The sequence below is a fragment of the Herbaspirillum sp. alder98 genome (genome assembly GCF_020179755.1).
Lineage (GTDB): Bacteria > Pseudomonadota > Gammaproteobacteria > Burkholderiales > Burkholderiaceae_D > Herbaspirillum.
Genome location: NZ_JAIUCY010000006.1, coordinates 109545 through 224887, shown reverse-complemented (window position 1 = coordinate 224887; position 115343 = coordinate 109545). Strand labels below are relative to the sequence as shown.

The following is a 115343-nucleotide window of genomic DNA, read 5'->3' as shown; positions in this document are numbered from 1 at the left end:
GATCGGTGTGGACATGCTCGCCGGCGCCCGCGTCGAGGGCCGGCAGGTCCGCCCCGAACACCGCGCCGAGCGTGCGAAATACCAGGTCGGCGGCGAAGAAGTCCATCGTCTTGTAGGTCGCGCTGAGCAGCAGGTGGTTGGCCGGGTCGCCCGAACGCCCCCGCAGGAAATCCACCGCCGTCAACAGGGTCGCCACCCCGACCAGGCTGGCGATGTCCTTCTCGTTGCCGCGCGGCAGGCCCATCTTTGTCTGGATGCCGTAGTTGACCAGCAAGCGCCCCAGTTCGCCCAGGAAAGGCAGCATCGCCTCATTGAAGACCTGGCCGCTGAATTTCTCGCGGCCCTTGGCGGTGTCCTTGACGAAGTTCTTGTAGGCGAAGCGATACGCCATGCTGACCACGTCCTGCGCCAGCACCGTGACGGCGATGGCGCCGGCCAGCGTCTTGGCGTCCACCAGCCCGGCGCCGGAGCCGCTGAACGGATGCGCACCGTCGAACAGCGCATGCGTCTTCTCGTCGCGAAAGGTGTTGATCAGCGAAGTCATGCCGTACACGGTGGCCGCCGTGACTGCTGCCCGCATGGCCGAATTCAGGGCAGCGTTGGCGGTGGTGCCCTTGACCGCCGGATTCATGTCGTTGAGGATCACGTCGACCAGCGCATGCGAGGCCGCCGTGGCGATTCCCTTCAGGGTATGGCGGTCCTTCAGGAACGGACCGGCCGGGATCGCCTCGCCGGTGGAGACCACGAGCATCGAATTGGCATAGCCCGCCGGGCTGCCGAAGGGCCCGGTATTGGCGCCGCGCCAGCCATAGGTCGAGACATCGGCCCCGGGCAGCGGCGCCAGCGCCTTGACCGGTTCGCCATGCTGGTCGAGCAGCGTCATCTGCAAGCCCTGTGGCGCATAGACGAACTGGTGCCGATACTGGTCTTCGGTGCGCACGATCAGGGTCCGGTCGCGCGGCTTGTCGCGCATGAACTTGTCGATGATCTCGCGCAAGGTCGCCAGCTTGACGCCGGCCACCTTGCCTGCCGGGCCCATGATCTCCACGCCATGCGCGTCGAATCCGGTGACCTCGGCGATGGCGCCGCCGCCCACATTGAGGCTGGCCGGATAGTCGCCGTAGGCGCGGTGCTGCATCGGGCGGGCGCGGTCATGATATTTCTGTTCTGTGATGAAGATGATGTTGCGATTCTCCGGGCCATTGAGGTCGCTGTAGCCCAGACTGAAATCGCTCTTTTCGCGACCGTCGCCCCGATCGACGGCGGGCCGTTGGCCGAAGCCTTCGGCCATGTAGTTTTCTGCGGCAGCCCACGCAAACTGGCGCGGGAACGGCGTCGCGTTGAGCGGCACCGGCATGATGATGGTGCTGCTTTCATCGATGCTGCGACGGGCAAACAGCGACGATTTCTTCGATAGCTCCAGCAGGTAGGTGCAGACGTAGGTTTCCATCATCATGGGCTGAGCCTGGGCTGCGGCCTTCTGCTTGCCTTTTCCCTTGCCTTTGCCGGCGGCGCTGGCCTGATCCTGTTCGGCCTGCGCCAGTTCAGCGCGACGCTGGTCGAACGCCAGCAGCTCGCGGGCGCCCACGACGCGGTCCGAATAGCCTTTCAGGAAATACAGGTCGGTCTTGCCATGTTCGTCATCGACGGTGTCCTTGATGACCAGCAGGTGGGTGGTCACGGTGGAAGTACGGAACCTGAAGGGAAAGCTGGCGATGGCGACGTGGTCGTTGAGTGAAGCCAGCAGCGCCCCGGCCGACGCCGAGGCGACATCACGTCCGCCCAGGGTCGCGACGATGCTATCGAATTCGGCGCGCTCGACGCCGACCTCGCGCATGTCCTGGTGCAGCTGGCGCAGCGCCGGCGAGCGGCCGCCATGGGGCGAACTCAACTCGGCCATCATCGTCTGGCTCGGCGCGACTTCCAGGTGCGGGTCCTCGGGTTCATCGTTGTGCAGGTGGATCAACGCCAGCGATGGTTCCGGGGCCGGCTCGGCTTGCAGCTCGGGCGGACGCCTGTCGCGGGCGTGTACGACCGGCGTTTCGCCGGCCGGGCGCATGGCGAGGTCGCGCATTTCGTGGGTTTCGGGGGAGCCCTGGGCGGCGCTGTCGAATGCGGTGCTATCGCGCACCGACGGGGAAGCGTTATTGATGTGGACCATGATGAAATATCGATAGGGTGTAAGGGGGCATGCGCCGCCACGGGATGTGGCGGTGCAACAGAAAAATTCACCCGTGGGTAACAGCCAGCACATCGATGTTCCGATGTCATCAAAATGTCATGCTCCGGTCACAAAAATAGGAAAAATAATTCCATTATTGGAACGTACCAATTTGGTGCAAAATTGGCGTTTTCTGTCTTGTGTACGCATCTTTTACATCCGCCAATAGCTATTTTTTGTGACAGGCGTATTAAATTCACAAAGTTAAAAAATATAAAAATCTGGTACGTACCAGTTGTTGACACGCGTTTTGTGCAATCGCATAATCCACTTCAATTTCAGCGCCGCTAGAAAACGCATTGCGGGCCGGCGCGGTGAGTTGATCAATGGAGAGATAGCGATGAGAAGCTGGGGCGAAACCGAAAAGCGCAGGGCGCGTATCGAGATCATTCCGATGATCGACGTGATGATGTTTCTGCTGGTGTTCTTCGTATTGCTGAGCCTGAACGTGATTCCCGCGATGGGCGTGAAGACTTCGCTGCCGTCGTCGTCCAGCACCAGCGATCTGCAGACCCAACACCTTGCGCGCATCACGCTAGGCCTGGACGGCGAATTGCAGCTGGAGGGGCGCGACATCGCTGCCGGCGCACTGGTGTCCGGCTTGCAGCAATTGCAGGCGGCCGAGCCGTCGAAGAAGTTGACGCTGATCGTCAATGCCGACCAGAAGGTGGAGTTCCAGCGCGTGATCGACCTGATGGACACGCTCAAGGGCAATGGCTTCGACGCCATCTCTTTCGTTTCCCGGCGCAAGTGAAGACGATGCATAGCCTCTATCGCCATCGCGACTGGGTCGCCATGCTGCCGGCGGCGGGACTGGTGCTGTTGCTGGTGACGGCCGGCCTGCGCGAGCTCAAGCCACTGATGCCCAAGGAAGAAACGCCGGTCAAGCTCGAGATCATCGATATCGCCCAGCTGGAGCCGCCCAGACCGGTGGCGCCAGCGGCGCCCCCTGTGCCGGCGCCGGCCAGGCCGCAACCGTCGCCACCCAAGCCGCAAGCAGCGCCGCCGCGTCCGCAGGCGCCAGCCAGGCCGGCAGCAGAGCCGGTCTCACCCGCGCCGGCACCGACCACCAGCGCGCCGGCGCCGGCACAGCCGGCCAGCAACCCGACGCCAGCGGCGCCTGCCACGCCAGCGCCTGCCGCGCCGGTGCCGGCCGCCCCGAGGGGCGACGCCGATGCCGAATTCATTGGTCGGGTGCGGGCCTACCTCAATTCGGTCAAGCGTTATCCGACCGGGCGTGAAGCCAGCCTGCAGCGCCCGCAAGGCACGGTGAAGGTGTGGTTCGTCCTCAAGCGCGACGGCTCGGTGCTGGAGATGGGTATCGAAGAGTCGTCCAATTCGCCCTTGCTGGATCAGGCTGCGCGCAAGAGCGTGGGCATGGGAAGTTTCCCGGCCTTTCCGGAGCAGTTCCGGCCGGGGCAGCCGCAACACCGTTTCGTCGTCGATTTGCAGTTCACACCCGCCAGTAGCTAGGCGTCCAGGTCACCCTGCTGCGCAGCCTGCGCGGCCATCCAGAACAAACCTATCGGGGAGTAACACCATGAAGTTGAAAGTCAAGAAGCTCGCGCTACTGGTGTCGAGCCTGTTTCTTGCTGATGCCACCCTGGCCGTCGCCCAGGAAACCAGCGATCTCGGCCAGATCACCGTGCAGGGTCAGAACCAGGCGCCCGGCGCCGGCCTGATCCAGCAGGACGATGCGCCCAAGGCGCGCAGCTCGGTCACCCGTGAAGCCATCGAGAAGATGGGATCGACCTCGACCGCATTCCAGATGATCCAGAACCTGCCGGGCGTGTCGACCTTCGACCAGGACGGCACCGGCCTGTTCGGCGCCACGCTGCGGGTGCGCGGCTATAACGCCAACCAGATGGGATTGACGCTGGACGGCGCACCCCTCAATGACTCGCTCAACTACTCGATCAGCATCCAGGAGTTCGCCGATCCCGAGAACACCTGCGACGTTTTCCTGACCCAGGGCAGTGGCGACATGGAAGCACCGCACGTGGGCGCCAGCGGCGGCAATCTCGGCATCAATACCTGTGATCCGCGCGATACGCTGGGCGGCAAGTTCAACTTTGCCCTGGGCGCCAATAACTACAATAAGCAGTTCGTGCGTATCGACACCGGCAAGTTCGCCAATGGCCGCGCCAAGTTCTTCATCTCCATGTCCAAGGCTGCCGCCGACAAGTTCAAGGGCAATGGCAGCGCCCGGCGCGAGCACGTCGATTCGAAGCTGGTATTCGACTTCGGTGGCGGCAGTTACTCGAAGCTGGCCTTCTTGTGGAACAAGATGGATAACGCCAACTACCGCACCGCCAGCAAGGCCGACCTGGCGCGCTTTGGCTATAACTATGAATTCGGCACCACGCCGCCGAGGCATCTGACGCCGGTGGCCGGCACGGCGCAGAACGAAGCCACCGCCAATGCCGCCATCCTCAATAATTTCCAGGGTTTCAATAACAACCCGTTCGAGAACTACCAGGTGTCGATGGTCAACCACTGGCAACTCTCGCCCAAGGCCAGCCTCGATTTCAATCCTTACTACATCTATGGCTACGGCACCGGCGGCAACCAGTTGCTGAGCGTGTCGGAGGCGCGCGGCGCCGGCCTGCTGCACGGCGGCATCGGCGACATCAACGGCGACGGCGACACGCTCGACACCATCCTCGGCTACGGCAGCAACATCAGCCAGACCGACCGCTGGGGCGTGACCACCAAGGTCAACTACCAGCTGGACAATCACAACCTGTCGGCTGGCCTGTGGTTCGATAGCGGCACCTCCAAGCAATTCAGCCCGTTCGTGGCCATCGACAGCAGCGGCAACAGCTCCGACTACTGGATGCGCAATACCAACGGCTACCTGCAATACGCCGACGGTACGCCCTATAACGCGGCCCGCAACTGGAAGACCCGGGTCGATGCGCATACCATTTTCCTGCAGGACAGCTTTACCATGATCAATGACCGCCTCAACGTGCAACTGGGCGTCAAGCGCCAGGAGGTCAAGCGTAATTTCAACAACACCGCCAGCGGACTTGCCGCCAACGGCAACGGCGCCGACTACACGGTCGACCAGAAATTCTCCAATACGCTGGGCAACCTCGGCCTGCGCTGGCAGTTGACCGAGACCCAGTCGGCCTTCTTCAATGCCGGACAGAATGCGCGCGCGCCGGAGAACAATGCCAATACCGGCCTGGCCCAGACCACCGCTTCGGCCAACTACACCACCTCGGTCGTCAATGGCGTCCTGGTGGCCCGTAATGCTGCCGGCGATGTGATTCCGGTACGCATCGGAACCCCTCGCGTGGGCGCCGAGAAGTCCAATAACTTCGATCTGGGGTATCGCTACGCAGGGAGTCAGCTGACGTTCTCGGGATCGATGTTCTACGTCGATTTTCGTGACCGCATCGCCAGCCAGTATGACCCGACGTCCAACCTGACCACCCAGTTCAACGTCGGCAAGTCGCGCACTTTCGGCCTCGAGCTGGAAGCCGGCTACAAGATGAACCAGAACTGGAATCTCTATGGCTCGGTGACCCGCACCGATTCGAGCATGCGCGACGACAAGGTCGCGGTGCGCGCCGCCAACGGCACCGCCACCACCTTGTCGACGTCCGGCAAGCAGATGCCCGACACCCCGGACTGGCTCGGCTCGCTGGCGCTGCAATACAACAGTGGCCCGTTCTACGCCACCGCCCAGGGGCGCTATGTCGGTCGTCGCTACACCACGCTGGTCAATGACGACGCCGTGGGCGGCTACACCCTGTTCGATCTGGGCGCCGGCTATCGTTTCAACAAGGCCATGTTCATGCAGAACCCGACCATCCGCTTCCAGCTGTTCAACCTGTTCAGCCGCAAGTACCTGAGCATGAACGGCCCCAGCGGATCGAGCTTCACCACCAACGCCAATGCCACCACTGGCACCAATGGCGCGGCCATCGCGGCGGCGGCGGCGCCGGTGTTCTACACCGGTGCGCCGCGCACCTTCCAGGTGTCGTTCAGCAGTGACTTCTGAGCCAGACCTGACTTGCCCGATGCGCCGCGCCGGCCGCGGCGCATCATTTATCGATAAGGAATTGACATGAATGCCATCCAGCTGTTTCACGACCTGACCTTTTATGCGATGTATGTGGCCGCCGCGCTGGCGGTGTTCCTGATCGTCGAGCGACAGCTGTTCTTCTGGTTCGGTTCGCGCGATGCCGACAAGCTGCTGCATTCGATGACGGCGCGCAGCAACTTCAAGCCGCAGCTCGATCCGGCCATGCTGGAGCGCAAGACGGTGCCGGTGCAGCTGGTGCGCGAAGCGCTGGAGGCGCATACCGCAGTGTCGGACCAGACCCAGTTGCAAGACCTGGGCGAGGCCATCTATATCGCTGGCAAGTCGCGCGTCAATGCCCGCCTGTGGGTGCTCGACACGATCGTCACGGCCGCGCCCCTGCTGGGCCTGGTCGGCACCATCCTGGGCATTATCGATACCTTCTCGGTGCTGGCGTCGTCCGGCATCTCGGATCCGTCGGGCGTGTCGAAAGGGATCGGCACGGCCTTGTATGCGACCGCCCTTGGCATCTCGATTGCACTGTTCGGCCTGCTGTTCTATAACTATCTGCGCGAGTGCGCCGATCGTCTCAACGACCAGCTCAAGGAGTTGCTGCTGCGCGCCGCTGGCGTGGTGCATGGCAACAGCCGCGACGGCCAGGCCGGACGTGGCGACCGGCACCCGATGCAAGCGGTGCGCTGACAAGCTGTTCGCGATTTACAGTTGGTACGTACCAATGTAAACTCCGCGTCATGAAAAAGACCATGAATACCGCCGACACAGTGCAGCCGCGTTATCGCTGGCTGGCCGATATCATCCGCGACACCATCGACCGTGGCGTGCTCACCGACAACCAGGCGCTGCCGCCCGAGCGAGAACTGGCCGAACGTTACGAAGTCAGTCGCGACACCGTTCGCAAGGCGGTGCGCTTCATGGAAGAGCGCGGCATCATCTATAGCGATCACGGGCGTGGCACGTTCGTGTCGCCGGCCATCGTGCGCGGCACCACCCGTTTCATCGACAGCTTTTCGCAGGATACGGGCAACCGCGGCGGCGTGCCCGGCCAGCGCATCCTGGCCATCGAGACGGTCGGCGCCAGCATGGCCATCGCCAACCTGCTCAATCTTGATGCGGGCGCGCCGCTGGTGCGGGTGCGTCGCATCCGCCTGATCGATGACGCGCCGGTGGGCTTGCACGACGCCTATCTGGTCTTGCCCCGTGGCGCCAGGATCAGTCGCAGCCAGATCGAAAAGGCCGGTTCGCTCTACAAGCTGCTCACGGCGGAGTTCGCCTTCGAGCCAGCCGAAGCGGTCGAGAACCTGTGCGCGGGCGCCGCCGACGGCGACGATGCGCAGTTGCTCGACATCGGCGTGGGCGACCCGTTGCTGGTGTGCGAGCGCATCACCTTGTCGGATCGCCGCCAGCCGATCGAATACTGCCTGATGAAATACGTCTCCACTTATCGTTACCGTACCCGCATTGCCAAGCATAGCGGCGGCATGAACTGAAGCGGTTACCCCCGCCATCGATGACACAGACCTTGAATCTCCTGTTGAAACGCCTGGCGTGGGGCATCGCCGCAGTGATCGCACTGTCGCTGCTGGGCCGCCTGGCCGACCGCGCCGATGCCAGCGCGCCCGGCAGCCGTTTGCGGGCAGTGCTGTTCGTCAATGGCACGCTGGGTGACAAGTCGTTCTTCGATTCGGCTGCCGCCGGCATGCGCCAGGCGCGCCAACGCCTGCCGGTCACCACCAGGGTGGTGGAAGGCGGCATCGATCCGACCCGCTGGGAGTCGGCCCTGGCTGATCTGGCCGACAGCGGCGAACATGACCTGATCGTGGTCGGCACCTTCACCATGGTGCCCACTGTGCAAAAGCTGGCGGCGCAGTTTCCGCGCATGCGCTTCATCGTCTTCGATGCCGCAGTCGACTATGCGCACTGCGCGTGCGCCAATGTCCATTCCATCCTGTTTCGCCAGAACGAAGGCGCTTACCTGGCCGGCTATCTGGCCGCCATGCTGCTGCGCGAGCATGCGCTGCCGGGCGTGCCCGCCAATGGCAGCCTTGGCGTCGTCGGCGGCATGCAGTTTCCGGTGATCGAAGACTACCTGGTGGGCTTTCGCGCCGGCGCCCGGGCCTTCGACCCCGCCATCGTGGTGGCCAGCCAGTATGCCAACGGTTTTTCGGACCCGGCCGCCGGCAAGGACATCGCCAACGCTCAGATGACGGCTGGTGCCGCGCTGATCTTCCACGCCGCCGGCGCCACCGGGCAGGGTGTCAACGAGGCGGTCAGCCAGGCGCATCGCTATGCCATCGGCGTCGATCTCGACCAGTACGCATTGGCCTACCGCAGCAATCCGCAACGCGCTGGCGCCATCGTGACCTCGGTGATGAAGAACATCGACGTGGCCATCGTCCAGGCGCTGGGACAGCACTTGCAGGGACAACTGCCGTGGGGCCGGGCGCGTTCGCTGGGCCTGGCCGAAGGCGGGATCGGACTGGCGCCGCACTCGCAGGTAATGGATAACGCCCCGGCGGCCATCGCGGCGCGGCTCGATGCGGTGCGCGCCGATATCGTGGCAGGACGGGTCCGGATACCCAGCGCCTTCACCCGCACAGGGAACCCAGGATGAACCCCGCCAAACCGACACAGAACGCTCCCTTGCTTGAGCTGCAGCATGTCTCCAAGGTCTATCCCAACGGTACCCTGGCCAGCGACGACGTGAGCCTGGCGATTCATGCCGGCGAGATTCACGCCATCGTCGGCGAAAACGGCGCCGGCAAGTCGACCGTGATGAAGATGCTCTATGGGCAGGAGCAGCCGGGCAGCGGCCATCTGCGCATGCAGGGCCAGATGCTGCACCTGCCGAACCCGGCGGCGGCAATTGCGGCCGGCATCGGGCTGGTGCCGCAACATCCGCAACTGCTGCCGTCGTTCAGTGTGGCCGACAATATCGTGCTGGGGGCTGAGCCGATGCGGGGTGGGCGCATCGACCGGCGCGCAGCGGTGCAACAGGTGCGCGCGCTGTCGCGGCGTTTCGGGCTGGAGGTCGATCCGCAGGCCCGTGCCGGCGAGCTGGCCATTGGTATGCAGCAGCGGGTCGAGATCCTCAAGGCGCTGTTCCGTGGCGCCCGTATCCTGCTGCTCGATGAACCCACGGCGGTGCTGGCGGCGCAAGAAGCGCAGGCGCTGTTCGATGCCTTGCGCAGCATGGTCGCCGAAGGCTTGACGGTGGTGCTGATCTCGCACAAGACCCGCGAAGTCTGCGCCATCGCCGATCGCTTCACGGTACTGCGCCGTGGTCGCGTGAGCGGTGCCGGCATGATGCGGGACACCTCACCGACCGAATTGGGCCACATGATCGTGGGCGCTGCCGCCATGCCGCTGCCGCTGCGTCCATCGGTCACACGCACCGGCGTGCCACTGGTGTCGGTGCGCGGGTTGCAGGCGCGTCATGCCGATGGCCGGCAGGCGCTGGGGCCGCTGTCGTTCGATATCGCGGCCGGTGAAATCCTTGGTATTGCCGGTGTCGAAGGCAATGGCCAGGACCTGCTGGCCAGGGTCTTGCTGGGGCAGCACCCGACGCAGGGCGGCCAGGCCAGCGTCGATGGCCGCCGCTTCAGCGGCCTGGACGTGCGCGCCGTGCGCAGCTGCGGCGTGGCGGCCATCGCCGAAGACCGCTTGCACGATGGCGTGGCCGTGAACATGAGCATCGCCGACAACCTCATCGCCACCCGCTACCACCAGCGGCCCCTGTCGCGCCGTGGCTGGCTGGACATCGCCGCCATCGGCGCGGCCGCCCGGCAGGTCATCGAACGCTGCGGCGTGAAGGCTGCCTCGGCGCAAGACCTGATCGGGACCCTGTCGGGCGGCAACATGCAGAAGGTGGTGCTGGGGCGCGAGACCGCTGGCGCGCCGCGCCTGCTGATCGCCAGCCAGCCCACGCGCGGCGTCGACATGGGCGCTGCGCGCAGCCTGCAGACGCAGCTGGTAGCGCTGTGCCAGGCGGGCAGTGCGGTGTTGCTGATCTCGGCCGATCTGGACGAATTGCTGTCGCTGTCGGACCGGGTGGCGGTCATGGCCGGAGGCGAACTGGTGGCGCATTTCTGCGGCCAGGACCTGGCCGTGGAAACCCTGGGACCCTACATGACTGGAAGCCACCGGCAAGACAACGTGGCGGCCACGCTGGACGCCCCATTCACGGCATCAGGAGTTGCGTCATGACCCCGTTCAACCGCTTATTGCAGCAACAGTTGCAGCGCCAGGCGCTGGCGCAGCGCTGGCGTCTGCCGCTGGCGTTGCTGGCCTCGCTGGTGGTCGGTTTTCTGATCACGCTGGCGGTGAGCGACGAACCGGTGCGCGCCTTCCTGGTGCTGTTGACGGGACCCATGCCGCGCCTGGACTGGAGTGCTGATGGCGGCTGGCAGCTGACCCGCATGGTGCGCTTCGGCGCCGTGATCGAAGACGCCATCACGCTCTGCCTGCTGGGGCTGGCGGTGAGCTTGCCGTTCCGGGCGCGACAGTTCTCGCTGGGGGCGGATGGTCAATTGTTTCTTGGCGCGCTGGCCGCCACCGCCGTCAGCCTGTGGCTGCCCGGCCCCTGGACCCTGGCGCTGCCGCTGGCCTTCGGCGCGGCCTGCATCGCCGGCTTTGTGTGGGGCGCGCTGCCGGGCCTGCTCAAGGTGCGCTTCGACGTCAATGAAATCGTCAGCACCCTGATGCTCAATATCATCGCGGTGCAATTCTATCGCTGGGTGGTGACCGATCTGCTGCGCGACCCGGCGGCCGGTTTCATCGTCACGCCGGTGCTGGCGTCGGGGCTGCATCTGCCGGTGTTGCTGGCCAATACCAACGTCACTGTCATGCTGCTGGCGCTGCCGGTCCTGGTGTGGCTGGCCTGGCTGCTGCTGATGCGTACCACGCTGGGCTACGAGATCCGGGTGGTGGGCGAGGCCCCGGCCTTTGCCCGTCAGGCCGGGCTGCCGGTGCAACGCACGATCTGGCTGTCGATGGCGCTGGGTGGCGTGTTCGCCGCGCAGGCCGGGGTTCATATCAGCCACGGGCTGCTCAAGCGGCTGCCGGTGGACTTGCCCACCGGGCTGGGCTACGAAGGACTGCTGGTGGCGCTGCTGGCGCGCAACAATCCGCGTGCGGTGCCATGGGCGGCGCTGCTCTATGCCTGGTTGCGTACCGGGGCGCTGGCCATGGAGCGCAGCACCGACGTCGCGCGCGAAGTGGTGCTGGTGATCCAGGCGCTGATGATCCTGTTCGTGGTGTCCGAGCGCATGGGACCGGCGCTGGCCGGTTGGTGGCTCGATTGGCGCGCCCGTCGCGGAGGCCGTCATGTCGCATGACGCCTGGATGCTGCTGGCGGCCGGACTCCTGCCCGCCATCCTGCGCGCGACCGCGCCGATTCTGCTGGCGGCGCTGGGGGGACTGGTGTCGGACCTGGCCGGCTGCACCAACGTCGCCCTGGAGGGCTTGATGCTGGTGGCAGCCTTCTTTGCGGTGCTGGTGTCGGTCCAGGCGGCGCACTGGTTTCCCGGCCTGGCACCGGGCCTGTATCCGTGGATCGGGTGCGGCGGCGGGTTGCTGGCGGCGCTGCTGATGGCGGGCCTGCTGGCGGTGTTTCATCTGGAGTGGGGCGGCGACCTGATCGTGGCCGGCATCGCCATCAACATCCTCGCGGCAGGCCTGACGGTGTTGCTGATGACGGCGCTGACCGGCGACAAGGGCTCCACCGCCAGCCTCGACAGCCCGGTGCTGCCCAGCGTGCCGATATCTGGCCTGCAAGGCTGGCCGCTGCTGGACCTGTTGCTCAATGGCGAGAACCGGCGCGGCCATCATGTGCTGGTGGTGCTGGCGCTGCTGGCGATCCCGCTGTTGTGGTGGTTCCTGCGCAGCACGCGCTACGGCATCTGGCTGCGCGCGGCCGGCGAGAACCCGCTGGCGGCGCTGGCCGCCGGTATTCCCGTCAAGCGCATGCGTTATATGGCGTTGCTGCTGTCGGGCTTGCTGGCCGGGCTGGGCGGGGTCTACCTGAGCCTGGGTTATCTCAGCCTGTTCCAGGCTGACATGACGGCCGGACGCGGCTTTCTGGCATTGGCGGCGGTGTTCGTCGGCGCCCGTGGACTGCGCGGCACGGTGGCCGCGTCGCTGCTGTTCGGCGCCAGCGCGGTGCTGGCCACGCAACTGGGGGCGTCGCGCATCCCGCCGCAATTGATTTACCTGCTGCCGCCGCTGGTGACCCTGCTGGCGCTGGCGGCAGCGGGGGCCCGTCGCCGCGGGCGAAGCCTGTAACGGCAAGTGCAACAAATAACTGGAGACGCATGTGAGCAGCATTACCTTGAGAGACCGGATCTTCGCTTCGCTGGCGCTGGCCGGCATGGGCGATGCCCTGGGCGCGCAGACCGAACAATGGAGCATCGAAGAAATCGCCCGTCGCCACGGCGGCCTGGTGACCCGTTTCGGCACCCCGCCCGACGACACTTTTGCGGGTGCCAATGCCGGCCTGCGCGGCGAAGTCACCGATGACGCCAGTCAGATGTATTACCTGGCGCGCGCCTTGATCAAGGCCGGCGGCAGGCTCGACTACGACGGTTGGGTAGCCTGCCTGCTGGACTGGGCCGCCACCAGCCCCAAGGCTGGTTTCATGGGGCCGAGCACGGCCATGATGGTCAAGGCGCTGCAAGAGGGCGGCGACATCAACGACGTCGGCATCATCGGCCGCTCGCGGCGCAAGATGACCACCGTCGGCATCACCAATGGCGCCGCCATGCGGGTAGCCCCGGCGGGGCTGGTACACCCGGGCGACATCGAGGGCGCGTGCGCCCAGGCCCTGGTGACCTGCCTGCCTTCGCACGATACCGACGTCGCCATCTCGGCGGCCTGCTCGATTGCGGCCGCCACCGCCCAGGCGCTGGTGGCGGGCGACCTGCACGAGGTGATTGCGGCCGCGGTGCGGGGTGGTCGCATCGGCGAACAACTGGCGCGCCAGCAGGCGCGCAGCGTGGCCGGCCCGAATTACCTGGCGCGCCTGGAGATGGCCTTGCGCATCGCCGATGAGGCGCATGACGATTACTCGTTCCTGGTCAACATGGAAAAGATGGTCGGCAACTCGGTGCTGGCGGCCGAATCGGTGCCGGCCGCGCTGGGCGTGCTGCGCTATGCCCAGGGCGACCCGCTGCGCACCATCGCGCTGTGCTCGTCGATCGGCAACGATACCGATTCCATCGCCACCATGGCCGGCGCGGTGGCGGGGGCCTTGCGCGGCACGGCGGCGTTGCCGGTCGACCTGCTGGATGAGTTCCTGCTGGTCAACCGGGCCGACTTCGACCTGGCGCAAATGGCCGACGGCCTGCATCGCATTGCTGCGGCCAACGCCGTGGCCGGGGCAGTCCGATGATGACCTCGCCGCGCGAATTCGACCTGCTGGCCTTTGGCGATCCGGTCGCCGACATCATGTTGCGCGCTGACGCGCTGCCGCCGGTCGGCGGCAAGACGCTCGGCCAGTCGCTCGGCATCTGGCCCGGCGGCACCACGGCCAACGTCGCCTGCGCCGCTGCGCGCCTGGGGCTGCGCTCGGCGCTGTTCGGTCGCACTGGCGACGACGCCTATGCCAGCCTGCTGCGCGCTTCGCTGCTGGGTCATGCGGTGGACACGCGCTGGTTGTCCAGCATGGCGCAGACGCCCTCGGCTTCTGCCATCGCGGTGCTGGCACCGACGGGCGAGAAGTCGATCATCTATATGCCCATGCCGGCGGCGCCGGTCGAGGCCCATGGCCTGGCACAAGCCCTGGCGCAGACCCGGATGATGTATGCCATGCCGTATGACTTCGACCAGTTCGCAGGCTTGTGTCATCAAGCCCGCCAGGCCGGCGTGCGCATCGCCATCGACCTCGAGGCAGCCGTCGCCCCCGACCCCGGCCAGATGCGCCGCCGCGCGGCGCTGGCCGATATCGTCTTCTTCAACGAAGCCGGCTTCCTGGCCGGCACCGGCCAGCCGCCCACGCCGGACGCGATGCGCGAGGTGCTGGCGCTGGGTCCCGGCGAAGTGGTGGTGACGCTGGGCGCCGAGGGTGCCGTGGCGATCAATCACGGCGGCCATGCGCGCCATGTCGCTTTTCCGGCCACCGTGCGCGATACCACTGGCGCCGGCGACAGTTTCAACGCCGCCTACCTCTGCGCCCGTCTGGCAGGGCAGGCGCTGCCCGAGGCGCTGCGCTTTGCCTGCGCCGCGGCCAGTTGCACGGTGGCGGCGCTGGGCGCGCGCGGCGGGCTGCCGGATCAGCAACGGGTGGCTTGCGTGCTGCAACACGGCATACGACCCAAGGAGACATCAGCATGAGAGCGACCATCATCGACTGCGATCCGGGCATCGACGACGCCCTGGCCCTGTTGCTGGCCGCCGGCAGTCCGGAACTCGATCTGCTGGCCGTGACTACGGTGGCCGGCAATCGTCCGGCACCGGTCACGGCCCGCAACGCCCGCCAGATCCTCGACCTGGCCGGGCGCCCGCAGGTGCCGGTGCATGCCGGTGCCGAACGGCCGCTGGCCGGCGGCGCACCGCGCTGCAACCTGGTGCATGGCGAAGATGGCCTGGGCGGCGTCGACCTGGGCCAGCCCGGCGCGATTGCCGCCGGTCATGCCGCCATCGCGCTGGTGGACATGCTGCGGCAACATTCGCCGGCTAGTATCGACCTCGTGGCGATGGGCCCGTTGACCAACCTGGCGCTGGCCGAACTGCTCTCGCCTGGAGTGTTGCAGCGGGCCGGGCGCCTGGCGATCATGGGCGGCGCCTTGCGGGTGCCGGGCAATATCAGGCCGGCGGCAGAGTTCAATTTCTACGCTGACGCGCTGGCGGCCGACATCGTCCTGCGCAGTGGCGCTGCGATCTCGCTGTTTGCGCTGGATGTGACGCACCAGGCCATCATGAGCCCGCCATGGATTGCCTCTTTCGCGGGCCTGGACAGTCGCAGCGGCAATGCCGCAGCCGCCATGCTGCAGGCGTATGCCGCGATGGATCCGTTGTTGCACGATGTCTGTCCGGTGGCTTACCTGCTGCGCCCGCAGTTGTTCGACATGCAACCCTGTCGGGTGCAGGTCGATGTGCGTGCCGGCACCAGCGAAGGGTATGTGCTGGCGCATTTTGATGTCGCCGCAGGAGCGGGGCCGATGGTGCAGGCTGCCACCGGCGTCGACAACCCGGCATTGCTGGCGCTGGTATTCGAACGCATCGCCAGGCTGCCCTGATGCGGTTTCTCTTCTTTTGGTGAGTTCCACATGAACTGGTCTTTCCGTTGCTCGCGCCTGCTGCTGCTGGCGTCCTGTCTCTGGCTGGCAGCCTGCGCGCAGGTGGCGTCAAGCCAGGCCGGTCCCGGCCATCGCATCGGCAGCCTGAGGCTCCTGGGTGAGCAGCGCATAGCATTGAACCAGCCATTTCGCGATACCGTCATCGGCGGCCTGTCGGGCATCGACTACGACGCCGCGACCGATACCTGGGTGGCGCAAAGCGACGATCGCTCCGAGATCAATCCGGCCCGCTTCTATGTGATGCGGCTGCAATACGACCTGGCCGGTTTTCATCGGCTGGCGGTGGAAGACGTGAAGTTCTTCAGGCAACCCGATGGCTCGCTCTATCCGGGCGAAGCCGAGCAGGGCAAGCGGGCAGGGGATATCCCCGATCTCGAATCGATACGCATCGATCCCCGCGACGGCAGCATCTGGTACGCCAGCGAAGGCAGCCGGCGCTATGGCATGTCGCCGTTCGTGCGGCGGGCCGATCGCAATGGCCATTTTCTGGCGCATTTTCCGGTCGGCCACATGTTCGACGTGCATCCCGACCAGCCATTGGGTTCGCGCAACAACCTGTCGTTCGAGGGACTCAGTTTTTCAGCCGATGGCCGCGACCTGTGGCTGGGCATGGAAGGCCCCTTGTATCAGGACGGCGCGCCGCCCAGCCTGAAGCAGGGCGCGCCGGTGCGCATCAGCCGTTACGGCCGGGATGGCGTGATGCTGGCGCAGTACGCCTACCAGCTCGATCCGATCCGCTTCGCGCCAGGCGGTCGCTACGCCGACAATGGCCTGTCCGAGATCCTGGCGGTGGACGATCAGCGGCTGCTGGCGCTGGAACGCTCGGGCGTGCAGGGCAGCGATGGCGTGTTCAGGTTTCATATCCGGCTCTATGAGCTGGACGTGGCCCAGGCCACCGACATCCGCAACGTTGCCGCATTGACGGCCGCCACCGGCATCACCCCGGCCGCCAAGCGCCTGGTGCTGGACTTCGACACGCTGGGCATCGACAAGGTGGACAACCTGGAAGGCGTCGCCTGGGGGCCGAAGCTGGCCAACGGCCACGATAGCCTGGTGTTGATCTCGGATAACAATTTCCTGCCCTCGCAAGTCACCCAGGTGCTGGTGTTCGAGGTGCTGCCCCCCTGAACGCCAGGCTGGGCAGGACTGCGGCACTCGGCAGATGCGACATCAATGCAAACGCGACGATGATGGCAGCGCCGCAGCCCAGTGACGCCCAGGCCTCGGCGCGCCCGGTCCAGCGTTCTGCCAGCGGCAACATGTCGTGCAGGAAGCCCGAGCACCAGGCCAGCAGCAGCACCAGCAGGATGGTCGCGGGCAGCGCCGTGCCGAGGTAGCTCATGCCGGCCCGGCGTCGGCTGCGCCAGGCGTCTGGTCGCCATGACCAGATGGCCAGCGCGTGACTCAGCGCCACGGCCGGTCCCAGGCCCCACCAGAACAAAGGCTGATCGCATCGGGCGTCGCTGCGCAGCATCAGGAGCACGATCCAGATGGTGGGCGAGCTGACGGTCGCCACCGCCCATAACAGGGGTGGCCAGCTGCACCAGCTGACATGCCTTGCCGCCGTGGCGATGCCCGGAATCCGGCGTGACGCATAAAAGATCTTCATGGCGCTGCTCCCGCGATCGAATCGTCGATCTCTTTTACTTAGACGTTTTGAAGTGCCGAAGACCGCAGAAAATCTTTGTTTCTCCCTTCATCCGTTCCGTGACTGCGGCAAATCAGGTAAATGGCGCTTCAAGTGAGGATTGGCCCGTACTTTTTCGGGTAATCTTTCGCTCCACACATCAGCCCATCACCGCACGGATTGCCCGAACCCATGATGAACGCTTCCCTTCGCCTGCCGCTTTGCCTGTTGACGTTGTCGCTGATGGCAACCTGCTGCCACGCCGCTGCCGATGCGCCTGCCGAGCGCGGCCAGAACGTCGCTGATCGGGGTGCGCCCGACTTCACCCGGCTGGTCAAGGCGCAGGGCGCGGCGGTGGTCAACATCGGCGTGGCGCGCGAAGCCATCGCCTCGCGCCAGGCGGGCGCAGCGCAGGATCGCATCGAGGACGGCACGCTCGGTTCGGGCTTCATCGTCGGCGCCGACGGCTACATCCTGACCAACGCCCACGTGGTGGCACGGGCCTCCGACATCAGCATCAAGCTCAGCGACCGCCGCGAATACAAGGCGCGCCTGCTGGGGCTCGATACCCTTTCCGATGTCGCCCTGCTCAAGATCGACGCCAGCGGCCTGCCGGTGGTGAGGGTCGGCGACCCGGCCCGCATCGAGGTCGGCGAATGGGTGCTGGCCATCGGCGCGCCTTACGGTTTCAGCAATTCGGTCACGGCGGGCATTGTCAGCGCCAAGGGGCGCAGCTTGCCGGGCGCCGACTACATGCCTTTCCTGCAGACCGATGTGCCGATCAATCCGGGCAACTCGGGCGGCCCGCTGTTCAACATGCGTGGCGAAGTGATCGGCATCAATTCGCGCATCTACAGCAACAGCGGGGGCTACCAGGGCTTGTCGTTCGCCATCCCGATCGATGTCGCCATGCGCATCAAGGAACAACTACAGGCCAGGGGCGTGGTCACCCGCGGTCGTATCGGCGTGTCGGTGCAAGAAGTCAGCCAGGCGCTGGCGCAGTCGTTCGGGCTGGCGCGACCGGTGGGCGCGCTGGTGAGTTACGTGGCGCCGTACGGCGCGGCCGCACGCGCCGGCTTGAAGTCGGGCGACGTGATCCTCAAGGTCGACCGCCAGCAGGTGATCCAGTCGGCCGACGCGCTCACCTATATTGCCGCGCGCTCGCCCGGTCAGCGCATGGCGGTGCAGATCTGGCGCAACCGGACACTGGCCGAACTGGATATGGCGGTCGACGCCTTCGAGACCTCGGCCCCGCTGGCCAGGGCGGCTGTTCCTTCAGCGCCCCTGGGCATCTCGGTGCGCCCGCTGGCGCCGCAAGAGCAGGCCATGCTGCGGGTCGAGGGCGGCTTGCTGGTCGAACGGGTCAACCAGGCCGCTGCGCGCACCGGGGTCAAGGCCGGTGATGTCATCCTGTCCATCAATGGCGACAGCGTGGCCAGCGTCGATGCCCTGGTGGAGCAGATCCGCCAGGCGCGCGACAGCACCGGTTCGGCGGCGCTGCTGATCCAGCGCGCCTCGGCCCGCCTGTTCGTGCCGCTGGAACTGAAAAAGGCCGACGACGCCGAGGGCGCCAGCCTGCAGGCACCCTGACTGCCAGCGTCATCCCCACGTCATCGAACTGTAACTTTACGCAGTTACATTAGCGGGTCTTTGTAAAGACACTGCCGTCAGCGCACGACCCATACCGTCGGCAATTCATTTACCGAAAAGGGCGGGCTTGTGATCAGGGGGCTGACGTTTGCATCTCGTGTCCTGATACTGAGCGTGCTGATCGCCATGACAACGCCGATCGCCAAGGCACAGGGAAGGGAGGGGAGCTTGCAGCAATCGTTCGAATTCGATATCCCCGCCGGACCGCTGGTCGATGCGCTGGATCGCTACACCGTCCTGACAGGCCGGCCGACGCTCTATCCGAGCGCACTGGTGGCGGGCAGGACGGCATCGTCAGTGCAGGGCCGGCACGACGCCAGCACTGCCTTGCGCTTGTTGCTGCAGGGCAGCGGGCTGGTCATCGAAGAGATTCGCGATGGCGCCGTCGAGGCCCTGGTGCTCAAGCAGGCGCCCGCGGGCGATGCGGTCCCAGCCAGCAACTCCCATATTCCCAACGACGAGTACGACGCCCTGGTGCAAAGCCGCGCCTGGGCCACCTTCTGCGCCGACCAGCTCACGGCGCCCGGCTCCTATCGTGCGCTGCTGCGCTTCAACATCGATGCGGGTGGGCGGGTGCGTCGTGCGCGCCTGCTGGGCAGCACCGGCAGCGCGCCGCGCGACCGTCTGCTGACGGCGGCGCTGGCCGGCCTTGAAATCGGCCAGCCGCCGCCGGCCGGGCTGGTGCAGCCACTGACGCTGCTGATCCTGCCGCAGGGCCAGATGGCAGGCCGCACCTGTGCGTCGGGAGCGCCGTGATGGTCGAAGACGTCCGTTCGACGCTGCTGGGCCATCTGGCGTCACGTTATGGCGACCTCAAGCGTCGTCTGACCCGTCTGCTGGGCAGCGACGACCTGGCCGGCGACGCCTTGCAAGACACCTGGCTGCGGTTGCAGCGCATGGACGCCGATACCAGTCCGATCATGAATCCGCATGCCTTCCTGTTGCGCATGGCGGCCAACATCGCCGTCGACCAGCGGCGCAGCCAGAGCCGCGCGTTGCCGCCGGGCGAAATCGCCGAGCTGCTGGACCTTGCCGACCACGCGCCGGGTCCGGAGCAGACGGTCGAGGCGCGTTCCGAGGTGCAGGCCCTGTTGCGGCTGCTGGAGCGCATGCCGGCGCGGCGTCGCGAGATCCTGATCATGGTGCGGCTGGAGGGCATGCTGCAAAAGGAAGTCGCCGAACGGCTGGGTATTTCGCTGCGCACCGTCGAACATGAACTCAAACGCGCGCATGATTTTTGCATGTCGCGCCTGGACGAGAAAAAATAATGGCGGGTTTGTGCCGTCGCCAGCGTCCTAGATAAATGAACCCCGAAATTTCGTCATAGAACCTCAGCCACCCGTGAAGATGTCATCCGATAACCAGCAAGTTCCGCCCGACGTGCTCAAGCAAGAAGCGCGCGTGTGGTTGCGTCGGCTGACATCGGGCGAGGCGACCGAATGGGACGCCCAGGCCTTTACCCGATGGAAGCAGTCCAGCGCCGCGCATGCCCGCGCCTTCGACGAGGCCAAGCGGCAATGGCAGGCACTCGGTCCCGCCATCGGCTTGCTGTTGCAGAAGGACCAGGCCGTCGCCGCACGCCACGAAACCAGCATGCGTCGTCCACAGCCCGGTCGTCGCCTGTTCCTGCGGGTAGCCGGTGGCGCGATGGCGGCGGTGGCCGGTGCGGCCATCGTGCATCCTCCGCTGCAACTGTGGCCGTCATTCGATGAATGGCAGGCCGATGCGCGCACGGCCAAGGGCGAGCAGCGCCAGTTGGCCATGGGCGGCGGCGTCAGCGTGACCCTGAACACGCAGACCAGCATTCGTCGCGACATGACGGACGCCGGCGGCGGCGCGCTGGAACTGATCGGCGGCGAAGCAGCGGTCGACCTGGCCACCGGCGCGACGCCTTTCAGCGTGGCCGCAGGCAGCGGACGCAGCACCGCGCGCGAAGGCCAGTTCGAGGTGCGCCATCTCGACGGCCGGGTGTGCGTGACCTGCCTGCGCGGCACGGTGCAGGTGGCGCACCCGAAGGGGCAGGCGCGCCTGGCCGAACGCCAGCAACTGGTGTATGACAGCGACGCCTTCGGCGGCGTCGTCGCCATCGACGGCGAAGCGGCATCGGCCTGGCGCCGTGGCGAACTGGTCTTTCGCCAGACGCCGCTGGTGCGCGTGATCGACGAGATCAATCGCTATCGACCCGGACGCGTGGTGCTGGCCGCAAGCGCGCAGGAAAACAGCGCCGTCAACGGCCGCTTTTCGATTGCCGCGCTCGATAGCGCGCTGGTGCAGTTGCAGTATTCCTTCGGCCTCCAGGCGCGCCGGTTGCCGGGTGGCGTGGTGGTGTTGAGTTAACGCGTTTTCCCGACGCGACAAGAAAAAAAGTTGGGGGATTTTCTGCCGGCATGACGTCCTTGTAAAGACAGGTTGCGACGCAACAGGCGCGACTCTTCTTCTTCATCAGATGCAACCGGCCAGCGTCAGCAAGGCGGTTGTGCGTGATCGATTGTTATCGACAGGACTCACCATGAACAACCGCAAGACCCGCCGACCGTTTCATCTCGCGCCCATTGCCCATGCCGTCGCCTTGTTATTGGCGACCACCGGCGCGGCGCATGCGCAAAAGGCGTTCAGCCCGGCCTGGTTCGCCAACAAGGGCGTGGTGCAGAACAGCGCCGCCAGCACCGGTTACCTGCCCAACGGCACACCGGCCTCGGCATTGACCAACCCGGCCCAGCAGCAACAGCAGGCCAACGCGCAACTGCAGACTTCACTGAACAATCTGACCTTGCTGGCGCGCGGCATCGCCGCCAGCCAGGCGGCGCAGGCGGCAGCGCGACAGGCGGCTCTGGCCAACGGCGGCAGCGTGCCGGACGGACTGGGCGAAGGCGGCCTGAAGGTCGATACCAACAGCCTCACGCAAGGCTGGCTCAACGCCAATGCGCCGACCCAGAGCACATCTAATGGCAAGACCACGGTCAACATCCAGCAGAGCGCCGACAAGGCCATCCTGAACTGGGAAACCTTCAACGTCGGCCAGAACACCATCGTCAACTTTGCCCAGCAGGCCAGCTGGGCGGTATTGAACCGGGTCAATGATCCGCTGGCGCGGCCGAGCCGGATCCAGGGCCAGATCAGGGGCGACGGCACGGTCATGATCGTCAACCGCAACGGCGTGGTCTTCAGCGGCGGCAGCCAGGTCGATACGCATAACCTGGTGGTGGCGGCGGCCAACATCAGCGATGCGCAGTTCCGCAACAACGGCATCTACGGCGCTGATGCCAGCACCGCCAGCTTCACTGACGCCAACGGCCGGCTGATCGTCGAGGCCGGCGCCCGCATCACCACCACCGAACCGGCCTCGGTGACCCAGGGCGGCGGCTATGTGCTGTTGCTGGGCACTGAAGTCGACAACGCCGGCAGCATTTCAACGGCGCGCGGCCAGACCCAGCTGGCGGCCGGCGACAGCTTCATCATCCGGCGCGGCGTCGGCACCGAGGCCAATACCTTCTCGACTACCCGAGGCAACGAAATCGCGCCGCAGATCGACCTCGGCAGCAGCGCCGGCAAGGTTGTCAACAGCGGCTTGATCGTCGCCGGCGAAGGCGATGTCACCCTGGCCGGACGCGACGTGCAGCAAAACGGCGTGGCGCTGGCGACCACCACCGTCAATACACGCGGCACCATTCACCTGCTCAACGCGGCCAGCGACAGCCAGGGCAAGGTCACCCTGGGCGCGGGGTCAAGTACGGCGGTGCTGATCGATGACGATGGCTTGAGCACTGCGCTCAACAGCCAGCGCGACAGCCTGGTGGCAGGCTCGGCGGCGCAGGACTTGTTGCGCGCCAATGCCACTGCCGGCAAGTTCGACAACCTGGGCCGGCTGGCGGACCGGCGCGACCAGTCGCGCATCGAGATCGTCAGCGGCGGCGATGTCGAGTTCAAGGACGGCTCGACCACCCTGGCCACCGGTGGCCAGATCGCCGTGAGCGCGGCGCGCCGCAGTTTTGTGGGCAGTGGCGCCACGCTCGACGTGGCCGGCGCGGTGGGGGTGCAGCTGGCGATGCAAAGCAACAGCGTCAAGATCAATGTCCAGGGAAACGAATTGCGCGATTCGCCATCGGCCCGTGACGGCGGCAAGCTGGCCAATGGCGACGTGTGGATCGACGTCAGCCAACTGATCTATGTGCCGGCCGGCACCGGCGGCTACGCGTCGGACCGCTGGTACAGCGCAGGCGGGTTGCTGGAAGTGGGCGGTTACCTGGCCAACCAGGGCCATCGCATCGGTGAATGGGCGGCCCAGGGCGGCACCTTGACGCTGGGTGGCGCCGACGTCATCACGCAGGCCGGTTCGCGCATCAACCTGTCGGGCGGCAGCCTCGACGTGCAGACCGGCTATGTCAACACCACCTGGATCAAGGGCGCCGACGGTCGCCTCTACAACATCAACCAGGCCACCCCGGAGATGAGCTACGGCGGCGTCTATCGCGGCTTCGAAGTCGAGCATGCGCGCTGGGGCAACAACGCCACCGAGTATTTCTACAATCCGCTGATCGCGCCGCAGCGGGTGCTGCGCGACGGCTACACGGTCGGTCGCGACGCCGGTACGCTGGTGATCAATGCCGGCACTGCGGTGCTGGAAGGACGCATCGACGCCAGCGTCTATAACGGCCCGCAGCAGAATGCCGTGCGCGCCGCGGTCGCCGACAGCTACAAGCAGGTGCAGGGCGCGGCGGCCCGTGCCGGTGTGCTGATGCTGGGCCAGTACGGCGCACTGGGGCGCATCGACCTGTTCAACAGCGATGTGCGCATCGGCGACATCGCCCAGGTCAGCGCCGGCATGGACCTCGGCGACGCGCTCGATCCGGCCCGCGCCGGCACCGTCTGGCTGGATGCGGCGATGCTCAATGCGCAGGGATTGGGCGGGCTCGATCTCGGCACGCGCGGCAGCATCTCGATCCAACGCGACATCCGGCTGGCCGATGGCGGTCAACTGGCCCTGACCGCCGCCAACATCGATATCGGCGCCAGCGTGGTGGCAACCAGCGGCAGCGTGCGCGCCAGCAACCTGTTCGTGTCACCGGTGAGTGGCGCGGTGACGGCCGCACTGACCCAGGGCGGGGTATCGAGCATCGTGTTGCGCGATGGCGCCACGCTGGATATGCGCGGCGTACAACCGGGCGTCGCCGGCGGCAACAATGCCCAGGCCTATCTCAATGGCGGCAGTGTCAGCCTGGAGTCGTCGCATGACGTCACCGTGCAAGCCGGCAGCAAGATCGACGTGTCGTCCGGCGCGACCTTGACGGCGCAAGGCCGTGCGGTCGGCGGGCGTGGCGGCAACGTGACGCTGGTGGCCGATTCGGCCGGCAGCGCGACCAATGCCAATGGCGTGTTGACGCTCGATGGCGAGATTGCGGGTTACGGCGTCAAGGGCGGCGGCAAGCTCAAGATCGAGACCGGTTCGCAGCTGCTCATCGGCGGTGATCGCAGCGCCGCCGGCGGCGCGCTGGTGATCGATACGGCGCGCCTGCAGTCGGGATTTTCCGCCTATGACCTGAACGGTCACGCCGGCTTGAGCGTGGCCGATGGGGCCCAGGTCGATGTCAGCGTCCCGGTCTACGACCTGGGCGCCATCGGCGCCGGCGGCGCGCTGAGTCCATCGCTGCCGGCGCTGATGCAGGCCGATCTGGCGCGCCAAAGCCTCACGCAGCGTCAGGGCGCGGATCTGGTGCTGCGCTCGCAACGGCGGCTGGAACAGGGCGGCGATATCCGCATCGGCAGCGGCGCGCTGGTGTCGGTCGACCCGGGACGTTCGATCAGCCTGCTGGGCGGTGGCCTGAGCAATATCGTGGTCGAGGGCCGGCTCAATGCCTGGGGCGGCAATATTGCGCTGGGCGTCGAGGCGCCGGCGCTCAATAGCTCCATCAATACCTCGCAGCAAGCACATCAGCGCAGTATCTGGATCGGTGAAAACGCGGTGCTCGATGTCGCCGCCCGGGCCATTGCGGTGACCGGCGCCAATGGCCGCCGCTTCGGTGCGGTGGCCGATGGCGGCACCATCTCGATCGGCGGCGCCCTCGACTGGGAAGACAAGGGCGTGGCCGCCGCGCCCGACGTGGCCGTCATCATCCGCGCGGGCGCCTTGCTCGATGCGTCCGGCGCCAAGGCCACGCTGGACTACCAGGGGGGCCCGGTGGAGGTGGCTTCCAACGGCGGCAGCATCATCCTCAAGTCGGCCCACAGTCTCTATCTGGACGGCGCCATGACCGCCCGCGCCGGTGGCGCAGGCGCGGCGGGCGGCACGCTGGCCGTCGCGCTGGAAACGCCGATCTTTTCGGTCTCGACCTTGCCGCAGGACGCGGTGCGCGCGCAGCGCGAATTCATCATTTCGCAACAGCAGCAGGGCAGCGGCCTGGCCGCCAACCTGAGGCCCGGACAGAGCGATCCGGCACTCAGGTATGGCGCCGGTCGGCTGTCGGCGCAACAGGTCCAGGGCGGCGGCTTCGACAACCTGTCGCTGCTGGTCAATGGCTTGCTCAGCTTCGACGGCGACGTCAGCCTGGCCACCACCCAGAGCATGCGCATCTATGCCGGCGCCTATGGCCTGAGCCAGGCCGCCGCTACCGACAGCAGCGTCAGGCTGGCTTCGTCCTATCTGCGCCTGGCCGGTTCGTCCGGCGCGGCCGCCGATGGCCAGCGCATGTTCAGCGTGAACTGGCGCAGCGGCGCCTCGGCCCAGGCCAGCGCGGCGCGCTTGAGCGCCGTGGCCGACCTGATCGAGGTGCGTGACCGGGCCGGCTTCGGCGGCGCCGGCGGCAGCATCCAGCAGTCGGACAATTCCACCATCAGCATCGACCGGCGCGGTTTCGACCAGGTCGACATCGTCAGCCGGGGCGACCTGCGCCTGCTGGGCGGCACCAGCGGGCGCGGCCTGTCGGGCACCACCACCACCGAGCTGGCCGCCACCGGCGACCTGCGCATCACGGCCGCGCAGATCTACCCGGTCACCGGCGCCGAGGCCCAGATCGTGGCCGGCTATGCCACCGGCCGCACCCTCGACATCCATCGTTATGCCGATATTGATCCGGGGGCGCCGTCGTCGGTCTTCGGCCGCCTGGCGCTGGGCGGTGACATCGTGCACCAGGGCGGCATCGTGCGCGCACCGCTGGGCCAGTTGCTGGTGGGCGGCGATTCGATGGGGTCCTACTACCGTCATTCCAGCCTGGTCGAGCTGCTGGCCGGCAGTATCACCTCGGTCAGCGCCGCGGGCGTGGTGCTGCCGTACGGCGGCACCATCGATGGCCTGAGCTATAGCTACAACGGCGTGACCGTCTCGCAGAAGGCCATCGGCGCCAGCAGCATCACCTTCAGCGGCGACCGCGTGGTCGGCCATGGCGGCTCGTTGCTCGATCTCTCCGGTGGTGGCTCCCTCACCGGCGCCGGCTTCGTCAGCGGCCGGGGCGGTTCGGTCGATATCCTGCGCACGCCGCTGGTGAACGCCAACCCCACGTTTGCGTTCAGCCAGTCCGGCAACGCGGTGTACGCCATCATGCCAGGATCGTCGCTGACCTATGCCCCGGTGGCGCCGGACGCCGGCGCCGGCAACCCCATGGTTGGACGCCAGATCACCTTGCAGCAGGATGTGGGCGGCCTCAAGGCCGGCACCTATACGCTGTTGCCATCGACCTATGCCATGCTGCCCGGCGCCTATCGCATCGAGATCGGCGCCCAGGGCGTACCCGGCGGCGGGGTCGGCACGACCGGCAATGGCTCCTACGTGGCGTCGGCTTACCTGGGCGTGGCCAATACGCCCATCGTCGCGTCGCTGCCGAACCAGGTGATCGTGACCTCCGGCGAGCAGTTGCGCCGGCACTCCACCTATAACGAAACCGGCTACGATGCCTTCGTCATCGCCGATGCGGTCCGTCGTGGCGGCATGCGTGGCGAGCTGGCCGCCGATGCCCATCGCCTGGTGCTGGATTTCAACAACGTGCGTGCCAATGGCGGCCAGCCGATGCTCAGCTTCGAGGGCGAGGCGCGCTTTGATCGCGCCGGCAGCGCTGCCTTCGGCAGCACGCTGGAAGTGCTTGCCTCGGAGCTCGAAGTGCTTGGCACGGGCGCAGCACCCACCGCTGGCTTCAAGTATGCATCGTTGCGCGCTGATGACCTCAACGCCTTCGGCGCGTCACGCATGATCCTGGGCGGTTCGCTGGTGCTCAACCACGCTGACAACTTCGCCACCTTCAACGGCAGCAGCTCCAGCCTGTACGTACGCAGCGGCGCCATGCTGAAGGCGGCCGAAGTGTTCCTGCTGTCCACCAATACCAGCTATGGCGCGGGCACCTTGGTCGAGCAGGGCGCCTCCATCAACACCATCGGCCAGGGCGCAGCGGCCTACGATTCGAGCAGCGGGGTCACCTTCGCCGCCGGCAATGCTTCGGTGCTGGGCCTGTCGAACGGCGTGATCAACCTGCTGGCCGGGGCCAGCGGCGGCATCATCGATATCGGTCATTGCACGCTCGCCTGCAGCGGCGGCACGTTGCTGGCCAGCGAAGGCACGCTGGCCATCGCCACCGGTCGTTCCTTCACCATGGCCGACGATGTGCGCTATGGCGCCCGCAACCTGATGATTGGCGTGTCGTCCCTCAACGTGGGTAGCGCAGCGGCGTTGAACCAGGCTGCGGCCAATGGCCAACTGCCGTCTGGCCTGTCGATGAACCAGGATGTGCTCAAGCGCCTGCTGGCCGGCAATAGCGGTGACGGCGTGCCGGCGCTGGAGACACTGGCCTTCAATGTGCGCGAATCGATCAACATGTTCGGCGAAGTCGACTTCGACGCCCGCAGCTCAAGCACCGGCAAGTCGGCGCTGCAGCGGCTGGTGATCGGCACGCCCGCCATCTATGGCTATGGCGCGGCCGGCGAGACGGCCTCGATCAAGGCCAATGAAATCGTCTGGACCGGCGCCACCGCGACCCGTTCGTCAACCGGCAATTCGGCCACCTACGTGCCGGCTGCGCCCGGCGCGGCGATCGGCAACCTGCTGGGCGACAGCACCCTGTCGCTGAGCGCCGAGCGCATCATCCTGGGCTTTGCGCCCAATATGCAACCAGTGGCGAGCGTGTCGGCAGACCGCCTGGCGCTCGGCTTCGGCACGGTCAACCTGAATGCCTCCGAACGCCTGACCGGCAATGGCCAGGGCAGCCTGTCGGTCTACCATCGCCAGGGTGCGTATGTCGCCGGCAGCGGTTATCAATACAGCGATGGCAACCTCAACATCAGCACGCCGCTGGTCACCGGTGAGGCCGCCTCGGTGAGCCGCTTCACGGCCGGCGGCAATATCGTCGTCAGCGGCGCCAAGGCAGCCGCTGTCACCAGCGATGCGCTGGGCGCCGAGCTGCAATTGAATGCCCGCAACATCAGCCTCGACACCCGCGTGGCGCTGGCCAGCGGCAAGCTGGGCATCAATGCCGAGCAGGATGTGGTGCTGGGGGATGATGCCGATATCGACCTCGCCGGACGCGCCATCAAGTTCTTCGAGCAGACCCGCTACAGCCGTGGCGGCGACCTGCTGGTCAACAGCAAGAGCGGCAACATCACACAGGCGGCGGGATCGGTGATCAACGTCTCGGCCGTCAACAACCGGGCCGGCAGCATGCAGGTGGTGGCGCTGGGTGCCGGTGCTGGCGCGATCGACCTGGCTGGCAGTTTGCTGGGACGCGCCAGCGGCAGCTACGACGCTGGCGGCACGATCGTGCCGTTCGACGCTGGCGAGCTGACGGTGCGCGGCCAGACCATCGCCGACTTCGCCGGGCTCAACGCCCGCCTCAACAGCGGTGAGGTGGTTGGCGCGCGGCGCTTCCAGACCAAGCAGGGCGACCTGGTGATCGGTAATGAAATCAAGGCGCGCCAGGTCGAGATCGCCGTCGACGGCGGCAGCCTGACCGTCAACGGCGTCATCGACGCTGCCGGCGCGCAGGTCGGCAGCATCCGCCTGGCCGCGCAGAACAACCTGACCATCAACGGCACGCTGGACACCCATGGCACCGGCTTGCGGGTCGATACCTACGGCGGCATCATCGACAGCGCCAACCGCGCCGTGGTCGACCTGACCACCGTGGGCGGCATGCTGACCCTGGCCAGCACCGCTCGCATCGACCTGCGCCATGGCACCGACGCCAGCGGCGGCGATGGCGTGGCGCGTGGCAGCCTGACCCTCAATGCGCCCCGACTGGGTGGCGTCGATGGCAGTGGCGCCGGCGCCAACGACGTGGCCGTGACGGTGGTGGCCACCCCCGCCATCAGCGGCGCGCGCAGCATTGCCGTCAATGGCTTCCGGCGCTACGACGACGCCCCGCTGGCGACGCAACCGGATGCCTCGGGCAACACGCCGCAATTGATCACCCAGGGTTATCTCAACGACCTCGACGTCCACAGCCGCGATTTCATCGACGCCGCGCTGGCCAATGGCAACCTGAGCGCGCGCCTGGCCGGGCTGGGCAGCTATCACCTGCGCCCCGGTGTGGAGATTGTCAGCAATGCCCTCACCAACCCGGGCGGCAACCTCAGCGTGGTGGGTGACATCGACCTGTCGGCTTATCGCTACGGCCCCGGCGCCAATCGTCTCGATCCGGCGCTGCGGGGCTTCGGCGAACCGGGCGTGCTGGTGCTGCGGGCGGCTGGCGACCTGAATATCTATGGCAGCATCACCGATGGCTTTGCGCCGCCGGTGGCCACCCCTGACGACAAGGGCTGGTACCTGACCGAGTCCACTGCCGCCTTGACCGGATCGACTTCGTTCGCGGCCGATATCGTGGTGCCGATCGACGGCGTGGTGCTGGAAGCCGGCACTTTCTTCCCCAAGGGCGCGACCCTCAACTACGCCGTCTCGGTACAAGCCATGACGCTGCCGGCCGGCACCGTGCTGCCGGCGGCGGCCACCCTGGGCGCTGACTACACGCTGCCCGCTGGCACCGTGGTGGCGGCCAATGTGCTCAATGCCGATGGCAGCGTGGCGCTGGCCGCCGGCACGGTGCTGTCGGCCAACGTCAACCTGAGCGCTGGCATGGTGCTGGGTGCGGGCAGCACCTTGCGCGCCGAAGCCAATGTGGCGGCCATGACCTGGCCCCGCGGCGTGCTGCTGCCGGTCGATATGACCACCGATGCCAGCGTGACCCTGGCGCGCGGCGCATTGATTCCCTCGATGGCCAAGGTCCAGCTGTTGAACGATGCGCCGATCAACCTGCGCCCTGAAGTCGCTGGTGTGCAGGGCAGCAACTGGGCGGTGGCGGCCATGCTGCCCAAGGGCACTACCAGCTGGAGCATGCAGCTGACTGCGGGTGCCGACCTGGGCTCGGCCGATCGCCGCGCCACCACGCCGGCCGCCACCGGTTCCATCATCCTGGCCGACACCCACACCATGAGCCGGGTCGTCACCGTGCCGGGTGGCACCGGGCAGATCTGGCCAGAGGGCAACCCGATGGGCATGCCGGCCGGCGAACCGGTGTCGCCCGACGACATGTGGGCCTGCGACATCGGCTGGTGTGCCATCGACCCCAAGCGCTTGAGCTATACCTACACTGAAGCCGGATCGCTGGCCGCCAATTCCGACACCACGAAGACCGGGCAGAAGGTCGGCGATGAATATATCGCCATCGGTTTCTGCGATTGGGACCCGAGCTATTGCGTGACCGTGGTCAGCCCGATCAAGGACATCACCACCGCCAACCTGTACTCGCCGATGTTCAGCGTGCTGCGCACCGGCGGTGGCGACCTGAACCTGAACGCGTCGCGCGACCTGCGCATGATGTCACCGTTTGGCGTGTACACCGCCGGCACGCCGTCGGCCGCCAGGCTCGATGGATCCGGCGCCGATCCCTATAACCGCGCCCGTGGCACCACGAAGGGCAGCGTGCTCGGCCTGGCCGACACCGGCTACGACGATGCACTGGCCAGTTACCAGGCCTGGTATCCGGAGCTGGGCGGCAATCTCAATATCGATGTCGGTCGCAACATCATCGGCGACGTCTGGGGCAGCACCTTCAGCCGCGAACGCACGCAGTTGCCCAGCGCCGGCGTGGGCAACTGGTTGTGGCGCCAGGGCAGCGACAGCATCGGCGGCGCCGACGCCGTGGCCAGCGCCTGGTGGATCAACTTCGGCACCTACGTGGCGCCGCTCCCGGGCGTGGTGACCAGCACGCCTTACCTGGTCGGCTTCACCGGCCTGGGCACGCTGGGTGGTGGCAACCTGTCGATCAGCGCCGGCGGTGACGCCGGCATCATCTCGCAGCGCGGCGACGCCCGGGGCGTTGTGTATCCCCGTACCCAGGCGCTGGTGGCGGCAGTGGGCAGCACCGGCCGGGTCGACGCCGATGGCAGCATGCACCTGACCGGCGGCGGCGACCTGCGTCTGCGGGTCGGGGGCGCGATCAATCCTGCGACGTCGATATCGCAATACGGCGAGGGCGGCGCCAACATCCAGGACAGCGACCTCAACGGCGTGCTGACCAACCTGCGCGGCGTGGTGACGGTCGAGGCCGGCGCGGTGGGCAGCGTGCTGACCCGTTACCGCTCGCTGCAGTCGGTCATTCGCGGCGTCGACGGCGACGCCGGTGACGTGCGCGCCATCGATCCGTTCAAGTCGACCATTGCCCTGTCGGGTTCCGGCTTGAGCCTGATGCCGGGCGATGCGACCGTGTATGTCGATACCCGGCGCGACCTGGTGCTGACCGACGCCGGCGATCCGGGCCGCGTCTATGTCGACAACATGAGCAGCTTCAGCGCCAATGGCACCCGCTATACCGGCGGCGGCCAGAGCTGGTTCTCGTTGTGGACGCCGCATACCGCGATCAATCTGTTCGCAGCTGGCGGCAACCTGACGCCTGGCACGCAGGTGGCGAACCAGAGCGCAGTGGGCGGCAACGGCAATCCGGGCGACTTGCTGACGATCTATCCATCCATCCTGCGGGCGACGGCCGCCAGCGGCAGCATCTACTACGGCTATTCGGCGGCGCCAGGTTCCAGCGGCACGGACGTGCTGCGCGGGCTGGTGCTTGCGCCCTCGACGCGCGGCGCGCTGGAGATGCTGGCCGGCGATTCGATCTACGGCGGCAACTACAACATCAGCATGTCCAATGCCGATGGCGCGTTGCCGACCCCTAAAAAACCGGCCTTTTCCGGCTTCGACGTCGATTTCAACAGTGCCTATATTCCCGGCACCTCGAACCTGGGCCGCGAAGGCGCAAGCAATACCTCGTACTTCTCGGACAAGGTATTGCCGGGGGCGATCGGCATGTTCCCGCTGTTCGCCTTCAGTCCCGATACGCCGATGGCATCATCGCTGCATGCGGGCGACCGTTCGGCGGCCCTGTTCTATGCCGCTAGCGGCGACATCCTCGGCCTCACCACCGGCACGCTGCAGAAGTTCTCCGCGACGACCCAACGCACTATTCCGGTCTGGTATCGGGCTGCCTTGCCGGGCCGGATCCAGGCCGGGCGCGACATCATCAACACCCGTGGCCTGCTGGCGCACAACAACGTCGATGACATCTCGCTGGTGCAGGCCGGGCGCGACATCATCTATGCCGACCTGAGCGTGGCCGGTCCCGGCACGCTGGAGCTGACGGCCGGCCGCGATGTGCGCCAGGAAGACCGCGCCAGCCTGGTCAGCATCGGCCCGGTAGTGCCGGGTGACAAGCGCCTGGGCGCCGATATCGCCGTGATGGCGGGCGCCGCCCAGGGCCTGAACTACGCCGATATCGCCGCGCGTTACCTGGACCCGGCCAACCAGGCCGATTCCGGCGCATCGCTGGCCAGCCAGCCCGGTCGCGTGGTCAAGACCTACCAGGGCGAACTGGCGGCCTGGATGGCGGAACGCTATGGTTTCAGCGGCACCCAGGCGCAAGCGCTGGTGGCGTTCAATGCGCTGGCGCCGGAGCAGCAGCGGGCGTTCCTGCGGTCGGTGTACTACAACGAGTTGCGCGAAGGCGGGCGTGAGTTCAATGATCCGAACAGCCGTCGCTTCGGGTCCTTCCTGCGCAGTCGCGACATGATCTCCACGCTGTTCCCGGACCGTGCCGCCGATGGCAGTCTCATCAAGCGCAGCGGTGACATCACGCTGTTCGGCAATTCGGGCGTGCACACCGATTTCGGCGGCAACATCCAGATGATGGCGCCGGGCGGCCAGATCGTGGTGGGCGTGCAGGGGCCTGTACCGGCCGCCAGCGCCGGCCTGATCACGCAGGGCACCGGCGACATCCAACTGTTCAGCGAACAGAGCCTGCTGCTGGGCTTGTCGCGCATCATGACCACCTTCGGCGGCGATATCTTCGCCTGGTCCGAGCAGGGCGACATCAACGCCGGTCGCGGGTCCAAGACTACCCAGGTCTATACCCCGCCCAAGCGGGTCTACGACCAGTGGGGCAACGTCAGCCTGTCGCCGCAGGTGCCCAGTTCCGGCGCCGGCATCGCCACCCTGAGCCCGGTGCCGCAGGCCAAGGCCGGCGACGTCGACCTGATCGCGCCGCTGGGCACGATCGATGCCGGCGAAGCGGGCATCCGGGTCTCGGGCAACGTCAACATCTTTGCGCAGCAGGTGGTCAATGCGGCCAACATCCAGGTCAAGGGTGAGTCAAGCGGCCTGCCGGCGGTGGCCAGCGTCAACGTCGGCGCGTTGAGCAACGCCAGTGCGGCCGCCAGTTCGGCCGCCATGGCCGCGCAAGACACGGTCCAGCGCGCCCGCGACGCATCGCGCCAGGCATTGCCATCGGTATTCACGGTGCGGGTGCTGGGATTCGGCGAAGAGGCGCCGGAAGCGAGCAAGCCCGTTTCACCGTCGGCGCGCCAGGGCGGCCAGGGCTATGACCGGGCCAGCTTCGTGCAGGTGGCAGGGCACGGGCAGGAGATCAGGCCGGAGCTGGCCTCGCACCTGACCGAACAGGAAAAGACCCTGTTGCGCCAGGACCGATAAGCCGCGTGGAAGTATGGAAATGAGGAAGTGAGGAAGTGACCGAGGCCGGGTGTGCAGACACCCGGCCTTTTTTACGTGCGCTGCTTCAGCGCGCGCTGGCCGGCGGACGTTGCGGGATGACCGAGGTGCCCAGCGTGTTGCCCATGCGGTTGCTCAAGGCGGCGCGGTTGAATACGCCGAGTTGATTGCCCGGCTGGTTGATGATCTGCTCGGAGGTCATCGGCGAAGACGGCTTGGCCTGCTGCGCGCCGGACGCCGGCTGCAGTTTCTCGGTCAGGCAGGCGAAGGACTGCGAGCGCACGCCATTGACTTCGACCTCGACGCAGGCGGGGGAGGGGGCAGGCGCGGGAGCGCTTTCGGCATGGGCAGGTATGGCTGGCCACAGGAGGGCGCACGCGACGAACGCCAACGAAAAGTTGTTCATGATGAATGCAGGGCGCAGGTATGAGGAAACTTATTTTTAGCCTGATCCGGCCAGAGCGCAAGCCAATCGTAAAAATAAAGTTGACAAGAAATTACGCAGATTGACGACTGTCACCGAACGGTCATGCTGCGCGACTACCATCTCGGCGCTATCCGCCCTCGAGTCGAACCATCGATTCCCGAACAACGATAAAAACGGCGGCCGATGGCGAAAGGGGACGATTCAATTATGAACGTTTGATGACATTTGGCGGGTTGCTCTCCGGCCAACCGTCTTTGCTTCTATATGCCGCAATCATCCGACAGCCAAGTCGGGGGGCACAGAGTGGAGTTAAAGGGGTGAGATTTTCAGCTATGCCTAACGCAAACGAAATCGCAGCAATCAATATCCGGGGCAGGCGCCCGCGCCTGGGCACGATGTGCCTGGCCCTGGCGCTTTGCTGGCATGTCAGCGCCAGCGCGCAGCAGCAGGGCGCCGCTGCCGGCAACGAAGCGCGCCAGGTCGACATCAACGAATACATCGTGCGCGGCAATACCGTGCTCGACGCGCGCGCCATCGAACAGGCGGTTACGCCTTTTCTCGGCCCCAAGCGCACTTTGAAGGATGTCGAAGGCGCGCGCGACGCGCTGCTGGCGGCCTATAACGCCAAAGGCTACCAATCGGTCTACGTCGACCTGCCGGAGCAGCAGGTGAGCGACGGCATCGTCTTTTTGCAGGTCACCGAGACCACCGTCGGTCGCGTGCGGGTGGTCGGCGCCCAATACAATTCGCCGGCCGAGATCCGCAACCAGGTGCCGGCCCTGAAGGAAGGCGCCGTGCCTGACTTCACCCGCGCCCAGGCCGAGCTGACCGCGCTCAATCGCGGCGGCAAGCGGCAAGTCATGCCGCTGGTCAAGCAGGGCACGATCCCGGGCACCATGGATGTCGACCTCAAGGTCGACGACAGCACGCCCTGGCGCGGCAGCGTCGGCCTCAACAACGACTACAGCGCCGACACCAGTCACCTGCGCGCCACCGCCAGCATCGGCTACGACAATCTCTGGCAGCTGGGCCACAGCATCTCGCTCAGCTTCTACGGCACGCCCCAGGATTTCAGCCAGACGCGGGTCTGGTCGGGTTCGTATTCGGCGCCGCTGCGGGGCACCAACTGGAGCCTGGAGGCGTCCGGTTACTACTCCAACAGCAATGTCTCGACGGTGGGCGGCACCAGCGTGCTGGGCAAGGGCCATTCGGTGGGCCTGAAGGCGGTCTATACGGTGCCGACCAGCGGCGAGTGGTATCACACGCTGGCGGCCGGGGTCGACTTCAAGGATAACCAGGAAGGCTTGCGACTGGGCGGTACCGGCGACAACGTGCCGTTGCGCTATGCGCCGATCACGCTGGGCTACACCGGTTTTCGCCAGGGCGAACGCAGCCAGTTCAGCCTCAACCTGTCGATGGTCAGCGGCACCCGCAGCTTCTTCGGTTATGGCAGCAACGAGAGCCAGTTCGACTACAAGCGCTACAAGTCCTCGCCCAGCTTCACCGTGTTCAAGGGCGACCTGAACGGCTCCTACACGCTGGCCAGCAACGAGCAGATCGGTTATCGCCTGTCGGCGCAGATGACCGATGCCGCGCTGATCTCGACCGAGCAGATCGCCGCCGGCGGTTCCAGTTCGGTGCGTGGTTACCTGTCGGCCGAAGCCACCGGCGACTACGGCCTGGTGGGGTCGCTCGAATTGCGCTCGCGGCCGCTGACCTGGCTCAACCCATGGGTCGAGAACTGGCGCGTCTACGGCTTCACCGACGCCGGCACGCTGCGCCTGCGCGACCCGCTGCCCGAGCAGGTCTACAGCTTCAACCTGGCCTCGGTCGGCATCGGCACCAACTTCCTTCTGGCGCAGCGCGTCAGCGGCCGCTTCGACCTGGCGTATCCGCTGAAGAAAGTAGCGCGCACGCCCGCTCACGATTGGCGACTCAATTTCAGCCTGACGGCTAGTTATTGAGCGCTCGACTCCTTACAACATTCAGACCTGGCAAGTGGAGAACCATGCTATGAGACGTATCCTTTTTGTGCTGCTGGCGCTGGCCAGCGCCATCCTTCCCAACCTGGCGCACGCGTGGTGGCAGCCTGACTGGGCCTATCGCAAGCCGCTGACGCTGGACGCCGGCCCGCAGGGCGCGGCCCTGGGCGGCGACGCCGGTCGCGTGTCGGTGCTGTTGCGCCTGCATACCGGCAACTTCAGCTTCGAAGGCGTCAACGAAAACGGCAACGACCTGCGCTTCATCGCCGGCGACGACAAGACCGTGCTGAGCTACCAGATCGAACAGTTCGATCCGCTGCTGGGCATCGCCCTGGTATGGGTCGACGTGCCGGCACTGCCTGCCGCCGCGCCACAGCAGGTGTGGATGTACTACGGCAACCCCAAGGCGCCCCCGGCCAGCAACGGCCAGCGCACCTTCGATGCCGACACCACCCTGGTCTACCATTTCGCTGAAGCCAATGCCGCACCGCGCGACAGCACCGCCTACGGCAACAATGGCCAGACCGCCATCGTCACCGCCGAAGGCAGCGTGATCGGTCGTGGCGCGCGCTTCGGCAATGCGCCGCTGATGCTGCCTGCCTCGCCATCGCTGTCGGTGGCCGCCGGTGGCGCCTTCACCTTCTCGGCCTGGGTCCGTCCCGACCAGCTGGGCGCGGCGCAGGCAGTCTATGTGCGTCGCAACGGCGCCGAGCACCTGGCCATCGGCGTCGACAATGGCGTGCCCTTCGTTGAAGTCAACGGTCGTCGCAGCAACCCGGGTCAACCGATCCAGGCCGGCCAGTGGTCGCACCTGGCGGTCAAGGCCGATGCCCAGAACGTGGCCCTGTATGTGAACGGCCGCCCCTCGGCGTCGCTGGCCGCAGCGCTGCCGGCACTGAACACGGCCGCCGCCATCGGTGGCGACGTGGCCGGTGGCAACCTGGCGCCGTTCGCCGGCGCCATGGATGAAGTGCGGCTGTCCAAGATTGCCCGCACCGACGTCCAGTTGCTGGCCGATGCGGTGTCGCAGGGCGGCCAGTCGCGGCTGGTCAACTATGGTCCCGACGAACAGCAGGCCGGCAAGAGCCACTTCGGTTTCATCCTGGCCGCCATGCCGGTCGACGCCTGGGTCGTGGTGGTGCTGCTGGGCCTGATGATGAGCATCTCGTGGGCCATCATGATCGGCAAGGGCCGCAGCTACGGCGCGACCTCGCGCGCCAATGGCGTGTTCATGGAGCACTTCCGCGAAACCGCCGGCGCTTCGCTCGATGTCCTGGCGCGCAACAACAAGGTGCCCGAATCGGTGCGCGCGCAGTCGTCGCTGTGGCGTCTGTATGAAGTCGCCATCGAAGAAATGCGCCGTCGCCATGATCGTGGCTATGACCTGAATGCGGTGTCCGACGCCACCATCAGCGCCATTCGTGCCGCCATGGATGGCGTCATGGTGCGCGAGAACGAACGCATGGCCAAGCGCATGGTGTGGCTGTCGACCACCATCGAGGGCGCGCCCTACGTGGGCCTGTTCGGTACCGTCATCGGCATCATGCTGGTGTTCGTGGTGGCGGCCATGGCCGGTGCAGTCGACATCAACTCGGTGGCGCCGGGCATGGCGGCGGCGCTGTTGTGTACCGCCGCCGGCCTGGGCGTGGCGATTCCGGCGCTGTTCGGCTACAACTGGCTGGCGTCGCGTTCGGATGCGATTGCCGCCGACATGGCCGTGTTCGTCGACGAGTTCGCCACCCGCCTGGCCGAAGAGCAGGGCGAGGGCCGCCAGTTGCGCCCAGCCATGCGGGCCTGAGGAGAACCCCATGGCCAATCAATCCCGCTTTGGCGTGAAGAAGCGCAGCAGCGGCATCAACGTCACCCCCTTCGTGGACGTGCTGCTGGTGGTGCTGGTGATCTTCATCCTGACCAGCAATGCCAGCATTCCCGGGCTCAAGGTCGACCTGCCCAAGGCCAGCGCCGCGGTGGCGCTGGAAAAGCCCAAGACCCGTGCCATCACCATCGATAACGGCGGCCAGGTGTTCCTGGATGCGTATCCGGTCAGCCTGAACGAACTGGAAGAGCGCCTGCGCACCGAGAAGGCGCTCACGCCCGACTTTCCGGTGATCGTGCGGGGCGACGCCTCGGTGCAATACGCCAAGGTGATCGAAGTGCTGGACCTGCTGCGAAAGGTCGAACTGAACCAGATCGGCCTGGTGACCGGCAAGCCGAGCGCAGGGGGCTAGCTTGAAGATCAGCGACCTCCCGGTGAAACGCAAGCAGCCGGCCGACCTCAACCCACGCCGCTGGCTCGGCCCCGTGATCGGGGTGGCGGCAGTGGCCGCGGTGGTGGCGTTGCTGTGGCACCTGCTGCACGACACCGCCGCCACCCGGCGCGAAGTGAACGGGCCGCCGATGGTGATGGTGCCGCCGCCTCCGCCACCACCGCCGCCGGAACCCGAGAAGCTGCCGGAGCCGACCCCTGAAAAGGTCCAGCCCGAGGTGCGCGAGCCGGAGCCGACACCGGCCGAAGCCCCCAAGGATGACAGCACCCCCAGTCCCAACAAGGACCTGGGCGACCCGGTCACCATGGATAGCGCAGCCCAGGCCGGCACCGATGCTTTCGGCATCGCCGCCGGGCGCGGCGGCGGCATGACCGGTGGTGGCGGGGGACTCGGCGCGGGATCGTACTCGCGCTATTTCTCGAACGCGCTGCAACAGGCGTTCGCCCGCGATCCCCGCACCCGCCAGTTGGTCTTCGACGATATCAGGGTCGATGTCTGGCTCGATGCCGACGGCCGCGTGAGCCGCGTGCAACTGGTGCAAGGCACCGGCAACACCCAGACCGACGACGCCGTGCTGGCGATGGTGCGCGATTACCGCTCCGACGAGAAGCCGCCGGCTTCCTGGCATTCACCGGCCCGTATCTCGATCAAGGGGCGTAGGCCATGACCACCATGATGCGTCCCGGAACCCATTCATTTCCCCTTTGGAAAAAAGCGATGAACCCCATGAAACCCCACCCTGCCGCGCGCCGCACCTTGCTGGCGCTGGGCGCTGCCTTGCTGTGCATGAGTTCGGCGGTGCAGGCGCAGAGCGCCCCCGCCAGCGAGAGCGCGATGGTCAAGCTGATTCGCGGCCTGATCGATAGCGGTGCATTGAAGAAGGACGTCGGCGAAGCGCTGCTGGCGCAGGCCCAGACCGAAGCCATGGCCGCGGCCCAGGCGCGCCAGGTGGCAGCCGCGCCTGCCGCCGGCCCCAAGCTGGAACCGGGCGACGTGCGCGTGCCCTACATCTCGGCCACCGTGCGCGACCAGATCCGCGACGAGCTCAAGGGCGAGATCATGGCGCAGGCCAAGTCCGAAGGCTGGGCCGCGCCCAACGAAACGCCGGAATGGAGCAAGCGCATCCGCATCGAAGGCGACATGCGCCTGCGCGGCGAGTCGCGCTTCTATTCCGGCACCAACAGCAACCAGCAGATCGACTGGCGTTCGATCAACGCCGGCAGCGGCTACGACATCAACAGCAACAGCAACCTGGCGTTGCCGCAATTGCTCAATACCCAGAAGGACCGCGCCAACCAGATGCGCATCCGCGCACGCCTGGGCGTGTTTGCCGACGTGTCGGAATCGACCAAGGCCGGGATTCGCCTGGCCACCGGCAGCGACGACAGCCCGGTGTCGACCACCCAGACCCTGGGCGGCGGGCTGAACAAGAAGAATGTCTGGCTCGACCAGGCCTGGCTGTCCTATCGCTTCAATGACATGGTGAGCGTGGTGGGCGGGCGCTTCGGCAATCCGTTCTATACCACCGACATGCTGTTCTCCAATGACTTGAACCTGGATGGCGTCGCCGCCAGGTTCTCCAAGCCGCTGGCCAACACCGACGTCTCGCTGTTCGGCACCATCGGCATCATTCCGCTGGAGTATTCGTCCGACAGCAGTCCCAGCCGCAGCCAGGACAAGATGTCCAGCCAGACCAAGTGGCTGCTGGGCGCGCAGGCCGGCGCCGACTGGAAGCTCAACGCCGAGAACAAGGTGCGTGGCGCGCTGGGCTACTACGAATTCAAGAACATCGAAGGGCGCGTCTCCAGCCCTTGCGCGCTCTACTCGGGCGCCGACGGTTGCGATTCGGACTGGAGCCGTCCGGCCTATATGCAAAAGGGCAATACCCTGATGCTGTTGCGCAATATCGCCCTCAACCCGGCCTCGCCGGCGAGCACGCCGCAGCCGCAATACGCGGGCCTGGCATCGAAGTTCCAGCTGCTCGATATCAATGCGCGCTGGGATACCCGGGTGGCGGGCGGTTACGGCTTGCGCCTGGACGGCAACTACATTCGTAACCTGGCCTATGACCAGGGCGAGATGTTCCGCCGCGCCAACGGCAACGTGATCAACAACTTCGGCGGCACCGGCGCCACCGGCCAGTCCGATTTCAAGAGCGGCGCCAATGCCTACATGGTGCAGGCGACGTTCGGCAAGCCGGAGCTGTCGGTGCGCGACGACTGGAACGTGTTGTTCGGCTACAAGCGTATCGAGCCCGACGCCTTGCCCGATGCCTACAACGATTCGACCTTCCACCAGGGCGGCACCAATGCGCGCGGCTATTACCTGGGCGCTAACTACGCGATCGACAAGAACACCTACCTGACCGGTCGCTGGTCGGCCACGCGTTCGGTGTACGGTGCGCCGCTGTCGATCGATACGTTGCAGCTTGAACTCAACACCCGCTTCTGAGGACGCATCATGAAACGTGTTTTCATCAACGCGGCGGCGGGCATGCTGCTGGCCGGCATCGGCCAGGCGCATGCCCAGCAGGGCCAGAGCATGGAAGAACGCCTGCGCACGCAGCTGCGGGCGGTGACCGCCCAGCTGCAGGAGGCGCAGAACGAAGTCGCCGCGCTCAAGGCAGGTCGGCCAGCGGTAGCGCCGGCGGCGGCCGGAGAATCGGAAGCGACCCGCAAGGAAGTAGCCGAACTGAAGGCGCAACTGGCTGCTGAGCGCCGCGCGCGCCAGCAGGGCACGACTGCGCAGCAACAGTCGCAGGCGGCCGTGACCAAGGCCGCCGAGCAGGTCACCCAGTACCGCACCGCCTATGACGGATTGCTCAAGATCGCCCGCGCCTCGGAAGCCGAACGCCAGCGTCTGGCCGGTGAAGAAAAGATGCGCCAACAGGCAGTGGCGCTGTGCACCGAAAAGAATGTGAAGCTGTATGAAACCGGCCAGGAGATCCTGCGCGCCTACGAGAACATCGATCTCGGCACGCTGGTGACGACGCGCCAGCCGTTTGCGGCGCAAAGCCGGGTGAAGTACGAGCAGATCGCGCAGGAGTACGGCGACAAGCTGTATGAAGGTCGCTTCGACGCCCGTTCGGTGTCGCAGGCGCCCAAGCCCTAATGTCTTAATTTTTCTGTAGATGGGGACCATGATGAAACAACTTAAATCTTCTGCCGGCGTGGCCGGGTTCGTGCTGGCGTCGCTGGTAGGCATGACCAGCCTGCAAGCGATGGCCGCCGACAAGGTGGTGGCCAGCCTGGGCGCGGTCACCGTGCCCGACAGCGATGTCCAGAAAATGCTGGACGCCATGCCGCCCGCCGAACGCGCAGCCGTCAAGGGCAATCGTCCCGGCGTCGAGAACTGGCTGCGCCAGCGCGTGGTCAGCGAAGCCGTGCTGCGCGAAGCCCGCAGCAAGGGCTGGGCCGACCGCCCCGAGATCAAGGCGAGGGTGGATGCCGCCGTCAGGGACGTGACCGCCCGTATCGTTACCACCGCTTATCTGGAATCAGTGGCGCAAGTGCCGGCCGATTACCCGTCCGAGGCCGATGTGGCGGCAGCGTATGAACAATCCAAGAGCAGTTTCGGCTTGCCTGCCACCTATCGCCTGGCACAGATCTACCTGCCGGTGACGCCGGGCGACGCCGCCGAGGCCAAGAAGGTGGGCGAGAAGGCCAGGAAACTGGCGACGCAAGCGCGCGCGGGTGACTTTGCCGCGCTGGCCCGGGCCGAATCGCAGGACAAGACCAGCGCCGAACGGGGTGGTGAAGTGGGCACCCTGGCCCTGGCCGACATGCTGCCCGAGGTGCGCGAGAGCGTCACCAAGATGAAGGTGGGGCAGGTGAGCGAACCGGTGCAGGCGGCGGCCGGCATCCATATCGTCAAGCTGCTCGAGTCGCAGCCGGCGCGTACCGCCACGCTGGACGAGATGAAGCCGCGCCTGAAGCAGGCGCTGCGCCAGCAACGCCAGCAGCAACTGCTGCAGGAATATATCGCCAAGCTGGCGCCGGCTGATCGGGTCAACATCGACACCGCCGCACTCGACGCCGCGCTGCAAAAAACCAACTGATCACAGGAAAAATCATGAGCAAGACACAAGACACCTCCGCTACCGCCAGCGACACCAATGTCCTGATCCACAGCGTCACGCCCGAGCAGATCGGCGAAGCCATCAAGGCGGTCGGTTGCGCCGTCACCATCCTCGAGCAGAATGGCTTGCCGATGGTGCATAGCGCCAGCCATGGCGTGGGCTTCCAGGTGTTGTGGGGCAACCCGGCCGGCGAACCCGGCAAGTACATCGACTTTACCCTCAGCACCCCGCTGCGGGTGCAGGAAGGCAGCCTGCCCGAAGGCCTGATCGCCGAATGGCATCGCAGCAAGCGCTTCGCGCGCGTGGTCCAGCATGGCGAAATGATCTCGCTCGAGATGGACGTGATCGTGGTCGGCGGCGTCAGCCCCACCTATCTCAACATGGTGGTTCAGCTATGGACCCAGATGATGGGCCAGTTCTTCCTGCACCTGCGCAATTTCGACAGCGCCAAGGCCGCCCCTGCGGCTGCTGCGACCGAGCCGCAGGCCGAAGCCACCGCCTGAGCCGCTTTTGTGCCCTGACAACAGCGATGCACATGTATTCGCCGAAGCGCCTGGTCCACGCTATCATCGACGCCATGCCGGTGACGATGATAGCCATGGGGATGGCGGTTGGGTCCGGTGCAAAGCGGGGAGGGGCGACGCATGGGAATGTGGCGCAAGGCGGGGCATGTCGCATGCCTGCTGGCATCGGTATCGCTGGTGGGCAACGTCCAGGGCGCGTCACCGGCGGTGCAAGCCAGTGGTGTATTCATCAACATGCGCGGCGATGTGTTGACGGCGCGCCATGCGGTGCAGGATTGCCCCTCGCTGTACGTGCTCAAGAACGGCCAGGTCGGCGTGGCGCGACTGCTGGCGCTGAGCAACGAAGCGGACGTGGCGGTACTGCAGACGCAGATGAAACCCTTGCTGGCCGCGACCTTCAGCGAGACTGCGCTGGCCGATGGCCACAGCATTGCCGTCTTCAGCGAAGCCTATGCCGAATTGCAGCGCATGCAGGATCGGGCGCGGGTGCTGGGCAATGCCCTCACGGTGCCTGGCGAACCCGGTTCGCTGCAGATGGTGTCGGGCGTGCGACCAGGCACCAGTGGCAGCGGTGTGCTCGATGGCGGTGGCCTGTTGCTGGGTATCGTGGTCGAGCGGGTAGCGGCCGGCACCGGTGGCTCGGCGACCGAACTGAGTGCGTCGCACGGATCGGCGCGCGCGGGCATGGCGACGGTGGTGCGTGCAGTGCCGGCGGCGGCCATCAAGCAGTTCCTGGCGCAGGCGGCCATTCCCTATACCGAGAGCAATGCGGCCCAGATCGGCTCCTATCAATCGCCCGCATCGCGGGCATCGACCCTGGCGGTAGGCATCATCTGCGGGTGATGCCGCCGGCGTGGTCGGAACTATCCTCAAGACCACCATGAGAGTGCAGAAAAATCGCGCGTTGCGCTGGCTGATGGGCCTGCTGGCCGGCATCGGCCTGTTCTCGGTCGCCTCCACGGCGCAGGCGCAGAACGTCGCGCGCACGCCGATCCCGCAGCACTGGATCAGCTACGCCGACATGGTCGGCAACCAGTTCGCCGAATGGCTCAGCGATCCTGCCGACGAAGCCGTGGTGCAACTCCACGCCTGGCTGCAGGACCGCGTGCTCAAGGAAGGCAAGCCGCCCTTGCCGCCGCTGGTGGCGCGGGTATGGGTCAGCCCGATGGGCATGGTGAGCCAGCTGGAGCTGCCGGCCACCGGTGACGCCCGCATCGACGCCGCGCTGCGCCGGCTGCTGATGTCGCGCGTCTTGCCCGAACCACCACCGCCCGACATGCGCCAGCCGATGCTGCTGCAACTGTCGCTCGACTTCCCGCCGGTGGCCGCCACCAGCTGAGCACGGCGCAAGCGCGCCGATGCCTGGCGATGCGCGGCGATGTCATCGCTGCGTCATTTGCGCCCGGTATGTTGCGCGTTTCCAGTTCACGCAGGGTTTGCGCCATCGCGCCGCCACGACAGCCGGGTCGACCATGAAATGCCGCGCGCCTCTGGCCGCTTTTATGCTCTTGTACGCCTGCCTGGCGTGTCGCGCCGAAGCGGCTGATCCGGCCGTGACCACGCGCCCGGATGCGGTGGCCGAGACCTTCCTGTTCGACATTGCGGCCCGGCCATTGGGGCTGGCGCTGCAGGACTACGCGGCGCTGACCCGCTACCCGGCCCTGTATCGCAGCGAAATGGTGGCCGATCGCATATCGAACCCGGTGCGCGGGCGCTATAGCGCAGCGCGCGCGTTGCAACTGATGCTGTCAGGCACCGGCTTACAGGTGGAAGAGTTTCAATCCGGCAGCGCACGCGGATTCGTCTTGAAGAACGCGCCCGGGCCGCAACCGGTAGCAGCAACGGCAGCCTACATCAACTGGCTGCAGGCAAGAATCTGGTCGGCCCTGTGCGGCCACCAGGCCAGTGCACCGGGGGCATATCGGGTGCTGCTGCGATTTCGCATCGATGATGCCGGCCGCTTGCGCGCGCCGCGATTGCTGACATCGAGCGGGCAGGAAACCAGGGATCGGACCATGTTGGCCACATTGCAAGCGCTGCAACTGAACATCCTGCCGCCATCGTCGATGCCGCAGCCGGTGACCCTGCTGATCGTGACGGATGAGGCCCAGGCCGGCGGTCAATGCGATCGCACCGAGGGTGCTGCGCCATGAGCGAAAACCTCGCTACCGGCCTGGTCGACTATCTGGTCAAGCACTACGGCAGCATCAAGTCGCGGCTGGGGCGCATCGTCGGCAATCCCGAACTGGCCAGCGATGCCCTGCAGGACACCTGGTTGCGGCTGCAGGTCAAGCCGGAACAGGACGTGATCCAGAATCCGGGTGGCTACATCCTCAGGATCGGGGTCAACATCGCCATCGATATCCAGCGTCGCCAGTCACGCAGCGTCTCGCTCGACGAAGTCAATGCCGCCATGGAACTGGCCGACCCGGCGCCGGCCACCGAAGACGTGGTGCAGGCGCGGGCCGCGGTGGCCGAGCTGCTGCGCCATATCGACCTGTTGCCCAGGCGGCAACGCTCGGTGATCCTGATGGTGCATGTGGATGGCCTGACCCAGAAGGAGATTGCGGCGAGGCTGGACATTTCGCTGCGCACCGTCGAGTCTGACCTGAAGAAGGCGCAGGACACCCTGATCGAGAAGAGAAGTAAAGAACGGTAAATGAATGCGGTTTCCTGCGGGCTGGTTCGTCTTGGTCACAGGAATGCAAACAAGTTTGCCCTGGCCCGTGCGGCCGGGCATCGAAGGCTGGCTGGCAACGTCAATGAACAACGCGACAGAAAAAACGGATGCAGCAACGTCCACGCTCGATCAAGAGGCGTGGGTGTGGCTGCGCCTGCTGCATTCGGGCAACGCCAGGAAGATCGATCTCGACGGCTTCCAGCACTGGGTACATGCCAGTCGCGCGCACCAGGCCGCGTTTTCCGCCGCGCGTCGCGAATGGCAGCACATCAATGCCGCCGCGGCCTTGCACCAGCAGCACGCCACCTTGCCCCGTGCCGCTGCTGCAGGTCCGGGCCGCCGCCGCTGGTTGAAGACGGCGCTGGCCGGCACCGGCGTGGCGGTGGTCGGCGCGGCGCTGTGGCCCACGGCGGGCAGTTGGGTCAGTGTCGCCACCGACAGCACGGCCACCGGCGAGCAACGTTCGATGGCGCTGGGGGGCGTGAACCTGACGCTCAACACCCAGACCAGCGTGCGCCAGTTGCGCGACGGCGAGCGGGTGCATGGCATCGACCTGATCAAGGGCGAGGCCGCCATCGATATCGCTGACGCGCGCGCGCTCTTCAGCGTCAACGCCGGGGTCGGCAGCAGTTCGACCCAGGCCGGCAGTTTCGAGGTGCGCCTGGCCGATAACAAGGTCTGCGTCAGTTGCGTCGGCGGTACCGTGCTGGTGCGGCATCCGGCCGGACAAAGGTCGTTGTCGGCGGGGCAGCAGACGATCTATGACGAGCAACACATCAGCGGCATCGGCGCCGCCGATGTCCAGGCCGTATCGGCCTGGCGCCATGGTGAACTGAAGTTCGATCGCACGCCGCTGCGCACCGTCATTGCCGAGATCAATCGATATCGTCCGGGCAGTGTGGTGCTGCTCAATGACGAGGTGCGCGAGCGACCGGTGAGCGGCAGCTTTCACATCGCCTCGCTGGACCTGGCGCTGGTGCAGTTGCAGAAGACCTTCAACCTGCAGGCGCGTACCTTGCCGGCGGGGATTTTCCTGCTGACCTGAGGTCACGATTTTTTTGCTGTTTTTTTCCTGTTCCCGAGATTTTTTCTGCGGTTTCCTGTTAGGCCATTCGTCTTGGCATGTCGGAATCGGAATGCTGAAAAAGCATCCGGTCACTCATGAAATGGGTGCGCATGGAGGACCCCATCGCGCCTTTGCCGCATAGACCAATATCGGGTGGAACAACATGCAAACTGCCAGTCCCTCTTCGTTCTTCAAACGTGCACAGTTCAAGCGCGCACCCATCGCACATGCCGTCGCCTTGTTATTGGCGACCGCTGGCACCGCGCATGCGCAAAAGGCCTTCAGCCCGGCCTGGTTCGCCAACAAGGGCGTGGTGCAGAGCAGTGCGGCCAGCACCGGCTACCTGCCCAACGGCACGCCGGCTTCGGCCCTGACCAACCCGGCCCAGCAGCAACAGCAGGCCAATGCGCAACTGCAGACGTCACTCAATAACCTGACCCTGCTGGCACGCGGCATCGCGGCCAGCCAGGCGGCGCAGGCAGCGGCCCGGCAAGCGGCATTGGCTAATGGCGGCAGCGTGCCGGACGGACTGGGCGAGGGCGGCCTGAAGGTCGATACCAATAGCCTCACGCAGGGCTGGCTCAATGCCAACGCCCCGACGCAGACCACGGCCAACGGCAAGACCACAGTTAATATCCAGCAGACCGCCGACAAGGCCATCCTGAACTGGGAAACCTTCAACGTCGGCCAGAACACCCTCGTCAACTTTGCCCAGCAGGCCAGCTGGGCGGTGCTGAACCGGGTCAATGATCCGCTGGCGCGGCCGAGCCAGATCCAGGGCCAGATCAAGGGCGACGGCACGGTCATGATCGTCAACCGCAACGGGGTCATCTTCAGCGGCAGCAGCCAGGTCAATACCCGCAACCTGGTGGTATCGGCGGCCAACATCAGCGATGCCCAGTTCCGCAGCAATGGCCTGTATGTCGACAACACCGGCAGCCAGCCCAGCTTTACCAATGCGCAGGGCCGGATCGAAGTGCAGGCCGGTGCACAGATCGCGACAGCGGCCCCGGCGTCGGCCACGCAAGGCGGCGGTTATGTGCTGCTGATGGGCCGCGATGTCAGCAATGCCGGGCAGATCAATACTGCCGGTGGCCAGACCACGCTGGCGGCGGGCGACAGTTTTACCATCCGTCGCGGCGTCAGCACCGACGGCAATACCACCTCGACCACACGTGGCAACGAGGTCTCGACCCAGGGCAACGGGCGCGCCATCAACACCGGCCTGATCACGGCCAGCACCGGCGACATCACGCTGACCGGTCACGAAGTGGTGCAGGCCGGTGTGGCGGTGAGCACGACATCGGTGGCTACGCGCGGCACCATCCATCTTCTGAATCGCGCCAGCGATACCAGCGGCAGCGTGACGCTGGCCGAGGGCAGCAGCACGGCGGTGCTGCTCGACCAGAGCGCGGCGACGGCGCTCGACAGCCAGCGCGACGCGGCGCTGAAGAACCTGGACGGCGTCAAGACGCCCAACAACATCGTCGGCGTATTCGACAACCTGAGCAATGTCACCGATCGCGGCGACCTGTCGCGCATCGAGATCGTCAGCGGCAACACGGTCGAATTCAAGAACGGCTCGAGCACGCTGGCCACCGGCGGCCAGATTGCGGTGTCGGCCAGGCAGCGCAGCCTGGTGGGCAGTGGCGCGGTGCTGGATGTGGCGGGTGCGGTGGGCGTCAGCCTGGCGATGGACAGCAACAACATCCTGGTCAACGTGCAGGGCAACGAATTGCGCGACGCGGCCGGCAACCGCGATGGCGGCCTGCTCAACAACAGCAACGTCTGGGTCGACCGTCGTTCGCTGGTGCTGGTACCGGCCGGCACCAACGGTTATGCGACCGACCGCTGGTACACCGCGGGCGGCCTGCTGGAAGTGAGCGGTTACCTGGCCACCGGCGGCCATGGCGTGGGCGAATGGATGGCGCTGGGCGGCACGGTGAACTTTGCGGGCAAGGAGGTGGTGACTCAGGCGGGGTCGACCATCAACCTGTCAGGCGGCACGCTCAATGTGCAGACTGGGTATGTCAAGCAGAGCTGGATGAAGGGCGCCGACGGTCGCCTGTACGAACTGTCCAGCGCGCCGGGCGACCTGCTGTACAACGGCATGTACAAGGGTTTCGAAGTGGCGCACTCACGTTGGGGCGCCAACACCACGGAATACTATTACAACCCGCTGATCGCGCCACAACGCCGATTGGAGGATGGCTACACCGTGGGGCGTGACGCTGGTCGCCTGGTGATCGCGACCGAGTCGGCGGTGCTGGAAGGGACGTTGACCAGTGACGTCTATCAAGGTCCGCGCCAGACGCAGGCGGCGCAGGCCGGGCTGGACGGTTACTACCAGTCGCAGACGGCGGCAGCGCGTCGCGGGCAATTGGTCATCGGCCAATATGTGCCGCGCTATGACAGCACGGCGGGCATCCTGCGCTACGGTCTTACGCCCACCACCAACAGCGTGACGCTGGCGGCGCAGGTAGCGGCGATTGCCGATTCGCTCAGCCTGGGCAATGCTTTGCCGGCAGACCGGATCGGCAACATCGTGATCGATAGCGACCGGATCAATGCGGCCGGTCTGGGTGGCTTGATCATCGGCGCCAAGGGCGGCATTACTGTCGATAGCGCCGTGACCCTGGCCAATGGCGGGGCGCTGACGCTGTATGCGTCGACAGTCAACGTCAATGCCGACGTGACGGCCCATGGTGGCACGATGAACCTGGGTAACGTGCTGCTGCAGAACAGCAGCAACAACCGCTATGAAGACAGCATGATCACGGCAGGCAATGCGGCAGTGACGGTCGCGGCCGGCGTGAAGCTGGATGCCTCCGGCCAGTGGAGCAACCTGAAGAACAATCCGGGCGACAGCAGCGGCCTGCCGGCGCTCAACGGCGGGACGGTCTCGATCCGCAGTTCGCGCGATGTGGTGCTGGGCGCCGGCAGCCTGATCGACGTGTCGTCGGGTGCCGCGATGCTGGCCAGTGGCGAGATCAACGGCGGTCGCGGCGGTAATGTGCGGCTGCAAAACGATACGGGTTTGACGTCCACCGGGCAGATGACGCTGGGCGGTGAGGTGCGCGGCCATGGCGTCAGTGGCGGCGGCACCCTGAGCATCGAGACCGGCCGCATCCAGATCGGTGGCGCAGCGGCGCCGGCTGGCACGCTGCAACTGGCGGCGGATTCCTTCAACAAGGGTTTCGCAAGTTATGCACTGACCGGGCTGGATGGCGTCACCGTGGCCGATGGCGCGCAGGTCAACGTGAGCATGCCGGTGCTGCGCGCCGCCGTCGAGGCGGGTGAACAGCCGACCGGCAGTCCACTCGCCGATGCGTTGGAGGTGTGGACGCCGCCGCTGGTTCAGGAAGATCCGGTCAAGGGCCGCCTGACCCAGCGTCGCGGCGCCAGCCTGTCGCTGCAGGCCGGGTCGACCGTCGCCACGGCGGCCGCCGCGCGGCTCAATACGTCGGTATTGCGGGTGGGGCGCGACGCCGGCATCAACGTCGACCCGGGGCAGTCCATTTCGCTCTACGGCATCGGCCAGGTCACGGTGGATCGCGGCGTCCGGCTGAACGCCTGGGGCGGCAACATCACGCTGGGCCAACTGGCCCTGTCCGAACTCGATCCGACCCTGGGCGCGGCCTATCTCAACGCTGACCGCCATTCGCTGTGGGTCGGCGAAGGCGCGGTGCTCGACGTGGCGGCGCGGGCAATGACGGCCACCGATGCGCGTGGTCGTACCTATGGCACGGCGGGCGCGGGCGGCAGCATCGTCATCGGCGGCACCGTCGATCCCCGCACCGGGCTGGTGTCGACGCGCAACCTGCACGTGTTCGTGGCGATTCGCGAAGGGGCGCTGCTGGATGCCTCCGGCAGCCAGGCTAGCGTCGATATCGACGGCATGGGCAAGACCGTGATTGCCGGCAACGGCGGCAGCATTGCGCTGGCCGCCGGTGACGGCCTGTACCTGGATGGCGTCATGCGTGCTGCCGCAGGCGCCTCGGGCGCGGCCGGCGGTAGCCTGTCGGTGGCGCTGGACCTGCCCAGCTATATGCGCGGGGCCAAGCCGGCGGTGCTGGCAGGCCGCCAATTCATCATCGGGCAGCAAGCGCTGCCGTCGGCGTTGACGGCCGGCTTGAGCGATATCGATGGCACCGCACAGATGGCCTACGGTCACGCGCGACTGGGCGTGGATCAAGTGCAGGCAGGCGGCTTCGGGCAACTGACCCTGTTCGCTCGCGGCGGCCTTTTCTTCGATGGCAACATCGACTTGAATATGCGCCAGAGCCTGCAACTGTATTCGAGCGACCTGACGCAGATCGATGCGCTGCACGGCGCCAGCCATGTCAACCTGTCCGCGCCCTACGTGCGCCTGGCGGGGGTCGGCAATTTCCCCACGCCGACGCCCGACACCATGGTCACGCCGCGTGGCGTGCCGACGGTGGTACGCCCGCTGCCGGCCAGTCTCACTATCGATGGCAGCCTGGTCGACATCCGTGATGGCGTGTCCCTGGACTTCTCCAGCACCACCTTCGACAGCAGTGGCGATCTGCGCTTCCTGGCGTCGGTCAATGCCAGCGCCGGCATTGACCAGTACTCGACCGTGGTCACGACCCAGGGCGACATCATCCTGCGCGCAGCGCAGATCTACCCGGCGACCAATGCGATGGCCAGCGTGCAGGCGGGCCTGGGCGGCGGCAAGGAAGCCGGCAGCGACGCGGCGCTCTACAAGCCGGACAGCTTCATCCGGATTGAACGCAATGGCACCGAACTGCCGGCCTTGCCGTACTCGGTCTTCGGCGCGTTGCAACTGGGTGCGGCCACCATCGAGCAGGGCGGCATCCTGCGCGCACCGTTGGGCGCGATCGCGCTGGGCGGCGCCAGCAACGGCTTCACCACCCGCATCAACCTGCTGCCCGGTAGCCTGACCTCGGTCAGCGCAGCCGGCCTGGTCATGCCTTATGGTGGAACGGTCGATGGCATCAGCTATACCTATGACGGTGCCAACGTGGTGCTGAGCGGCATCGGCGGCGTCCGTTCGACCAACAACACGCGCCTGAGCCAGGGCGTGTCGCTGACCGGCACGTTCATCGATGTCCGGGCCGGCGCGGTGATGGACATGACGGGCGGTGGCGAGTTGACCGGCGCCGGCTTCATCAGCGGTCGCGGCGGCTCCACCGATGCGCGGACTTCGCCGCTGATGCAGGTGGGGACGTCCGGACGTTTCGTGTTGCCGGGTCTGCTCAACAATCCGATCTACGCCATCGTCCCGGGCGTGCAGGCAGCGCAGGCGCCGGGCGTGTCGCCGGGCGGCGCAGTCGATCCGCTGATCGGCCAGCAGATTACCATCGGCGCCGGCGTGCCGGGCCTGGCGGCCGGCACCTATACATTGATGCCGTCCACCTATGCCCTGTTGCCGGGAGCGTTCCGGGTCGAACTGAACGGCTCAGCCGGGCTGGGCGCGGCCTTCGCCAGTTCAGGCATGCGCAACGGCTCCACCAGCGTCGCGGCGCAGCTGAGCATTGCCGGCACCGGCATCGCCGACACCCTGTTCCGCCAGGCCATCGTCACGTCGGGCAAGACGCTGCGCAGCTATTCGCAGTACAACGAAATGAACTTCGCGCAGTTCGTCATGGCCGATGCGGTGCGGCGCGGCATCCCGCGGGCGATGACGCCCGATGACGGCAAGGCGCTGCGCCTGACCTTGCGTACCGGCGGCGGGGGCGATGCCTTCCAGTTCGACGGCACGGCTGATTTCAGCGCCGCCAGGTCGGGTTATGACGGTAGCCTGGTGGTCATGACGCAGGCCCTGCCTTTCCAGGACAAGGCGCTGGAGATCGTCGGCCCCGGCGCCGGCGCGACGGCCGGCTTCGTCGGCGTGACGTTGCGCGACGAGACCCTCAACAAGCTGAAACCAGGCAGCATGAACATCGGTTCGGCGCCGGTAGTGACGTACGGGCAGGCCGGTTCCGTCATCGATTTCTTTACCGGCGACACCGGCCTGATCACGCTGCGCTCGGGCGCCACGCTGCGCGCACCGCAAGTCATGCTGGTCACTTCCGATGCTTACAGTGGCCACCGTATCGTGGTCGAGCAAGGCGCTTCGATCAATACCATCGGCCGTGGCAAGGTGGCCTATGATGCCCGCGACGGCTTTGTCTACACCGCCCGTGGCGACGTGCTGGCGGTGTCCAACGGCTTGCTCAATTTCATCCCGGCGCTCGCGTCCACCGAGCCACCGGGCAACAACGGCATCAGCATCGGCGGCTGCACGCTGGTGCCTTGCATGGGCGCGACCGAACTGTATTCGGAAGGCTCCATTGCGGCCGTCACCAGCAGCAATTTCCAGATGGATGATGCGGTGCGCTATGGCACTCGCAACCTGACGCTGGCGGTCTCCAGCGTCAACGCCGGCACGCCGCAGGCGCTGGCCGATGCCGCCGCACGCAATGCCTTGCCGTTCGGATTCTCCCTGAATCAGGACGTGCTCAATCGCCTGCTGGCGGGGGATACCCGCTACGGCGCACCGGCGCTGGAAACGCTGATCCTGAGCGCGCGCGATTCCTTCAATTTCTACGGTACGACCAGTCTCAGCACGCTCGATGCAAGCACCGGCAAGTCGTCACTGGCCAACCTGGTGCTCAACACCCCGGCCATCTACGGTTACGGCAATGCGGGCGACGTCGCCACCATCCAGACCGGCAATCTCATCTGGAACGGCGGCACCAGCGCGGCTGGCAACGTGGTGGCGCAAGGGGCGGGCACCGGCAGCGGCACGCTGGACCTGCGCGCCGAGCGCATCGAGTTCGGCTATGCGCCCTTTACCCAACCCAGCAGCCTGACCCAGGTCGGTCGCCTGGCGCTGGGCTTTGCCAACGTGAACCTGGCCGCCAGCGATCGCGTCACCGCTAACCATAAAGGCAGCCTGGCGGTCTATCAAAGCCAGGGCGCCTATGACAGCGCCACCGGTTACCAGTACAGCGGCGGCAACCTCAACATCACGGCGCCATTGGTGACGGGTGCGGCAGGTTCGGTCAACCGGCTCACCGCAGGCGGCACGCTGACCCTGAGCACACCGGCCAGCGGCGCGGCCAAGGCCGGCGACAACAGCATTGCGCTGGGCGCAGAACTGAGCCTGTCCGGGCGTGAGGTGGTGATCGACTCCACCGTGGCGCTGCCTAGCGGCAAACTGAGCATCACCGCCGAACGCGACCTGCGGCTGGACCAGCACGCCACGCTCGACATGGCCGGCCGCAAGATCAGCTTCTTCGATGTCGACAAGTACAGCTGGGGCGGCGACGTGCTGCTGGAAAGCAGCGGCGGTAATGTGCGCCAGAATGCCGCTTCGGTGATCGATCTGTCGGCGCAGAACAATCGTGGTGGCACGCTTAAAGTGACCGCGCTGTCCGGTAGCGCCGGCGTGGTGGACCTGCAAGGTAGCATCCTGGGGGCCGCCAGCGGTCACTATGAAGCGGGCGGTTCGCTGGCGCCGTACCTGGCCGGCTCCATTGATGTGCGGGCCCGCAAATTGGGCGATAGCGGGTCGCTGGACGAGCAGTTCGCCGCATTGAACCAGCGCCTGAATACCGGCGGGGTGGTGGGGGCGCGCAGCTTCCAGCTCACGCAAGGCGATCTCACCATCGGCAGCGGCGTCAAGGCCAGCGAGGTCAACGTGTCGCTCGACAACGGCAACCTGAGCGTGACCGGCACCATCGATGCCAGCGGCGAGCGGGTCGGCACGATCCGCCTGGCGGCCAATGGCAACCTCACCATCGCCGGCAGCGCGGTGCTCGACGCCCACGGCAGCGGCCTGCGGGTGGACAGCTACGGCAAGATCATCGATAGCCCCAACCGCGCCATCATCGAACTGGGTGCGGGCGAAAGCGGGCAGTTGACGCTGGCCTCGGGCGCGCGCATCGACCTGCGTCATGGCACTGCGGTGACCAGCGGCAATGATGGGGCAGCCCGCGGCACGCTGACGCTCAATGCCTTCCGTACCGGTGAGACCAGCGGCGACATCCGTATCGATGCCGGCGGCAATCTCGACATCGTCGGCGCGCGTTCGATCGCGGTCAACGCCATGTGGCGCTATATCGATGCCCCCGACGGCACCGACCCGCTGGTGACGCGCCCGTATCAAGAGATCACCCAGGCTTATCTCAATGACAAGCACGTGCAAAGCACGGCCTTCATGACGGCGGCGCTGGCCAATGGCAACCTGATGAACAGCAAACTGGGCGGCCTGCGCAGCTACCAGGAAGCGTTTCACCTGCGTCCGGGCGTGGAGATCGCCAGCAAGACCGCCGACGGCGACCTGGTGGTGCGCGGCGACCTGGACCTGTCCGGGTATCGCTATGCCAGCGTCAATCCGAACACGCCAATGACCGGGGTAATCGGCTCGGGCGAGGCGGGGTCATTGACCCTGCGCGCCGGGGGTAACCTTGACGTCTACGGCAGCATCAACGACGGCTTCGCGCCGCCGCCGGCGACCATGGACGACAATGGCTGGCTGCTGCTGCCGGGCATCAACTTCACCGGAGACAACGTGGTGGTGCCACGCAGCGGCGTGGTGCTGGACGACGGCACCATCTTCGAGGCCGGCAAGACGCTCAACTACGACCTGCCGATCAAGGCGCGCATGTTCTCCACCGGCCAGGTGATTCCGGTGGCCAGTGTGCTCGCCGCGCCCCTGACGCTGACCGCCGGTACGGTATTGAGTGCCGATGTGCGTGACGCCAGTGGCAACCTGCTGCACGCCGCCGGCAGCATCATCGCCACCACCGTCACCCTGCCGGCCGATACCCGCTTCGACGCCGGCATGCGCCTGCCAGGCAACGCCTCGCTGGCGGCCATGGTCTGGCCCAAAGGCGTCATGCTGGCGGGGGTGGAAGGCCAGCGCGGCTACTTCGTGATGAATGGCGCCACCACGCTGCCCATCGGCGCGCTGATTCCGGGCGGCACCGATATCAAGCTGGCCGGCGGCGCGACCTCGGTCGACCTGCGCGACCGCGTCGGCGGCAGCCAGGGCAAGCTGTGGGCGGTGGCGGCCATGTTGCCGGAAGGCTCGCAATCGTGGTCGCTGCGATTGACGGCCGGGGCCGACCGGGGGGCGGCCGACAGCCGCATCACCCGTGCCGGCGCCGTCGTTGGCAGCCTGCGCCTGGCCGATAGCCACTACGGCGTGTACGGTCTGTTGCACCAGGACTTCGGCTGGAGCCAGCTGGCGGTAGATGATATGGCCAGCGCCGGTATCGTGGCCAACCTGGGCGATCCGGTCGATCCGGAGCAACTGGGCATGGACAACCTCAACGATGTCTGCGTGCTGTACATGCCGGAATATTGCATCGCATTGGGGCCGGCCAGCTACCAGGCCGTGCCGTCAAGCACCCGCTTCAGCGTGGTGCGCACGGGCGCCGCCGACATGGACCTGCTGGCGGCCCGGGACGTGCGCATGGACACGCTCTATGGCGTCTACACCGCAGGCGTGTCGTCGACCCCGACCCGCGCCGGCGACCCCTACAACCTGCCGCGTGCCCGCAACAGCAATGGCACCGTGCTGGGCGATGTCAGCGGCTACTTCGAGAAGCTGGTCGATGGCGGTGCCGACAGCCTGGCGCGGGCCTGGTATCCCACCGATGGCGGCAACCTGACGGTCAAGGCCGGCGGCGACCTGATCGGCAACCAGATGATGGCCTCATCGGCGGTGGTTGGACGCCCCAATCGCGACGACAGCGGATTCAACAGTGCCGAGACCGGTAACTGGTTGTGGCGCCAGGGCAGCGCCACGGCGCTGGGTGGCGGCCAGGACCAGTTGAGCGCCTGGTGGATCAACTTCGGCAGCTATGTGTCGGCGGGTGCCGACAAGGTGGTCGGCTTTACCGGACTGGGTGCGCTCGGCGGCGGCAACCTGCGTATCGAGGCCGGCGGCAATGCCGGCACCGTGGGCCAGACCGTGGATCAACTCGCCGCGCAGCAATGGAACCGGCGTACCCAGTCACTGGTATTGGCCGTGGGCAGCACTGGCCGGGTCGCGGCCGACGGCAGCCTGAGCCTGACCGGGGGCGGCGATATCGATGTGCGCATCGGTGGCGCCCTCAATCCGGTCAGCAACGGCTTCGTGATCGACGGCATCGGCGGCACCATCGTCGACCTGCGCGGCAATGTGCAGGTGCAGGCGGCTGAAATGGGCCGCATGACCATGTCGTACGCGTTGAACGAGTCGCGTGCCATCCCCGGCGAAACACGCGCCCTGAACGCCTTCGTGGCGACCCGTGCCGAGCTGGGCGGCGGGTTGCTGCTGGTGCCGGGCGACGCCACCTTCGCGTTGTCGTCGCGTGGTGACCAGGTGATCGGCAATGCCATCGACCCGGGACGCACCACGATCGCCAATGCGACCCCGATGGCGGCGGTGGTGCCTGATCCGTCCGATCCGACCCGGTCGCTGCCCACCGGCAGCGGTACCAGCTGGTTCTCGCTGTGGACCAACAACACGGCCATCAGCCTGTTCTCGGCCGGCGGCAACCTGTCGCCCATCATGTCCGGCCGCGCCAGCGACCTCTCGGTGGTGTACCCGGGACGCTTGAGCGCGGTGGCCGCCAGCGGCAGCCTGTATTACGGGCTGGCCGGCACCACCAGCAATAACAGTCTGGTGTTGCCGCCCCTGCTGCTGGCGCCATCGAGCAATGGCCAGCTTGAGTTCCTGGCACGCGACAGCATCTTCTCGGGCGGCTACACGGTCACCCAGTCGGCTGCGGCCAGCAGCAGCATGGCCACACCGTTGCACCCTGCGTTCTTGGGGACCACGGCGTCCGGCGCTGCGGTGTCCAATCTCAATAGCGACGGTAGCCATGTCGTCATCAGTGGCGAGGTCTATCCCCTGTTTGCCTTCGGCGCCGGGACGGCTTCCGGCGAGCCACGCAGCAATGGCCAGCCGGCGCGCTTCTACGCGGTCGATGGCGATCTGCTCGGGGTCAGCAGCGGACGGGCGCTTACCTTTACCCAGACATGGACCGAGAGTCGTGCCGGGCAGAGCTGGTACGAGGGGGCGCAGCCGGTCTGGATGAAGGCCGGGCGCGACATCGTCAGCAGCGGCAGCCGCCTGGGCGTGCCCGACCTGTTCGAGAGGCCAGACCAGTACACCGCCGTCAATAACCTGTTCGTCCATGGCGGCATGAATGACGTCTCGGTCGTCTCGGCCGGGCGCGACATCCTGTACAGCAGCTTTGCCGTAGCCGGCCCCGGTACGCTGGAGATCACGGCCGGACGCAATATCCAGATGGATAACAAGGTCGGCGTCAACAGCATCGGCCCGGTGGTGACGGGCGACCAGCGCCCCGGCGCCAGCATTGTCATGCAGGCCGGCGTGGGCGCCGGTGCGGACTACGTGGGCCTGATCGCGCGCTATCTCGATCCGGCCAACCTGATGGCCGCGGGCGCATCGCTGGCCAGCCAGCCGGGCAAGGTGGCCAAGACCTACGAGAACGAACTGGCCGCCTGGCTGACCGAGCGTTACGGCTTTGCCGGCAGCACCGAACAGGTGCGCGCGTTCTATGCGGCCTTGCCGGCAGAGCAGCAACGGGTGTTTGCCCGCCGCGTCTATTTTGCCGAACTGGCCGCCGGTGGTCGCGAGTACAACGACATCAACAGCCCCCGTTCCGGCAGTTATCTGCGCGGCCGCAACATGATCGCCAGCCTGTTCCCGGGCGTGGCGTCGGGCTATGGTGGCGACATCACCATGTTCGGCGACGCCGGCGTGCATACCCGGTTCGGCGGCGACATCCAGATGCTGACGCCGGGCGGGCGCCAGGTATTTGGCGTCGAAGGCACCAATCCGGCTGGCAGTGCGGGCGTGATCACGCAGGGCGCGGGCAACATCCAGATGTATGCGCTGGGCAGCATCCTGCTGGGCCAGAGCCGCATCATGACCACCTTCGGCGGCGACGTGCTGGCCTGGTCGGCCGCCGGCGACATCAACGCCGGTCGCGGTTCCAAGACCACGGTGGTCTATACCCCGCCCAAGCGGGTGTACGACCGCTGGGGCAACGTCACGCTGTCGTCGGACGTGCCCAGCACCGGCGCCGGCATTGCCACGCTGGCGCCGATTGCCGAAGTGCCGGCCGGCGACATCGACCTGATCGCGCCGCTAGGCACCATCGATGCGGGCGAAGCCGGCATCCGGGTGTCGGGCAACGTCAACATCGCGGCGCTGCAAGTGGTCAATGCCGCCAACATCCAGGTGCAGGGCAAGTCAACCGGCTTGCCGGTAGTGGCCAGCGTCAACGTCGGCGCCTTGAGCAACGCCAGCGCCGCCGCCAGTTCGGCCGCCATGGCAGCGCAGGATGCGGTTTCGCGCGACCGGGCTGCGGCGCGCCAGAACCTGCCGTCGGTGTTCACGGTGCGGGTGCTGGGCTTTGGCAACGAGCCCACCGAGAGCGCACCAGCCGCGCCGGCAGCGGGCATGACTTCGATGACGCCGGACGGCAAGTCAGACCGCGCCAGTCCGGTGCAGGTCATCGGCCTGGGCAACACTGTCGACAACGCGCAGCTGTCGCGCCTGACGGAACAGGAGAGGAGGGCCTTGAAGGCGGCCCGGTAATGCGCTGCCTGTCAAACTGCTCCAGCACGCGCGCCATCAGCCATCGGAAAACACGATGTCATACGTGCTGGCCGGGTTGAGCGCCATGTTCATCGGATTGGTGGCGCGGTTGGGATCCTGGTCCTCGATGTCGTAGTCATAGACGCCGGTCTCGGTGCCGTCGCCAATGGTGCGGGTGCCGTCGGAGACCGTGATCAGCTGCGGCCGGCCGTCGTAACTGAGCTTGCCGGCGACGTTGCTCACGTCAGGGTTGTGCACGATGCCGCCGCCCATCGGATTGGTCTGGATCGTGTCTTCGTACAGGGTTTCATTGCCGTTGGTCTCGCCATTGGGGCCGCTGGTGTTGATGCGAATGCCCGGCACATCGTCGCCCGCTTCGAAGGTGCCGGTTTCGCCCGGCTTCAAGGTCATCAGGGCATCGATCTTGTTCGAGTAGCCCGAGGTGTTGCTGCTGTTGGACGAGAAGGCGAAGGTCTGTTCGCGATCGGTATTGTTGGTGACGTTGAAGAAATGACCGTTGCCGGTGCCGGTCGACACCAGTTGCGTACCTTGCGGGCTGGATACCGGATTGTTATTGGTTGGCGTACCCTGTGCCTCGTCCGGATTTTGCTGCGACTGGCCTGGGTCATCGGTGCCGGTGTCGGTGACAGGCGTTTTTTCGACGAAGGAAGGCGGCGTGAAACCACCATCGACACCGCCATCGATATCGCTGCGGTCATAGCCCTGGCCGGGCGAGGTCGGCGCCTGCTGGTCGGATGGTGTGGACGATGGTGAATTCCAGTTCAGCAATTGCGCCAGGATCGCCATCAGCATCGACCCGAAGTCCTTCAGCGCCTGCGTGTCGTTGGGCGTCTGGGCATAGGATTGATCATCGCTGCGGTTCGATTGAGACGGGGAGTATTCGCCGATGTCGTAGGGATCGACTTCCTGACGCCGAGGATTGAAGCTTGACGATGTGCTCCCCCATCCGCTTGCAAGGTCGGAGGTCGGCATTTGAAAATCTAGTTCGAACCGCAGGCTGATTGACATAGTGGCATCTCATGGACGGGTAACAGGACTTGGCCCGTGATGAGTACCGGCGGCTGCGGGGGAGGTTCCGTCTTGTCTATCTTTTCAACAAGCGCTTCATCAACAAGGTCATGAAGTCCTGTCGATTGCTGGCGACGGCATACACGTGGATGTTTTCATCGACACGGCGATAAACCACTTTGTGATGCGAAGTAAAGACATACTGGTAGTCAAAGTTGCCGACCATGGCGAGCTCGTTTATGGCGGTCCCTGGATAGCTCCCCGCATCAACCCGGGCAAGCTTTTCAAAGATTTCGTCTTCGGCTGCCAGCCAATCGGTTTCTGTCCATTTGCCGAGCATGTACTCTTGTAGCGAGTGAAGGTCGGCCAGGGCATCGGGCAGGATGATGATGGCCATTATTGACGATGCTTACGTGCCGCACGAAGCTGCGCGCGCGCTTCTTCGGCACTGACGCCACGGCCTTGCAGCCGGTCCTTTTCACCCATGGCGATAATCTTCAGCACGGCAATCAGTTCTTCTTTTTCCTGAAACTGTTTGACGCTTTCGATCACCATGCTTGCTTCGCCATTCTGGGTGATGACGTAAGGCGTGCCGTTCTGTTCCAGATCTTCCGAGATCTGCGCGGCATGGCTTTTCAGGTATGAAATGGACTTGATATTGGTTGGGGATGACATGGCAACCTCGATGAATGCGGTTGACTGAATTTAGTCCTCAATTTGGTTAGGGTCAAGTAGGGCTTTGTTGTTGCCCGAAATCCCCAAAAAAAAGCGACCTGACTAGCGGTCGCTTTCTTTACCCCTTCAATAATCAGCTACCGCCACCCGCCTGCGCCTCATCAAAGAAGTAATCCTTCCAGCTGGCAGGCCGATGCTTGATCGCGCCGACATCGGCCAGGAACGAAGCCAGCTTGAAGGTATTCTGTGGTTGCAGCGTGTACTGCACGTCGGGCGACGAAATGATTTCCTGCACGAAGCTGACCGGCAGCCTGGAGTTTTCCAGTCGCACATAGATCGCGGCGGCCTCGGCCTTGTTCTTTTGCACGAACACCAGCGCTTCGGCCAATGCGCGGCGCAGCGCGGTAAATGTCTTGGGGTTTTCGCGCTGGTATCGCTCGGGCGCCCACAGGATGTTGAGCGTCGACGGCCCGCCCAGGATCTCGTAGGACGTGGTGATCTTGCGGATCGCCGGATCCTTCAGCTCCTGGAACTGGAACGGCGGGCTCGCAAAGTGCGAATTGACCTCGGTCTTGCCCGACAGCAGGGCGGCCGCAGCCTCGCTGTGCGGCAGGGTCACGGTGATTTCGTCGAAGTGGGCAAACTTGTCTTTGCCAAACTGCTGGGCCGCGGCAATCTGCAGCAACCTGGCATGCAGCGAGATGGTCGTGGCGGGCAGGGCGATACGGTCCCTGGGGCTGAAGTCGGTCAGCTTTTTGACGTCCGGGTTGCGGGTCAGCAGGTAAGTCGGCAGCGAACCCAGCGCGGCGATGGCCTTGATGTTCTGCTTGCCATAGGTACGGTCCCAGATGGTGAGCAGCGGCGGCAGGCCGGTCGAGGCGACGTCGAGCGTGTTGGACAGGATGGCGTCGTTGATGGCGGCGCCGCCCGAGAGCTGCTTCCACTCGACATTGGCCTGCACCCCTTCCTGGGCCGCGTATTTCTCGATCAGCTTCTGGTCGCGCACCACGTGCAGCAGGATATCGCCCACGTCGTACTGATACGCGATGCGCAGTTGCCCTTCGGCCTGCGCCGGTGTTGTCCACAGCAGGGTGGTGGCGGCCAGCGCGGCCGTGACGCCGGCGATCCAGTGGCGTGTGGTCTTGTTCTTGTCGGTAGTGCGCATGCGATGGTCCCCCTTGATTTGCAAAGGGTGTCATCGTATTGACTAAGGATGAGCCCGCCAAAGAATTATTCCGATGATGCTTAGTTGATTTAGTCGTCAGGACAATTCTCTGCGGGTACGTGATGCGACGTTATACTCATCCGCAAATTCGAACCCGGGAGACAGCATGACGCACGACATCACCACCGTCGATCAATTGGAAGCGCTCTATGGCCAGCCTACCGAGCGCGCGCTGCGCAAGCAGATCGATCATCTCAACGAGGACTACCAGGCCTTCGTGCGGGCGTCGCCTTTCATCGTGCTGGCGTCGGCCGGCGAGGAGGGCATGGACTGTTCGCCCAAGGGCGACCCGGCCGGCTTCGTGCATATTCTCGACCGGCACACCTTGCTGGTGCCGGACCGGCCCGGCAACAACCGCGTCGACAACCTGCGCAATATCGTGCTTGATCCGCGGGTGTCGCTATTGTTCATCGTGCCGGGCGTGGGCGAGACGCTGCGCGTCAATGGCCGCGCCGGCATTTCGGTCGATCCGGCGCTGCTGGGGCGCTTCGAGATACGCGGCAAGCTGCCGCGCAGCGTGATCGTGGTCAAGGTCGAGGCAGCCTATTTCCATTGTTCCAAATCGATCGTGCGCTCGGACCTGTGGAACCCGGCCCATCATCTGGCGCGCGAACGCCTGCCCAGCGCCGGCGCCATCCATCAGCGCCTGGCCGGCGGCAACTTCGACGGTGCCGCCTATGACCGTGACTTGCCGCAGCGCACGCAGGATACGCTGTACTGAATTCGGGGGTTGCCTCAATTGCGGGCAGTACCGGCACTCCTAATGAAATCAAGGACATAGCAAGCCTTGAAGACTGTTATCCACAGTTTTGCACACATAAAGCGGGGATAACTTTGGGCGGCTGCGGCGTCAGAACAGGCTCGACTGTGGCGTCTCGCGATAGTCTTTTTCAGCGGGCCTGGCGTGCATCGATGCCGCCGGCGTCAGGTGCAATATCGCGCGCGCCTGCTCGGGCGAAGCGGCGTTGAGCCAGGTGCCATATTGCGAGCGGGGGATGATCACCACGCTGCGCTTTTCTTCGCCCGGCTTGTTGAAACGGCGCATCAACGGGTGCCGGTCGGCGTTGATGGTGATTTGCGTAAACGAAAAACTCAGCCCGCCTTCAGGTTCTTCCCATGCGCGCCACAGCCCGGCCAGGCAGAACGGCCTGTCATCGGCCATGCCGATGGCCCAGCGCTGGGCCTTGCCCGATTCGTAGTTGGGTTCGACGAACCATTCGGTGGGCAACAGGCAGGTCTGGGTGCGATGCCATGCGCTGGCATAGCTGCGCCGCTCGCCGATCGTTTCGGCGCGGGCATTCATGGTCGAGATCGGCATGCCCTGCTGGAAACGCCTGGGCACCATGCCATAGGTGCCGACCAGCAGTTCGGGCGTGCCGCTGGCATCTGCCCGCACCAGCGGCGCGGCATAGTCCTGCCAGGTTTCCTCGGGCCAGTCGCCGATGCCTTCGGTACTGGCGCCGGTCAGCTCGCCGGCGACTTTTGCGGAGGTGGGTTTGTAGTTGACGCACATGGTGAGGAGTGAGGCTGGCTCGGTTCGGGCAGCGATTGTACCGTCACGCGCCGCTGTCGGCGTGGCGAATGGCCGCGGTCAGGAATTCGCCGACGGCGCGAATCCGCGCCGTCGCCCGCAGGTCGGGGTGGGTGACCAGCCACACATCGTAATCGGCACGACGGCGTCGCTCCGGCCAGATGCGCACCAGGTTCTCGCGCTGCCCCATGTAGACCGGCATTTCACCGATGCCCAGGCCCGCCGCCACCGCGCGCCGCAGCATCAGGCTGGAGTTCAGCAGCGCCGCGATGTTGCCTTGCCGGGCCGGCTCATCGAGCAGCAACAATCCCTGTGCAGAAGTGGCGTAGGGCTTGTAGGCCACCAGTTGATGACCGGCGAATTCGGTCTCCGGCTGCGGCTCGCCATGGCGGGCGAGGTAGTCGGCGCTGGCGAACAGGCCGACCGGCCATGACGTGATCTTGCGCACCACCAGGTCCGGATTGTCGGGCTTGACGTTGCGGATGGCCAGGTCGCTCTGGCGGCGCGGCAGGCTCAACATCTGGGTCGAGACGTCGACGTCGACGCTGATGCGCGGATGCAGCAGGCGCAGTTGCGCCAGCGCCGGCAACAGGAAATCGATCGTGATCGAGTCGGTGCTGGTGATGCGCACGGTGCCGGCCAGCGCGTCGTCCTGCCCTTGCAGCCGGGTTTGCAGTTCGAGCGCCGCGCTCTCCATGCGGCGTGCCACGCCCAGCGCCGTTTCGCCGCTGGCGGTGAGCAGGTAGCCGTCCGAGGCGCGCAGGAACAGCGTGCTGCCCAGGTCCTTTTCCATGGCCGCGATGCGGCGCCCCACGGTGGCCTGGTCCACCCCCAATACCCGGGCCGCGCCGCGCAACGTGGTTTCGCGGCACAGGGCCAGAAAGATGCGGGCGTCGTCCCAGTTCATGCAAGGCTTTCGAGGGTGATGCGAAAACGCATCATTGATGTGAAAAAGTGCTGCAACTATACATCAATTGCAGAGGCTATTCTTGGCGCACGTAGCGTCGCTATCGAAAGGATACAAGCATGCAACTCGTTCACCCCGTGGCACACCGCAGCCACTATTTTCCGGCCATCTTCGCCGGACTTGCGGCCAGCCTGGTCGGCATCGGCCTGGCGCGCTTTGCCTATACGCCGCTGCTGCCGGCGATGATCCATGCGCAATGGTTCGATGCATCGCAGGTGGCCTACCTGGGTGCGGCCAACCTGGCCGGTTACCTGATCGGCGCCCTGAGCGGGCGCGCGATGGCGCACCGGCTGTCGCCGGTGACGGTGATCCGCCTGACCACCTTGCTGGCCTCGATCTCGTTCCTGGCCTGCGCCTTTCCGTTGTCGGAGTCGTGGTTCTTCGCCTGGCGCCTGCTGTCGGGCGTGGCCGGCGGCGCCATCATGGTGCTGGTCTCCAGCGTGGTGTTGCATCGGGTGCCCAATGGCAAGAAGGGGCTGGCCAGCGGCGCGATCTTCCTCGGCATCGGGCTTGGGGTAGCCATCAGCGGGACCCTGGTGCCGCTGATGCTGGAGGTCAGCCTGCGTGCTACCTGGCTGTCGCTGGGGGCGCTGTCGCTGATCCTGACCGCGCTCAGCTGGCCCGCCTGGCCGGATCACGATCACACCCGCGTGCGCAGTCCAGCTCCACTCAAGGCGGCCATGCCGCGCGGCCTGCAGATATTGCTGGTGCAATACGCCCTGGCCGCGCTGGGACTGGTGCCGGAAATGCTGTTTCTGGTCGATTACGTCGGCCGCTCGCTGGGCCACGGCACCGCGCTCGGCTCGGCTGCCTGGGTGGCTTACGGTGCAGGCGCCATGGCGGGTCCGGTGCTGTACGGCATGGCGGCCGACCGTTGGGGGGCACGCGGTTCGATTCGCGTGGTGTTGGCGGTGCAGATGCTGGCCGTGGCCGGCCTGGCGCTGACTGGCAAGGTGGCCGGGTTGATGGCGCTGGCGGTGGTGATCGGTTCATTTCCTGCCGGCGTGGTGCCGCTGGGCTTGTCCCGCATGCACGCGCTGGTGCCCGACCAGCACGCCCGCGAGGCGATGTGGAGTCGCCTGACCGTGGCCTTCGCGCTGGCGCAGGCGGTGGGCGGTTATCTGTATTCCGCCGTCTATACCTGGAGCGGAGGCCAGCATGTAGCGACTTTCTGGATGGGGGCGGGGGCTTTCCTGCTGGCGATACTGGTGGGATTTGTCGAGTGATACCGCGGTGTCTTCTGCTTGACAAGCGCATCGGATCAGGGCGCACGCGAGAGTGTATTTCGTGGTCCGGAAGAAGACGCTGGGTACCGGCATACGCCGGTACGACGGGGTACTGATGACATCACCTTCGTCGCCCTGACGAAAGTCAGGGCCCAGCGTCTTTTGCTCTACGTAAGTGCCGCCCGAAAACGGTATGCATAAAAAAGCCACGCCCGAAGGCGTGGCAACAGAGGGTGACTCGTTAAAGTCGCCAGGGAACAGGAGCAGGGCTTCAGCGCACGCGCGCGACGCCCTCAAGGGTGTGAACGATGCGGCGCGCCGTGGTCATCAGGCGCGCATCGTCCAGCGCCGGCAGGACCGCGATCTCGACGTCGAGACCCAGCACCTGCAATCGATAGACGCCATACAGAATGCTCACCTGCAGCGTCACCACATGTTCGCGTGCGGCCGGGCGCAGCTTCAAGACAAATGCGGGGCCGTCGAAATCATCGTCGGCATCAAGCGCGACGAAGTGGTCCTGCGCATCCAGATAGCCGATTTCGCAGGCGCCTTCGCCAAGCAGGCGCAACAGGCGCGCACGCAGTTGCGTCACCACATAGACCCGTGGCAATCCGAAACGCAAAGCGGGCGGTGGCGACTGTGGCACGGGGGAGGATATCGATGGTTGCAGCACGCGGTTCTCCGGATGAACGTTGAAGGCCGGCGCAAGTGTATGCGGATGGGCTATGCATGAAAACTACTCTATATGCATAGGTATCATGCCTGGAAGGTATATCCAGTCCCGGCACCCGATAAGCGCAAAGTATAAAAGTGACATTGCGGCATCGATTGCGTTTTGGGCACAGGATGGTGCCGATTGGATCAGCCCGGCTTGGCCTCGCGTGGGCCGGCGGTGCTCATCACGCGGGCGAAGGCGGCCAGCACCGGATGGTCGACGTCGGCCCGCATCACCAGTTCGACATCGTAGACATCGGGCAGGTCGCGGTGGGGGTGCAGCACCACTTCCTTGGGGCTGTTGTAGCGCGAGACTTCCGAGACGATCGAATACCCCATGCCGGCGGCCACCATGCCCAGCGTGGTGGCGACATCGGCGCCGATCTGTACCAGCCGGGGCGACAGGCCGGCGCGCTGGCACTGATGGATCAGGTAGTCGTGATACACCGGCGAGCGCTCACGGGGAAACCACACGCAGGGTTCATCCTTCAGGTCGCGCAGCCGCAGCGGCGGCTTGCGCGCATAGGGACTGTGCGAAGGCACCGCCAGCAGCAGCCCCGAGCTGAGCACCTTCACGCCCGCCAGCTCGGTGTCGCCCGGGTCGCGCAACGCGACGAAGCCGCCATCGATACGGCCTTCCTTGATGTGGCTCAACTGCTGCGGCGACAGCGACGACTCCAGCATCAGCGCCACGTTCGGGTAGGCACGCTGGAAACGGCGCAGGCGTTGCAGGATCAGCGGATGCCAGGTGTGATTGGGCGAGATGCCGATCCGCAGCGAGCCTTCGAGCCCGGCGGCGGCGCGCAGTGCGCGTTCGCGCGCGGCATCCAGGTCGGCCAGCAGCTTGGTGGTGTCACGCAGGAACTGACGACCGGCAGACGTCAGTTGCACGCCCCGCACGCTGCGCTCGAACAACGGCGTGCCCAGCTGTTCTTCAAGATCGTGGATCTGGCGGCTCAATGCCGGCTGCACGATATTGAGCTTGCGCGCGGCAGCGGCCACGCTGCCCTGTTCCGCCACCGCCGTGAAGTAACGCAAATGCCGGATTTCCATATTCGCTCCTATACCTGGGACAGATATTGTCTGAATAAATTGCTTATCTTTCAAGCATATTGCCGCCGCTGGCACATTCCTTGCAATCATCGCGGATGCGCAGATTCATCCACGCGGCGCGAGGCTACGCCTCAACCCGTATTTCATCGTGTTTTCAAAGAGGGGAAATCCATGAAGTTCGTTAAAACCGTGCTGGCCGTATCGATCGGCTTGATGAGCGTGTATGCCGGCAATGCCATGGCAGATGCGCTGGCCGATATCCAGAAGGCAGGCGTGGTCCGGATCGGCGTGCCGCAGGACTTCGCGCCCTACGGTTCGATCGACTCCTCGATGCAGTTGCAGGGTCTCGACATTGATGTCGCGCGCCTGGTGGGCAAGGGCCTGGGCGTGAAAGTGGAACTGGTGCCGGTGCCGATTTCCAGCCGCATGGCCTTCCTGCAGACCAAGAAGATCGACATGATCATCTCGACCCTGGGCAAGAACGCCGAGCGCGAGAAGGTGCTGGATTTCTCGCAAGGCTACGCCCCCTACAACAATAGCGTCTTCGGCATCGCCAGCATCAAGGTCGCCGGCCCCGCAGACCTGGCCAACCAGACCGTTGGCGTGGCGCGCAGCACCTTCGAAGACCTGATGCTGACCGACAGCGTGCCAAAAAGCACCGTCATCAAGCGTTACGAAGACAACAACAGCCTGATCGCCGCCTATGTGTCCGGCCAGGTGCAGATCGTCGGCACCGGCGACTTCGTGGCGATCTCGCTGGCCGAGAAGCTGCCGACGTCCAAGCCGGTGCTGAAGTACGTCATCAACGTCTCGACCTGCTATGTCGGCATGAACAAGGGCGAGCCGGCGCTGGTGGCCAAGGTCAACGATGCCATCACCGTGGTCAAGAAGAACGGCGAACTCAACAAGATCGTCCAGAAGTGGCTCAATGTCCCGCTGTCCGAGAAGATCGCCACCACCTATCAATAAGTTAGTCCATTGAACGTCGCGGGCCGCCAAGTGCGGCCCGTTGCGTTGTCATCACGGTCGAAAAAAATTCATCCACGATGGCAGCCGCAGATACCCCACAGGAACGTTTCTTGCTGGCAAAATACGGGGCGGCAGCTCGGGGGCCGTCAATCACAACAAGGAAAACAAATGAAGTTCATCGGAAACATGAAGATCGGCAGCCGCCTGGCGATCGGGTTTGCGCTGGTACTGGCGCTGTCGGTGGGGGTAATGGCAATCGGCGTATGGCGACTGCAGGTGGTGTCCGACGTGACCCACGAGATGGTGTCGCAATCGGTGCGCAAGGAGCGATTGATCTCCAACTGGTACGGCACGCTGCGTGCGGCCATTCTGCGCACCATCGCCATGTCGCGCAGCTCGGATCCGACCCTGAATAACTATTTCCTGAACGAAGAGCTGGCGGCCAACCGCGAAATCGTCGGCCTGCAGAAAGAGCTTGCCGGCATGATCGACACCGCCAACGAGAAAGAACTCTACGCCCAGATCGAGCAATTCCAGAAGACCTACAAAGAGGTCTACCTGAAGATGATGGACATGAAGTCGACCGGTGACCAGGACGGTGCCAACCAGGTGCTGATCCAGGAATTCATGCCGATGTCCAAGAAGTTCCAGAACACCATGCAGGCGCTGCAAAAGGCCGAGCAGGAAGAGATCGACAGCGCATCGGCCAATATCGACACGCTGACCCATCAAAGCCGTCAATTGCTGCTGGCGCTGGAAGCGGTAGCGGTGTTGCTGGGCGTGCTGTGCGCCTGGTTCCTCACGCGCGGCATCGTGCGTCCGTTGCAGCAGGCGGTGGGCCTGTCGCGCCGGGTTGCCGCCGGCGACCTGAGCGAACGCCCCGAGCAGAAGCGTGGCGATGAAGTGGGCCAGTTGCTGTCGTCGCTGCGCGAGATGAACGGCAACCTGCGCAACATCGTGGCCAACGTGCGCCAGGGCACCGACTCCATCGTGGTGGCCTCGGGTGAAATTGCCGAAGGCAACCAGGACCTGTCGTCCCGTACCGAGCAGCAGGCCGGCGCGCTGGAAGAAACCGCCTCGGCCATGGAACAGCTCATTTCGACCGTGCGCAAGAATGCCGACAACGCCCAGGAGGCCAGCCGCCTGGCGGCGTCGGCCTCGAGCATCGCCAGCGAAGGCGGCGCCGTGGTGAGCCGGGTGGTGGACACCATGACCGAGATCAACGGTTCGTCCAGGAAGATCGTCGACATCATCAGCGTGATCGACAGCATTGCCTTCCAGACCAATATCCTGGCGCTCAATGCCGCGGTGGAAGCCGCGCGTGCCGGCGAGCAGGGCCGCGGCTTTGCGGTGGTGGCTTCCGAAGTGCGATCGTTGGCCCAGCGTTCGGCTTCTGCCGCCAAGGAGATCAAGCAACTGATCGATGATTCGGTCTCCAAGGTCAATGCCGGTAGCGCCCTGGTCGAGCAGGCCGGCAGCACCATGACGCGGGTGGTCGAGAGCGTGCAGCACGTCAACGCCATCGTCAACGAGATCAGCGTCGCCAGCAACGAGCAGAGCGCCGGCATCGGCCAGGTCAATGACGCCATCGGCCAGCTTGATGGCATGACCCAGCAGAATGCTGCGCTGGTCGAGCAGGCCGCAGCGGCCGCCGCCGCCATGCGCGGCCAGGCCGGCTCGCTGACGCAACTGGTGAGCGTATTCAGGCTCGAGGACAGCGGCGAGATCCAGCTGGAAGAAGCGCCCAAGAAGCGTGGCCTGTTGCCGCTGCTGTCGCGGCGCCGGGCGCTGGCCGAGGTTTGACGGGACGCTCGCTGTTAGTCGTTAGTCGTTAGTCGTTAGTTGTGAAGTGAAAAAGGAGAACTGCGGTTCTCCTTTTTTTATGCCCGGGCGCTTTGTTGATATGCGCTGAAGGTCGCTGGGCCCTGACCTTCGTCAGGGCGACGGAGGTTGAATCATCAGTAGCATGTCGTGCCGGCGCAGGCCGGTACCCAGTGTCTTTCGTCGCCTATCACCTGAATCTCAGGACGAAAAAAAACGGCGGATAAATCCGCCGTTCTTCTCAGGCACGCCTCAGCGATATCACTGGAACGTGGTGGCCATCTTTTGCGACAGCGGCACGTTGAGCCACTTCTTGACGATCGCGTTGAGCTCGCCGCTCTTCTTGGCAGCGGTGATGGCGTCGTTGACCTTGGCCAGCAGGGCAGCTTCACCCTTGTTCAGGCCGACGCTGCAGCTCGATTCGTTGATGATGTACTTCAGGACCGGCTTGTTGTCCGGGGCCTTTTCGCCCAGCGCATAGGCGACGAAGTCACCGGTGCCAACCAGTTGCACCTGGCCCGACACGTAGGCCGAGATCATGGCGTTGTTGTCTTCGTAACGCTTGATGGTGGTGGTCTTGGGCGCGGTTTCGGTCAACTGGATGTCCTGGAAGGTGCCACGGGCCACGCCCACGGTCTTGCCGGCCAGGTCAGCTGCGTTGGCGACCTTGATGCTGGCCACGCCGAAGACGCTGTTGTTGTAAGGCGCATAGGATTGCGAAAAGTCGATCACCTTCTCGCGCTCGGCATTCTTGCCCAGCGTCGAGATCATCAGGTCGGCCTTGTGCGTTTGCAGGTAGGCGATGCGGTTGGCGCTGGCTACTGGAACCAGGGTTACCTTCACGCCCATCTTCTTGCCGATCAGGTTGGCCACGTCGATATCCAGGCCTTGCACCGTCATGTCCGAATTGACCGAGCCGAATGGCGCGAAGTCTTGCGGCACGCCGATACGGATCACGCCGGCCTTCTGGATATCAGCCAGTGCATCGGCTTGAGCGGTGGTGGCGGCGATGGACAGCAGGCCGAACGAAACAGCCAGCATCGATTTTGCAAACTTCATGATTACCCCTTCGAAAAAATTCTCTGTGATTACATACAGCGGGACGACAACCCCTTAGTTGTCCCGCCGCGCGATTTCGCGGCCCAGCCGCATGACCGTTACCCCTGGCCCGATGTGCCGCAAAGACGGCATGACCAACGTGCAGTTGTCATAGGGAGTGACGATCTCGCGCCCGTTTTCGGTCGCAATTAATGTGCCAGCCTTCTCGATGACTTCCATACCGCGATAGTCATCGACAAACACCAGGTCCATGCCTTGCGCCACAACCGGCTCGGTCACCGCGATGAAGCGTTGTGGCGCCAGCTCTTTTTCTTGAAGGCCGTATTGTACGTCGGCAACAGCGAGTGCGCCGGTGATGTGCAGAAAACGCATCGCCACGTCCATGGCCACTTGCTCGCTGGCCTTGGCAAAATGCTGGCCGCTCTCGACCAGCAAGGCATTCCTGGGGCTGGCCGGATCGCCGAAACCGCCATAGTCGCGCATGCGCACGCCATTGGGATGGCCGGCGTCGACGATCACGTGCTGTGGCATGCCCAGTTGTGCGGCCAGGGCCATGCCCTTGTCGAGCGGGCCGCTGACGATCAGCGGCGGCGCGGCTTCGTGCATCGAATGCAGGTCCAGCATGAAGTCGACCGTGTCGATGACCGGGCGCAGTTCACGCGCCCGCCGCAGTTCGCTCGAATCTTCGCTGCTGTCGAGGCGACTAGCGCTCCAGACGCGGTTCATGTCTTCATCGATGTAGCGGGCGGCGTCGGCATTGGCGACGCTGAAGCGCTGATAGGCGGCGACGTTGCCGAAGCCCAGCGTGACCCGTCCGCGCAGCGGGTGCAGCCCCTGGCGCAGCAGGCGGTCGACGGTGATGGCGCCGCTGACTTCGTTACCGTGCATCAGCGCCAGGATCATCACGTGCGGACCCGGCAGGTGACTGTCGAAAGTATGGACGTAGTCGACGCCTGTATTGCCGACGCGCCAGCGGTCGATATCAGGAAATTCAACTTCGATGGGGTAGCTCGGCAATGCTGCGCGAACCTGTTCCAGAGTTTTCATATAAGCGTTCCAACGATTGCGCAACAGGCAGAAAATCGGGCGTCACCGACGCCCCGGTCATGCAAATTCGTGCCGAGTATAGGCAAGCGGATTTGCGCCACTCGTGCCGATTCGGCACAGCCTTGTGCCGTTTGGATTGCCCTTGCTGCCATTAGGTGAAAGCCGTTACTCCGAGCGCAAAGTTGGGGCGTCTTCTCACCATTTACGTGCTTGCAGAAGTGTCATTCCCGAGGTGCGGGAAAGTTGATCTACAGCGCCTGGGTAGCGACGTAATTCCAGATGGTCTGGACCAGTTCGTTGCTGTTGCCGCGCACCCGGAACAACGACACATCGAAGCGGATGCGCAGGCTTTGTTCGCCCACGATCATCAGGCGACCCTCGGCCAGGTCCTTTTGCACCAGCCGTTGCGGCAGCCAGGCCACGCCGGTGCCGCGCAAGGCCATTTCCTGTATCGACTCGTAGGAATCGGCCTGGTACACCATCTTCAGCACCGGTTTCTGTTCCAGCTCGGCCAGGTGCTTGGCCAGCACGCCGCGCAACGTCAGCGTTTGCGAAAAGGCCAGCCACGGCACCGCGCCGGCCTTGGCGTCGAGCCGGTACAGCGGGCGCCCGCGCTGGTCGGGGGCCGATACCGGCAGCAGCATTTCATGGGCAATCGTTAGTGATTCGTAGCGCTGGTGATCGATCAGCATGCGCGTGGCCGGGCTCGAATAGATCAGCAGCAGGTCGGCGTCGGATGCGGCCAGCTTGACGATCACGTCCTGCGCGCCGCCGGTGCTGATGGAGACCGGAAACGGCCCGCAATGCTGGCGGATGCCGTCGTACCAGTCGGGAAAGAACGTCTGCGACAGGGTGCGGCCGGTGGCCAGGCGCAGGATGTCGGTGCTCTCGGCGGGCGACTCGCGCAGTTGCGCCCTTGCGGCATACAGCACGTCGCTGGCGTTGTGCGCGGCGTCGAGAAACAATTTGCCGGCGCGGGTCAGCGTCACCGGCTGGGACCGCGTCACCAGCGCCGCGCCGACCCATTGTTCCAGGGCCTTGATGCGGCGGCCGAAGGCAGGGTGGGTGACGAAACGGTTTTCTGCCGCGCGCGAAAAGCTGCGCGTGCGCGCCAGTTCGATGAAGTCTTCCAGCCAGACCAGATTCACGTGCGTGTCCCCTTGATGGTTGCGCGCCTTGCGGTGAATGTCTGATTGATAACAACGATGCGCGCGATGGTCCGCAATTCTAGCCGACCGCAGCCGAAATAAAAAAAGGCCATGGATCACGCCATGGCCCGGGTGTGGCTGGTTGAATCAGAACGTCCGTATTAGAAGGCCGGTACCACCGCGCCCTGGTATTTCTCTTCGATGAACTTCTTCACGTCCGCAGTGTTGAGCGCCGCAGCCAGTTTCTTGATGGCGGCGCTGTCCTTGTTGTCTTCGCGCGCCACCAGCAGGTTGGCGTAGGGCGAATTGGCGTCTTCGATGAACAGCGAATCCTTGACCGGGTTCAGCTTGGCCTCAAGCGCATAGTTGGTATTGATCAGCGCCACGTCGACCTGATTCAGCACGCGCGGCAGCGTGGCCGCTTCGAGCGCGCGGAACTTCAGCTTCTTTGGATTCTCGGTGATGTCCTTCTGGGTCGACGAGATGTTGGAGGTGTCCTTCAGCTTGATCAGCCCATTGCGCGCCAGCAGCAGCAAGGCCCGACCCGAATTGGACGGGTCGTTGGGAATGGCGATGGTGGCGCCATCAGGAATATCGGCCACCTTCTTGTACTTCAGCGAATAGGCTGCAAACGGCTCGACGTGCACCTTGGTCACCGGCACCTCGATGTCATTCTTGTGGCTCTTCTTGAACTGGTCGAGGTAGGGCTGGTGCAGGAAGAAGTTACCGTCGACCTGTTTCTCGTTGGTCTGCGCGGCCGGCTGCACGTAGTCGGTGAAGACCTTGATCTGCAGGTCGATGCCTTCCTTGGCCAGCGCCGGCTTGATGTGTTCCAGGATCTCGGCATGCGGCACCGGCGTGGCGGCGATCACCAGTTTGTCGGCCGCGTGCGCGGCTGCAGTAAAGCCCAGGGCCGCGCCCAGGATCAGGGCAGGGATCAGTTTGATTTTCATGCGGAGTGCTCCTTGTTATGGTGAGGCTTTATTAATGATTAAAGATTGACGAGGGGTGAATCGCATCAGCGACGCGTGAAGCGCAGCACCAGGCGGTCGCCGAAGAACTGCAGCAGCTGCACCAGCACCACCAGGATGGCGACCGTGACCACCATCACTTCGGTCTGGAAGCGCTGGTAGCCGTAGCGAATCGCCAGGTCGCCCAGGCCGCCGCCGCCGATCACGCCCGACATGGCGGCGTACGACATGAGCGTGATGGCGGTGATGGTGACGGCCGCCAGCAATCCCGGCAGCGCCTCGGGCAGCAACGCGCCAAAGATGATCTGGCGGCGGCGCGCGCCCATGGCGGTACAGGCTTCGATGACGCCGCGGTCGATCTCGCGCAGCACGCTTTCGGTCAGCCGCGCAAAGAACGGCGCGGTGCCGATCACCAGCGGCGGGATGGCGCCGGTGACGCCCAGCGAAGTGCCCACCAGCCACAGCGTGAACGGAATCAGCACGATCAGCAGGATCAGGAAAGGCACCGAGCGCAGTACATTGACCAGCAGCGACAAGACTAAATAAACGCCGCGTTGCTGCAGCAACTGGCGGCGATTGGTCAGGAACAGCAGGATCCCCAGCGGCAAGCCCAGCAGCACCGTGAAGAACAGCGAGCCGCCGGTCATGGCCAGCGTCTCGACGGTGGCATCCCACACTTCCGGCCAGTCGATCAGACTCATGTCGAAGGCGATGCTCATGCCAGCACCTCATGCTGGATCTGCCGTTCGGCCAGCCGCGCCAGGACCTGCGTGACGGCCTCTTCACCGCCGGAGAACTCGACCAGCAACTGGCCGTAAGGGATGTCCTTCAGGCGCGACACATGGCCCTCGATAATGGTGGCCAGGGCAGCGGTGGCGTGCGTCAGTTGCGACAGGATCGGCTGCGCAGCCAACTCGCCCGCATACGACAGGCGCACCAGTCGCGCGCCATCGCGCCGCTGCCGGGGCAACTGGTCGTCTTCGGCTTCGGACGCACCCAGCAGGCGCCGCGTGACGGCATGGCGTGGTTGCAGGAACAGCTCGACCACCGGTCCGCTTTCGACCACCCGCCCGCCGTCGAGCACGGCCACGCGGTCGCAGACGGTGCGGATCACTTCCATTTCGTGGGTGATCAGCACGATGGTCAGGCCCAGCTTGCGATTGATGTCGAGCAGCAGGCGCAGGATCGAATGGGTGGTTTCGGGATCGAGCGAAGAAGTGGCTTCGTCGCACAGCAGCAGTTGCGGGGTATTGGCCAGCGCCCGGGCGATGCCCACGCGCTGCTTCTGCCCACCTGACAATTGCGCCGGGTATTGGTCGCGATGTTGTTCCAGTCCGACCAGCTGCAACAGTTCGGTGACGCGATCGCTGCGTTGCTGTCGACTGTAGCGCCCGGTGATCCTGAGTGGCCAGTCGATGTTGTCGGCCACGGTACGGGCATTGAGCAGGTTGAAGTGCTGGAAGATCATGCCGATGCGCTGGCGCAAGCCCAGCAGCGCCTCGTGGCCCAGTTCGGTGATGTCGACGCCTTCGATCAGCACGCGTCCGGCATCGGGGCGCTCCAGCATGTTGAGGCTACGGATCAGCGTGCTCTTGCCGGCCCCGGAGCGGCCGATGATGCCAAACACTTCGCCCTGGGCGATGTCGAGGTTGATATCGGTCAGGGCGACGATGTCGCGCTTGCCGGTGTTATAACTTTTGTGCAGTTGCTCGATGCGAATCACGTTGATCAGTTCTAAGTGGACTGATCGAGTCTAGCGCGACGTGTTGCCGGGCCGGAACTGATAAAAATGTGATTGCTTATGCGGGAATGGTTGGTGTTGTTGCCTGCGGTCGAGGGGGGGCAATACCGACGTTCCATGCCATGTGCCGATAGCGGCGAAGCATTTTCTTGGAATACTGCGAAAGACACTGGGTCCTGACTTGCGTCAGGGCGACGGGGCAATGGGTGTCGACGTAGATTGAACGATAGTTATCCCGTCGCGCCGGCGAAGGCCGGTGCCCAGTGTCGTTCGTACCCAGCGATCTGGTGTTGCAAGCATTGTTAGCGGCAGTCTGGAAACGTAAACCAGGGCCCGGCGTAATGGTACATTCCGATCAGGGAAGCCAGTTCACTAGTGATGACTGGCAGTTATTCCTGAAGGCCCACCATATGGTGCCGAGTATGCGCCGTCGCGGTAACTGCCATGATAACGCCGTTGCAGAAAGCTTCTTTAGCGCCTTGAAGAAGGAGCGAATCACGCGGCATATTTACCCGAACAGGGCTACCGCGACAACAGACGTATTCGATTACATTGAAATGTTCTACAACCTAATTCGTCGGCATGGCTCCGCTGGCGACTTGTCACCTGTAGAGTTCGAGAAGCGCTACGCGCTAAATGACTTGTGAGTGTCTACTGAAGGCTGGCCGGTCCAGGAAAATAATAATGGATGTCAAAGAATTACTTAACTCTAGTTCTATTTCAACGGATGCTCTAATTGAAGTAACAGGATGGCTTGTTGATCAAACAAATGGATTGTTTCTCCTTGGAGAGCATTATCCAGAAGATTTCGATTTCCCAATAAAAGTAAAAATATCTAATTCAAATGTAATTTACCCAATACTCAAAGTGGTCCCGAGCCTTGGCGGAGGAAAATCGGCGTTGTTTTATAAAGCAAAAATCCTTGGAAGGAAGAATAAAAGCAATGAACTTGAAATTGATCGTATCTATATTCAAAAAGATAGAGCTACAAATGAACTTCATGAAATCGATGTAAATGACGCTCTTGTTATAGAGTCTGTAAGAAAATTTGGTGATTACAATTTCAATCATTCTAGAGATCCGATGGGAGATTGGTTAGATGATTTTAAATAGATGGGAGTGAGTTAAGGGTGATCTGCATCGGTAGATCCAGACCACCCCGAAAGTGAGTTTTTCGGCAAACTAGGCCTTATAGCGAAGGAGGTTTGCCATCAAGAAAAAACGTTTCTCAATAGAGAAAATTGTTGCGATGCTGAAGCAGGCTGAACTGGGTATGCCGGTAGCAGAAGTGTGGACCGACCAGATTTTAGTAGACATAGCGGAGTCATAACTGATGGCAGCCGAACGAAGGTGAACTGATGAGAAATACATCAAAGGCTACGGTATATTTCAATGGCGACTTATACCAAGTCATCACGACGTCGCAAGGTATGCTTAGTTATGATGATCCTGAAGTTGCAGCACAGATTCTCCCATCTACATCTACGGACCCTGAGTTGGGAGCAGCATTGAAGTCGGCGTTAGCTAAAAGCAAGCAAACACCCGTGGCACAGTTTCAAGAGATTTTCAAATCCGGGATCGTGCAAAAGATCGCCAAAGAGCGCGAAATCGGGCTGATGCAGCAATACGGCTATAAGACGCGCAAGGCGCTAATGAGAAAAATGGCTTGCTGCTGGATTACGGCTGACGACGATAGAATCGAGATCAAGCCTACTCATCACAAGAATATTGGCGGCTACTCTGGTATTAGCAATGATGGGCCGGAGATTCTTTTTGTCGACAGGCGCATCAACGATGAACAACTAGGCGCATCTCTAAGGGAAGGGTTTGCCCGCTGCACCAGTGCAGTTGCTTAGGACCACGCCCACCTTAGCTGACTTTTTAGTGCGATCTGATCCGCCGTTGTCACCGGCAGCGCACGCGCCCTAAGCCGCTTGCAGTGCCTCAACCACCGCCACCTGCCTTACCGCCGCAATCACATAATCGATCTCGGCCTCGGTAGTGCCGCGTCCCAGCGAAAAACGCACCGCATTGCGCGCCACATCGGGTGAACGGCCAATGGCCAGCAGCACGAAGGAGGGGGCCGATGCGGCCGAGTTACAGGCCGAACCGGCCGATACCGCCACGCCCAGCAACTGGCTGCCCAGGGGGCCGCGCCGCGTCGGCGCAAAACTGACGTTCAGGTTGTGCGGCACGCGCTGCTCGCTGCAGCCATTCAATTGCACCCCAGGCAAGTCGCGAATGCCAGCCCACAGGCGATTGCGCAAGGCTTTTACCCGCGCCGCTTCCTCATGCAGGCGCTCGCGCGCCAGCGCAAAGGCCGCGCCCATGCCGACGATCTGGTGCGTGGCCAGGGTGCCCGAACGCATGCCGTTCTCGTGACCACCGCCGTCGATCTGCGCTTCCAGCTTCAGGCCGGACGTGCTGCGCACATACAGCGCGCCGATGCCCTTGGGGCCATACACCTTGTGCGCCGAGAACGACATCAGGTCGACCTTCAACTGCGTCAGGTCGATGGGGATCTTGCCCGCCGCCTGCACCGCATCGACGTGAAACACCACGCCCTGCGCGGCGCAGAGTTCGCCCAACTCGGCAATCGGCTGGATCACGCCGATCTCGTTGTTGACGTACATCACCGACGCCAGGATGGTGTCCGGGCGCAAGGCTGCACGCAATTGTTCTGGGGTAATCAGGCCATTGGCCTGGGGTGTCAAATAGGTAATGTCGAAACCGGCGCGCTCCAGCGTGTGCATGGTGTCGAGCACCGCCTTGTGCTCGGTGGCCACCGTCACCAGGTGACGGCCCTTGTGGCCCAGCGACTGGGCGATGCCCTTGATGGCCAGGTTGTTCGATTCGGTCGCGCCCGAGGTCCAGACGATTTCATTGGGCTGCGCCCCGACCAGCGCGGCCACGTCGGCGCGCGCATGCTCGACCGCGCGGCGCGCTTCCCACCCGAACGGGTGCGAGCTGCTGGCGGCATTGCCGAACTTGTTGGTCAGGTAGTCGCACATGGCCTGCGCCACTTGCGGGTCGACCGGCGTGGTCGCGCCATAGTCGAGATAGATGGGGAAGACGAGATCGGCCGGCGGGCGACAGGGAGCGGAATCGTTCATGACCAGGTGCAGGTTGATAAGTAACGGGTCTACCTTACGGCACGTCTGTTAGTTGGAAAACAAATATAAATTTATTTTCTTATGCAAATTAACAACTAAGGCGTGATGGCAAGCGTTTTGGTGCTGGCATTAGCTTATACAAAATTATTATACTGAAACGGAATGAATAGAATCCTATAATTCGAAAATCATATACAAGGATAGTCGCGCCGACGTCACAATGGACCTCAACCAGCTCGAAGCCTTTGCGGCAGTCATGACGATCGGCAGCATCACCGGCGCAGGGCGCAGCCTTGGGCGTTCGCAGCCGGCCGTCAGCAAGACCATTGGCGAGCTCGAAGCCGAGCTCGGCTATGCCCTGTTCGACCGCAACGGTCCGCGCGTCACGCCGACGGCCAAGGCCTTTCTATTGTATGAAGAGGTCGAACGTTCGCTAGTAGGCTTGCGCAGCATTCGCGAGCGGGCCGCCGAAATCGGACGGGACGAGGCTCAGCCGGTACACATGGTCGCCACGCCGGCCCTGGCCTCGACCATCGCCCCGGCTGCGCTGCAACTGGTGGCGCAGGGCGGGGCGCCGGGCTTGCCCGAGCACATTCAGCTGCGTAGCGCCTCGGCCGAGCAGGTGGTGCATGCGGTACTGCATCGCACCGTCAGCCTGGGGCTGACCAGCTTGCCGGTGGCGCACCGCGGCCTGCAATTGCACTGGATCGGCGAGGCGCCTTGCGTGGCCGTGATGCGGGCCGACCATCCGCTGGCCGGTGAGCGCAGTATTTCACGTCAGGTGCTGCAGGGGCAGCGGGTGATCACCATGTCCAACCGCTACCGGTTGCGCCAGCGCATCGAAACCGCCCTGGGCGCCGAGCAACCGCTGGACGTGGCGATCGATACCAATACGTCGTTGAATGCCATCATGGCCGCGCACGCGGGGCTGGGGGTGGCGCTGGTGGAGCCGATCACGGCGCGCGGCATGCCCATCGAGGGCCTGGTGGTGCGCCCCCTGGCCGTTGAGATACCGTTCTACTTCGGCGTGGTGACACCGTTCGGCAAGCCCATTACGGCCACCACCGAAGCCTTGATCGAAGCAGTGGAAAGCGCCGCCCGCAGTCTGTTGCATGGTTTCGTCAAACGCGACGCGGCCGCACATGATGAGTTGTTGTAATCGAGTTGTCGTAATGAAAAGGGCTGGCAGGCGCGCGCAATGTGCGCCGCTGGCGAGACGACGCAGCAAAGCCCGGCCGGGGTGGGCCAGCGTCGCATTCGGTAGAACCTGTTAAAGAAAGATCACCATGGCAGTCACACCAAGTTTCCCGGATAACAACACCGGCGCCGGGCCAGCGGCAGGCATCGGCCTGGCCGCGCTCGAAGCGCGGCTGCGCCAGGACCTCGAATGGCTGGCACTGCCCGGCAAGTCGTGGACGCCGGTCATCAGCCGCGACGGCCAGGATGTGCTGGACGTGGCCATCATCGGCGGCGGCCAGGCCGGGATGGCGGCGTCGGTGGCGCTGTCGCACCTGGGCGTGCGCAATGTCATTTTTGATCAGTCACCGGAAGACTTCGAAGGCCCCTGGGCCACCACCGCGCGCATGGAAACGCTGCGCTCGCCCAAGACCCTGACCGGCCCGGCCCTGGGTTTTTCGACGCTGACCTTCCGCGCCTGGTTCGAGGCCCAGTTCGGCCTGGAGGCATGGAATGCGCTGGACAAGATCCCGCGCCTGCAATGGATGGATTACCTGCGCTGGTACCGGCGCGCCATGCGCCTGGACGTGCGCAACCAACACCGCCTGCAACGGATACAGCCGCGCGCCGATGGCGTGGTCGAACTGCATCTGTCCACCCCCAATGGCGCGGCCTTCGTGCTGGCGCGTCGGGTGGTGCTGGCCACCGGCCGCGACGGCCTGGGCGGCGCGGCCTTGCCGCCATTGGCGCAGGCGCTGCCGCGCAACAAGTGGGCGCATTCTTCCGACGTGTTCGACTATGGCAGCCTGAAGGGCAAGCGGGTCGCGGTCATCGGTGGCGGCTCGTCCGCCATGGACAGCGCCGCGACTGCCCTCGAAGAGGGCGCAGCCCGGGTCGACCTGTTGATCCGTCGCCAGGAACTGCCGCGCGTCAACAAGGGAAAAGGTTCGGGTAATCCGGGCCTGGTCAATGGCCACTGGCATCTGCCGGATGAATGGAAGTGGCGCATCCGTAATTACGTCAATCGCCAGCAGGTGCCGCCGCCGTCGGGCAGCACCCGTCGCGTATCGGCCTTTGCCAATGCGCGCTTCCTGCTGGGCACCGCTATCGAGGGCGCCACGGTGCAGGGCGACGTGGTGCAGTTGCAGACCTCGCGTGGCGCGCTGGAGGTCGACTTCGTGATCTTCTCGACCGGCTTCAAGGTCGACTGGAACATCCGCCCCGAATTTGCCACCATCGCCCCACAGATCCTGAGCTGGGCCGACCGCTTCACGCCACCGGCGGGCGAAGAAGACGCCGAGCTGCGCGACATGCCTTACCTGGGCCCGGTCTTCGAGTTCCAGCAGAAGTCGCCTGGCGCCTTGCCGGGACTGGAGCGGGTGCATTGCTTCTGCTATCCGGCGGTGGCCAGCCACGGCACCATCTCGGGCGATATCCCGGCCATCAGCGATGGCGCCTATCGTCTGGCGCAAGGCATCGCCGCCCAGTTGTACAGCGAAGACGTGGCGTATCACTACGTCAATATCCAGGCCTATGAAGAACCGGAGCTGGTCGGCGACGAGTGGACCGAATCGCCCTGGGAACTGCAGGATGGAAACACGCCGACAGGGAACACGCCATGACCCAGGCGATCGTGCGCAGCCTGTTGCAGGCGTTGATGGTGGTGTTGTTGATGACGGTGATCGTCTTCTTCGGCCTGCACATGATCGGTAACCCGGTCGATATCCTGATCGGGCAGGACGTCGATCAGGTCGATCGCCTGCGCATCATCAAGGAACTGGGCCTGGACCAGCCGGTGTGGCGCCAGTACCTGGCGTTTCTCAATGGCGCGTTGCATGGCAACCTGGGTAACAGTTTCGTCTATAACACGCCGGCCATCCTGCTGATCTTCCAGCGTCTGCCCGCCACCCTGGAGCTGGCCGTGGCGGCCTTGCTGCTGGCGGTGCTGATCGGTATCCCGCTGGGCCTGCTGGCTGGCATGAAGCCGGATCACCCGCTGTCGCGACTGGTGATGACGGGCAGCATCTTCGGTTTTTCCTTGCCCACCTTCTGGATCGGCCTGATGCTGATCATGGCCTTCTCGGTGACGCTGGGCTGGTTGCCCTCGGGCGGACGCGGGCAGACCGCGCCGCTCTTCGGCGTGCAATGGTCGTGGCTGACGGCGGACGGCTGGCGTCACATGCTGCTGCCGGCGATCAACCTGTCGCTGTTCAAGATTTCGCTGGTGATCCGGCTCACGCGCGCCAATGTGCGCGAGGTGCTGCCGATGGATTACGTGCGCTTTGCCCGCGCCAAGGGCCTGTCGCCGGCGAGGGTGGTGCTGATGTATGTATTGCGCAATACGCTGATTCCACTGGTGACGGTGCTGGGCCTGGAGTTCGGCTCCACCATCGCCTTCGCGGTGGTCACCGAAAGCATCTTCGCCTGGCCGGGCGCAGGCAAGCTGATCCTGGACAGCATCAACGCGCTGGATCGTCCGGTGATCGTGGCTTACCTGATGGTGATCGTGTGCATGTTCGTGGCCATCAACCTGATCGTCGACGTGCTCTATAAGTTTCTTGATCCCCGCGTGCGGGTGGAGGTACGCGCATGAGTACGCCTGAGACCACGAATGCCGTCATGACCCAGGCCGAGGTGCGCGAGCGCATCGCCCAGATGTCGGCCTTCACCGCACCGTCCCGCGAGTCGCCCTGGCGTCGCGTGCTGCGCCATTTCGTCGCGTCGAAGTCGGCCATGCTGGGCCTGGCCATCGTGCTGTTGCTGATCGTGGCGGCGCTCGCCGCGCCCTGGATCACGCCGCAGAATCCCTACGACCTGATGCAGCTCGACGTGCTCGATTCGCGCCTGCATCCCGGCACGCCCAACGGCGCCGGCACTTATACCTATTGGCTGGGCACCGACGGCCAGGGGCGCGACCTGGTCTCGGCCATTCTGTATGGCTTGCGCATCAGCGTGGGCATCGGCGTCGGCTCGGCGCTGATCGCCGGCATCATCGGTACCCTGGTCGGTTTGCTGGCGGCCTATGCCGGCGGCAAGATCGATGCGCTGCTGATGCGCCTGGCCGACCTGGTGCTGTCGTTTCCTTCGATCCTGGTGGCGATGCTGATCCTGGCGTACGTGGGCAAGGGCATCTTCAACGTGATGGCGACCCTGGTGGTGCTGGAGTGGGCCTATTACGCCCGTACTGCGCGCGGCCAGGCGCTGGTCGAGCGCCAGAAGGAATATGTGGAAGCCGCGCGCGGCCTGAACCTGTCGGCCTGGCGCATCATGGTGCGCCACATCCTGCCCAACTGCCTGCCGCCGCTGATCGTGATCGGCACGCTGCAGGTGGCGCGCGCCATCACGCTGGAGGCGACCCTGTCGTTCCTCGGTCTGGGCGTGCCGATTACCGAGCCCTCGCTGGGCCTGCTGATTTCGAATGGATACCAGTACATGCTCTCGGGCGAATACTGGATCAGTTTTTACCCAGGCATCACGTTGTTGATCGTGATCGTCGCCATCAACCTGGTGGGCGACCGTCTGCGCGACATCCTGAATCCGAGGTGGCAGAAATGAGCGCCGTGACCAGTATCCCTACATTGGAGGTGCGCAACCTGCGCACCCACTTCTTTACGCCTGACGGCGTGCTGCCGGCGGTCGACGATGTGTCGCTGTCGGTGTCGCGCGGACGCATCCTGGGCCTGGTCGGTGAATCCGGCTCCGGCAAGAGCGTGACCGGTTTCTCGATCCTGGGGATGGTCGACAACCCCGGGCGCATCGTCGGCGGACAGGTGCTGTTCCAGGGACGCGACCTGGTCACGCTGGACAAGACTTCATTGCGCGAACTGCAGGGCAACCGCATCGCGATGATCTTCCAGGACCCGATGATGACGCTCAACCCGGTGCTCAGGATCGAGGCGCAGATGGTCGATGCGGTGCTGGCGCACAGCAAGGTCAGCCGCCGCGAGGCGCGCGATCTGGCGCGCGACACGCTGGGGCTGATGGGCATCGCCAGCCCCGAGGAGCGCTTGCAGGCGTATCCGCATCAATTGTCGGGGGGCATGCGGCAACGGGTGGCGATCGCCATCGCCATGCTGCACAAGCCCGACCTGATCATCGCCGACGAGCCGACTACGGCGCTGGATGTGACGATCCAGGCGCAGATATTGGCCGAGGTGCAGAAACTGGCGCGCAGCCATGGCACGGCATTGATCTGGATCACCCACGACCTGTCGGTGGTGGCGGGCCTGGCCGATGAAGTGGCGGTGATGTATGCCGGGCGCATCGTCGAACAGGGCGCGGTCGATGCGGTGCTGGATGCGCCCTTGCATCCTTATACCCAGGGCCTGATCGGCAGCCTGCCGGGCAACAACCGGCGTGGCCAGCGCCTGCGGCAGATTCCGGGCATGACGCCCAACCTGTTGCACCTGCCGCCCAGCTGCGCCTTCGCCCCGCGTTGCGAGCGGGTGGCCCAGCAATGCCTGGTGGCCCCGGCCATCAGCGAGCCGCAGGCCGGACGCCTGGTGCGCTGCTTTCATCCGGGTGGCATGCAGCATGGATAAGACAATGACACCGATCATCGAAACCCGCGCCGTCTCCAAGCGCTTCGGCGAACGCCGCAGCACCTGGCTGGCGCGCCAATTGCAACAACGCGGCTGGCTGCGTCCGGCTGCCGTCACCCGCGCGCTGGACCAGGTCGACCTGCAGGTCATGCCGGGCGAAGTGGTGGGGCTGGTGGGCGAATCCGGTTGCGGAAAATCGACCCTGGGCCGTGTGGCGGCAGGGCTGCTGGACCCGTCCGACGGCCAGGCGCTGGTCAATGGCCGCGACCGCTCGGCGTTGTCGGGTGAAGAGCGCGCCCGCGCCCGGCTCGATGTGCAGATGATCTTCCAGAACCCGTACGCCAGCCTCAACCCGCGCCTGCGCGTAGACCAGATCGTGGGCGAGGCGGCGCAGGTCAATGGCAAGGTCAGCGGCGAACTCGACGATTATGTCTCGCAGCAACTGATGCGGGCCGGGCTCGATCCGGCGTTGCGCGACCGTTATCCGCACCAGTTCTCGGGCGGCCAGCGCCAGCGCATCGGGATCGCCCGCGCACTCGCGGTGCAACCGCGCATGCTGGTGTGCGACGAAGCCGTGGCCGCGCTGGATGTGTCGATCCAGGCGCAGATACTTAATCTGTTTGCCGACCTGCGCGAGCAGCTTGGCCTGACCTATCTGTTCATCAGTCATGACCTGGGCGTGGTCGAGCATATCTGCGACCGGGTGGTGATAATGTACCTGGGGCGGGTGGTCGAGAGCGCGCCGGTGGCAGAACTGTTTGCGCGCCCCAATCATCCTTATACCCAGGCCTTGCTGGCGGAGGTGCCGCGGCTGTCGAACCGGAAGAAGGAATTCACCGCCATCCGGGGCGAGATTCCCAGCCCCTTGCATCCACCGTCGGGTTGCCATTTCAATCCGCGCTGTCCGCATGCCATGGCGCGCTGTCGCCAGGAGGTGCCGGTCTTGCGCGAGGTTGCACCCGGTCATCGTAGCGCCTGTCATCTCAATGAAGTCCAGTAACAGCATTCTTATCTGAAACCCTGTAACACCACAGAGGAACACACATGAAAAAGACTCTCCTGGCCCGCCTGCTGGCCGTGGCATTGACCGGCGTGGCGCTGGCTGGCGCAGCGCAAGCCGTGCGCGCCCAGAACCTCAACATCGCCTTCGCCGACCCCTTGTCGTCGCTCGACCCGCAGTTGAACAACCACGCCGGCGATCGCTCGGTGGACCTGCATTTCTGGGACCTGCTGGTCGAGAACAACTACAACAAGCTGCAACCCGGCCTGGCGCTGTCTTGGAAGAACGTCGACCCCAAAACCTGGGAATTCAAGCTGCGTCCCAACGTGAAATGGCAAGATGGCAAAGCCTTCACTGCCGATGACGTGATCTTCTCGTACCAGCGCGCGCGCAGCGTGCCGGGCAGTGTGGCGACCTTCGCCGGCTATCTGCGCACGGTCGAATCGGTTACCGCCAAGGATCCGCTGACGCTGGTCATCAAGACCAATATTCCTAACCCCGACCTGCCGCTGAACCTGGCGTCGGTGCATATCGTCAGCAAGCACGTGGGCGAGAAATCGACCACCGAAAACTATAACAGCGGCGCCGCCGTGGTCGGTTCCGGTCCGTTCAAGTTCGTCTCCTACACCCCGGGCGACCGCGTGGTGATGCAGCGCAACGACACTTACTGGGGGCCCAAGCCGCTGTGGGACAAGGTCAACTATCGCTACATCAACAATGCCGCCGCGCGCACCGCGGCGCTGCTGTCGGGCGACGTCGACGTGATCGACAAGGTCTCGGTGTCGGACATCGCCAAGCTGAAGCAGTCGCCCAACGTCACCGTCTATCCCTACAACGGCTTGCGCGTGCTGCTGATCCAGCCGACCTTCCATGACGGCCCCAGCCAGTACATCACCGACAACGCCGGCAAGCAGCTCGACAAGAACCCGCTGCAAGACGTGCGCGTGCGTCGCGCCATGTCGCTGTCGATCAATCGCAAGGCCATCATCGACCGTATCCTGCAAGGCGCTGCCACCGAAGCCAACCAGTGGATGCCGGCCGACACCTTCGGCTACAACCCCGAGATCAAGGACATCGCCTTCGACGCCGCCCAGGCCAAGAAGCTGCTGGCCGAGGCCGGTTTCCCGGACGGTTTCAAGCTGACCATCCACGTGCCTAACGACCGCTATCCGCAAGCGCCCGAAACGCTGCAGGCGGTGGCCCAGTTCTGGACCCGCATCGGCATCAAGACCCAGGTCGAGGTGCTGCCATGGGCATCGTATTCGGCGCGCGCCAACAAGAACGAGTTTGCCGTGTCGGTGCTGGCATGGGGTAACGGTACCGGTGAAGCCAGCTATGCGCTGGTCAACGTGCTGGGGTCGGTCGATCCCAAGAAGGGCATCGGCGCATCCAACTGGAATCACTACAGCAACCCTGCGGTCGACAAGGCGCTGGCCGATTCGACGGCCGAGTTCGATGCCGCCAAGCGCGAAGCCATCCTGCGCGCCTCGGCCAAGGTGGTGTCGGACGACGTCGGTGTGATCCCGCTGTATCACTACCAGAACATCTGGGCTGCCAAGAAGGGCCTGAAGGTCACCCCTTCCAGCAGCGACCGTACCACCGCGATGATGGTCACCCCGGTCAAGTAAGACCATGGCCGATCTTTCGATTGTCATCACGCCGGCCGACGACTTGATCGACGTGCCGCGTCGCATCGTGATACGTGGCGCCAGCCCGGGCCAGGCGTTGCAGGTGGTAGCGTCGACGCTGCGCCGGGGCGCCGAATGGCGCAGCAGCGTCCGCTTCATCGCCGATGCGCAGGGCGAAGTCGACCTGTCGACCCAGGCGCCGCTGGAAGGCGACTACCAGGGCGTCGATCCGATGGGCTTGCTGTGGTCGCAGACGCCGGTGCAGGCCGGTCGTCGCGACAACTTCAATGCCGATGTGAGCGCGCCGCTGGCGACCCGCATCACGGCCGGCTCAGCCTCGGCCGAGCTGGTGCAACGCCTGGCCGCGCCCGGCGTGGTGCGGCGCGAGGTGCGCGAAGAGGGGCTGGTCGGCACCTTGTTCCTGCCGGCCACGCCGGGGCCGCATCCGGCGGTGATGATCGTCAACGGCTCCGGCGGCGGCATCAACGAACCGCGTGCGGCCTTGTATGCCTCGCGTGGCTATGCCGCCTTTGCGCTGGCTTATTTCAAGGCGCCGGGGCTGTCCGACTATATCTCTAACACGCCGCTGGAATACTTCGAGCGCGGTCTCGACTGGCTGCGCGCCGAAGTGCATCCGAAAGATGATTTCGTGGCCATCAGCGGTCAATCGCGTGGTGGCGAACTGGTGTTGTTGCTGGCGGCCACCTTCCCGGCCAAGGTCTCGGCCGTGTTGGCCTACGTGCCCAGTGCGCTGGTGCATAGCGGCCAGAATGCGGCCGACCCGGCGGTGGGGCGCGAAGGGCCGACCTGGCTATTGCGCGGGCAGCCGTTGCCGCACCAGTGGACCGACAACCGCAGCGCCAGCTGGAAGCCATTCGACGATGGCCCGGCGCCGCATCGCCACGAGCTGGCCATGTTGACCGCCCTGGAGGACGCAGAGGCGGTCGCGCGTGCGCGCATTCCGGTCGAGAATATCCAGGCGCCGGTATTATTGCTGTCGGCCACCGACGATGGCTCGTGGCCGTCGAGCCGTTATTGCGCGATGGTGCGCGACAAGCTGGCCGAAGTGGGATATCGCTGGCCGGTGTTGTGGCGTAACTACCAGGATGCCGGTCATTCCATCCTGTTCCCGTTCGTGCCGACTACCCAGACCACGTATGCCCATCCGGTGTCGGGCCGCATCAGCACCGGCGGCGGCGAGCCGTCGGCCAATGCCCGCGCCGATCTCGATTCATGGCAGCAGGCGCAGCAGTTCCTGCGCGACGCTGTCGCAACGCATTCACTCCGAAAGGACCTCGCATGAGCACCCCGATCTACGATATCGACAACGATGTCATCGACCAACTGGCCGGCCTGCAAGCCGGCAGCCCGCTGCATACCCTGCGCCACCAGCGCGAAAAAGTGGCGGTCGCCTCGCAGGGCAGCTACGACACCCTGTTCGATCCGGCGCTGGAAGGCATCGGCCTCGACGAGCGCCTGCTGGTCGCGCTGTACGCCTGCCGTCTGGCCGGCGCCGCCGATGTCGCCGCGCACTACCGCACCCGCGCTCAGGCGCTGCCGGTCGATGCGGCGCAACTGGCCGTCGCCGACAGTGGCGAACCCGAGCAGTTGGCCGAGGGTCGTCTGCGCGCCATGCTGGTCTTTACCCGCGCCCTGACGCAACGTCCGGTCGAAGGCGACAAGGCGGCCATCGAGAAGCTGCCGGCCGCCGGCATCAGCACCCCGGCGGTGGTCGCGCTGTCGCAGCTGATCGCCTTCATCTCGTACCAGCTGCGCGTGGTCGCTGGCCTCAAGGCGATGCAGGCCGCCAACCAATAACAGGAGAACCGCATGAGCAACGTCATCAAATCCAACGGTTTCACCAACGAGTCGCTGGAGTGGGATGCCTGGCTGGACGTGATCACGCTGGAGCAAGCCAGCGAAGACCAGATCAAGGTGCTGGAAGAGAGCAATCCCAAGGCCAAGACCTCCGACTATTACCTGTTCCTGGCGCACCAGCCTGACATCCTGCGTCAGCGTTCGGCAGCCTTCAACGCCATCATGTACGCGCCGGGCGGCATGTCGCGCGCCGAGCGCGAGCTGGGTTCGCTGGTGGTCTCGCGCATCAACGGTTGCGTCTATTGCGCCTCGGTGCATGCACAGCGCTTCGAGCAACTGGCCAAGCGCAGCGACACCGTGCAGCAGGTGTTCGACAACCCTTACGGTTCCGGTATCGATGCGCGTGAAAAGGCGATCGCCAAATTCTCGGCCGAACTGACCGAGCAACCCGATGCGATCGATGCGGTCAAGATCGCGGCCTTGAAGGAAGTCGGCCTGAACGATCTGGAAGTGCTGGACCTGATCCATTCGATCGCCATCTTCGCCTGGGCCAATCGCCTGATGCTCAACCTGGGCGAGCCGGTGTTTGCCGACGGTAGCCGTGCCGAGTGAGGGCGCCATGTTGATACCTGACAATCTGGTGTATGCCGAGACCCATGAGTGGGTGAGGGTGGAAGCCGACGGCGTGCTGGCCGTCGGCATCACCGACTTCGGCCAGGAGCAACTGGGGCCGCTGGTGTATGTGGACATGCCGGCCGTGGGCAGCAGCGTCAAGCGTGCCGGTGAATGCGGCATCGTCGAGTCCAACAAGACTGCCTCCGACCTGCATGCGCCGGTCGATGGCGAGATCGTCGCCATCAACGAGGCGCTGGTCGACACGCCCGACGCGGTCAACGGCGCACCCTACGAGCAATGGATCTTCAAGCTCAAGCCGGCCGTGCCGTTTTCGGCCGAGGGATTTCTTGATGCAGCGGCTTACCTGAAGCTGATTGCTTAAGAAGCGGCGGCGCGGATATCAAACGCGCCGCCGGTCTGGGCGCGGTCACGCAAGGTGACCGCTTGTTTGCCCAGCAATGGAAACACCAGTTCGGCAAAGCGGATCGATTCTTCCAGGTGCGGATAGCCCGACAGCACGAAGGTGTCGACCCCGAGGTCGGCATATTCCTGCAGGCGCTCGGCCACGGTGGCGGCGTCGCCGACCAGCGAAGTGCCGGCGCCGCCCCGCACCAGGCCCACGCCGGCCCACAGGTTGGGCGCAATCTCAAGCTTGTCGCGGCGGCCGCCGTGCAATGCTGCCATGCGTTTCTGGCCGACCGAATCCATGTTCGCGTAGTTTTTCTGGGCGCGGGCGATATCGTCGTCGGTCAGCTTGCTGATCAGGCGATCGGCATCGGCCCAGGCTTCTTCGGCGGTTTCCCGCACGATCACATGCAGCCGCACCCCGAAGCGCACGGTGCGCCCCTGTCGCGCCGCGCGTTCACGCACGTCGTCAATCTTCTGCGCCACGGCAGCGGGCGGTTCGCCCCAGGTGAGGTAGGCGTCCACATGCTTGGCGGCGAGGTCGTGGGCGGCATCGGAAGAGCCGCCGAAGTACAGCGGTGGGTAAGGTTTTTGCACCGCAGGATGAAACACCTGGCCCTGGCGGATGCTGAAATGCTTGCCGTCGAAATCGACTTTCTCGCCTTGCAGCAGGCGGCGCCAGATGGTCAGGTATTCGTCGGCGGCCTGGTAGCGTTCGTCGTGCTTGAGGAAGACGCCATCGGCTTCCAGTTCGGTGGCGTCGCCGCCCGGCACCACATTGAGTAGCAGCCGCCCGTTCAACGCCTGGTCGAGCGTGGCGGCCTGGCGGGCCGACGGGCCTGGGCCACCCAGCGACGTGCGCAGCGCCACCAGTAACTTGATGCGGTGCGTCACCGGCACCAGGCTGGAGGCCACCACCCAGGGATCGAGGCAGGAGGCGCCGGTGGGAATGAGCAGGCCGTCATAGCCGAGGTTCTCGCTGGTCACGGCGATCTGGCGCATGTAGTCGAGGGTCGGTGCACGGCCGAAGTCGGAGGTGCCGAGATAGCGGGTGTCGCCCGAGGTCGGGAGGAACCAGAAGATGTCTGTGGCCATGCGCGTGTTTCCTTGCGGTGCGGTGAACGGAGGACGGTCTGCTATTAGATCGCTGTGGGGTGGGGGATGGCTAAGAATGTTTTCTTATTTGCTTAGTTGGAAAACGACCGGGGCTTCACCCCGGTCGTCCTGACGCAAGTCAGGACCCAGCGTCTTTCGATGGCTCGTCAAGTCACAACAGAAGTCACTGGATCCCGGCCTGCGCCGGGACGACGAGGTTGGTTGTGCCTGAATTTTCTCCCACCACCGTCGTCCTGACGCAAGTCAGGACCCAGCGTCTTTCAATGGCTCGTCAGGTCACAACAGAAGTCACTGGATCCCGGCCTGCGCCGGGACGACGAGGTTGGTGGTACCTAGATTTTCTTCCACCACCGTCGTCCTGGCGAAAGTCAGGACCCAGCTCCTGCGCACCGATGTGGTGGTGATGGGGATCGTGCTGATCGGCATCATCGCGTATCTGTTCGACCTGGCGATGCGTCGCCTGTCGCAGGCGCTCACGCCGTGGCGCAGCGCTAGCTGAGGAGGCGGTGTTCGCCCAGCCAGCGTGCGAACAACTGCGCTTCCGGTCCGGCCTGCTCGCTGATGCCGAGGTAATAGGGCGCCAGCGGCATGCGCAGCTCGGGCAGCGGGCAGACCAGGCGACCGGAGCGCAGGTCGTTGTCCGCCAGCGAGACCGGCGACAGCGCCAGACCCAGGCCATCGACGGCCGCCTGCAAGACAAAATGCACGTGATCGAAATGCAGGGTCGGCTGACGCCGCGAGCGCTTGACGCCGGTCAGGCGCTTGAACTCTTCCCAGTCGCTGCGGCGGCTGTGCGACAGCAGCAGCGTGTGCGCGGTGATGGCACGGGCGTCGGGCAGGGGGGTGTTCTTCAGCAGCGCCGGTGACGCCACCAGTAACAATTCGTCTTCCATGAAACGTTGCAGCTTCAGGGTCTCGGGCCAGTTGGTTTCGCCACGCCGTATCGCAATGTCGAACGGGCCGGGGGCGCGCGCCACGGTGGCCACGCTGGTGGCGACCTGCGGTTCTATGCCGGGGTAGCGCTCGACGAATCCCGACAGGTGCGGGATCAGCCAGCGCACCGCAAACGAGGGGCGCACATTGATGCTGACCGCGCGCGTCGGCGCATCTTTCATTACCCGCCTGGCTGCTGCCCCTAACTGTTCCAGCGCCGGGCTGGCTTCTTCGAAGAACTGGCGTCCGCGCTCGGTCAGCAGCACTTGCCGGATGCGCCGTTCGAACAGCGGCATGCCGAGATAGGTTTCGAGATTCTTGATCTGGCGGCTGATGGCGCCGTGGGTGACATTGAGTTCGAGCGCGGCCAGCGTGAAGCTCTGGTGCCGGGCCGCTGCCATGAAGGCGCGGATGGCATTGAGCGGAAGGGTTTGGTCGGCCATGCGTCAGATTTTATCACGCATGTGGCGAATTAATATCGTTTGTCAGCGCATCGGCCCAGCCTCAAGATGCCGTCATGACTCCCGATCCGCACCAGGCCAACCTCGATTCCCGTCACGCCGCGATGTCACTCTCGGCCGCCTTGCCCGCCGATATCGTGCTCTATCTGTTGTTGCCCATGTATGCGGCCAACTTCCATGTCAGCCTGGCCGAAGTCGGTATCCTGCTGGCCGCCAACCGGCTGGTGCGCATCGCCGGCTACCGCTGGGTGGCGCGCTTCTATGCCGAACGCGGCGACCGTCCGACCTGCATGCTGGCGGTGGCTGCTGCGGTGGTGTGCGCGCTGGGCTATGTGGTGGCGGACGGTTTCTGGGTCCTGCTGCCGTTGCGCCTGTTGTGGGGCATGGCCTTTGCCGGGCTCAACCTGTCGACCCAATCGATGTCCACTGCCAACCCGATGGGCGCGGCCAGGCGCTCGGGCCGTTCGCGCGCAGTGATCGCCATTGGCCCAATGCTGTGGCTGCCCACGGCCGCCTTGCTGGCGGCGCAGTTCGGGCCGCGCGTGGTGTTTTTGCTGGTGGCGGGCACCGCCTTGCTGGGTTTGCTGGCGGCGCGTCGGCTGCCATCCCACCCTTATCCCAAGCCGCCGGCGCGGCGCTGGAAGATGCCCAATGCGCTCGACTGGTGGTCTTTTCTCGAAGGCCTGACGCTGGATGGCCTGTTCATCATCGGCTTGTCCTATATGAGCAAGCAATCCTTCAGCGAACACGCAGAGTTGATCGCCGGCACCTTGATGGCCATGCGTTATGCCGGTGAAATCGTGCTGGCGCCGGTGGGCGGCTGGCTGGCCGAACGCTTCGGCGCGGTCAGGGTGCTGGTGGTGCTGTCGCTGACCACCTGCCTCGCGCTGGTCGGGTTTGGCGCCGGGGCGCTGTGGCTGTTTGCCGGCTTCATCGTGGTGTTGCGATCGTTGCAATTGCCGTTGCTGGCGCCCATCGTGGCAGCCCGCACTCCGCCCGAAGAACGGGTGCATGCGCTGGCCGGGCGCGCCATCTGGCGCGATATCGGCGCCGGCGCCGGCCCCATCATGGCGGGCTTGCTGTTGCCGGTGATGTCGTCATTGTGGATCTACAGCATGGCCGCAGGAGCCCTGGCGCTGGCCGCCGTGGCCTGCGCCAGGGAGCCGCGTCGCGTTTGATGTACGCAGCTTATGCAGTAAGCCGATAAGTAAAGCCGTATCGCTTCGTTTGATTTGTCGCTTGCCGGCGTTAGAGTGAGCTTGTCAGCTTATCTCACCTCACAAGGATCCGGCATGAACGACCAACACCTGTTTCAGGAACTGGGCACCGCAGCGCTGGAGCCCTTGCAGCCCTCCGAAAAGAAAATGATCGGCGCCGTGCTGTTCATCGGGCTTGGCCTGCTGGGCACGCTGTTCTTCATCAATCGTTATTTTCCGCTGGGAAACTGATCCCGGCGTGATCCCGGCGTGATGCCGGCCTAGCGCGTGCAGTCGCTCAACATTTCCGCCTGCGAGATGTTGCTGCCGGCCGGCACGCCATGGGTGAGCCAGACATTGCCGCCGATGACCGAGCCCTGGCCGATGGTGATGCGGCCCAGCACGGTCGCGCCGGCATAGATCACCACGTCGTCCTCGACGATAGGGTGGCGCGGAATACCCTTGACCAGCGCACCGTCCGGCTCGGTCGGAAAGCGCTTGGCCCCCAACGTCACCTGCTGGTACAAACGTACATTGCGCCCGATGATGGTGGTCTCGCCGATCACCACGCCGGTGCCATGGTCGATGAAGAAGCTGCCGGCGATCTGCGCTGCCGGGTGGATATCGATGCCGGTGGCCGAATGGGCGATATCGGAAATCAGGCGCGCCAGCAGAGGCGAACCCAGGCGATGCAGCGCGTGCGCCAGCCGGTGGTAGATGATGGCGGTGGTGCCGGGGTAGCACAGCAATATCTCCGACACGCTCGAGGCGGCCGGGTCGCCATGGTAGGCGGCCTGGATATCGGACACCAGCACATCGCGAATCGCCGGCAACTGATGCGCGAATTCACGCGTGATGACGGCGGCGCGAGCGCGCAATTGCTCGTCGTCTTCCGGCTCATCCACGCCAAAGTACAGGCCGCGCCTGACTTGTTCCCCTAATACCGATAACGCCGCATTGAGCTGGCTGCCGACGAAATAGTCGATGGTTTCGTCCGACAGGATGGTATGTCCATAGTGGGTCGGGAACAGCGCTGCGGTCAGTTTCTTCAGGACTTCCTGCATCGCCTCTCGCGACGGCAGCTCGCGGATCTCGCCGCGATGGCGGATCTTGTGCGTGACTTCGCGCGAGGTACGCAGCCCGGCCACGACCGTGCCCAGGCCCAGCCCTGCCGTATCGGCCAGGGCACTCAGTTCGGGGGTATTCGAGGTATCCATGCCGGCATGCTATCAAAAATGCGGGACAGGCGTTGGCGCGGGCAAGGAGTTTGAAGCGGGCAAAGAAGGGCGGGGAGAGTGATTCGCGGCGCCCAGTCCTATCTGGAAAGTGGCGCCGCCGGTGAATCTACTCTGAGGCCTACTTTAATCGCGCTGGAAAAGTTAATCCAATGCTCATTGGAAATATCGATATGCACAAGCAGGATTAATAGTTCAAGTTATTGATTTTATTGAATAAATATTTTGTTTTTTATTGGATTTATGTCGGTTCGGCGCGGACGGAATGCGCCGTCCCTGTTGTTTTTTTCGTGACTAGGGTTTTGCCTGATGCGGTTGGCCGTGCTCTCGGGTTTCGCCCGATGTCGCCGGTCCGCTCCCGAAATTAAAGTACATCCATACCCGCTGCACACAGAAGTCTTCGCAGGGTGTGAGGACAACGCCGGGACACAACACAGGGAGAATCACATGTTTGCCAAGAACAACCGCATCGTCGCCGCTTCCATCGCCGCCATCGTCCTGGCTACCAGCGCTCCGCAATCCTTCGCCGCTACCGCAACCGGCTCGCTGACCATTAGCGCCAACGTGGTCGCAGCCTGCACCGTGGTCGGTTCGGCTATCGCCTTCGGCGCCTACACACAAGCTGTGGTGAACCAGACCGGTGGCATCACCGTGCTGTGCACCAACGGCACCGCCTACAACGTCGGTCTGGATGCCGGCACCGGCGCAGGCGCAACTACTGCTGCCCGCAAGATGACCGGCAGCGGCGGCGGCACCCTGAACTACGCGCTGTACCGCGATTCGGGCCGCACCAACAACTGGGGTTCGACCATCGGCACCGACACCTTGACCGGCACCGGCAGCGGTTTGATCCAGTCGCTGACTGTGTATGGCCAAGTGGCTGCTGCGCAGACTCCGCTGGCTGGCACCTACTCGGATACCGTCACCGTTACCTTGACTTATTGATTTGACAACCCGGCCACTGGCTGGCCTGGTTGGTTGCTGGAATGGAAATATCGTGGGGGTTTTATCCTGAGGGGGATGGCGGCGTACTTCGGTGAAGTACGCCGTTTTTTTATTGGTGGCGTGGTGGCGTTAGCGGCGCTGTTGTTTTTTTCGTGACTAGGGTTTTGCCTGATGCGTCTGGCCGTGCTCTCGGGTTTCACCCTATGTCGCGGGAGCGGTCCAGAAATTAAAGTACATCCATACCCGCTGCACACAGAAGTCTTCGCAGGGTGTGAGGACAAGGCCGGGACACGACACAGGGAGAATCACATGTTTGCCAAGAACAACCGCATCGTTGCCGCTTCCATCGCCGCCATCGTCCTGGCCACCAGCGCTCCGCAATCCTTCGCCGCTACCGCGACCGGCTCGCTGACCATCAGCGCCAACGTCGTTGCAGCCTGCACCGTGGTCGGTTCGGCCATCGCCTTCGGCGCCTACACACAAGCTGTGGTGAATCAAACCGGTGGCATCACCGTGTTGTGCACCAACGGCACCGCCTACAACGTCGGTCTGGATGCCGGCACCGGCGCAGGCGCAACTACTGCTGCCCGCAAGATGACCGGCAGTGGCGGCGGCACCCTGAACTACGCGCTGTATCGCGATTCGGGCCGCACCAACAACTGGGGTTCGACCATCGGCACCGACACCTTGACCGGCACCGGCAGCGGCCTGATCCAGTCGCTGACTGTGTATGGCCAAGTGGCTGCTGCACAGACTCCGCTGGCTGGCACTTACTCGGATACCGTGACGGTCACGCTGACCTACTAAGTTTCGAATCGGGGGAGTTCCGAAGGGGGAAGCGGCGCACTTCAGTGAAGTGCGCCGTTTTATTTTGCGCGAACGCCGCGCCGGTTTCGGGATCACATGCCCAGTGGCCCACCGCCCAACCTCATCGGGAGAAAAACATGACACGCCGATATGTCGCCCTGGCCAGCCTTGTCTTGATGGCAACGGTTGCGCGCGCGCAGATTCCACAGACGGCGCCGCCGACGCCGGTTTCAAGCGACCTCACGCGCAGCTGTACCGCCACCGGCGTATGCACCCTGACCTGCATGAGCCCGCAGGGCACCGCCGTCATCAAGGAAAACGCGACCCGCGCCGTGCGCATCATTTCGTTATCGAATGGCAATACTGAATTCAGGCTCGACAGCGGCAGCGAGGGCGTCAATGTGGTGCTGGTGTCGACCCAGAACCTGGCGTGCAAGCTGGTGGGGGCGGTCTAGCGCCCCAGCAGTCGTTCGCGCACCGATTCTTCGGCAGCATGCGTGGCCACCGCCCGCACCAGGTCGGACAGTGCCAGCATGCCGATGACGCGCATGCCCTTGATGCTGTCGACCACCGGCAGGCGCGCAACGCCCAGCCCGGCCATGCGACCGGCAGCGGCGCGTGCGCTCATCTGTGGCAACAGGTAATCCGGGGCCAGGCCCGACTGCGGCAGCAGCGCGCGGCAAGTCTGCTCGGCGGCGGCCAGTTCCAGTGCCTGCCTGGGTAACATGCCAAGCAGCCGTCCGTTGTCGGTGACCGGGTAGTAGCGGTGGCTGTCGCCGCTGGCGATCACGCTGCATCGCAGCGCCGGCAGCGCGGCATCGAGCGTGGTCGGGGTCACGCTCATCAGGTCTTCCACATGATGACGTTCGAGTGGATCGACGCCGTATTCGCGATGCACATGCAAGCCGCGGCGGGCGATCTTTTCGGTCATGATCGAGCGCTTCATCAGCAATACGTTGACGCCATAGGCCACCGCGCAGGTGACCATCAGTGGCAACAGCGCATCGCTGGCACCGGTCAAGCCGAAGGCAAACACGATGGCCGTCAGGGGCGCGCCCAATACGCTGCCCAGCACGCCGGCCATGCAGACCAGCGCCCACAGCGCCGGCGTGCCGCCCGGCAACCAGTGCGACAGCAACATGCCCAAGCCAGCGCCCAGCATCAGCAACGGCGCCAGCACCCCGCCGGAGGTGCCCGAACCCAGCGCGACCAGCCAGATGACGGCCTTCACCGCCAGCAGCGACAACGCGGCGCTGGCGATGATGTGGTTGTGCAGCAGGTCGGCGATGACGTCGTAGCCCACGCCGAGCGCGCGCGGCTCGACCATGCCACCCAGCCCGACCACCACGCCGCCGATGGCGGGCCACCACATCCAGTGCAGCGGCAGCCGATGAAAACCGTCTTCGACCCGATATAACGCCAGCGTCAGCACGGCGGCCAGCACGCCGCTGGCCAGGCCCGCCGCCAGGCACGACAGGAATGCGATCAGTCCGGGGCTGCCGACCGGCAACGGAAAGAGCGGACCGGCATCGATCGCCAGTGGTCGCAGGAAGCCAGCCGTGGCGCAGGCCAACACCACCGGCAACAGGCTGCGCGGCTTCAGTTCGAACAGCAGCAACTCGATCGCCAGCAGCACCGCCGCCACCGGGGTGCCGAAGATGGCGGTCATGCCGGCGCAGGCGCCGGCCACCAGCAGCGACTTGCGCTCGGCTGCCGTCACCGGGAAGCACTGCGCCAGCAGCGACGCCAGTGATCCGCCGGTCATGATGATCGGGCCCTCGGCGCCAAAGGGGCCACCGCTGCCGATCACGATGCCGGACGACAACGGCTTGAGCAGCGCCACCTTGGCCGACATGCGACTCTTGCCGAACAGGATCGCCTCGATGGCCTCGGGAATACCGTGCCCGCGGATCTTGTCGCTGCCGTAGCGCGCCATGAGGCCAACGATCAGCGCTCCCACTACCGGCACCAGCGCCGCCAGCCATCCCAAAGTGTTAGTCGACGGCGAGACGGCTTCGGTCGACAGGCGCTGGAAGTAGAACAGGTTGGTGCACAGCGCGATCAGTTTCAATAACAACCAGGCAGCGCCAGTGCCGAGCACGCCGATGACGATGGCCAGCAATGAGAGCAGGGGCAGCCGCAGGTCGGCGGTGTAGTCGCGTTTATGCGTCATGATGAAATCAGTTTGTTATACCGGGAGAGTTAGCGTCTAAATATATCATAACGTGATATATATGGTCGATAAGCGCCATGTGAAGCAATCTGGCTTATCCGATTTTCTTATAAGCAGTATCGGAAGTATTAGTTCGCAGTCACTGCAGAGGTGGTTAGCCTGAGCCATTCAATCATCGATACGGAAAGTGTTGGCATGACCCAAGACAACAAGAGAAACGAAGCCATCGCCCAATTGCAAAAAGGGCGCCGTCGTCGCCAGCTGGTGATGGCCGGCCTGGGGCTGGGGGTGGTCGCGGCAGCCGCACTGGCGCCGCGCCAGGCGCATGCGGCGCAGCGCGAGCTTCGGGTCGGTTACCAGAAGGGGGCGTTGAGCATCATCCGTACGCGCGGCGTGCTTGAGAAGCGCCTGGCGCCGCTGGGCGCTAGCGTGAAATGGGTGGAATTCACGGCAGGCCCGGTGCAGCTTGAGGCGCTGGGCGCAAATTCGATCGACTTCGGCGATGTCGGCGAAGCGCCACCGATCTTTTCGCAGGCGGCCGGCACGCCGCTGGTCTATGTGGCGGCGACCGTGGCGCGGCCCAAGGTCGAAGCGGTGCTGGTGCCTAACAGCTCGCCGATCAAGAGCGTGGCCGACCTCAAAGGCAAACGGGTGGCGTTCAACAAGGGTTCCAACGTGCATTACTTCCTGGTCAAGCTGCTGGAAAAGCATGGCCTGCACTACAGCGACGTGAACCCGGTGTTCCTGGCGCCGGCCGATGCGCGTGCGGCGTTCGAACGCGGTTCGGTGGATGCCTGGGTGATCTGGGAACCCTATCTGGCGGCGGCCGAGCAGACCTTGCAGGCGCGCATCCTGGCGGATGCCACCGGCGTGGTGAAGAATCGTGCCTATTATTTTTCGTCGCGTGAATTTGCCAAGGCCAATGCCGACCTGCTCAAGATCGCCATCGAAGAACTCGACAAGCTGGACGGCTGGGCCAAGTCGCGTCCCGATGAATATGCGGGCGAACTGGCGGCCATTCTCGGCTTGCCCAGGAATGTGGTGGAAGTGGCGGTCAGGCGTTATGACTTCGGCACTTTGCCCATCACCAATGCCATCCTCGACGAGCAGCAGCAGATTGCCGATACTTTCCTCGACCTGAAGCTGATTCCCAGGAAAATCAGCCTGCGCGAGACTGCGCCGCCCTGGCTGGCGTGATACTGGAAGACGCTGGGTCCTGACTTTCGTCAGGACGACGGGGGGGGGGTATAACTAATCCGTCGTGCCGGCGAAGGCCGGCACCCAGCGTCTTTTTTCAGCCCAGATCCAGCGCGTTGGTCAAGTCACCCATCGGCTGCTGCCCGCGCGCGACCATGGCGTCGTCACGCGCCTTCAGGCCATCCAGCTTTTCAAGACCGAAGGTGCGCGTGATCAGGCGCAGGATCGACGCCGTGTCGTACACCGTATGGTCGACCGTGCCGCGGCGCGCAAAAGGCGACACGACGATCGCCGGCACGCGTGTGCCCGGTCCCCAACGGTCGCCCTTGGGCGGCGCCACGTGGTCCCACCAGCCGCCGTTTTCATCGACCGTGATCACCACCACCATGTTTTTCCATTGCGGGCTGGCGCGCAGGCTCTTGACGATGTGCGCGATATGGCGGTCGCCCGAGGTGACGTCGGCATAGCCGGCGTGCATGTTGAGATTGCCCTGGGGCTTGTAGAAGCTGACCGCCGGCAGCCGGCCGGCTTCGGCATCGGCCAGGAAGCGGTTGGTGCGGGCTTCGTCGCCCAGGCCACCGTCGCGCAGGCGCTTGTTGCGCTCGCTCGGATTGTCCGGGCCCAGGTTCTTGAAGTAGTTGAATGGCTGGTGGTGATACTGGAAGTTAGGAATCTTGGGGATCCCCTTCGAGTCCTTGAATTCGTCCAGCGTGGCTTGCCAGGCGCCGGCATACCAGGCCCATTCGATGCCTTTCTTGCCCAGCTTGTCGCCGATGTGTTCATGCGTCTGCGGCACCAGCACGCTGGGCTGGTTCGGTTCGGCATAGGCCGGGTTGTTGCGGTCGCGGGTCCAGGTCGGCCAGTAGGGCGGGGCCATGGTGTTGACCGCATAGCCGTCCGGCGTCAGGGCGCTGGGGCCGAACTTGGGCGCGCCCTGCAGTGCGCTGGCCGGGCTGTTCTCGGCCGGGACCAGTTGGCCCGACAACGGATCGCCGCCGACGGTCTTGGCGACCTGGGTGCGCGAGACCGAGGTGGCCACGTTCGGGTAATACGGCGCGGCCGCCGAGATCAGGTATTGGTGATTCAGGAACGAGCCGCCGAAGGCGCCCTGGAAGAAGTTGTCGCACAGCACGAATTCGCGGGCGATATCCCACAGGCGCAGGTTGTATCGGGTGTCCGCGTAGTGGCCCATGACCAGCCCGCCCGAATCGGCCCAGGCCACGAAACCGTCATTCTTGCCGCCGTTGATCTGCATCTGGTTCTGGTAGAACACGTGCCACAGGTCGCGCGTGACCAGGCCCAGCGGCAAGGCTTCGCCTTGCGGGCCCTTCATGGCAAAGGGCGCATTGGGCAGGTTGTTCTGGTACTGCTTGCCGGCTTCGTAGGTGACGCCTTCGATGGCTTGTTCCTGGCCCACCACGCCACCCCACACCGGCGGCAACTGCTTGAGCACGCTGCCGTCGCGGTCTCGCTGCTGGTAGTCGGACGGCTTGAGCGAAGACAAGGGCTTTTCGACGCCAGGGAAGTCGCCGAACAGGTTATTGAAACTACGGTTTTCGGCGTAGATGACGACGACGGTCTTGATCTTGTCGCGCAGGGCGGAATCCAGCGCGGCGCTGGCGGCCGGGTTGCTGCCGGGATGGCTGGCGGCGCCATCGGTGGCGCAGGCCGACAGCGCGCTGCCGGCGCTCAATGCCGCCATGCCACCCAGAAAGCGGCGGCGGCTGTTGCTGTCAGGAACGCTCGGAGTGGATGCGTCAGAGGCATCGGCCGGGGCGGCCGTGTCGTTGTGGATGGTCATGTTTTTTCCTGTCGGATATTGTTGTGGTTCAAGGCGCGGAACCGCAAAAGGATAGCGCTGCCGTGTGACAGAAATATGTCTTGCGAAAATCTTTTAGCGTCAGCGCGGCGTCATTTACGGGCCAAGGCCGGCTTGCCCGAATGATTGACCACGATGAACAGCGTCATCAAGCCGATGAAGCCGGCCAGCAGCAGGCTGGCGTTGAGCATCACGCGCGGGTAGCCGAGCGTGCTGACATTGATGAACGGATAAGGGTAGAAGCCCGAGGCCGCGCCGCGCCACAAGGTGATGGCCAGGTAGCCCAGCGGATAGATCAGCCACAGCAGGGATTTCTTGACCGAACTGTGAAACACCGGCACGAAGAAGATCCAGTACACCATCGCCAGCAGCGGCACCACGGTGTGCAGGCTCTCGTTGACCAGCGCGCGGTAGCCGGTGGGTGTCCACAGATGGCGCAGCAGCAGGTTATAGGCGATGCCGACAAAGGCCAGGTAGGCCACCACCGCCGAGACCACCGAGGGCTGCCGGCAAAACCGGCTCAACGGCGTCTTGAGCGACAACGCCAGCGACGTAAACACCAGCGCCGACATCAGGATGGTGAGGTTGGTCAGGTACATCGACAGGCGGTCCAGCCCTTCCAGCACGCCGCCGCCCCGCGCCAGCAGGCGATTGATGGTGATGTCGGTCTGGGCAATGAAGGCGCACCAGCTGATCAGCGCGATGATCGCAGCCAGCAGGCGCGCCGCACCCGAATTGCGTTCGGCCGGGAAAATATTGGCGCCGAAGGAATCAAGCGATCCCGGCGAGGAGTTCTGGTCGTGGCTCATGGCATGGGGACGAACGGAAAAAGATTGATTCTGACGATCCATTGCATCATAAAACGGTTCCGGCCGCGCTGCAGCAGCCCGTGACATCCGTTTGCATCGCTTACAAATTCCAGGGCAGTTGCCGACACCTCATCCGTAGGTTGAGGTGTCGCTGAAAGTGAATGTGGTGGCTTCTCGCGCTTCGAATGGTGTCGCCTTCCGGCGACGAATTGCCTGCTGTAACTGTTACATTTTTTTTGATTACAAGCGCCGCAGAAAACTAAATAATTTGCATTGTGTAAATCACGCAAATAATTGTTTTCAACCTCTGGCGGCGCGCAGCGCGACCCGCCGCAACATCGACAAATTCAACCGTTCTCGAAGCGCATGAACATCGCCATGTCACAGGTGAGAATGGTTGTCGCCGGATGCTTTTTTAATTAATTCGTTAGTGATTTTGATGTTACAAATTACTGGTGAACTTTCGAAAAAGTGTCCTGCCTGAACCGCACAGGTTTCTTTCCTGACAAGCCAACGTCGCCATCGGCGGCGCTGTAAAAAACGCAGGAAGCCTGTTGGTACCGCGACGTGCACCTGAATGGTCGGGCTTGCCCAGGACCCTCATCTGCGAGCACCGACAACGTCGGTCATGTGATTTGCAGATGCGCTCATCCATTCGCATGCGCTTCGTTTTGTTATTTCGTGCGCCCCATTTTGCACGCTCTATTATTTTCAGGAGATCCCATGCTTCGCTCAGAAACCCTCTTCGGCAAACGTGACACCGGCTCGACCAATTCGCCTTTCAGCGCCGCCAATGCATCGCAACCCGGCGCCACCGGCGCTGGCGTGTCCAGCCTGAACAAGAGCACCCAATACCCATCGTCGGTGGCCGGCGGCGCCGGCAGCGCCACTCCGGCGCCGACCGAAGAGTCGGGCAGCAAGCTGACCGTCGGCCCCAATATCAAGGTCAAGGGCGAGATCGAAGACTGCGACACGCTGGTGGTAGAAGGCCGCGTGCAGGCCACCATCAATTGCCGCGTGGTGCAGATTGCCGAGCGCGGCGCCTTCAAGGGGTCGGCCGAGATCGACCTGGCCGAGATCCGCGGCGAGTTCGATGGCGACCTGACTGTGCGCCAGAAGCTGGTGATCTATTCGAGCGGCAAGGTCACCGGCAAGATCCGTTACGGCAAGCTGGTGATCGAAGAGGGCGGTCAACTGGCGGGTGATCTGCAGGTCAGCGGTTACGAGCAGAAGGAACTGCTGCAAAAGACCGCCTGAAGCAGTCCGCGGGCGGTCGCCGCTGCCGTTGTCAGCGCGGCATTGCCTGGATGAAACTTCTGTCTGCGAGCACCGGGCGAAGAGGGCAATTGCGGCCGTAAGGGCTGCAATTGCGTCACTGCCGGCCTCCTGGCTTGGAGCGTGCACCCGGCTCGTGCGACAATAGCGCCTTTCGTCGTTCGCCGGCTCAGGATCAGCCGGTGGCGGTACGTGCTCAGCCCGTCCCGTTCGACGCTGGCGTTTTCAGTTCATGCTCATGGCTCACCCGGAATACATTCTTACTCTGTCCTGCCTGGACCAGCGCGGTATCGTGCATCGCGTCTCGGGTTTTCTGGCCGATCACGGCTGCAACATTATCGATTCGGCCCAGTTTGGCGACGCGCAATCGGCGCTGTTCTTCATGCGGGTGCATTTCTCGTCGGAAGACGCGGGCGTGTCCGATGCGCAATTGCGCGCCGACTTCGGCAGCCTGGGCGATTCGCTGCAGATGAATTGGCAACTGCACGATGCGGCCAAGAAGCCGCGCGTGATGCTGATGGTGTCGAAGATCGGTCATTGCCTCAACGACCTGCTGTTCCGCTACAAGAGCGGCTTGCTGCCGGTCGAGATTCCGGCGATCGTGTCGAACCACACCGATTTCTACCAGCTCGCTGCCAGCTACAACATTCCGTTTCACCACCTGCCGTTGGCCACCGGCGCGCCGGCCGAGGTCAAGCGGGTGCAGGAACAGCGCATCCTGGAGATCGTCGAGGCCAACCAGATCGACCTGGTGGTGCTGGCGCGTTACATGCAGATCCTGTCGCCTGAGTTGTGCGACGCGTTGCGTGGTCGCGCCATCAACATCCATCATTCGTTCCTGCCCAGCTTCAAGGGTGCCAAGCCTTATTACCAGGCGCATGACCGCGGCGTGAAGCTGATCGGCGCGACGGCGCACTTCGTCACCGGCGATCTCGACGAAGGTCCGATCATCGAGCAGGGCGTCGAGCGGGTGGACCATTCGATGGGCCCCGATACGCTCACCGCCATTGGCCGCGATATCGAATGCGTGGTGCTGGCGCGGGCGGTGAAGTGGTTCACCGAGCACCGGATCCTGCTCAATGGACACAAGACGGTGATCTTCAACTGATTGCTGGCTTGCCATGAAGAAACGCCATTCGGGAGATGTCCTGAATGGCGTTTTTTTTTGCGCATCGGAAGACGCTGGGTGCCGGCCTTCGCCGGCAGACGAACTTGTTATAAATCAGCCCCCGTCGCCCTGACGAAAGTCAGGGCCCAGCGTCTTTGGTCACATTTATCCTGTCGGATACTGCTCCCGCATGACCCGCTTGTTGAGCTTGCCCACGCTGGTACGGGCCAGCTCGGTGACGAATTGCACCTGGTCCGGTACGCCATATCGCGATATCTGCCCCAGTTCGGCCGCTGCCGCCACGTGTTGCCGGATGTCGTCCGCGCGCAAGGGCGCGGCGTCCTTCTTGAGCACCACCAGCGCCAGCGGGCGTTCGCCCCATTTGCTGTCGGCCACGCCGATGACGGCAGTCTCGGCCACCGAAGGATGGCGCGCGATGATGTCTTCGATCTGCAGCGAAGATACCCATTCGCCACCGGTCTTGATCACGTCCTTGATGCGGTCGGTGACCTGCAGGTAGCCGCGCTGGTCGATGTGGCCGATGTCCTGCGTATGCAGCCAGCCGCCTTTCCACAAGTCTTCTGAGGCTTGCGCTTGGTTCAGGTAGCCCTGGGTCAGCCATGGCGCGCGCACCACGACTTCGCCGGTGGTCTTGCCGTCGCGCGGCAGGTCGCCCAGGTCGGCATCGACCGTGCGCAGTTCGACCAGCGGCAACGGCCGCCCGGTCTTCAGGCGGATCGCCGCTTCGGCATCGGTGCCCAGGTCGGCGTCGGACACATGCGCCAGCGTCAGGATCGGACAGGTCTCGGACATGCCATAGCCGGTGAACACGTCGATGCCGCGCGCAAGCGCCGACTGCGCCAGGCTGCCGGTCATGGCCGAGCCGCCGATGATCATCTTCCAGCCGGACAGGTCGGCGTCCTTGGCTGCCTCGCAACCCAGCACCATCTGCAGGATGGTGGGCACGCAATGCGAGAAGGTCACTTTTTCACGTTGCACCAGGCGCACGATGTTATCCGGCACGTAGCGGCCGGGGTATACCTGCTTGAGGCCGGCCATGGTGGCGACATAGGGCAGGCCCCAGGCGTGCACATGGAACATCGGCGTGAGCGGCATGTAGACGTCTTCGCGGTGCAGGCGACCCTGCTGCGGCGCCAGTGCCAGGCCGGCGGTGGCGCCCAGGGTATGCAGCACCAGTTGCCGATGGCTGAAATAGACGCCCTTGGGCTGGCCGGTGGTGCCGGTGGTGTAGAAGGTGGTGGCGCGCGCGTTTTCGTCGAAGTCGGGGAAAGCGTATTGCGGTTCGGCCTGCGCCAGCAGGTCTTCGTATTCGCCGGCAAAGCCGGGGCCGGCCGGCGCCACGCTGCCGTCATCGGTCAGCAGCACACAGCGGGTGAGGGTGCCCAGCTGGCCACGGATCTGCTTGAGCAGCGGCATGAAGTCGGAGTTGACCAGCAATACATCGGCCTGGGCATGATTGAGGGTATAGGCGATCTGCTCCGGCGAGAGTCGCACATTGACCGTCTGCAACACGCAACCCATCATCGGGATGGCAAAGAACGATTCGAGATAACGGTGGCTGTCCCAGTCCATCACGGCCACGGTGTTGCCCGGTTGCAGGCCGATCTCGCTGAGCGCATTGGCCAGGCGCTGCACGCGGCGATAGAACTCCGTGTAGCTGTGGCGGCGGTCGCCGTAAACAATTTCCTGCTCGGGTGCCGTGGCCAGCGCGCTATGCAGCAACTGCTTGATCAGCAGTGGGTAGCCGTAAGCCGAAGGGGTGGTGCCGATGAGTTGGGGCATGCTGATCTCCTGAGTTTCTAGAACTCATTTCATCAATAGACGCGAGATGCGTTCCTCCCAGAAAGGGCGCTGGCAAGGCGTGCGACGCGTCGTGTGGCGGTGCCACACGCAAGAAGCGCAACGCGGCCAGCACCCTTTCTGGGAGGAACCCGAAGGGAGCGGCCCTTTTGGGCGAATTGCTGTGTTGCGAACTTGGACCAAGACGGCCAGTCTTGGTCCAAGTTCGTGCCTTGCACTTCATCCCAAAAGGGACTCGCTCGCACTCACGTCTATTGATGAAATGAGTTCTATGCTGTCGCTTTTATTGGAATCAAGCGACAGATGATAACGCCTGCGCGCATGCCGGAACATGGCGCAGGCCAGAAAATTTACCCCTCGGCAATGCCTTCCCCGGGTTAAGGGGCGTCGGCCTGGTCTGCCAGCGAGGTGACGGTGAGCGCGCCGTCCACGCGGGCGGCGGTAAATCTCACCTTCTGGCCTTCGTGGACTTGTCGCAGCAGGGCTGGCGCCGCCTTGAAGACCATCGTCATGGGGGGCATGTCGAGGTTGGGAATCTGCTGGTGGCGAATGGTCAGCTTGCCGGCATCGGCGTCGACCCGGCGGATTTCGCCGGCCACCTGCGGCGCCGGATCGTCTTGGGCCAGCGCCGGCAGCGTGCACAGGGTCAGGGCCAGCGCCGACAGGGCGCGTAAAAAGTTAGTCTTCATTTTTGTTTCCTTTATCTAGTATTAGTTTCAGTGAATCAGCGATGCTGGTGATGGTGGCCGTCGGCTGGCGCCTGCGGGGCCGCAGGCGGCGTGCCTTTCCATTCGTAGGCCACGCTGCCGGTCGGCGGGCGATACCAGCCGGGGTCGCGATAGTCGTCGCGCGCCAGGCCGCGCCGGACCTTGACGGTGCTGAACATGCCGCCCATCTCGATCGGACCGTAGGGGCCGCGCCCGCTCATCATCGGCAGGGTGTTATCGGGCAGCGGCATTTCCATGTCGCCCATGGCGCCGCCCTTGTCGCCCATCACCATGTAGTCGGGAATCAGCTTCGCGATCTTCTCGGCCACGCCCGACTGGTCCACGCCGATCATGGTCGGCACGTCATGCCCCATGGCGTTCATGGTGTGATGCGCCTTGTGGCAATGCAGCGCCCAGTCGCCTTCTTCGGTGGCGTCGAACTCGATGGCGCGCATCTGGCCCACCGCGATGTCGGTGCTGACCTCGGGCCAGCGCGCCGCCGGCGGCACCCAGCCGCCGTCGGTGCCGGTGACGGCAAATTCGTGGCCGTGCAGGTGGATCGGGTGATTGGTCATGGTGAGGTTGCCGACCCGGATGCGGACCCGGTCGTTATGCCGCACCACCAGCGGGTCGATGCCGGGGAAGGCGCGGCTGTTCCAGGTCCACAGGTTGAAGTCGAGCATGGTGTTGACCTTGGGCGTGGCCGCGCCCGGGGCGATGTCGTAGGCATTGAGCAGGAACACGAAATCGCGGTCGACTCGCATGAAGTCCGGGTTCTTCGGATGCGTCACCCAGAAACCCATCATGCCCATGGCCATCTGCACCATCTCGTCGGCGTGCGGGTGATACATGAAGGTGCCGGCGCGGCGCGCCGTGAATTCGTAGACATAGGTCTTGCCGGGCGGGATCGCGGGTTGCGTCAGGCCGGCCACGCCGTCCATGCCATTGGGCAGGCGCTGGCCATGCCAGTGCACCGAGGTCGCCTCGGGCAGGCGGTTGGTGACGAAGATGCGCACCCGGTCGCCTTCCACCACTTCGATGGTGGGGCCGGGGCTCTGGCCGTTGTAGCCCCACAGGTGGGCCTTCATGCCGGGGGCGATTTCGCGCACCACCGGTTCAGCCACCAGGTGGAATTCCTTGACGCCATCCTTCATGCGCCAGGGCAGGGTCCAGCCATTGAGCGTGACCACCGGTTGATAGGGGCGGCCATTGGGTGGCGCCAGCGGCGGCTGGGTCAGCGGGCTTTGCTGTTGTGCGGCCTCGGGCAGGCTGGCCGCGCCCACGCGGGTGACGGCAGCGCTGCTGACGGCCAGGGCCGAGCCTTGCAGGAAGGCGCGACGGGTCATCGGGGTGGTCATGGTCGGGTTCCTTGTGGTGGTCCGCCCAGCGCCAGTTGCAGGCCGGCGTCGGCGATCCAGAAATCGCGCTCGGCTTCGATGGCGGCGATCACGGTGGTGGCTTGTTCGCGGGCATCGGCCAGCAGCTCGAATACGCTGATCAACATGCCGTTGTAGCGCAGCAGGTTCTCGTCGGCGACGCGCCGTCGCAGGGGCAGGATCTGCTGCTGGTAACGGCGCGCCAGCGCAAAGGCGTCATCCCGTTCGCGCCAGGCCAGCCGGGCCTGGGCACGCGCATCGAGGGCGGTGGCGGCCAGCCGTTGCGCGCCTTGCAGGTAGATCGCTTCGGCCTTGGCCACGCGCGCCTGGCCCCAGTCGAACAGGGGAATCTCGATGCTGACCTGGTAGCCGATCTCGGGCGCACGGCCCGATTCGGTGGTGCGTTGGTAGCCCAGGTCGAGCACGTTCACCAGCCGGGTGGCGCGGGTCAGGCCCAATGAATCCTGCAGCCCGGCCAGTTCGCTGCGGGCGGCCTGCACATCCAGCCGCTGCGCCATCGCCTGGCGTTCGATATCGACCATGGGTGCCAGTTGGTCCGGCAACGCCGGCAAGCGCGCCGGCAGGTCGAAGTCAGGCGGCAGGCCCAGCAACCTGGCCAGCGCTTCGCGCTCTTGCGTGGCTTCACGCCTGGCGCGTGCCAGGCGGGTCTGGGTCTCGGCGTAGAACAGTTGTTCGCGGGCGGCGTCGAGGCGGCTGCTGTTGCCGCGCTCGGCCATGCGCGCGGCCAGCGTGTGAGCGGCTTGCGCGGCCTGCAGGACTTGTTCCTGATAGGCCAGCATCTGCTGCGATGACAGCGCGCGGTAATAGGCCTGGCGCGTTTGCGCCGCAACTTTCAATAGTCTTTCGGCCGCCAGCAGGCGGGTCTGCTCCAGCCCCCGTTCGGCGATGCGGGTGGTGACCGGCATGCTCAACAGCTTCATCAGCGCCAGCGAGATGCCGCGTTCGATCTTGATATCGTCGCCGGTATGGCTGCGGGCAAACGAAAAGCCCGGGTTGGGCAGTCGCGACGCTTGCACCAGGTCGGCTTGCGCCATGCCCAGGGCGGCGAAGCCGGCTTGCAGCTCGGGGTTGTTCAATAGCGCGATCTGCACCGCGTCGTCGGCGCTGGACAGGCGGCGTCCGGCGTGGCCGTCGTCGAGCAGGGCGGCGATCTGGTCGCGGCTGCGCCGGTCGTCGTCGGCGCTGCGGTTCCAGGTGGTGTGCTGGCCGAGTCGCTGGCTGGCTATTTCCTGCAGCGGGCCGATGCCGCCGTCGGCCGGCAGCTGCGCGCAGCCCGACAGCAATGCGCCGGCGCATAGCGCGACAGCCCATGGAGGGCGTGACACAAGGGAAGGCATAGGATCCTCGTCATGATGGATGGTCGTGGTTCGTGGCGGCGCAGGCCGCACGAGGCAATACGATCAGCGATCAGGCGCGGGCAGGAGGACGGTCGGGGTTTTCGGGCGTAAAGCCGACGAAGCCGGCGTTGGGCTGCATCAGGTAGCGCGGCGAAGGAAGCGAGGGGGCGGTCGGTGTCGCCAGCGCCAGTGGCAATACGGCGCCGACGCTGCAGGTGGCGCAGGAGCTGCAGGAAGAACCGGCCTTGTGCGACAGGTGCTGCGATGGTTCGTGATCGCCAGCGGCCATGACCATGTCCATGTCATGGTTCATCTGGTGCATGGCATGCATGTCATGGGCGCCCGGCGCCGGGTCTGCGATGTGTGCCACCGGTGCCACCGGCGCGCAGCCGGTCTGCAGCACCGCGGCGAAACCCTGGACCGGGATCGCCAGCGCCAGCAGCCACAGCAACAGGATTTTTGCACGCAGGATCATGGCCGGCAGTATAGCATCAGGCCGGCGCCGGCCGTGGCACGCCGCGCACCAGTCGCAGGCCGTTGAAGACCACGATCAGGCTGGCGCCCATGTCGGCGAACACCGCCATCCACAGCGAACTCATGCCGGCCAGCGCCAGCGCCATGAACACCGCCTTGATGCCGAGCGCGATGGCGATGTTCTGCACCAGCACCGCATGGGTCTTGCGCGAGAGCCGCAGGAAATCGCCGATCTTGCGCAGGTCGTCATCCATCAGCGCCACGTCGGCGGTTTCCAGCGCGGTATCGGTGCCGGCCGCGCCCATGGCAAAACCGATCTGCGCGCGCGCCAGCGCCGGGGCGTCGTTGATGCCATCGCCCACCATGCCGACGGCGCCATGCTCGGCGGCCAGTTGCTGTACCGCTTGCTCCTTGTCGGCTGGCAACTGGTCGCCGCGCACGTCGTCGATGCCGGTCTCGGCGCCGATGGCGCTGGCGGTATGCTGGTTGTCACCGCTCAACATGACCACGTGCACGCCCAGGCGCCGCAGTTCGGCGACCGCTTCGCGGCTGGCCGGTCGCACCGTGTCGGCGACGGCGATGATCAGTTCGGGGCGGGCGTCGCGGCACAGGATGGTGGTGCTCTTGCCAAGCTGCTCCAGGGCCTGGAGTTGCGCCTCCAGCGCGGGGCTGCAATGGCCCAGTTCGTGCACCAGGCGATGGTTGCCCAGGTGCCAGGACTGGCCATCGATGCGGCCCTTCACGCCGCGTCCGGGCAGCGCTTCGAATGCGTCGACATCGCTGCGTGCCGAGGTGTCGCCGGCGTCGGCGGCGGCGATGGCGCGCGAGACCGGATGGTCCGAACGTGCCGCCAGCGATACCGCCAGTTGCATCAGGGCCTGGCGCTCGGCGCCGGGGTCGAGCGTCACGATATCGGTCACCGCCGGGCGGCCCTGGGTCAGGGTGCCGGTCTTGTCCAGCGCCAGCGCGCGCAGCTTGCGTCCCTGTTCGAGATACACGCCGCCCTTGATCAGGATGCCGTTGCGGGCCGCCGCCGCCAGGCCGCTGACGATGGTGACCGGGGTCGAGATCACCAGCGCGCAGGGGCAGGCGATCACCAGCAATACCAGCGCCTTGTAGATCCAGGGGAAGAAGGGCGTGGCGGTGAGCAGCGGCGGCAGTACCGCTACCGCCAGCGCCAATGCCACCACTGCGGGAATGTAGTACTGCGCAAAGCGGTCCACGAAGCGCTGGGTCGGGGCGCGCTGGCCCTGCGCCTGCTGCACGCTGGCGACGATGCGCGAGAGGGTCGAGTCGGCTTGCGCCGCGGTCACCTCGAGCTCGATGGCGCCGTGCTCGTTGATGGTACCGGCAAATACCGGGTCGCCCGGCGCCTTGACCACGGCGATGCTTTCGCCGGTGATCGGGGCCTGGTTGATGCTGGTGGTGCCGGTGACCACGACGCCATCGGCGGCCAGCCGTTCGCCGGGCGCCACCCGCACGCGCGCGCCGACGTGGATGGACTTGGCCGCCACGTTCTGCCAGCTGCCATCGGCCTGCTGGACGTTGGCCGTCTCCGGCGCCATGGCCATCAGCCCGGCGATGGCGTTGCGGGCGCGATCCAGCGACAGCGCCTCGATCATCTCGGCCAGCGTGAACAGGACGATGACCACCGCCGCCTCCGGCCATTGGCCGATCAGCGCCGCGCCGATCACCGCCAGCGACATCAGGAAGTTCATGTTCAGGGAGAAATTGCGCAGCGCGATCCAGCCCTTCTTGAGCGTGCCCAGCCCGCCCAGGCCGATGGCCAGCAGCGCCAGCCCAATGACGGCGATGGAAGATTCATCGCCACTGGTCCAGGCCAGCACTTCAGCCGCCAGCGCTGCCACGCCGGCCGCACCCAGCATCAGCCAGCGCCGCGCCGGGATACTGTAGTCGGCCACCTGGTCGCTGCCAGCGCTGGCGTCGAGCGAATCCGACTTGACCGCCGGCAGCATGTCCAGTGCGGTGAGGGTGGCGACCAATGGCGCGATCGAGGGCAACTGGTGGCGCACCGTGAGCTCGCGCTGGATCAGGTTGAATTCGAGCGCGCCCACGCCTTCCATGTTGACCAGCCGTTCGCGGATCAGCCTTTCTTCGGTGGGGCAATCCATCTTCTGGATGAAGAACACGGCGCGTTCATTGGCGCCCGCGAGGGCACGCGCCTGCGGCATCGCCGGTTCGGCGTGGCTACCGCAGCAGCTGTGCGCATGCGCATGCTGGTGCGTGTGATCATGATCGTGCGCGTGGTCGTGGCCATGCGAATGGTCATGCTGGTGCTGGCTCATGGTGTTTTCCTTTGCAACCGAATCGGGTCTGGACTATATTAAAAACCCTGAAGCAGCTACAAGGTCAAGCGATCATGGACACATTGAAGATTGGCGAACTGGCAAGTCGTGCCGATTGTCCGGTGGAAACCATTCGTTATTACGAGAAGGAGGCGTTGTTGCCGGCCCCGACCCGTTCCGAGGCCAACTATCGGCTCTACGGCGAGCGCCATGTGGAGCGCTTGCAGTTCATCCGCCATTGCCGCTCGCTCGACATGACCCTGGATGAGGTGCGTGAACTATTGCGTTTGCGCGATGCGCCGGAAGAGAACTGTGGCGAGGTCAATGCCCTGCTCGACAAGCACATCGGCCATGTGGCCCAGCGCATCGAGCAACTCAAGGGGCTGCAGGAGCAATTGCAGGTGCTGCGCGCGCAATGCGCCAGCGAGCAACCGGCGCGTGACTGCGGCATCCTGCAGGGGCTGGCCAATCTGCCTGATGAAGCCAAGCCGGCCAATCTTGGCTCGCATGGCGGCGGGTGTCACTGACATCACGAAGGGGGGCGAGCCGGTGCTGAAAATCAAGTCGCTGGGTACCGGCGTTCGTCGGCACGACGAATGCGTTACAACCCAACCCCGTCGTCCTGACGAAAGTCAGGACCCAGCGTCTTTGATCGTTTATCTTTCGTCGGATATCCTTCATCGCGTATTCAATGCCCCAGCCAGCCCATCACTTCGGCGATCACTTCGTCCGATTTCTCCCGCTGCGGAAAATGCCCGGCGCCTGATATCAATACGCGCCGATAGGCGTCCCCGAACAGTTTCTCGCGCCCTTCGGACGTGCTCGGTGCATTGGCGCCATCGTCGCCGCCGTGCAGCACCAGGGTCGGCACCATGATGCGCGGGGTAGTGGCCAGCCTGGCTTCCAGTTCGGCATAGGCCGGGTCGCCTTCGACAAAACCCCAGCGGTGCCGGTAGGAGTGCAGGCAGATGTCGACCCAGTCGGGATTGTCGAAGGAGGCGGCGGTGTTGCTGAACTCGCTGTCCGAAAACTCCCAGGCAGGCGACCAGGTATTCCACATGAAGCGGGCGAAGGCGCGGCGCTCGCGGGTCAGGTCATCGGCGCCCCGGGGCGTGGCCAGGTACCAGTGGTACCAGTAATTGCGGGACTGCGGCAGGCTCAGGGTCTGGTCGGCGCCGTTGGTGCCCCATCCCACCGACAGCGCGATGCAGTGGCTCACGCGGGCAGGCATCTGCGAAGCCATGATGTAGGCGGCGCGGGCGCCCCAGTCGTGACCGATCAATGCGCAGCGCTGCAGGCCGAGGGCATCGGTAAATGCCATCAGGTCGCTGG

At 64.7% G+C, this 115343-nt stretch carries 90 protein-coding genes and 1 pseudogene (2 of these 91 cut by a window edge); 60 read left to right on the top strand and 31 right to left on the bottom strand.

The window, feature by feature from the left end:
* Positions 1–2161, bottom strand: partial view of a hypothetical protein gene (locus LBW87_RS15890; protein ID WP_225202463.1) — the start only. The gene continues 2696 nt to the left of window position 1, outside the view; the window shows 2161 of its 4857 coding nt (coding positions 1–2161); it begins with the start codon at positions 2159–2161; its stop codon lies beyond the left edge, outside the window.
* 400 nt (positions 2162–2561) lie between these two features.
* On the opposite strand from LBW87_RS15890, the gene LBW87_RS15885 reads away from it, so the two are divergent.
* From LBW87_RS15885 to LBW87_RS15825, 13 genes are all read left to right on the top strand, one after another.
* Positions 2562–2975, top strand: a complete 414-nt coding sequence (locus LBW87_RS15885) for an ExbD/TolR family protein (RefSeq protein ID WP_225202462.1) — start codon at positions 2562–2564, stop codon at positions 2973–2975.
* A gap of 5 nt (positions 2976–2980) precedes the next feature.
* On the top strand, positions 2981–3694 hold the full coding sequence (locus LBW87_RS15880; protein WP_225202461.1) for a TonB family protein: 714 nt from the start codon (positions 2981–2983) through the stop codon (positions 3692–3694).
* A gap of 67 nt (positions 3695–3761) precedes the next feature.
* Positions 3762–6233, top strand: a complete 2472-nt coding sequence (locus tag LBW87_RS15875; protein ID WP_225202460.1) for a TonB-dependent receptor — start codon at positions 3762–3764, stop codon at positions 6231–6233.
* A gap of 66 nt (positions 6234–6299) precedes the next feature.
* A complete protein-coding gene (locus tag LBW87_RS15870; protein ID WP_225202459.1) occupies positions 6300–6956 on the top strand; it encodes a MotA/TolQ/ExbB proton channel family protein in 657 nt (218 codons plus the stop codon).
* A gap of 62 nt (positions 6957–7018) precedes the next feature.
* Entirely contained in the window at positions 7019–7762 is a 744-nt protein-coding gene (locus LBW87_RS15865; protein WP_225202458.1) for a GntR family transcriptional regulator, read from the top strand.
* 32 nt (positions 7763–7794) lie between these two features.
* Positions 7795–8886, top strand: a complete 1092-nt coding sequence (locus tag LBW87_RS15860) for a BMP family lipoprotein (protein ID WP_225202457.1) — start codon at positions 7795–7797, stop codon at positions 8884–8886.
* On the top strand, positions 8883–10478 hold the full coding sequence (locus LBW87_RS15855; protein ID WP_225202456.1) for an ABC transporter ATP-binding protein: 1596 nt from the start codon (positions 8883–8885) through the stop codon (positions 10476–10478). Before LBW87_RS15860 ends, LBW87_RS15855 begins: the two co-directional genes overlap by 4 nt.
* The gene (locus LBW87_RS15850) at positions 10475–11608 is read left to right on the top strand and encodes an ABC transporter permease (RefSeq protein ID WP_225202455.1); all 1134 of its coding nucleotides are present in this window, start codon (positions 10475–10477) and stop codon (positions 11606–11608) included. Before LBW87_RS15855 ends, LBW87_RS15850 begins: the two co-directional genes overlap by 4 nt.
* Entirely contained in the window at positions 11598–12554 is a 957-nt protein-coding gene (locus LBW87_RS15845) for an ABC transporter permease (protein WP_225202454.1), read from the top strand. The genes LBW87_RS15850 and LBW87_RS15845 overlap by 11 nt, the downstream gene beginning before the upstream one ends.
* Before the next feature lie 31 nt (positions 12555–12585).
* On the top strand, positions 12586–13659 hold the full coding sequence (locus tag LBW87_RS15840) for an ADP-ribosylglycohydrolase family protein (RefSeq protein ID WP_225202453.1): 1074 nt from the start codon (positions 12586–12588) through the stop codon (positions 13657–13659).
* Positions 13656–14600: a carbohydrate kinase family protein gene (locus LBW87_RS15835; protein WP_225202452.1), complete on the top strand. Its 945-nt coding sequence runs from the start codon at positions 13656–13658 to the stop codon at positions 14598–14600. The genes LBW87_RS15840 and LBW87_RS15835 overlap by 4 nt, the downstream gene beginning before the upstream one ends.
* Positions 14597–15505, top strand: coding sequence for a nucleoside hydrolase (locus tag LBW87_RS15830; RefSeq protein WP_225202451.1), 909 nt, complete (start codon positions 14597–14599; stop codon positions 15503–15505). Before LBW87_RS15835 ends, LBW87_RS15830 begins: the two co-directional genes overlap by 4 nt.
* A gap of 30 nt (positions 15506–15535) precedes the next feature.
* Complete coding sequence (locus LBW87_RS15825; protein WP_225202450.1) at positions 15536–16693, top strand: esterase-like activity of phytase family protein; 1158 nt, start codon at positions 15536–15538, stop codon at positions 16691–16693.
* On the opposite strand, the gene LBW87_RS15820 is transcribed toward LBW87_RS15825, so the two are convergent.
* On the bottom strand, positions 16656–17174 hold the full coding sequence (locus tag LBW87_RS15820) for a hypothetical protein (RefSeq protein WP_225202449.1): 519 nt from the start codon (positions 17172–17174) through the stop codon (positions 16656–16658). The two genes, LBW87_RS15825 and LBW87_RS15820, sit on opposite strands and share 38 nt — an antisense overlap.
* Positions 17175–17387: 213 nt before the next feature.
* Between LBW87_RS15820 and LBW87_RS15815 the strand changes: the two genes are divergently transcribed.
* The 5 genes from LBW87_RS15815 (at position 17388) to LBW87_RS15795 (ending at position 33789) form a co-directional block, all read left to right on the top strand.
* Complete coding sequence (locus LBW87_RS15815) at positions 17388–18782, top strand: Do family serine endopeptidase (RefSeq protein ID WP_225202448.1); 1395 nt, start codon at positions 17388–17390, stop codon at positions 18780–18782.
* Positions 18783–18968: 186 nt separating this feature from the next.
* Positions 18969–19598, top strand: a complete 630-nt coding sequence (locus tag LBW87_RS15810) for a hypothetical protein (RefSeq protein ID WP_225202447.1) — start codon at positions 18969–18971, stop codon at positions 19596–19598.
* Positions 19598–20110, top strand: a complete 513-nt coding sequence (locus tag LBW87_RS15805) for an RNA polymerase sigma factor (protein ID WP_225202446.1) — start codon at positions 19598–19600, stop codon at positions 20108–20110. The genes LBW87_RS15810 and LBW87_RS15805 overlap by 1 nt, the downstream gene beginning before the upstream one ends.
* 79 nt (positions 20111–20189) lie before the next feature.
* Positions 20190–21179: a FecR family protein gene (locus tag LBW87_RS15800; protein ID WP_225202545.1), complete on the top strand. Its 990-nt coding sequence runs from the start codon at positions 20190–20192 to the stop codon at positions 21177–21179.
* A gap of 172 nt (positions 21180–21351) precedes the next feature.
* On the top strand, positions 21352–33789 hold the full coding sequence (locus tag LBW87_RS15795) for a filamentous haemagglutinin family protein (protein ID WP_225202445.1): 12438 nt from the start codon (positions 21352–21354) through the stop codon (positions 33787–33789).
* Positions 33790–33874: 85 nt separating this feature from the next.
* Here the strand turns inward: LBW87_RS15795 and LBW87_RS15790 are convergent, their stop codons facing one another.
* The gene (locus LBW87_RS15790) at positions 33875–34213 is read right to left on the bottom strand and encodes a hypothetical protein (RefSeq protein WP_225202444.1); all 339 of its coding nucleotides are present in this window, start codon (positions 34211–34213) and stop codon (positions 33875–33877) included.
* A gap of 353 nt (positions 34214–34566) precedes the next feature.
* On the opposite strand from LBW87_RS15790, the gene LBW87_RS15785 reads away from it, so the two are divergent.
* From LBW87_RS15785 to LBW87_RS15720, 14 genes are all read left to right on the top strand, one after another.
* Positions 34567–36198, top strand: coding sequence for a ShlB/FhaC/HecB family hemolysin secretion/activation protein (locus LBW87_RS15785; protein WP_225202443.1), 1632 nt, complete (start codon positions 34567–34569; stop codon positions 36196–36198).
* Positions 36199–36247: 49 nt separating this feature from the next.
* A complete protein-coding gene (locus LBW87_RS15780; RefSeq protein ID WP_225202442.1) occupies positions 36248–38014 on the top strand; it encodes a DUF2341 domain-containing protein in 1767 nt (588 codons plus the stop codon).
* 10 nt (positions 38015–38024) lie between these two features.
* Entirely contained in the window at positions 38025–38444 is a 420-nt protein-coding gene (locus tag LBW87_RS15775) for an ExbD/TolR family protein (RefSeq protein ID WP_225202441.1), read from the top strand.
* A 1-nt stretch (position 38445) separates the two neighbouring features.
* A complete protein-coding gene (locus LBW87_RS15770) occupies positions 38446–39150 on the top strand; it encodes an energy transducer TonB (RefSeq protein ID WP_225202440.1) in 705 nt (234 codons plus the stop codon).
* 59 nt (positions 39151–39209) lie between these two features.
* Positions 39210–40934 carry a putative porin gene (locus tag LBW87_RS15765; protein WP_225202439.1) on the top strand — a complete coding sequence of 575 codons (1725 nt, stop codon included), beginning with the start codon at positions 39210–39212 and terminating at the stop codon, positions 40932–40934.
* Between the two features lie 9 nt (positions 40935–40943).
* Positions 40944–41594 carry a hypothetical protein gene (locus tag LBW87_RS15760; RefSeq protein ID WP_225202438.1) on the top strand — a complete coding sequence of 217 codons (651 nt, stop codon included), beginning with the start codon at positions 40944–40946 and terminating at the stop codon, positions 41592–41594.
* Between the two features lie 31 nt (positions 41595–41625).
* The gene (locus tag LBW87_RS15755; protein WP_225202437.1) at positions 41626–42540 is read left to right on the top strand and encodes a peptidylprolyl isomerase; all 915 of its coding nucleotides are present in this window, start codon (positions 41626–41628) and stop codon (positions 42538–42540) included.
* Positions 42541–42554: 14 nt separating this feature from the next.
* Complete coding sequence (locus LBW87_RS15750; RefSeq protein WP_225202436.1) at positions 42555–43064, top strand: YbjN domain-containing protein; 510 nt, start codon at positions 42555–42557, stop codon at positions 43062–43064.
* A 141-nt stretch (positions 43065–43205) separates the two neighbouring features.
* Positions 43206–43928 (top strand): trypsin-like peptidase domain-containing protein, encoded by a 723-nt coding sequence (locus LBW87_RS15745; protein ID WP_225202435.1) that lies wholly within the window; start codon positions 43206–43208, stop codon positions 43926–43928.
* 37 nt (positions 43929–43965) lie between these two features.
* Entirely contained in the window at positions 43966–44424 is a 459-nt protein-coding gene (locus LBW87_RS15740; RefSeq protein WP_225202434.1) for a YbaB/EbfC family DNA-binding protein, read from the top strand.
* Positions 44425–44587: 163 nt separating this feature from the next.
* Positions 44588–45238, top strand: a complete 651-nt coding sequence (locus LBW87_RS15735) for a hypothetical protein (protein WP_225202433.1) — start codon at positions 44588–44590, stop codon at positions 45236–45238.
* Entirely contained in the window at positions 45235–45744 is a 510-nt protein-coding gene (locus LBW87_RS15730; RefSeq protein ID WP_225202432.1) for an RNA polymerase sigma factor, read from the top strand. Before LBW87_RS15735 ends, LBW87_RS15730 begins: the two co-directional genes overlap by 4 nt.
* Before the next feature lie 103 nt (positions 45745–45847).
* Positions 45848–46810, top strand: coding sequence for a FecR family protein (locus LBW87_RS15725; protein ID WP_225202431.1), 963 nt, complete (start codon positions 45848–45850; stop codon positions 46808–46810).
* Positions 46811–46994: 184 nt separating this feature from the next.
* Positions 46995–59423 (top strand): filamentous hemagglutinin family protein, encoded by a 12429-nt coding sequence (locus LBW87_RS15720; protein WP_225202430.1) that lies wholly within the window; start codon positions 46995–46997, stop codon positions 59421–59423.
* Between the two features lie 36 nt (positions 59424–59459).
* Here LBW87_RS15720 and LBW87_RS15715 read toward each other — a convergent pair whose 3' ends face one another.
* From LBW87_RS15715 to LBW87_RS15700, 4 genes are all read right to left on the bottom strand, one after another.
* The gene (locus LBW87_RS15715) at positions 59460–60416 is read right to left on the bottom strand and encodes a hypothetical protein (protein WP_225202429.1); all 957 of its coding nucleotides are present in this window, start codon (positions 60414–60416) and stop codon (positions 59460–59462) included.
* Between the two features lie 112 nt (positions 60417–60528).
* Positions 60529–60849 carry a type II toxin-antitoxin system RelE/ParE family toxin gene (locus tag LBW87_RS15710; RefSeq protein ID WP_225202428.1) on the bottom strand — a complete coding sequence of 107 codons (321 nt, stop codon included), beginning with the start codon at positions 60847–60849 and terminating at the stop codon, positions 60529–60531.
* Positions 60849–61127 carry a type II toxin-antitoxin system Phd/YefM family antitoxin gene (locus tag LBW87_RS15705; protein ID WP_225202427.1) on the bottom strand — a complete coding sequence of 93 codons (279 nt, stop codon included), beginning with the start codon at positions 61125–61127 and terminating at the stop codon, positions 60849–60851. Before LBW87_RS15705 ends, LBW87_RS15710 begins: the two co-directional genes overlap by 1 nt.
* Before the next feature lie 133 nt (positions 61128–61260).
* Positions 61261–62292 (bottom strand): ABC transporter substrate-binding protein, encoded by a 1032-nt coding sequence (locus LBW87_RS15700; RefSeq protein WP_225202426.1) that lies wholly within the window; start codon positions 62290–62292, stop codon positions 61261–61263.
* A gap of 166 nt (positions 62293–62458) precedes the next feature.
* Between LBW87_RS15700 and LBW87_RS15695 the strand changes: the two genes are divergently transcribed.
* Positions 62459–63073 (top strand): pyridoxamine 5'-phosphate oxidase family protein, encoded by a 615-nt coding sequence (locus tag LBW87_RS15695; protein ID WP_225202425.1) that lies wholly within the window; start codon positions 62459–62461, stop codon positions 63071–63073.
* A gap of 129 nt (positions 63074–63202) precedes the next feature.
* On the opposite strand, the gene LBW87_RS15690 is transcribed toward LBW87_RS15695, so the two are convergent.
* Both LBW87_RS15690 and LBW87_RS15685 read right to left on the bottom strand, forming a co-directional pair.
* Positions 63203–63865 carry an SOS response-associated peptidase gene (locus LBW87_RS15690; RefSeq protein ID WP_225202424.1) on the bottom strand — a complete coding sequence of 221 codons (663 nt, stop codon included), beginning with the start codon at positions 63863–63865 and terminating at the stop codon, positions 63203–63205.
* A gap of 43 nt (positions 63866–63908) precedes the next feature.
* Positions 63909–64790: a LysR family transcriptional regulator gene (locus LBW87_RS15685; RefSeq protein WP_225202423.1), complete on the bottom strand. Its 882-nt coding sequence runs from the start codon at positions 64788–64790 to the stop codon at positions 63909–63911.
* 119 nt (positions 64791–64909) lie between these two features.
* Here LBW87_RS15685 and LBW87_RS15680 point away from each other — a divergent pair, with 119 nt between their 5' ends.
* The gene (locus LBW87_RS15680; protein ID WP_225202422.1) at positions 64910–66076 is read left to right on the top strand and encodes a YbfB/YjiJ family MFS transporter; all 1167 of its coding nucleotides are present in this window, start codon (positions 64910–64912) and stop codon (positions 66074–66076) included.
* Positions 66077–66347: 271 nt separating this feature from the next.
* On the opposite strand, the gene LBW87_RS15675 is transcribed toward LBW87_RS15680, so the two are convergent.
* Both LBW87_RS15675 and LBW87_RS15670 read right to left on the bottom strand, forming a co-directional pair.
* Complete coding sequence (locus tag LBW87_RS15675; protein ID WP_225202421.1) at positions 66348–66749, bottom strand: hypothetical protein; 402 nt, start codon at positions 66747–66749, stop codon at positions 66348–66350.
* Between the two features lie 188 nt (positions 66750–66937).
* Positions 66938–67843 (bottom strand): LysR family transcriptional regulator, encoded by a 906-nt coding sequence (locus tag LBW87_RS15670; RefSeq protein WP_225202420.1) that lies wholly within the window; start codon positions 67841–67843, stop codon positions 66938–66940.
* Between the two features lie 171 nt (positions 67844–68014).
* Here LBW87_RS15670 and LBW87_RS15665 point away from each other — a divergent pair, with 171 nt between their 5' ends.
* Together LBW87_RS15665 and LBW87_RS15660 are read left to right on the top strand one after the other, a co-directional pair.
* The gene (locus tag LBW87_RS15665) at positions 68015–68812 is read left to right on the top strand and encodes a transporter substrate-binding domain-containing protein (RefSeq protein ID WP_008120335.1); all 798 of its coding nucleotides are present in this window, start codon (positions 68015–68017) and stop codon (positions 68810–68812) included.
* A gap of 168 nt (positions 68813–68980) precedes the next feature.
* The gene (locus tag LBW87_RS15660) at positions 68981–70615 is read left to right on the top strand and encodes a methyl-accepting chemotaxis protein (protein ID WP_225202419.1); all 1635 of its coding nucleotides are present in this window, start codon (positions 68981–68983) and stop codon (positions 70613–70615) included.
* A gap of 279 nt (positions 70616–70894) precedes the next feature.
* Here LBW87_RS15660 and LBW87_RS15655 read toward each other — a convergent pair whose 3' ends face one another.
* From LBW87_RS15655 to LBW87_RS15630, 6 genes are all read right to left on the bottom strand, one after another.
* Entirely contained in the window at positions 70895–71692 is a 798-nt protein-coding gene (locus LBW87_RS15655; RefSeq protein WP_225202418.1) for a transporter substrate-binding domain-containing protein, read from the bottom strand.
* A 54-nt stretch (positions 71693–71746) separates the two neighbouring features.
* Positions 71747–72739 (bottom strand): M14 family metallopeptidase, encoded by a 993-nt coding sequence (locus LBW87_RS15650; RefSeq protein ID WP_225202417.1) that lies wholly within the window; start codon positions 72737–72739, stop codon positions 71747–71749.
* Positions 72740–72987: 248 nt separating this feature from the next.
* Positions 72988–73887 (bottom strand): LysR family transcriptional regulator, encoded by a 900-nt coding sequence (locus LBW87_RS15645; protein ID WP_225202416.1) that lies wholly within the window; start codon positions 73885–73887, stop codon positions 72988–72990.
* 161 nt (positions 73888–74048) lie between these two features.
* Positions 74049–74840 carry a MetQ/NlpA family ABC transporter substrate-binding protein gene (locus tag LBW87_RS15640; RefSeq protein WP_225202415.1) on the bottom strand — a complete coding sequence of 264 codons (792 nt, stop codon included), beginning with the start codon at positions 74838–74840 and terminating at the stop codon, positions 74049–74051.
* A gap of 65 nt (positions 74841–74905) precedes the next feature.
* The gene (locus tag LBW87_RS15635) at positions 74906–75577 is read right to left on the bottom strand and encodes a methionine ABC transporter permease (protein WP_225202414.1); all 672 of its coding nucleotides are present in this window, start codon (positions 75575–75577) and stop codon (positions 74906–74908) included.
* Positions 75574–76581, bottom strand: a complete 1008-nt coding sequence (locus LBW87_RS15630; protein ID WP_225202413.1) for a methionine ABC transporter ATP-binding protein — start codon at positions 76579–76581, stop codon at positions 75574–75576. The genes LBW87_RS15635 and LBW87_RS15630 overlap by 4 nt, the downstream gene beginning before the upstream one ends.
* 296 nt (positions 76582–76877) lie before the next feature.
* Here LBW87_RS15630 and LBW87_RS15625 point away from each other — a divergent pair.
* From LBW87_RS15625 to LBW87_RS15615, 3 genes and pseudogenes are all read left to right on the top strand, one after another.
* Positions 76878–77246: pseudogene (locus LBW87_RS15625) on the top strand (DDE-type integrase/transposase/recombinase); the annotation flags it as partial.
* A gap of 37 nt (positions 77247–77283) precedes the next feature.
* Positions 77284–77712 carry a hypothetical protein gene (locus LBW87_RS15620; RefSeq protein ID WP_225202412.1) on the top strand — a complete coding sequence of 143 codons (429 nt, stop codon included), beginning with the start codon at positions 77284–77286 and terminating at the stop codon, positions 77710–77712.
* A gap of 245 nt (positions 77713–77957) precedes the next feature.
* Positions 77958–78455, top strand: coding sequence for a contact-dependent growth inhibition system immunity protein (locus LBW87_RS15615; protein ID WP_225202411.1), 498 nt, complete (start codon positions 77958–77960; stop codon positions 78453–78455).
* 69 nt (positions 78456–78524) lie between these two features.
* Here LBW87_RS15615 and LBW87_RS15610 read toward each other — a convergent pair whose 3' ends face one another.
* Positions 78525–79712 carry an aminotransferase class V-fold PLP-dependent enzyme gene (locus LBW87_RS15610; protein ID WP_225202410.1) on the bottom strand — a complete coding sequence of 396 codons (1188 nt, stop codon included), beginning with the start codon at positions 79710–79712 and terminating at the stop codon, positions 78525–78527.
* 220 nt (positions 79713–79932) lie between these two features.
* Here LBW87_RS15610 and LBW87_RS15605 point away from each other — a divergent pair, with 220 nt between their 5' ends.
* The 11 genes from LBW87_RS15605 to gcvH all read left to right on the top strand — a co-directional run bounded on the left by LBW87_RS15605 (position 79933) and on the right by gcvH (position 90872).
* The gene (locus tag LBW87_RS15605) at positions 79933–80871 is read left to right on the top strand and encodes a LysR family transcriptional regulator (RefSeq protein ID WP_225202409.1); all 939 of its coding nucleotides are present in this window, start codon (positions 79933–79935) and stop codon (positions 80869–80871) included.
* Positions 80872–80998: 127 nt separating this feature from the next.
* Positions 80999–82510: an NAD(P)-binding domain-containing protein gene (locus LBW87_RS15600; RefSeq protein WP_225202408.1), complete on the top strand. Its 1512-nt coding sequence runs from the start codon at positions 80999–81001 to the stop codon at positions 82508–82510.
* Positions 82507–83481 carry an ABC transporter permease gene (locus LBW87_RS15595; protein ID WP_225202407.1) on the top strand — a complete coding sequence of 325 codons (975 nt, stop codon included), beginning with the start codon at positions 82507–82509 and terminating at the stop codon, positions 83479–83481. Before LBW87_RS15600 ends, LBW87_RS15595 begins: the two co-directional genes overlap by 4 nt.
* Positions 83478–84443, top strand: a complete 966-nt coding sequence (locus tag LBW87_RS15590) for an ABC transporter permease (RefSeq protein WP_225202406.1) — start codon at positions 83478–83480, stop codon at positions 84441–84443. Before LBW87_RS15595 ends, LBW87_RS15590 begins: the two co-directional genes overlap by 4 nt.
* Positions 84440–85429, top strand: a complete 990-nt coding sequence (locus tag LBW87_RS15585) for an ABC transporter ATP-binding protein (RefSeq protein WP_225202405.1) — start codon at positions 84440–84442, stop codon at positions 85427–85429. The genes LBW87_RS15590 and LBW87_RS15585 overlap by 4 nt, the downstream gene beginning before the upstream one ends.
* Positions 85422–86429, top strand: a complete 1008-nt coding sequence (locus LBW87_RS15580) for an ABC transporter ATP-binding protein (protein WP_225202404.1) — start codon at positions 85422–85424, stop codon at positions 86427–86429. Before LBW87_RS15585 ends, LBW87_RS15580 begins: the two co-directional genes overlap by 8 nt.
* A gap of 44 nt (positions 86430–86473) precedes the next feature.
* The gene (locus tag LBW87_RS15575; protein ID WP_225202403.1) at positions 86474–88057 is read left to right on the top strand and encodes an ABC transporter substrate-binding protein; all 1584 of its coding nucleotides are present in this window, start codon (positions 86474–86476) and stop codon (positions 88055–88057) included.
* A gap of 4 nt (positions 88058–88061) precedes the next feature.
* Complete coding sequence (locus LBW87_RS15570; RefSeq protein WP_225202402.1) at positions 88062–89360, top strand: acyl-CoA thioester hydrolase/BAAT C-terminal domain-containing protein; 1299 nt, start codon at positions 88062–88064, stop codon at positions 89358–89360.
* Complete coding sequence (locus LBW87_RS15565; protein ID WP_225202401.1) at positions 89357–89875, top strand: CMD domain protein; 519 nt, start codon at positions 89357–89359, stop codon at positions 89873–89875. Before LBW87_RS15570 ends, LBW87_RS15565 begins: the two co-directional genes overlap by 4 nt.
* Before the next feature lie 12 nt (positions 89876–89887).
* Positions 89888–90487 (top strand): peroxidase-related enzyme, encoded by a 600-nt coding sequence (locus LBW87_RS15560; protein WP_225202400.1) that lies wholly within the window; start codon positions 89888–89890, stop codon positions 90485–90487.
* Between the two features lie 7 nt (positions 90488–90494).
* Complete coding sequence (gene gcvH / locus LBW87_RS15555; RefSeq protein ID WP_225202399.1) at positions 90495–90872, top strand: glycine cleavage system protein GcvH; 378 nt, start codon at positions 90495–90497, stop codon at positions 90870–90872.
* On the opposite strand, the gene ssuD is transcribed toward gcvH, so the two are convergent.
* Positions 90869–91990 carry an FMNH2-dependent alkanesulfonate monooxygenase gene (ssuD, locus tag LBW87_RS15550; protein ID WP_225202398.1) on the bottom strand — a complete coding sequence of 374 codons (1122 nt, stop codon included), beginning with the start codon at positions 91988–91990 and terminating at the stop codon, positions 90869–90871. The two genes, gcvH and ssuD, sit on opposite strands and share 4 nt — an antisense overlap.
* Before the next feature lie 346 nt (positions 91991–92336).
* Between ssuD and LBW87_RS15545 the strand changes: the two genes are divergently transcribed.
* Entirely contained in the window at positions 92337–92510 is a 174-nt protein-coding gene (locus LBW87_RS15545; protein WP_413927652.1) for a hypothetical protein, read from the top strand.
* Here LBW87_RS15545 and LBW87_RS15540 read toward each other — a convergent pair.
* On the bottom strand, positions 92503–93387 hold the full coding sequence (locus tag LBW87_RS15540; protein WP_225202397.1) for a LysR substrate-binding domain-containing protein: 885 nt from the start codon (positions 93385–93387) through the stop codon (positions 92503–92505). The two genes, LBW87_RS15545 and LBW87_RS15540, sit on opposite strands and share 8 nt — an antisense overlap.
* 74 nt (positions 93388–93461) lie before the next feature.
* Between LBW87_RS15540 and LBW87_RS15535 the strand changes: the two genes are divergently transcribed.
* Together LBW87_RS15535 and LBW87_RS15530 are read left to right on the top strand one after the other, a co-directional pair.
* A complete protein-coding gene (locus tag LBW87_RS15535; protein ID WP_225202396.1) occupies positions 93462–94583 on the top strand; it encodes an MFS transporter in 1122 nt (373 codons plus the stop codon).
* Positions 94584–94697: 114 nt separating this feature from the next.
* Positions 94698–94853: a hypothetical protein gene (locus tag LBW87_RS15530; protein WP_225202395.1), complete on the top strand. Its 156-nt coding sequence runs from the start codon at positions 94698–94700 to the stop codon at positions 94851–94853.
* Between the two features lie 29 nt (positions 94854–94882).
* Here LBW87_RS15530 and epsC read toward each other — a convergent pair whose 3' ends face one another.
* Positions 94883–95818, bottom strand: a complete 936-nt coding sequence (epsC, locus tag LBW87_RS15525) for a serine O-acetyltransferase EpsC (RefSeq protein WP_225202394.1) — start codon at positions 95816–95818, stop codon at positions 94883–94885.
* A gap of 465 nt (positions 95819–96283) precedes the next feature.
* Between epsC and LBW87_RS15520 the strand changes: the two genes are divergently transcribed.
* The 3 genes from LBW87_RS15520 to LBW87_RS15510 all read left to right on the top strand — a co-directional run bounded on the left by LBW87_RS15520 (position 96284) and on the right by LBW87_RS15510 (position 98043).
* Complete coding sequence (locus LBW87_RS15520; protein ID WP_225200858.1) at positions 96284–96781, top strand: spore coat U domain-containing protein; 498 nt, start codon at positions 96284–96286, stop codon at positions 96779–96781.
* 309 nt (positions 96782–97090) lie between these two features.
* Positions 97091–97588, top strand: a complete 498-nt coding sequence (locus LBW87_RS15515) for a spore coat U domain-containing protein (RefSeq protein ID WP_225200858.1) — start codon at positions 97091–97093, stop codon at positions 97586–97588.
* Positions 97589–97725: 137 nt separating this feature from the next.
* Positions 97726–98043, top strand: coding sequence for a hypothetical protein (locus LBW87_RS15510; RefSeq protein ID WP_225202393.1), 318 nt, complete (start codon positions 97726–97728; stop codon positions 98041–98043).
* On the opposite strand, the gene LBW87_RS15505 is transcribed toward LBW87_RS15510, so the two are convergent.
* Positions 98040–99761 carry a chloride channel protein gene (locus tag LBW87_RS15505; RefSeq protein WP_225202392.1) on the bottom strand — a complete coding sequence of 574 codons (1722 nt, stop codon included), beginning with the start codon at positions 99759–99761 and terminating at the stop codon, positions 98040–98042. The genes LBW87_RS15510 and LBW87_RS15505 overlap by 4 nt on opposite strands.
* 195 nt (positions 99762–99956) lie before the next feature.
* Between LBW87_RS15505 and LBW87_RS15500 the strand changes: the two genes are divergently transcribed.
* Entirely contained in the window at positions 99957–100958 is a 1002-nt protein-coding gene (locus LBW87_RS15500; RefSeq protein ID WP_225202391.1) for a sulfonate ABC transporter substrate-binding protein, read from the top strand.
* A gap of 97 nt (positions 100959–101055) precedes the next feature.
* On the opposite strand, the gene acpA is transcribed toward LBW87_RS15500, so the two are convergent.
* Positions 101056–102759 (bottom strand): acid phosphatase, encoded by a 1704-nt coding sequence (gene acpA, locus LBW87_RS15495; RefSeq protein WP_225202390.1) that lies wholly within the window; start codon positions 102757–102759, stop codon positions 101056–101058.
* Positions 102760–102869: 110 nt separating this feature from the next.
* Positions 102870–103586 carry a Pr6Pr family membrane protein gene (locus LBW87_RS15490; RefSeq protein ID WP_225202389.1) on the bottom strand — a complete coding sequence of 239 codons (717 nt, stop codon included), beginning with the start codon at positions 103584–103586 and terminating at the stop codon, positions 102870–102872.
* Positions 103587–104309: 723 nt separating this feature from the next.
* Between LBW87_RS15490 and LBW87_RS15485 the strand changes: the two genes are divergently transcribed.
* Both LBW87_RS15485 and purU read left to right on the top strand, forming a co-directional pair.
* A complete protein-coding gene (locus LBW87_RS15485) occupies positions 104310–104843 on the top strand; it encodes a bactofilin family protein (protein WP_225202388.1) in 534 nt (177 codons plus the stop codon).
* A 256-nt stretch (positions 104844–105099) separates the two neighbouring features.
* Positions 105100–105969, top strand: a complete 870-nt coding sequence (gene purU, locus LBW87_RS15480; protein ID WP_225202544.1) for a formyltetrahydrofolate deformylase — start codon at positions 105100–105102, stop codon at positions 105967–105969.
* A gap of 165 nt (positions 105970–106134) precedes the next feature.
* Here purU and LBW87_RS15475 read toward each other — a convergent pair whose 3' ends face one another.
* The 6 genes from LBW87_RS15475 to LBW87_RS15450 all read right to left on the bottom strand — a co-directional run bounded on the left by LBW87_RS15475 (position 106135) and on the right by LBW87_RS15450 (position 114011).
* The gene (locus tag LBW87_RS15475; RefSeq protein ID WP_225202387.1) at positions 106135–107772 is read right to left on the bottom strand and encodes a fatty acid--CoA ligase; all 1638 of its coding nucleotides are present in this window, start codon (positions 107770–107772) and stop codon (positions 106135–106137) included.
* A gap of 395 nt (positions 107773–108167) precedes the next feature.
* On the bottom strand, positions 108168–108479 hold the full coding sequence (locus LBW87_RS15470; protein ID WP_225202386.1) for a copper-binding protein: 312 nt from the start codon (positions 108477–108479) through the stop codon (positions 108168–108170).
* Positions 108480–108514: 35 nt separating this feature from the next.
* A complete protein-coding gene (locus tag LBW87_RS15465; RefSeq protein WP_225202385.1) occupies positions 108515–109855 on the bottom strand; it encodes a multicopper oxidase family protein in 1341 nt (446 codons plus the stop codon).
* Positions 109852–111231: a TolC family protein gene (locus LBW87_RS15460; RefSeq protein WP_225202384.1), complete on the bottom strand. Its 1380-nt coding sequence runs from the start codon at positions 111229–111231 to the stop codon at positions 109852–109854. Before LBW87_RS15460 ends, LBW87_RS15465 begins: the two co-directional genes overlap by 4 nt.
* A gap of 70 nt (positions 111232–111301) precedes the next feature.
* Positions 111302–111706 (bottom strand): hypothetical protein, encoded by a 405-nt coding sequence (locus LBW87_RS15455; RefSeq protein ID WP_225202383.1) that lies wholly within the window; start codon positions 111704–111706, stop codon positions 111302–111304.
* A 16-nt stretch (positions 111707–111722) separates the two neighbouring features.
* A complete protein-coding gene (locus LBW87_RS15450; RefSeq protein ID WP_225202382.1) occupies positions 111723–114011 on the bottom strand; it encodes a heavy metal translocating P-type ATPase in 2289 nt (762 codons plus the stop codon).
* Positions 114012–114085: 74 nt separating this feature from the next.
* On the opposite strand from LBW87_RS15450, the gene cadR reads away from it, so the two are divergent.
* Entirely contained in the window at positions 114086–114538 is a 453-nt protein-coding gene (cadR, locus tag LBW87_RS15445; protein WP_320442737.1) for a Cd(II)/Pb(II)-responsive transcriptional regulator, read from the top strand.
* Positions 114539–114699: 161 nt separating this feature from the next.
* Here the strand turns inward: cadR and LBW87_RS15440 are convergent, their stop codons facing one another.
* Positions 114700–115343, bottom strand: partial view of an alpha/beta fold hydrolase gene (locus LBW87_RS15440; RefSeq protein ID WP_225202381.1) — the 3' portion only. The gene runs 253 nt beyond the window's last position; 644 of the gene's 897 nt are visible here — the last part of the coding sequence; its start codon lies off the right edge, out of view; the stop codon is at positions 114700–114702.

What these genes read in the sequence shown, in the direction of transcription:
- LBW87_RS15580 (WP_225202404.1), top strand. Translation starts at nt 85,422, where the DNA reads ATGGATAAGACAATGACACCGATCATCGAAACCCGCGCCGTCTCCAAG.
- LBW87_RS15695 (WP_225202425.1), top strand. Translation starts at nt 62,459, where the DNA reads ATGACGCACGACATCACCACCGTCGATCAATTGGAAGCGCTCTATGGC.
- LBW87_RS15530 (WP_225202395.1), top strand. Translation starts at nt 94,698, where the DNA reads ATGAACGACCAACACCTGTTTCAGGAACTGGGCACCGCAGCGCTGGAG.
- LBW87_RS15610 (WP_225202410.1), bottom strand. Translation starts at nt 79,712, where the DNA reads ATGAACGATTCCGCTCCCTGTCGCCCGCCGGCCGATCTCGTCTTCCCC.
- LBW87_RS15490 (WP_225202389.1), bottom strand. Translation starts at nt 103,586, where the DNA reads ATGAGCCACGACCAGAACTCCTCGCCGGGATCGCTTGATTCCTTCGGC.
- LBW87_RS15515 (WP_225200858.1), top strand. Translation starts at nt 97,091, where the DNA reads ATGTTTGCCAAGAACAACCGCATCGTTGCCGCTTCCATCGCCGCCATC.
- LBW87_RS15790 (WP_225202444.1), bottom strand. Translation starts at nt 34,213, where the DNA reads ATGAACAACTTTTCGTTGGCGTTCGTCGCGTGCGCCCTCCTGTGGCCA.
- LBW87_RS15475 (WP_225202387.1), bottom strand. Translation starts at nt 107,772, where the DNA reads ATGCCCCAACTCATCGGCACCACCCCTTCGGCTTACGGCTACCCACTG.
- LBW87_RS15810 (WP_225202447.1), top strand. Translation starts at nt 18,969, where the DNA reads ATGACAACGCCGATCGCCAAGGCACAGGGAAGGGAGGGGAGCTTGCAG.
- LBW87_RS15775 (WP_225202441.1), top strand. Translation starts at nt 38,025, where the DNA reads ATGGCCAATCAATCCCGCTTTGGCGTGAAGAAGCGCAGCAGCGGCATC.
- LBW87_RS15450 (WP_225202382.1), bottom strand. Translation starts at nt 114,011, where the DNA reads ATGAGCCAGCACCAGCATGACCATTCGCATGGCCACGACCACGCGCAC.
- LBW87_RS15575 (WP_225202403.1), top strand. Translation starts at nt 86,474, where the DNA reads ATGAAAAAGACTCTCCTGGCCCGCCTGCTGGCCGTGGCATTGACCGGC.
- LBW87_RS15560 (WP_225202400.1), top strand. Translation starts at nt 89,888, where the DNA reads ATGAGCAACGTCATCAAATCCAACGGTTTCACCAACGAGTCGCTGGAG.
- LBW87_RS15620 (WP_225202412.1), top strand. Translation starts at nt 77,284, where the DNA reads ATGGATGTCAAAGAATTACTTAACTCTAGTTCTATTTCAACGGATGCT.
- LBW87_RS15690 (WP_225202424.1), bottom strand. Translation starts at nt 63,865, where the DNA reads ATGTGCGTCAACTACAAACCCACCTCCGCAAAAGTCGCCGGCGAGCTG.
- LBW87_RS15485 (WP_225202388.1), top strand. Translation starts at nt 104,310, where the DNA reads ATGCTTCGCTCAGAAACCCTCTTCGGCAAACGTGACACCGGCTCGACC.
- LBW87_RS15870 (WP_225202459.1), top strand. Translation starts at nt 6,300, where the DNA reads ATGAATGCCATCCAGCTGTTTCACGACCTGACCTTTTATGCGATGTAT.
- purU (WP_225202544.1), top strand. Translation starts at nt 105,100, where the DNA reads ATGGCTCACCCGGAATACATTCTTACTCTGTCCTGCCTGGACCAGCGC.
- LBW87_RS15635 (WP_225202414.1), bottom strand. Translation starts at nt 75,577, where the DNA reads ATGAGCATCGCCTTCGACATGAGTCTGATCGACTGGCCGGAAGTGTGG.
- LBW87_RS15820 (WP_225202449.1), bottom strand. Translation starts at nt 17,174, where the DNA reads ATGAAGATCTTTTATGCGTCACGCCGGATTCCGGGCATCGCCACGGCG.
- LBW87_RS15615 (WP_225202411.1), top strand. Translation starts at nt 77,958, where the DNA reads ATGAGAAATACATCAAAGGCTACGGTATATTTCAATGGCGACTTATAC.
- LBW87_RS15460 (WP_225202384.1), bottom strand. Translation starts at nt 111,231, where the DNA reads ATGCCTTCCCTTGTGTCACGCCCTCCATGGGCTGTCGCGCTATGCGCC.
- LBW87_RS15815 (WP_225202448.1), top strand. Translation starts at nt 17,388, where the DNA reads ATGAACGCTTCCCTTCGCCTGCCGCTTTGCCTGTTGACGTTGTCGCTG.
- LBW87_RS15850 (WP_225202455.1), top strand. Translation starts at nt 10,475, where the DNA reads ATGACCCCGTTCAACCGCTTATTGCAGCAACAGTTGCAGCGCCAGGCG.
- LBW87_RS15520 (WP_225200858.1), top strand. Translation starts at nt 96,284, where the DNA reads ATGTTTGCCAAGAACAACCGCATCGTCGCCGCTTCCATCGCCGCCATC.
- LBW87_RS15760 (WP_225202438.1), top strand. Translation starts at nt 40,944, where the DNA reads ATGAAACGTGTTTTCATCAACGCGGCGGCGGGCATGCTGCTGGCCGGC.
- LBW87_RS15835 (WP_225202452.1), top strand. Translation starts at nt 13,656, where the DNA reads ATGATGACCTCGCCGCGCGAATTCGACCTGCTGGCCTTTGGCGATCCG.
- LBW87_RS15825 (WP_225202450.1), top strand. Translation starts at nt 15,536, where the DNA reads ATGAACTGGTCTTTCCGTTGCTCGCGCCTGCTGCTGCTGGCGTCCTGT.
- LBW87_RS15725 (WP_225202431.1), top strand. Translation starts at nt 45,848, where the DNA reads ATGAACAACGCGACAGAAAAAACGGATGCAGCAACGTCCACGCTCGAT.
- LBW87_RS15650 (WP_225202417.1), bottom strand. Translation starts at nt 72,739, where the DNA reads ATGAAAACTCTGGAACAGGTTCGCGCAGCATTGCCGAGCTACCCCATC.
- LBW87_RS15880 (WP_225202461.1), top strand. Translation starts at nt 2,981, where the DNA reads ATGCATAGCCTCTATCGCCATCGCGACTGGGTCGCCATGCTGCCGGCG.
- LBW87_RS15745 (WP_225202435.1), top strand. Translation starts at nt 43,206, where the DNA reads ATGGGAATGTGGCGCAAGGCGGGGCATGTCGCATGCCTGCTGGCATCG.
- LBW87_RS15710 (WP_225202428.1), bottom strand. Translation starts at nt 60,849, where the DNA reads ATGGCCATCATCATCCTGCCCGATGCCCTGGCCGACCTTCACTCGCTA.
- LBW87_RS15705 (WP_225202427.1), bottom strand. Translation starts at nt 61,127, where the DNA reads ATGTCATCCCCAACCAATATCAAGTCCATTTCATACCTGAAAAGCCAT.
- LBW87_RS15805 (WP_225202446.1), top strand. Translation starts at nt 19,598, where the DNA reads ATGGTCGAAGACGTCCGTTCGACGCTGCTGGGCCATCTGGCGTCACGT.
- cadR (WP_320442737.1), top strand. Translation starts at nt 114,086, where the DNA reads ATGGACACATTGAAGATTGGCGAACTGGCAAGTCGTGCCGATTGTCCG.
- LBW87_RS15465 (WP_225202385.1), bottom strand. Translation starts at nt 109,855, where the DNA reads ATGACCACCCCGATGACCCGTCGCGCCTTCCTGCAAGGCTCGGCCCTG.
- LBW87_RS15785 (WP_225202443.1), top strand. Translation starts at nt 34,567, where the DNA reads ATGCCTAACGCAAACGAAATCGCAGCAATCAATATCCGGGGCAGGCGC.
- LBW87_RS15845 (WP_225202454.1), top strand. Translation starts at nt 11,598, where the DNA reads ATGTCGCATGACGCCTGGATGCTGCTGGCGGCCGGACTCCTGCCCGCC.
- LBW87_RS15505 (WP_225202392.1), bottom strand. Translation starts at nt 99,761, where the DNA reads ATGACGCATAAACGCGACTACACCGCCGACCTGCGGCTGCCCCTGCTC.
- LBW87_RS15780 (WP_225202442.1), top strand. Translation starts at nt 36,248, where the DNA reads ATGAGACGTATCCTTTTTGTGCTGCTGGCGCTGGCCAGCGCCATCCTT.
- LBW87_RS15740 (WP_225202434.1), top strand. Translation starts at nt 43,966, where the DNA reads ATGAGAGTGCAGAAAAATCGCGCGTTGCGCTGGCTGATGGGCCTGCTG.
- LBW87_RS15540 (WP_225202397.1), bottom strand. Translation starts at nt 93,387, where the DNA reads ATGGCCGACCAAACCCTTCCGCTCAATGCCATCCGCGCCTTCATGGCA.
- LBW87_RS15800 (WP_225202545.1), top strand. Translation starts at nt 20,190, where the DNA reads ATGTCATCCGATAACCAGCAAGTTCCGCCCGACGTGCTCAAGCAAGAA.
- LBW87_RS15715 (WP_225202429.1), bottom strand. Translation starts at nt 60,416, where the DNA reads ATGCCGACCTCCGACCTTGCAAGCGGATGGGGGAGCACATCGTCAAGC.
- LBW87_RS15875 (WP_225202460.1), top strand. Translation starts at nt 3,762, where the DNA reads ATGAAGTTGAAAGTCAAGAAGCTCGCGCTACTGGTGTCGAGCCTGTTT.
- LBW87_RS15755 (WP_225202437.1), top strand. Translation starts at nt 41,626, where the DNA reads ATGAAACAACTTAAATCTTCTGCCGGCGTGGCCGGGTTCGTGCTGGCG.
- acpA (WP_225202390.1), bottom strand. Translation starts at nt 102,759, where the DNA reads ATGACCATCCACAACGACACGGCCGCCCCGGCCGATGCCTCTGACGCA.
- LBW87_RS15510 (WP_225202393.1), top strand. Translation starts at nt 97,726, where the DNA reads ATGACACGCCGATATGTCGCCCTGGCCAGCCTTGTCTTGATGGCAACG.
- LBW87_RS15665 (WP_008120335.1), top strand. Translation starts at nt 68,015, where the DNA reads ATGAAGTTCGTTAAAACCGTGCTGGCCGTATCGATCGGCTTGATGAGC.
- LBW87_RS15735 (WP_225202433.1), top strand. Translation starts at nt 44,588, where the DNA reads ATGCTCTTGTACGCCTGCCTGGCGTGTCGCGCCGAAGCGGCTGATCCG.
- LBW87_RS15590 (WP_225202406.1), top strand. Translation starts at nt 83,478, where the DNA reads ATGAGTACGCCTGAGACCACGAATGCCGTCATGACCCAGGCCGAGGTG.
- LBW87_RS15865 (WP_225202458.1), top strand. Translation starts at nt 7,019, where the DNA reads ATGAATACCGCCGACACAGTGCAGCCGCGTTATCGCTGGCTGGCCGAT.
- LBW87_RS15765 (WP_225202439.1), top strand. Translation starts at nt 39,210, where the DNA reads ATGAAACCCCACCCTGCCGCGCGCCGCACCTTGCTGGCGCTGGGCGCT.
- LBW87_RS15570 (WP_225202402.1), top strand. Translation starts at nt 88,062, where the DNA reads ATGGCCGATCTTTCGATTGTCATCACGCCGGCCGACGACTTGATCGAC.
- LBW87_RS15595 (WP_225202407.1), top strand. Translation starts at nt 82,507, where the DNA reads ATGACCCAGGCGATCGTGCGCAGCCTGTTGCAGGCGTTGATGGTGGTG.
- LBW87_RS15885 (WP_225202462.1), top strand. Translation starts at nt 2,562, where the DNA reads ATGAGAAGCTGGGGCGAAACCGAAAAGCGCAGGGCGCGTATCGAGATC.
- LBW87_RS15720 (WP_225202430.1), top strand. Translation starts at nt 46,995, where the DNA reads ATGCAAACTGCCAGTCCCTCTTCGTTCTTCAAACGTGCACAGTTCAAG.
- LBW87_RS15700 (WP_225202426.1), bottom strand. Translation starts at nt 62,292, where the DNA reads ATGCGCACTACCGACAAGAACAAGACCACACGCCACTGGATCGCCGGC.
- LBW87_RS15500 (WP_225202391.1), top strand. Translation starts at nt 99,957, where the DNA reads ATGACCCAAGACAACAAGAGAAACGAAGCCATCGCCCAATTGCAAAAA.
- LBW87_RS15685 (WP_225202423.1), bottom strand. Translation starts at nt 64,790, where the DNA reads ATGAACTGGGACGACGCCCGCATCTTTCTGGCCCTGTGCCGCGAAACC.
- LBW87_RS15680 (WP_225202422.1), top strand. Translation starts at nt 64,910, where the DNA reads ATGCAACTCGTTCACCCCGTGGCACACCGCAGCCACTATTTTCCGGCC.
- LBW87_RS15585 (WP_225202405.1), top strand. Translation starts at nt 84,440, where the DNA reads ATGAGCGCCGTGACCAGTATCCCTACATTGGAGGTGCGCAACCTGCGC.
- gcvH (WP_225202399.1), top strand. Translation starts at nt 90,495, where the DNA reads ATGTTGATACCTGACAATCTGGTGTATGCCGAGACCCATGAGTGGGTG.
- LBW87_RS15565 (WP_225202401.1), top strand. Translation starts at nt 89,357, where the DNA reads ATGAGCACCCCGATCTACGATATCGACAACGATGTCATCGACCAACTG.
- LBW87_RS15730 (WP_225202432.1), top strand. Translation starts at nt 45,235, where the DNA reads ATGAGCGAAAACCTCGCTACCGGCCTGGTCGACTATCTGGTCAAGCAC.
- LBW87_RS15455 (WP_225202383.1), bottom strand. Translation starts at nt 111,706, where the DNA reads ATGATCCTGCGTGCAAAAATCCTGTTGCTGTGGCTGCTGGCGCTGGCG.
- LBW87_RS15655 (WP_225202418.1), bottom strand. Translation starts at nt 71,692, where the DNA reads ATGAAGTTTGCAAAATCGATGCTGGCTGTTTCGTTCGGCCTGCTGTCC.
- LBW87_RS15600 (WP_225202408.1), top strand. Translation starts at nt 80,999, where the DNA reads ATGGCAGTCACACCAAGTTTCCCGGATAACAACACCGGCGCCGGGCCA.
- LBW87_RS15670 (WP_225202420.1), bottom strand. Translation starts at nt 67,843, where the DNA reads ATGGAAATCCGGCATTTGCGTTACTTCACGGCGGTGGCGGAACAGGGC.
- LBW87_RS15535 (WP_225202396.1), top strand. Translation starts at nt 93,462, where the DNA reads ATGACTCCCGATCCGCACCAGGCCAACCTCGATTCCCGTCACGCCGCG.
- epsC (WP_225202394.1), bottom strand. Translation starts at nt 95,818, where the DNA reads ATGGATACCTCGAATACCCCCGAACTGAGTGCCCTGGCCGATACGGCA.
- ssuD (WP_225202398.1), bottom strand. Translation starts at nt 91,990, where the DNA reads ATGGCCACAGACATCTTCTGGTTCCTCCCGACCTCGGGCGACACCCGC.
- LBW87_RS15660 (WP_225202419.1), top strand. Translation starts at nt 68,981, where the DNA reads ATGAAGTTCATCGGAAACATGAAGATCGGCAGCCGCCTGGCGATCGGG.
- LBW87_RS15855 (WP_225202456.1), top strand. Translation starts at nt 8,883, where the DNA reads ATGAACCCCGCCAAACCGACACAGAACGCTCCCTTGCTTGAGCTGCAG.
- LBW87_RS15605 (WP_225202409.1), top strand. Translation starts at nt 79,933, where the DNA reads ATGGACCTCAACCAGCTCGAAGCCTTTGCGGCAGTCATGACGATCGGC.
- LBW87_RS15470 (WP_225202386.1), bottom strand. Translation starts at nt 108,479, where the DNA reads ATGAAGACTAACTTTTTACGCGCCCTGTCGGCGCTGGCCCTGACCCTG.
- LBW87_RS15750 (WP_225202436.1), top strand. Translation starts at nt 42,555, where the DNA reads ATGAGCAAGACACAAGACACCTCCGCTACCGCCAGCGACACCAATGTC.
- LBW87_RS15640 (WP_225202415.1), bottom strand. Translation starts at nt 74,840, where the DNA reads ATGAAAATCAAACTGATCCCTGCCCTGATCCTGGGCGCGGCCCTGGGC.
- LBW87_RS15795 (WP_225202445.1), top strand. Translation starts at nt 21,352, where the DNA reads ATGAACAACCGCAAGACCCGCCGACCGTTTCATCTCGCGCCCATTGCC.
- LBW87_RS15830 (WP_225202451.1), top strand. Translation starts at nt 14,597, where the DNA reads ATGAGAGCGACCATCATCGACTGCGATCCGGGCATCGACGACGCCCTG.